Here is an 89,375-nt window from a genome sequence, read left to right on the forward strand (position 1 = left end):
CTTTGATGCTAAAATCAGAAGAAACTCTACAGACTTAGAAGATGTTTTCTTGGCGCACATTGGCGGAGCTGACACTTTTGCAAGAGCATTATTGACTGCAGATAAAATCATTACTTCTTCTCCTTACGAGAAATTAAGAAAAGAAAGATATAGCTCATTCGATTCTGGAAAAGGTAAAGATTTTGCCGATGGAAAATTAAACTTGAAAGATCTTTATACTATCGCACACGAAAATGGAGAATTAAATCTTCAAAGCGGCAAACAAGAATTGTTTGAAAATATCATCAATCAATATATTTAATAAAACTAAAACCCAACAGTTCTTCTAGGCCTGTTGGGTTTCTGCAAAATATTTAGTGAGGCAAATCTAGAAAAAGTTTAAAAACTGTTTTCTGATATTCTTTTAGATAAAATTCTAAAAATGTGTATGAAGATTATGGCTTTTTTTTCTTGAGATTTGAAAAAATAGATTTAAGGTTTAGTTGCTATTTTTTGAAAATCGAAACGAATAAAAGGTCAGTTTGATAAAATAATAATGAGTATTTTTTATTGAGGGTTTTTTGAAGAGTAAAATCAATCGAAATGCACATTTTTAACTCACTAGAACTTTACTTAAGCAAAGAAATAATTTCGACGAAGGAGAAATCTCCGTTAACTGATATCGGATTGAAACAGTTTGTTGAAGATGCTAAAAAAAAGAATCTCTAGACTAAAATAAACCACACAATTTGCAGGCTCTTTTCGTTCAGAAAAGAGCTTTTTTTTACTGAATATTCACGTAAAAAACTTTAATATTCTATGTAGTTACATTTTCCATTAGCATTTTCAAAAACGCGACAACCGCTTTTTTCTCATACACTTCTTTCAAAGAAATAAGCATTGCTGTTCGTGTCATATTTTTACCGCTTATCGGAATCGCATGTAAATCTTCCTCATTTTCAATGGTAGTTTTGGTTAAAATCGTATGCCATTTTCCCGTTTTAATCAATTCAAGTAGAGTCGGAATATCGTTTATTTCAATGGTAACATTTGGGTGTAAATTACTTTTTTCAAAAGCTTTATTGATAAATTGCGTCGTACTAAAACCACTCGACGGAAGTGCAAGTGGCAACGAACTTACCTCATCTAAAGAAATGCTTTTTTTGTTGGTCAACGGCGTTTCAGATGCCGTAACCAAAGCCATTGGGGAAGTAAATAATTCGAGATATTTAAAGTGCGCTTCTGAAGCAATTTCTTCAAAAGTCAGAATAACATCGAGTTGAAAATGATTTAGTTTTTGAATGAGTTCCTGCGAGGTTCCAAACACAATTTCGAATTGAATTTTAGGGTATTGAGAACTAAACAAAATCAATGCTTTTGTGACCACATGACGTAAGGCATACGTTACGCCAATTGCCACTTTTCCAGTTTCCAGATTATTCAAATCTTTTAATAATTCCAATCCGTCAGAAGCTTTGTTGATAGATTGTTGCGCATAAACGGCAAACAAATCTCCAGCTTCAGTAAGCGTAATTCTTTTTCCAATTCGGTTAAAAAGCGGAACTTGAAGTTCATCTTCCAGCTGTTTAATTTGCTGCGATAATGTACTTTGACTGATGTAAAGCGCCGAAGCAGCTTCGGTAAAATTCAGTAATTCTTTTGCTTTTAGAAAATATTTTAGCTGACGAAGTTCCATTTCTAAATCGGTTTTATCGATTGATTTTATCGAAAAATAAGGTTTTACAAATATAGAAATTCTTTAGAACTTTGTCGTGTTGCAAAATTAAAGCAAAACAAAATGGAAATTATAGCTTTACAAGAAGGAAATTATGTTGCCAATTCTCAAAAAGAATTTCAGCTTTTAACAGCTGAATCAACGACTCCAGGTTTAAAAATGGCAATCCAGCCCTTTGTTGTTATCACCAACAATGACGTTATTTTATTAGACTTCGGTTTAGGATTTGTCAATAATGGCGTTCCGTTTATTTATGAAATTTTAAGAAAGAACAATATTGAACCTCAGCAGATAACAAAAGTTTTGGTTTCACATTTGCATAAAGATCATATTGAAGGAATTGGTTATTTTGAAAACGGAGATCTGGTTCAAAATTTTCCAAACGCGACAATTTATATTCAAGAAAGAGAAATTGATTTTGCTCTAGAACAAATCAATAATCCATCTTATGTATTTGAAATATTAAATGAGCTGAAAAAACTTCCTAATGTAGAATTGCTGAATTCTGATAGTGGAAATATAACCGATGAAATTTTCTATGAAGTTTCGGCTGGGCATACCCAATTTCATCAAGTTTTTTGGATTAAAGCCGATGATGAAATTGTTTTTTATGGAGCCGACGATTTGCCGCAAAAAATATATTGGTCCATGCACGTTGCCTACAAAACTGATTTTGACGGAAAACGCGCTATGCAATCTCGTAAAAAATGGGAACAGCAGGCAAAAGATGAAAATTGGAAAGTGCTTTTTTATCACGATATGAAAACGCCTGTTGTAGCGTTTTTTGAAGAAGAAATGAAATACGTATCATAAATAAAAGATTTGCAATCAATTTCAACTTTAAAACAATAAAAAGAAAATTCAGATTAAATTATTTAGTCTGAATTTTTTTTTAGCAGAAAACAGAAGAAATAAAACACTTTTTATCTTTTCTTCCAAAGAAGAACGCAGGATAGAAAATGCTTTTGTAATCTGAGCTTCAACGGTTTTTATTGAAACGTCAAGATGTTCTGCAATTTCGATATTGGTTAAACCTTCTTTTTTACTTAAAATAAAAACCTCTTTACATTTTGGAGGAAGGTTCTGAATTTCTTTATTTACAGCATTCAAAACTCTTTTAAAATCTTCAGAATCTTCTTCCTGAACAATTCCGTTTAAGGCATCATAATAGGACTTTTCTAAAGAAAACAAAGACTGGTTTTTTCGATATAAATCGATAAACTCATTATAAGTCAATTTATAAAGAAAACTTTTTAGAGAATGATCTGCTTTTAATCTTGTGCGTTGTTCCCACACTTTTATAAAAACGTTCTGCACAATATCTTCGGCGCTGTAAACATTTTTTACCAAGCTGTTGGCATACACACAAAGTTTATGATGATAGGTGTCGATAAGATACGTGTAAGCGCTTTCATCTCCATTTCTGAGAGATTCAATTAGAATGGTATTATCGCTGTAATCATCAATCTTCATAAAAACAAATATATAAATTAATAGTTTTTTTGGGTAAAAAGTGAACTGAAATTGCTCAAATCGACTTCTTTTTTTCTTTTCTATTCGAAATTTATTACAAATAAAAAAGGAATAAAATGCAAATATAAATCTTTTGTTTTATAATTTCTACCAAATTAGTCGAGTTTTATTGAAAGAAAAGACTTGTGAAAAATAAAAAATTCAGCAAAATGAAAAAAACTTTATCAAATTGTTAGGGTTTTGTTTTTTGGCTTCGTAATAATATTAAAAACGACTAAAATGACAGCAAAAAAGTCAGAGAGACTAATTGTTAAATTTATCACAAATCAGGCTTCTCAAGAAGAGATTGAGCAGCTTACGGAGTGGTTAAAAGAAGAAGAGAATCAAATTGCATTTAAGGATTTTGTAAAAACCAATTATGCAATTGATACTGCTTTGAACACTTTTGATTCTACTGAGGTTAGAAAAAAACTTTCGGAGCGAATCAAGAACGAAAATAATGTTTTTTATAAACGTAGATTTTCATCGTATTACAAATATGCTGCGATTTTGATTGTGGCTTTGGGAGGTTTTTATTTCTATAAAAATTCAAACAATTCTCATTCAAAATCAAATATTATTATTCCGAGAGAAGATGAAATTGTATTGCAGCTCGGAAACGAATCGCAGAATCTTAATGCAAACGATGCCAGAAACATAACCGATAAATACGGAAATGTAATTGGAAGACAGGAAAAAGGCAAATTGGTTTATACAAAAGCGTATTCTGATGGCGCGCTGGTTTACAATACCATCAGGATTCCGTACGGAAAAAAGTTTGAAGTACAATTGTCTGACGGAACGCTTGTGCATTTAAATGCAGGAACCTCATTGAGATATCCTGTGCAGTTTGGTAAAAATCAGAATCGTCAAGTGTACCTTTTAGGAGAAGCTTTTTTTGAAGTAGAGAAAGACAAAGCACATCCATTTAATGTGAATACACAGAATATGAATGTTGAAGTTTTGGGAACAAAATTCAACGTAGACACGTATAGCGAAAATGTAAGTACCGATGTTGTTTTGGTTGAAGGAAAAGTTTCGCTTTATAAAGATCAGAAAACAAAAGAAGATCAGGTGTATTTGAAACCGGGAGACAAAGGTTCGAATCTAAAAGGGCAATCAAAAATTGCCATAGAACAAGTTAATACAGAATATTATACGGCTTGGGTAAAAGGAAGTCTGGTTTTTAAAAATGCTTCTTTTGATGATATTATCAAAAAACTGGAACGCCAATACAACGTAACGTTTATTAACAGAAATAAAACTCTCGGAAAAGAAATTTTTAACGCCCGTTTTGACAATGAACCAATCGAAGTTGTTCTAAAATATTTCAGCGACAGCTATAAGATTGATTATGATATTGACCGAGACAGGATTACTATAAAATAAATTATCAATTAACAATTCATAATTAACAATTAAAAAAAAGCCTATGTAACAAAAATCCAAAATGAAAAGGATCGTTATAAAAAAACCGGAAAATGCGCCAACATTTTCCGGTAGAGTATATGCGGTCAGTTAATTAACCAACCAACATTAAAAAAACATTTTAAAAGTATGAAAAAACTCTTGAACAGAATCAGGTTTGATAAGCCTTTTTTGAAATTTGATTTGAAAATGAAATTGACCACATTATTTCTGCTGACTGCCTTAACAGTAATGCACGCCGGAACCACTTATTCTCAAAAAAACAAGATTTCTTTTAATGCCAGCAATATGACTGTTGCCAAAGTGATTGAAAGGCTTGAATATACTACAGATTACAGATTTGTTTACAATGTAAGATCTGTAGATTTAAACAGAGTAATCGACGTAAATGCATACGAAACTTCAATCGAAGTTATTTTAAACAAAATTTTTAATAATTCTAGTACCGATTTTAAAGTATCAGGAAACCATATTATTCTGACGCCGAAAAAAATAGCTGCCGAAAAATCGACTGAAACAAAAAAGGGAGTGGCTGATTTTATCGTAAAAGGTAGGGTTACAGATGAAAAAGGAATGCCATTAGTTGGTGCAGCAGTTGCGGATAATGGCTCTGGAAGAGGTGTAAATACCGATTTTAATGGAGAATATCAGATTATTGCGGTAAGCGGCGAAACGACTCTGGCTTATTCTTATTTAGGATATGTAAGACAGGAAATAAAAGTTGAAGGAAGAAGTGTTATCAATGTTGTTTTAAAAGAAGATGTACAGCAATTAGAAGGTTTGGTTTTAACAACTGGGTATCAGAATATTTCGGCTGAAAAAATAACAGGTTCTTTCTCCAATCTGAAAGCAAAAGAGTTTCAGGAACAGCGTTTGAGCAGTATGGATAAAATTTTGGAAGGACGTATTGTTGGATATCAGGATGGTAAAATTCGTGGTACTACAACTATGAGAGGTGTAGTTTATCCTCTATACGTTATTGATGGATTTCCTGTAGAAAGTACAAAACTGACGCCTTATGCGACTATAGAAGAAAATGTACCGAATCTGAATTTAGAAGATATTGAAACAATTACAGTTTTAAAAGATGCAGCGGCGGCTTCTATTTATGGTTCTCGTGCAGCAAATGGAGTTGTAGTTATTACAACCAAAAAAGCAAAAGCTGGAAAAACAAATATTTCTTTTTCAAGCAATTTAACCGTTACGCCTTATAGAAATTATACTGGAAACCTAACGGATTCAGCTGATATTATTGGTTTAGAAAAAGGTTGGGCGGCAGGAAACCCAAATTTACAAGGTGCAAATGCTGGAACTTATGCGCAATCATTATTGAATAATGCTGCATTTACAAGTTTAGGAATGAATACTTTATTGAATGGTTATGCAGGCAAAATTTCTATGGCAGAAATGAATAATCGATTGAACACACTTGGCGCACAAGGATATAAGTATTATGATGATATTGCAAAATATGCTAAACGCGATCAGTATTTTATGCAGCACAATCTTAGTTTAGGTAAAGCTACAGAAAACAATACTTTTAATGCATCGATCACTTACAAAGACAATCAGTTAGAAGATATGTACTCTGAGAATCAGTCTGTGGGAATTAATTTGAAGAATTCTACTCAAATTAATAACTGGCTGTCACTAGATTTAGGAACTTATTTAAACTACGGAACTGGCGATACACAAAGTTATTTTGCATCAGCTCCCGGATTTAAATTTCAGCCGTACAATCAATTGGTAAATAACGACGGAACTAATTTTGTTTCGACTGCTGCATCTCGCTACAATAATTTTACGCTTCAGTCTATGCAGAATTACGGTTTGTACAATATGGACATTACGCCAATGGATGAATTTGGAAGAAACCTTATTGAAAACAAAAATTTCCTAAACAGAACTTACGCAAAGTTTAATGTGAAATTCAGCAAAGCCTTTACATACAATGCGATGTTCCAATACGAATATGGTTCAGATCGTGCAGAACAGCTTTTTGGCAAAGATTCTTATTACACAAGAAAGAGAGTAAACGAATTGGTTACTATTGTAAACAATAAAGCGGTTTACAATCTTCCTTATGGCGATATTATAAAAGAAACCAATCAGTTTACAAACGCTTACAATTTCCGTCAGCAGTTGAATTTCAATCAGACGTTTAATGAAAAACATGATTTTTCTGCCATTGCCGGTATGGAAATTCGTCATACAAAATTAGAATTTAGCAATAATACACGTTACGGTTATGATGCTCAAACTTTAGGTTTTGCTCCAATAAATCAGGCAGATTTACTTAAAGTATACGGAGGAGTTTTTGGAGGCTACATGATTCAAGACGATTTTTCATTAGAAAAAGAAATGCTAAACCGTTTTGTATCTCTCTACTCAACAGGGGGATATACGTATGATGGAAGATATACTGTTTCTGGAAGTATACGTATGGACCGTTCTAATCTTTGGGGAACAGACAGTAAATATCAAAATAAACCAACTTGGTCTGCTGGAGCAGGGTGGAATATTGATAAAGAATCTTTCTTTAAAGTTTCATGGGTAGACGCGCTTAAAGTACGTGCTTCTTATGGTATTTTAGGAAATATTGCCAAAGATACAGCTCCTTATTTAACAGCTTATTACAATTCAAATTCGAATGTTGGAGGAACTCAGGGAACCGTAAGATCAAGACCAAATCCAGAATTATCTTGGGAAAAAACAACGACGACCAACATTGGTTTGGATTTTTCATTATTCAAAAGCAGACTAAGCGGAAGCTTTGACTTTTATAACAAAAAAGGAGAAGATTTATTAGCAAGCAGCCAAGGAATTCCAACAGAAGGATGGGGCTATTCTACTTATACCATCAACAATGGAGGAATGACAAATAAAGGAATCGAGGTAACTTTGAGAGGAACAATCATAAAAACACCTTCATTCTCATGGGATGCTGCTATTTTGTATGCTAATAATAAAAATAAAGTAGATTTTATAAATGTAAAAGCACCAGTTTATTATTTACAGTTAGATCAACCACAATTTTTTCCGAGAGTTGGGACAAATTTTAACTCTATTTATGGTTACCAATGGGCAGGACTGAACAACGCAGGATTGCCACAGGTTTATGATGCAAACGGAACAGCAGTAAAATACAATCCGGGGCAACTTGATGCTATTAAAGATTATGGTTCAACAGTACCAACTCACAGCGGATCATTCCATACTTCAGCTAATTACAAAAATTTCTCGCTCTCAGCACTTTTCATTTACGAGTTAGGACATAAAATTAGAAATAGCTACTTGCCAATGCTAAGCAATAATTATAATAGCGCAATGGGTGGTTATGTAACAGATATTACGGTAGTAAATAATCATATTAGAGATCGTTGGCAGCAGCCAGGAGACGAAGCTTTTACAAATGTTCCGAGAGTAGTTTATGAATATGAATCCGATTTTAGTTCAGATTCACGTACTATTTATTCATACGCAGACATTAACATTTTAGACGCTTCAAATATTAGATTGAGCAACGTTTCATTGGCTTATCAAATGCCAAAAGAATTGATGAAGAGGGTAAAATTAGATGGAGTTCGTTTTAATCTAAATGCCGAAAATGTATTTACTGCAGCAAAAAGCAGAGATGCCAAATTCCTATTGAATGGTTTCCAATCTCCGAGTTTTGTTTTTGGTGTAAATGTTAACTTTTAATTTTTAAAGACTAGACGATGAAAAATATATATAAAAAGGCAGTGTGCCTATTGGCTTTAGGATTGACTTTGGCATCTTGCGAAAATTATCTAGACGATATTCCTAAAGGATCAAAATCACCAACTACATTAGCCGATTTTGAAGCTTTTTTAAGAGATGAATACACCAACCAGAGAGTAGACGTTTTGTCAGCTTTGCATGTATTAAACGATCAGTTTGTAAACGCTGCAACTTTATCAAGCAATAGATTGTATAATGCAAACTATATGTGGGACGAAAGTGCAAACCGTATCGAATTGAAACCATCAGATGAAGGAACTTACTATGGAGGTTATCAAGGAATTTCAACTTTTAATTTAATAATCGAAAATGCTTTAACAACGACAAAAGCAACCGAACAGGAGCAAAGAGTTGTTTGGGCTCAAGCAAAATTATTGCGTGCCATGAATTATTTTAATCTGGTAAATTTTTACGCAGATACGTATGTGGCCTCAACAGCATCTACAAAATTATCAGTTCCGTTAATTACGAGTGCTAATATTAATGCGCCTAGCAAACAGGTAACTATTCAGGAATTATATGATTTTATTTTAAATGATATAAAAGATGCGCTGCCTTATCTGCCAAAAGTTTCTCAGACAGCGCTGCATCCAAATTTAGGCGCTGGTTATGCTTTTAATGCAAGAGTAAATCTGCAGATGAATAATTATGCAGAAGCTTTAAAAAATGCCGATTTAGCATTAGCAGAAAACAATAAACTATACGACTGGATTGGATATTACAATGCTAATAAAGCGGTGATCGATGTTCCGAATTCGTATACTACAACTCCGTCTCCAATGGGATTCAATTATGTCGAAAATTATACGTTTCGTCACGGAAGCTCTTCAAATTTAGGAGCAGAATTTGACATTCCGGTAGAACGTGCACAGCGTTTTGAAACGGGTGATGCAAGATTTATTTCTCGATGGAAAATTAGAACAGTAGGTGCTGAGACTTCATACAGAAGAACTTTGACTGGAGCTTTCAATTTTGGTGGAATCACAACCGTAGAGGTTTATTTAATTAAAGCAGAATGTCTGGCTCGCGATAATAAAATTAGTGAAGCGTTAGGAGTTTTAAATACGGTTCGTAAAACACGTATTCTTCCAGCTTCTTATCAAGACATTTCAACTGCTGATAAAACAACAGCTTTGAATGCCATTTATAGAACAAAAAACAATGAACTGATTATGACACTTATTCCATATGCAGATGCACGCCGTTTAAATGCAGAAGGAATTTACAAAGTTAGTTTCACAAAAGTAGTTGGAGGTAAAACATACACGCTTTCTTCTGATTCTCATTTATGGACATCTCCGTTCCCGCAAGGAGCAATAAATAATCCAGGAAACGGAACAATAACACAAAACGTAGCTAAATAATAACTGTAAAGCTTCCTAATTAGGAACTCCGAAAAGGAAGCTTTTCTTAAAATATCAATCAAAAATGAATACAATTAAATATAAAATATTAGGACTGTGCATTTGCTTGTTTATGATTTCAAACAGCGGTCAGGCACAAAAGAAAAAAGCAGTAACTCCTGCAGCAACTTCATATTCTATTGATGGAACTATTGTAGGTCTTGAAGACGGAACAGCTGTAAAATTAATACCAGGAGCAACACATACTTCTGAACTCCCAGTTGCTGAAACAGCATTAAAAGACGGGAAATTTACTTTCACAGGAAAATTAAATGAGCCTCGTTTTTTCTATGTTGTCTTTGGTAAAAACAAGGGAAATATTTCTGTAATGGTTGAAAATTCAAAAATAAAGATTACTGCTATTGGAAGCGTTTCAACCGATGAAGGTCAATTTATTAAATTTAAAGATGTAGCAATTACGGGTTCGAAATCGCATGATTATTATGCAAAAGAAATTGCTTATAAAGATCAGCTTGATAAAGATTACAAAGCGTATCACACAAAAGAATCCGACGAATTGAGCAAATTAATCGGTGCGGCAAGACGTGATAAAAATACAAAAGCAGTAGACTCACTTCAGAATCTTCCAGTTTGGAAAAAATTTGAAGCAGATGAAAAAGCATTTTTTACAAATGTCGAAAAAACAACATTAGCTCTTATTGCAAAACATAAAGCAACTTGGTGGGGCCCATTCTTTATGATGACCAATTTTAGCTATTTCACAGCAGAGCAAAAACCTTTGTACGATCAGTTTTCTGATGTGGCAAAGAAAAGTTATTACGGGCAAATTTTAGATAAAGATTTGAATCCTAAATCTTTAATTGGAACAAGTATAGCAAATTTCAGTTTAAAAGATAAAGACGGAAAAGCATATAGTGCAAAAGATATTGTAGCAGGAAAAAAATATATTTTGGTAGATTTTTGGGCATCTTGGTGCGGTCCATGCCGAAAAGAAATTCCGAACTTAAAAACGGCTTATGCTGAATATGCCCCAAAAGGATTTGAAATTTTAAGCGTGTCGATTGATAAGGACGAAAAAGCTTGGCAGAAAGCGCTTGGACAAGAAAACATGCAATGGCACAATCTTCTGGACGATGATAAAGTGAGTAAATCATTTAACGTAAAAGCAATTCCGGCAACTTATTTAGTCGATAGTAAAGGTGTAATTATCGGCGACAATTTAAGAGGTGCAGAATTGGAAGCGAAATTAAAAGAGCTTTTAAAATCTTAAATTAAATCACAGTTTTCAGTCTCAGTTTTCAGTCTCAGTGAAAACTGTCGACTGAGACTGCGACTGAAAACAAAAAAATAACAAACAAAAAAATATAACATGAAAAGTACAATCTTAAAATCAGGTTTGTTGGCAATGGCATTGTTGGCCGTGCTGAATTCTTGTTCTAAAAAAGAAGAAGGATTTACAATCAATGGCACGATCGCTGGACTGGATAAAGGAATGGTTTATCTTGAAAATACAGATGAAAAAGGAAATAAAAAAATCGCAGATTCAGCGCAAATACAAAAAGACGGAACTTTTACTCTTGCAGGAAAAGTTTCAGAACCGTTATTGCATACCATTAAATTAAAAGGAGAAGAATACGGAGCTTATTTTCTTTTATCTAATGAAGAAATAAAAGTGGAAGCTAAAAAAGATTCTATTTTTAAAGCTAAAGTTACGGGAGCGACTCAAAATGATATTTATAAATCATTTTATGATAATGAGTTCAAAAAAATACAAAACATTGCAGGTCCAATTTACAAATTATCCGATTCGCTGACACAAGGAGGAAAAGTAAAATTAACTCCAGAACAGCAAACGGCAATGGATAAAAAATGGAAAGATCTTCAATCTTTTGCCGATGATTTAACTGATAAATTTATCAGAAAAAATAAAGATAAAATTGCTGGTGCTTTGGTTATTAATGATCGAATTGTTTCGTACGGAACTCCAGAACAGGTAAAAATGTATTACGGAGTTTTAACTCCAGAAATACAGAAATCAATTTATGGAAAACAACTGAAACAGGCGATTGATCTTAACGATAAAACTGCTGTGGGTGTTACTGCACCAGAGTTTTCTCAGACAGATGTAAGCGGAAAAGTAGTTAAACTTTCAGACTACAAAGGCAAATATGTTTTGGTTGATTTTTGGGCTTCTTGGTGCGGTCCTTGCCGAAAAGAAAATCCAAATGTAGTTTTAGCCTACAAAACGTATCATGAAAAAGGATTTGATGTTTTGGGAGTTTCTTTAGATGATAAAAAGAAACTTTGGGAAAAAGCAATCGAAAAAGACGGTTTAACTTGGACACATGTTTCAGATTTAAAAGGTTGGCAGAATGAAGCGGCTGTTTTATACGGTGTAAAAATGGTTCCGACTAACTACTTAATTGGACCTGATGGAAAAATCGTGGCTAAGAACCTTAGAGAAGCTGAACTTCAATCTAAATTGAAGGAAATTTTTAGTAAATCATAAAGTTAGTTTTCAGTTGCAGTTTACAGTCTCAGTCTCAGTGAAAACTGTAAACTGCGGCTGAAAACTGAAAACTAAAATAATATCAACAAAAAAATGAAAAAATACATCTTACTGGGCTATTGCTCACTAGCTTTCTGTACCCTAATTTCAGCGCAGAACAAATCAGTTAACTTCAAGAAAATAAAAGAATTAGGCGGAATTGAAGAATATTTATACCAGCCAAACGGAATGAATGTTTTGCTTTTGCAAGACAATGCTTCGCCAGTTGCAACGGTTCAGATTGTATACCGTGTTGGATCTAAACATGAAGTTTTAGGAAACACTGGATCAACGCATCTTTTAGAACATTTAATGTTTAAAGGAACTCCAACTTTCAATAAGAAAAATGGAAATACGATTACAGATGTTTTACAAAATACAGGAGCACAATTGAATGCTACAACTTGGTACGATCGTACGAATTATTTTGAAACATTGCCAAGTGATAAAATTGAATTGGCAATTCAAATTGAAGCTGACAGAATGCGTAATTCTTTATTATTAAAAGAAGATAAAGAAGCAGAAATGACGGTGGTTCGTAACGAATTTGAACGTGGAGAAAACAATCCGAATAGTTTACTGGATAAAGAGATTTGGGCTTCGGCATATATTGCACATCCATACCATCATTCTACAATTGGTTGGAAATCGGATATTGAAAATGCGCCAATTGAAGTTTTACGTAATTTCTACAATACTTATTATTGGCCAGATAATGCAACTTTAACCATTATTGGAGATTTCAAAAAAGAAAATGTTTTTGAATTGATCGAAAAGTATTTCGGTAAAATTACAAAAGCTCCAAATGCAATGCCTCAGCCTTATACACAAGAACCTCAGCAATATGGCGCGCGTAAAATTACGGTAAAAAAACCTGGTGAATTAGGCGTAGTCAGTAAAGCGTATAAAATTCCGGGAGCTTTGCATGAAGACCTTCCGGCATTGAATATTTTGGCTCAGATTATTGGTGTTGGGCCATCAGCAATTTTAAACAAAACTTTTGTAGATACTCGATTAGGAATTTACTCGTACGCTGAAGCTACAAATTTTAAAGAAGTCGGACTTTTTACAATTACCGTTGGTTTTCCTACAACTTCAAAACACGAAGATATCGATGCTAAAATCAGCGAGGTTGTGGCTAAAATTCAAAAAGAAGGCGTTACTCAGGATGAGGTAAATCGTGTTGTAGCAAAAGTAAGTGCGCAGACTATTTTAGCTCGTGATGGTTCTGGAGTAATTGCATCGGCATTAAACGAAGCGATTGCATCTGGTGATTGGACAGATTATATTACGGGAGTTGACAGATTGAAAAAAGTAACTCCAGCAGATATTTTGCGTGTGGCTCAAAAATATTTGGTTGAAGACCAAAGCACAACAGGATATTTTATTCCGAAACAAGCTGGTGCACAAAATCAGGATATGGCAAAAGCTAATAATTTTATGCCTGAGAAAGGTCCGTTTTATTACAGACATTCAGACGAAGGACATATTCATGAAGAGTCTTCATCTGCTCCAGCTTTAGTAAAAAGTACAGCAGAAGAATTAATTTCTGAATCAAATTTAATCGAAAAATCGGCTTCAGCTTTTAAAAGAGAAAAAGTATCTGGAATTGATGTGGTTTCAGTAAAAACTTCGGCAAAAGATTTTGTAACGGTCGCAGCAAGCATTTCGTTAGGAAATTATGCCAGTGAAACTAAAAATGATATCATTCCTGCATTAACGGCTTCAATGTTATCAAAAGGAACTACGCTAAATGACAAATTTAAATTTTCAGAAAAACTGCAAAAACTAGGAGTTTCATTAAACGTAAATGCTTCGACTTTCAAAATCAATATCGGATTTAAATGTTTGAAAAAAGACTTAGATCAGGTAATTGCTTTATTGGCTGAAGAACTGAGAAATCCGTTGTTTGATACTAAAGAATTTGAGAATCTTAAACAGCAGTTTATTGGAAATACACAACAGGATTTGAATGATCCAGGAGAAAGAGGAAGCATTGCTTTATCTCAGGCGATTTATCCAAAGGGGAATCCTAATTACAGTTTAAGTGTTGAAGATAATATTGCAAATATTAAAAACGCAACTTTGGATGAGGTTAAAGCTTTCCACAAAAAATATTTCGGAACAGCTTCAATGAGACTTGTAATTGTGGGAGATACTGATGGCGCAAACTTAAATGTATCATTACAAAAATCATTCAAAAACTGGAATGGGGGCATTGCAGAAAAATTAAAATTTGAAGAAGCTACAAAAGCAGCATCAAAAACAGAAGTGGTAACCATTCCAGAAAAACCAAGTGCAGAATTATTCATCGGACAGTTTACAGGTTTAAAAAGAGCCGACGCCGATTATATTCCGTTTTTTATTGGAAATTACACTTTAGGAGCAGGTTTTGCTGGACGATTAATGCAGACTGTTCGTGATAATGATGGTTTAACATACAACATTTCTTCTGGTTTAGGCGGAAACATCGAAACTGGAGGCTACTGGTTTGTCAACGCTTCTTTCAACCCGAATTTATTTCAAAAAGGACTTGACGCGACAATGGTTCAGGTGGATAAATGGGTGAAAAATGGAATCACAGCCGAAGAATTAGCAAACAAGAAAACCAACTTAATCGGAAGTTTTAAAGTAGGAATGTCAACTACAAACGGAATGGCGAGAACGATTTTAAGTTTTATTGAAAGAGGTTTAGAGCCAAACTATATCGACCAGTATCCAAAAGATATCGAAAAAGCAACTTTACAGCAGGTAAACGATGCGATTAAGAAATACATTCAATTGGATAAAATGATTATCGTCAAATCGGGTTCTCTAGCTAAAGATGGGAATCCGTTGAAGTAGTTTTTAGTGGTCAGTGGTCAGTTTTTAGTGGTCAGTCTCAGCTAGGAAAATCAACTTTGTCAAAGTTTTAAACTTTGACAAAGTTTCAGACTGCGACTGACCACTAAAAACTGACCACTGACCACTAAAAACTAATACCAACAATTTTTAATAGTCGTCTTTCATTATTTTTTCATTTTAGAATCTGAATTAGTAAGCCATTTTCTGTGAAAGACAAAAAGAGCTGTTTTGCCGACAGCTCTTTTTTTAAACATCAAACCAAAAAACAATGAAAAAAATCATAATAATAGTACTGCTGCTTTTTTCTGCAAGTATGTTTGCCCAAATGTATAATCCGGTAAAATGGTCAACATCGGTAGAGAAAGTATCAGATAAAGAATATATTTTAAAAGCTCAAGCTAAAATACAATCCGGTTGGCATTTGTACGGACAATATATTGAAGAAGGTGGGCCTTCGAGAACAGCTTTTACTTTCAAAAATCCGAATAAAAATTTCGAATTAATCGGAAAAACAACCGAAGAAAAAGGGCATGAAGTAGTTGATAAAATATTTGATATGAAGATTAAATATTTTGAAGATAAAGCGCTTTTCACGCAAAAAATAAAATTTACTTCAGATAACATTTCAAATATTGAAGGCGAAGTCGAATTTATGGTTTGCGATGATAGCAATTGTTTACCGCCAACTTCGGAAGAATTAGCATTTAAAATTCCGACTGAAAAGAAACTAGCTGCTACAGAAGAAACAACAATCGTAAAAGAAGATTCTACTACAGCTAAAACAGAAGAAAAAGCAGTTGTTCAGACAGAAGAAAAAGCAATAAAACCAGTTGTTTCTTCACCAAAAAAAGCAGAATCTAGAGGATTGCTGACGATTTTTATTTTAGCTTTTTTATCAGGATTTGCAGCTTTGTTGACGCCTTGCGTTTTTCCAATGATTCCGATGACGGTAAGTTATTTTACCAAACAAAGTAAAACCAAAGCAGCAGGAATTAGAAACGCGATGATTTATGGTTTTTCGATCGTAATTATTTATGTTTTACTAGGTTCGATTGTAACGGCAATTTTTGGTGCAGATTCTTTAAATGCGCTTTCAACCAACGTTTGGTTCAATCTGATTTTTTTTATTTTATTGGTTGTTTTTGCCTGTTCGTTTTTGGGAGCTTTCGAAATTATGCTTCCAAATGCATTAGCTAATAAAGTAGATTCGCAGGCAGATAAAGGAGGATTAATTGGGATTTTCTTTATGGCTTTGGCTTTAGCGATTGTATCATTTTCGTGTACAGGACCAATAGTAGGAACTTTATTGGTTGAAGCCGCTTCAAAAGGCGGAATCGCACCAATTGTTGGAATGTTAGGTTTCTCTATTGCAATCGCATTGCCATTTTCGTTATTTGCAGCTTTCCCTGGCTGGCTGAATGCTTTGCCAAAATCGGGCGGATGGCTGAATACGGTAAAAGTCGTTTTAGGATTTCTGGAACTGGCTTTGGCCTTTAAATTTTTATCGAATGCTGATTTAGTTCTCCAATTGCATTGGTTGGAAAGAGAAGTTTTTTTAGCGATTTGGATTGCGGTTTTCGGAATGTTGGCTTTTTATTTATTTGGAAAAATTACACTTCCGCACGATTCGCCGCTAAACCATATTTCTGTCGGAAGATTGGGTTTTGGATTGATCATTTTGAGTTTTACGATTTATCTGATTCCTGGACTTTGGGGAGCACCTCTTAAACTAATAAGCGGATTCCCACCTCCAATGCAATATAGCGAATCTCCAAACGGATTGGGAGTTTCAAGCAATTCCGAGTTAAAAATAACAGGTTCACTGCCAGAAGGAGCAGAGCATGGGCCACAAAATATTATTACGTTTCATGATTACGACAAAGGAATGGAATATGCTAAAAAAGTTGGAAAACCAGTTTTATTAGACTTTACAGGATATGCCTGTGTAAACTGCCGAAAAATGGAAGAATTGGTCTGGTCAGATCCAAAAGTTTTGGGAGTTTTAAATAATGATGTTGTTCTGATTTCGCTGTATGTTGATGATAAAAAAGAGCTTCCTGAAAGCGAACAATATGTTTCTGAAACAACAGGAAAAAAGATTAAAACAATCGGCAACAAATGGAGCGATTTACAGATTAAAACCTACAAAGCAAATGCACAGCCATTTTATGTAATTGTGGATCATAATAGCGCAAACTTGACAGTGCCATCTGCATATAATCCGAATATTGAGGAGTATTATGGTTGGCTCCAGAGCGGAATTAAAAGTTTTAAGAAATAATTTTTTTTTAAATGAAATTTATAAAACCTCCAAAAGCAAGTTCATTTTGGAGGTTTTATTTTTCTGCATGAAATTTAGGGTCAATTGTGATTAGAAGTTTCTTAAAAAGCATTATTAAGCGATTTCTGATTGATTTAAGAATCAATGTCATGGCATCAAAATTTTCAACTTCTTTTTTGGTCTTTATGGCAATGATATTGCTAATTATTGAAATTCCGTCACTAACTATCAATAAATCCATCACAACAGTAACAAACCAATTAAAGTTATAATTAAGTCCTTTGCTCATAAGTGCCAAAGCAGTTGGGATTAATAAAACAGCTAATTTAGATACAAATCCAACAGCTAATTTTTTAAAAGTAAAATGATTATTTAAGACAATGGTTTTAGTGACGCCTAAAAAAGTATCCATTATCATTAAATAGAATAAAACTTTGACAATTCCTGTATCCATTTCTAGGTAAATAAAGATTATATACAGTAGTAGTTTTAGTTGGTCTGTATATTCTGAAATTTTTTGCATGAGTATTTTGTTTTTAGAAACTTATTTGGGGTTTAGATAGGAGATCTTTTTGGGGTAAAAACCCCAAAAAGGTCATTGTTAATTGGATATCTTATAGTAAGTTAGTTTTTATTCGTATAGTATTACTTTCGCCTGATATATTTCCTGCAGCATCTTGTGATCTTACGCTAAAATTATAAGATGAACTTCTGGATAGCCCATTAACAGTAAAGAATGGTACGTTATTTATTGTTGCAAATAAATCATTGTCTTTATAAATCAAATAATTAGTAATACCTGCATTAGTGTATGTGGGGATCCATGACAAATCGACAAATGTGGCACCTATTTTTTGGGCTATTAAATTTGGAGGTGTTGTCAATGCGGTCGTAGTAAGGGAACGTCCTGTATATTCTATGAAGTGGACAACTTTGTATGGGTTCATTATAGAAAAAGGTAATCCTTCTCCAGTCGACCCAGAAACTTCAGAAGTGCTATCCCCATAAGGATATTTATCAGCTTTAGTTTGGTATCCTCTGCCCTCAATAGCTTTATCATAAGTATGCGTATGCGGTGGAATTTCACTAATCTCAAGTTTTTTAGTTTTACTACCACCATAATTCTGTAAAGAGTTAAATGAAGAGTCATTTGTATCTAAACCGACAGGCATTCTTCCTCTTAAAGGAACATATTCTTCCCAGCCTTCAGGAAATGGCGCTGGTTTTCCCCAAATGGCTATCATTCCGGCAGGGACTGATGTAGCTAGTCTTTTTTCTAGAGTTTCAATACGGTCAGTTAAGGATGAAAGTAGAGTACTATTTTTAACCACTTGGTTTTGATTGTTTACTGCTAATAAATAATCATTTGAAGTCGCAGCATTTAAAGTGTTTAAATATAAATGATGAGTTCCAAGATTCAGATCTCCCTTCATAGCTTTTGAACCATCTAAAGGGAGATAGGATTCAAGATCATTTTTAATTGTATTAATTCTGGTATCTATTGTAGGTAAAGTCGTTTCAATAGTTTTAACTCTATTATCTATTACTGGAATAGTAGCTTCAATAGTTTTAATTCTGCCATCTATTCCTGCAATTATTTCTTCAATTGCCTGAATACTTTTTACAGTTTTAAAAGTACCTAAATCATGATAGTTTACAGTTTCTGTATCATTTACTATTGGAGTTCCTTTGGTGCTTACATATTCTGCTTGATAATCTGTATAAGCTTTTTGGGAGGTTCCGTCACCATAAATTAGATTTGTGGTTGTTCTGGTTGTTTTTAAATAATTTGTTATGCCACTAGTAATGGGGAAAGTAATAGGGTATAAGATTCCCTCTCCATCTTGATGAATAACAGCCCAACCTTGTTTGCCATTTTGAGCATGGGCTATAAGATAATTTGTTTCTGGTAAAATACTTAAATGACTTTTTATAGCTTCATACAATTCAGATCTGTATGCTGTTTGAAGTCTTTCTAAAGTTTCCTGCTCAAGAGGAAAACCTCCAGGATGACTAAAATTTACTTGTTTCATTTTTTATTATTTATAAGATGTAGATGTATTGTTTTTATTTTTCGAGTTGTTTTTTTACAGAATAACAATAACTTTCATAACTTTTTCCAGCTAGTTTATAGAAGTTAAGAAGATTGTGATATTCTGAAGAAACAATGTTGATTGCTTCTGTTTGGGATGTAAGAGAATCTGATTTTGTTTCGGCAGTTATGGTTCCATTTGCGACTAAAGCTGCTGGTATAAAAACTCTGAAATTAGCATAAGAAATTTTGGTGTAATCTTCCCGATGCGCTAAATAAATAGGTTTGTGGTCTTTGTTATTATACTCGTTATTTCTAAAAATTTCAAGCAATGGGATTCTTATATCTCTAGCTTTCTTTCCATCTGGTAAAATTTTATCTGGATTATAATACTCTTTATGGAGGTACAGATATTGCAAGGAAGGTCTGATAGATTCATCTATATAAATTAATCCTTCTTGTCGTTTTTCTTCGATGCTGAAATTTGGATTGTAATTTTTTGCGATATTAAAAGTTTCATTCAGTACTTTTTCCAAATAAATAACTTGTCCAGTATGCTGCATTTTATAAAGAATATCTTCATATAAGGAATGAAGCGGAGTAAGCAAAACATCAAGCCAATTAACATGTATTTTTTTTCTGAGAATAGGAGGGATCAGCCACAAAAGAAGTTTTTCCCACTTTAAAACGGTGTATTTGTTCATTGTAAAAGTATTAGACTATTGTTTATCTCGGTAAAACGTATAAGGAATGTAGTTCACTTGAACTTGAAGGGCATCCAAATCAAAATATCCAGCTTTTGGGATGAAATATTCGATTGGAGTAACATCAGCTAAATCTGGATTTTCAATGTCATTAGGATTTTTTGCAATCGAAGTCTCAACCTTACTCAAGATCGGGATTTTAATACCTTCAGCTTTTTGGATAGAATCAATTAAGTACGTTTTGACAAATGCACCGTTGAATTCGATATTTTTAAGATGTTCTTTTATAGAATCAATGACAGGAAATATGCCTCTGTCTAAAATTAAAGAACCGTTAGCAGAATCTAATGGACTGCTTTCTAAAATCAATTCATATTCTGCCAATTTAGCAAGTTCTTCTTTAGTTGGTTTTTGTAAACTTTTTAGTTTGTAATATTCTACATCTTTTGGATTAATATAGATACTCAAAGGATCTACATAAACATTTAGATTTAGTTTTAAGATGTCACCATCGTCTGAAGTAATATAGACCTGATTTCCTGCATCCTTAATTTTTGCAATATATTCCTTGAAAGCAAAAAGTTCATTAGGAACATCAATTCTAGAAATAGCATCTCCTTTTTGAGTGGCTACTTTGATAAAGACTACGCCAACTTTATTATGAAAATAGTCGGAAAAGATTTCTTCTACATTATCTTTTTTAGGATTTAGGATTGTCTCAAGATCAACTTCGCTTACAGCACAGTATTTTATAATTTTAGCTTCTTCAATTTTAGCTTCAGAAAGACCTGTAGTATCAAATTGATACGAGCCATCTTTCCAAATCAAAGACATTTCAGTGGAGTTTGGGTCTAATGGAGAACCGTAATGAAAATTTAATGCCTGTTCTCGATACCAATTTAAAGTATGAGGTCTTGATATTAAGGCATTTTTTTCTACTATTTTTTCATGTACCCAAATAGCCGTCGCTACGATATTTGTCCAAAGTCTCCAGATACTTGTTTTTGAGTCGCTATTTAAGCCGTTGAGGGAACTTTGCTTCTTTTTTTCAATCAGAATTTCGTTCTGAATTTCAGCAATTGTACGTGCCATATTTTGTTTTTTAGATATAGTTTAGCCTGTAAGACATGTAAATATGCTTATGGATAATTGTTTGTAATTTTTTGGTTTTCAACTACAGGGTTGTAGTTTTCGTTTTAGAGATTCCTAAAAGAGAGGATTTGAAACAATGTAATTCTAAGAATTAAAGTTTATAGATTTTAGTAAATGATAAAATCATCTTCAATAATCATGTAATCAATTCCTGAGAAGTTATCCAGTAAATATTGTTCTTCGTCTGTAATAGCAGTTGCAGGATTTAGATTTCTTGAATTATAATATTCAACAATGTCTTTTTTAAAAGCATCTCTTCCTGTTTTTAAATCTTTATAAACAGAAAGATCTTCTGTAAGATCAAATTGGTCATTGTCTTCTAAAATGTCAAATACTTTCTCTATGCTTCCATATTCTTGTAGAGAAATGTCAAAAATGTTTTGATTTTCTTGTGGTTTAATAGTTTCCATCGATTCTAATGTTTTGTAAATCGTTGACATCTAATGTTTTTACATGAAATTTGTCATACGATAATTGTTTGTCTATTTCGTTTTCTAGTCGAAGCCTTGAAGTTGCATCAGGGCTGTTGATGTATTTTTTAATTCCTACACCAAGAATTGGAAATTCTTTGTAACTTCCTTTTTGGCTTAGCAGTAAATGTTCTATGTTTTGCTGATCTGAATCTTTAATAGCGAAGTCTCCGCCTTGAATTAGTAGATCTTCATCTATGATAAAATCTTTCATATTTTGTTACTGTTTAAGGGATTGTTTGTTAAAAATGTGTGTGGATTTTCCTTTGAATTTGCGCGCCATCTTCATCGGATTTGATACTGTAAAAATACATCATGCCTCTGTCTTAATCAAGATTTTTGAGCTTCAGATTCTGTAGTTTTAGTAAGATGTTTTTGCTGTATTTCAGTGGTTTAAGAGCGTTTTACAACTAAGCTGATAATAATTTCAAAAATCAATTTTAGAATATTGTTTTTAAAAGCATTTAATTTAATTTTTGATATTCCGGCAGTTTGTAATGCTTGAAGTGAAATTAAATCTACCTGACTTTTTAAGAGCCATTCTAGTTCTTCTTCATTAATTCCTTCATTGGCATAAAGAATAGTCCAGCGTTCGAGTTTTTCGGCAGATGTTTCTAAAAAAGTTTTCAAATCCTTTTCCAGTCCAGGTTTAAAATCTTTATAACTTTCAGCTATAAGAAGCCTTATTTTTTCTTTTATTTCTTGTATTAAATTATTGTTGTTCATTTTCTAAGAATTAAGATTGATTAGTTCTAAAAGCTGTTCTTTTGATTCTTTGTCTTTGTTGATTTCGTACTGAATAAGCAGATCGATAGCACTTAAAATTTGTTTTTTAGATTCATCAATAAAGAGAGGAGATAAAACTTCTTTACTTTCCCAACGTTTAAAGAATCCTGCTAATAGATTTTTTTCCTTATTACTAAGAACTTGCCACATCGCAAAAGTAATTTCGTTATTCGGTTTGTTTTTTTCGTATTCTTGCAGCTTTTCAATTTCTAGAAAAAGGGCTTCAATTTCTTGTTTGTGATTTTGATAAGGTGTAATAGCTTTATCCATAATTTTAATGGCTTCCACTTTAATTTCTGTTGTTTTTTGATACGAATAAGGATCGAATAAAGCAGTTCTGGTTGAATCACAAGAAGTTGTAATAAAAGAGAGAGCAATTAAAAAAGCAAGTTGTTTAAAATGTTTCATATGATTATTTGTATAGAATTACATAATTTTTTCTGTCACGTTTCAGTCTGCTGAGCAATTTCCAATCGTCATATCCTTTTTTGTCAAAGTGCGGAAGATCTTTAAAAGTTTTCCAATCTCCGCCCCAGTTCCATCCATGTTTTTTGAAGATATCAACGCATTCCTGCCAGTCTGAAACTTGGTCATCATCCCAATCTTTTGCTGTGTCCCAAGAAGCAGTTTTGCCATCTATGATTAAACAGATATCTACTGCAAATCCGTAATTGTGAATCGATTGTCCGCCTTTTGCATTGGTTACTTTTTTTCCTGGTTTGGTTCTGCCAAAAGCATAGAGATCTTCCTGTTCCTGAAAAGTTCTAAGTCCTTGAGTAATGCGTACTTTAGCTCTTCCAGTAAGTGCCAAATCACATTCTTCGATAATTTTGGTAACCTCTTCTCTTACTGAAGGATGAAGCAAATCAATGTGTTTTTTTGTTGTTTGATCCATGTTTATGTTTGTTAATGATTTAAGAATAAAAGCCTTTCCCAATTGTCTGAAAAACAATCACGGTATTAAATTGGCGGTAAGATTTTTTGTGTTTTTGAGTTTTTTAGAATTGAAAAAATTCTTTTTATAACCTCATTTTGAGATTAAAATGCGGTTTTGTTTAGACTGTAAAAATACGCCTAAATAAAGCGTTTTGAAAATATTATAGCTCTGTAAAACTGTAGTTTCAGTAGATGAAAGAATGTTTTTTGGAAGGTGTTTTATGGAGTGAAATTATAAAAAAATAACCCGTATTTCTAAAACTGAAAAACGGGTTTATGATTTATGATTAAGAGGTGCGATAATGTTTGGTTAATAAGAACCATCAACTTCAATATAACCAGCTTTTTTATGTATGTAAAGTAATTCTAATGTTTCTGCATCGAAATAAGCAAAACAATACATTCCTTCAAATAAGGAAATAATCTCATCGTTTTTATTCCGTTCGATTTTGTCTTCTGTTTTGAATGAGATAACGTACACTTCTTTTTTTATTTCTCCTCTTAATTCTCTCAGTTCTTTATCCCAAAATTGCAAGCCAATATCCTTGTCATAAGATATAATGTTTGTTTTTTTGATCCAGATTTTTAAATTTTCAATTACTAGCTCTTTTGGATTCATAATAAAAACTATATCAGTCAATACTCAAATACATTGGTTTGTTCTCATCTAGGCATTCTTTAGCTATCAAATAAATATCATTAAAAGCCGTCAAGCGACCATCGGTCACAGCTTGGTTCTTTGTGTCAACTTTGATTTCTTTATCAAAGACAATTATAGTATAACCGTCTTTAGCAGGTTTTCTAATAAATAGAATGTGATTTATTTCACGTTCAAAAATGTTTTTTAATTAAAGTTTCTTCAGTTGATAATTCAATATCTATTATGTTATTTTTATTTGCTTTTTCTGGAATAATTTCTTTTAATAAATCTAAAATAAAAGGATATTTTAAATCTAGATTTTTATTACTTCCCCAGAATTTATCTATAAGATCGACAGAATGTAACTCTTGGAATGATTTGTCTTTAGTAGTTATACTACTTAAAAAAATCCATTCTCCATTTCTATATATATGATTTCCCATTTCTTTTCTTTTAAAAATTTAATAAGAACCATCAACTTCTATATAACCTGCTTTTTTATGTATGTAAAGTAATTCTAATGTTTCTGCATCGAAATAAGCAAAACAGAGCATTCCATCAACAAAAAAATTTATTTCTCCGTTTTCATCATATCCTATTTTGCTCCTTGTACTAAAAGATACGACATAAATTTGCTTTTTCGTTCCATCTCGTAATTCTTTCAATTCTTTGTCCCAACAATCTAAGCCAATACGCTCATCGTAGGAAATTATATTTGTTTGTGTAATCCATTTTTTCAATGTTTCGATTATTTGTTCTTTTGGATTCATATAATAATGTTTTTTTTTAATTTAATATGAACCATCAACTTCTATATAACCAGCTTTTTTGTGTATGTAAAGTAATTCTAATGTTTCTGCATCGAAATAGGCAAAACAGTACATTCCTTCAAAAAAAGAAACTACTTCTCCTTTTTCATTATATTCTATATTAGTACTTTTTGTTTTAAAAGATACCACATAAACTTCCTTTGTTGTCCTATCTCTCAATTCTGTTAATTCCTTGTCTCCACAATCCAAGCCAATACGATCATCATAAGAAATTATATTTGTTTGTGTAATCCATTTTTTCAATGTTTCAATTATTTGTTCTTTCGGATTCATATTTTTTTATTTAATATCATTAATGTCAATATTTAACCTTTCACATTTTATTATTACTCTCTTCATATAATCTTGAGCATCTTTTATTTGTTCATCGTTAAATTTACTTTTGTGTTTCATAATTTCATTAAATACATATTTTTCTCTTTTATAAGTTCGAATAGCATCCAATACATCATTTTGAGTAATATCACTAGCACCTTTAAGATACTCATCTTTCCCAATTTTTCTAAATTCTTCAAAATGCTTAAACTCGTGAAACACTTCATATTCTGTTGCTCCTTTTTCAACATATAATGTACCAGAAAACGGATGAAAGCCTGCTTTATTGCCTTGTAAAATTTCATGTCCTTTTGGAACTACTACTAATTTTGATTTTCCATTTGACATTTCATTTATTTTTCTAATATAGGTATTTAATTCTTTTTTTGATAATTTTTTAGCACCTAAATAGCCTACTCGACTTACTGTTTTATTTTCCCATTTTGATAAATAATCTAAAAAGTCATCAAATTCTTGTTTAGTCATTTTAGAAACATCTTTCCCTGTTTCTGCTTTTACAAGTTTATTGGCTTCATCAGCAACTCTTTTTATTTGTTTTGCGTCTTCTGCAGTTTCTGCAAGTTCGGCGGCAATTTTTCCTTCTTTAGCGATTTTAGATAAGTTGGGCAGTCCAAAAGAAGCGAGGTCTGTAGTTACGCTAAAGGCAATCCAAAGATTGGCCAGCCAGCCATATCCGTTTTCATGCCATTTTTCTAAAGTTTCGTTACTCAGCATTGCATAATGAGCTGTATCTTTTGCTAATACAAGACCAGCGATTGCTCTTGCGGCAAGGGGCGCTCCTTTTGCTAACACAACACGTAGGGCACCATAAGCAGATAGTAAGCTCAATAAATCTGTTGCGATATTAAACAAATCCCAGTTGGATTGTTTGGTTGACATATCGTGTATTTTAAGAGCAATAACAAAGGTGTTGTCATCGCCTATTTGCTCACCTAATTCACCTAATTTGGTTCCGAAGTTTAACTTTTCTAAAGGATTAAATCGTTTATTTTTAATGTAATATTCGATATTAGGAACTTTTTGGCTTGGTGTAGAATAAACACTGCTATCAATTCCCATTGGAACATACACATGATTTGATTCTGTAGTTACATTTGTTTCTTTTTTATAATTATTTAATAAAAGTGTAGATCCAGACCATTCTGTTTTTATATGAGTATCTCTAAACAAATAATAGCTATTGTCAAAATAGACCGTTTCTGTTGGTTTTGTGTTGTCAAACTCAGAGACTAATCGAGTTAAAAAACGAAGTAAATCCTGAATTTCTTCACCATGAAGTTTAGAATAGATTGTATACAATAAATCAGTGTCTCGAAGATTTACATATAATTGTTGTCTGTCTTTTATTGCATACAGAATTTGTAAAATAGCTTTGTCTTCATTTGTGTCAAGGTTTGTTGGAGCTATAATCCCTTCAAATAGAGAATTGTCTTTTAAAATAAGATTAAGATGCGCATATAGTTCATCATCATCCATTTTGCCAAATAGAGTTTTTGGCAACGATTCGTAAATTACATCTAATTTATTTGGGTTGCCATTGGCTTCTTTTATCTTTTTATGATATAAATCAATAATTATTTGTTCGTCACTAGTAATTACAACTCCTAATGAGTCGAGTAATGCAAGAAAGTGATCAAAATCGTAAACGATAAATTTGAACGCAATTTTTTCTAGATTATGATCAAAAATAGCTAAAGTAAATTCAGTATGATATTTGCCAATTTTTATATTAAGTTTAAAAGTTTTTGGAATTAAATTTAGCCCTAAAAAATAGTTCCATTCTAAATGTATGGCTCCTGTTTTTTGGGTTCCTTGACTATCGTTGTAAAACATAATTCCAGTTTTTTCTGGCGTACTGTTTGGAAGTCCTATAAAATCACTAAAAAGCATTTTTGGATATAATTGTCCAATATTTCTTTTAATACAATCTATAACTTCTACGATAGAAATAAAATAAGCAGTATTACTGATTTGTGAATTTTTAAAAGAATCAACCATTATTTTTGCATTCTTATCATCCTCAATCTGCTGTCGCCAAATGTTGAGCATAATTTGTCTAAACCTAGCCATTTCTGAAGCGCTGGTGTCATTTAGTTCTATGTTATGGGTTTTAATCATGATTTTGGTTTTTACAGAAGAGGGAAATAATGATGCTTTTTTAAAGGATTTCTATTTTTACAGGTTTTGGTTGGATATGATCTGAAAATGCTGTGGTGATATTAAGACGCAAATCATCTTCTTGTTCGATTTTACCGTCTCCGCCTAGATAGCAATTTTTGAATAAGACTTCAAGGGCTTTAAATTCATCCATTTTAGAAGCTTGTAATACAGCCGAACGAATACTGATATCTGGTTTTTTGAAGTAAGCAAAAAGGGTAGTGTCGTCATCATCTTTAATAGTGAGTTTGACTACTTTATTATGTTTGAATTTCCATTGGTTTAATTGTGCTTGAGTAATATTTCCGTCAAGAACTTCGGTTTTTTCTGGAGCTGTTTTTTTCATGCTGAAATGTTTTTTTATTAAAAAAAGAGACTGCCTGAGCTGTATTTCAGGACGAAATGCTCAAGGCAGTCTTCTGAAGTAATTAGACTGTTTAAAACGGACTGCTAAAAGAGCTGATAAAATAATTTGCTACAAAAATCATGTTGCTTAGAACTTCTTTTTTGCGTAACGCAATGAGTTTGGTTTTCTCTTTTGAGTCGGTTTTTAAACAGCTTTATGGTTTAGAAAAGTATTTCTAACAGATTAATTCCACTCAATATGAGAACAGATCAAATCGAAAGAAACGGCAATTTTAGTATCTCCTTGGCTAATTCCTCTGCTGTTTGAGTTGAATTCGCAGTTTCTTACAGTATGTGTGATAACTTCGTTACTATCGTCTAAGTAACTTACAATGATGCTGAATGGGTTAATGTCCTGTAATCTTTGTCCTTTTGGCAAAGCTGCTAAAATGGCTTCTACTTCGTAATTGTATAAAGTGATAGAAGCTTTTGCTTCGTATTTTCCTCTTCCTCTGTGTACAGGCATATCACCAGCTCCGTAATGATTTTCTTTAGAAACCGAATCGCTGTAATTTACTGCTGTAATTCCAGTAACAATGTTACCTGCAATGCTTACTTCAATTGATGACCAGCTGTGTTGTTGTCCGTTAATTAATGGCAATTTATTCATAGTGTAGCTTTTGTTTGTTTTTGATATTTTAGACAACGTTTAGTGACTATCACATTTAGCTGTCTTTATTGTTTTAATTTTTAGGAATTGTATTTTGTAAAAATTATGCCTTATCGATTCCGAAAGGATTTTTGAATCCTAAATCGACCATAATTTTGCGGGCAGTTCCAATTGGAGTGATTTCAGCTTTTACTTTTAATTCAGAAGTTGCTAAAATGTTTTGTTTTGGATCTACATAAACATCAAAAGCAGATACTTCCTGATTAGCCACCATTCCTTCTAAAGCATTTCTGCATAAATCTTCGAAACTTTTAGAAACAGATTGAGGCAATTTGCCATCAATATCAACTAAAACTGGAGAAGCCAATTTTGGCAATAAAGCAGTACGCAATAAACGAGTTGCTTTGTTTACAGTACGGTTGTTTTCGATATAAGCAAAATCTGAAGTTCCAGTTGTACAAGTGTGGCTGTCGTTAAAGTATACTCCGGCTAAACCTGTGTGAGTCTGCGTAAAAATGTATCTTTTTTCGTTTAGAGTTCTCAAATCTCCAAGTGATTTGATTTCTTTTCCGCCCACAAAACCTGGTTTTGCGAATCCGTTGCCCGTTAGATTGAATTTTTCGATCCAAGCGATGTTTTCAGATACTTTTGCTTTAGATAAAGCTCCTAAAGCTAATCCTACAGCAGCAGTATTTTTGTATGACTCTTGGAATGCAAATTCAAGAACAACAGAACCATCTTTCTTCAAGCCATCAGCATCTCTTACGTTGTAAATGTCTGAAGAGCTTTGAGAAGGAACTAATTCTTCACCTGATTTCAAAATGTAAGCTTTGTTGGTGTCTTGTTGAATTAATTTTTGTTCAAAAGCTTTTTCAACATCCATTGCAATCACGACAGAAACATTTTCTGAGTTTAGTAAAGCTAAAGAAGGTGAATCTGTTTCTACAGCAGCATTAAAACCTTTTCCTTCTAAAATGATTTCAAATGGCATATAATCGGTATAAGCAAGATCTGCTTGTTCTTGTGCAATCGCTAATGCAGCTTTTGTTTGAGCAAATGTGGTATCGCCAGAAAAGATAATTGCCATTTGACGAATGTTTCCATTTGCTTTTTCTTGCATGCTCATTGCTTTTTTGACAGTATCGCCATACACTTCTGTGCCTACAAGCATAACATATAAATCGCCAGAAGGATTCATTCTGAAAAACTGTTGAATTTGATAATAAGCAGATTGTCCGTTGATGTCGTAGCTTTCATCGATACCTAGAGCTTCTGCATCTTCTAGGGAAGCAATGCGTTTGATTGTATCAAATTTTAAACTAGAAGTTTCTAGACCGCTAAAAAGCAATCCTGAAACCATATCCTGCTCAGGATTTCTTCTTCCTAATCCGCCTGATAATTTGGTAATTACTACATCGTTTAATGTACTCATAATATAAATTGTTTTAAATGTTTAAAAATGTGTCTTTGGGTTTTGCTCAGAAAATGCAAAAGAAGGGCTGTAACAAATAGTTAAATTTGTTAATATGAATGTTATGATTTGAAAATGTGATTGTATTTTCTAATCCAAAATTTCTGGATTCTAAATTTGAACCTTCTTAATATTTTGGTTCTTTAGGTTCAATTTTACCTTAGGCCTAGTGGTAAAATTATCTTTTGTTTGTGAGAACAAATTTAAGGCTCAATGTTTGGTTTTCCAATTTTTTGAAGTGCCAATGCCAGTAGTTTCAGTGCTTTATGCTTTTGCTTCTGTAGCAAGACCTTCGTTTATAATCGTATAAATAGTGCGTTCTGTAAGGAACAAAGTGTCTGAAAGTTCTGCAACTACAACTTTCATTTGTTTGGCTTGATTAGAGTTAATATAGTTCATAACATAATCTCTCCTTTTGTCTAATAATGTTCTGCTTCTTTTCATGATTTTTCGGTTTAGAATATATGTTTATTTTTTTGTTTCAAATGGCTTTGTATAGTTGTGCTGCAGTTCTTTCAGACTAAATATTGGTGCTTAAATCGACATTTCCTTCAACTTGATTTGGATTTATTTCGATTATATCTGAAGTTATATTGTATCCTAGTTCTTCCAATTCTTCATTACTCAATCCGTTATTGAAAAGGATGTATTTCTTTTTTAAAGTGTTTTCGATTAAAGTCGTTTTATAAGCAATCTCCCAAATGAAATAATCATTTTTATTCCAATAGTCATACTCATTGGTGCATTGTTTCTCTTTTACTTTAAAAGTCGAATTAGTATCAATAAGTGAATTATTGTTATTTACTGATAATATAGATTTATCAATGCGTTGCGCAATTTCAAAAACGGCTTCATAATTTGGAGAAAGAGCACTTCCGATTGGCATTACAACATAAAGGCAAAAAGAAACATCGGCTTTATAGTTTTTTTCAGAAGATGTTTCCCAAGATATATTGTCATACTTAAACATTACTATAGGTTTTTCTATAGATGTTTTAAAAACAGTATCACTATATAAGTGAACTGTTAACGCATCAGAATTAAATTCTGTCTCAATGGCGTTTTTCTTTTCGTTATAAAATTCTTTTAAAATCATATGTTGGATTATTTTTAAGCAAATATAAAACATATGTTTTATTTTTACAAACATATTACACATAAATATGCAGTAATTTCAGTAATATGATTTAACTGTTTGACTATGAATATGTATGATAGTTCCTATTTTTGTTAAAATTTACGTACTGATAATCAGTATTTTATAAAATTTTTATTTAAAATTATGATTATTAGCCATATATTGTGTAGTTTTGCAACATATACTTGAAGTTTTGCTTTAAGTAAAACATATTACATAATATAATAAACGAGTTGCAACATGGAAATACATGATAAAATAAAACGTATTATAGACGAAATGAAGTTGAATAACAACTCATTTGCAAAGTTAATTGGAGTTACAAGCACAACTATAGACAGTATCACAATTGGAAGATTACAAGCCGATGGAGAAAGAAAAAGAACAAAACCAGGTTTTGATCTTCTCCAAAGTATTATTACACATTGTCATGTAAACCCGGATTATTTTTTTGGAGACAGTGAAGATATTTTTGCGAACAAATCTAGTAGTAATGCTGTTAGTTTGCATGTACCCAAAATTATAACAGTAAATGAAGAAGGCGATGAAAACATCAACTTTGTTGGAGTAAAAGCCCGAGCAGGTTATCTAGACGGATATGCCGATCCTGAATATATGGAAAGCCTTCCTTCTTTTAGTATGCCGATGCTTAAAAACGGAACGTACAGGTGTTTTGAGATTAAAGGAAATTCGATGTCAACTACAATACACGATGGTGATTACCTTTTCGGAAAATATGTAGATAATTTTGATGATATTCTTGACGGAAGAATTTATGTAATTGTCAGCAAGAATGATGGAGTAGTGGTAAAAAGGGTTTTAAACAGAATTAGAGAAAGCGGAAAATTGATCTTAAAATCTGATAACCGAGACGGAAATTATCCGATGTATTCTATTTATGCCGAAGATATTCTAGAAGTTTGGTATGCAAGTATGTATGCATCCAGACAAATGCCCGATCCAATCAATATTTATGAAAAGCTTCATGCACTCGAAAGTAAATATTTTGAATTGGAAGAAGCTTTGAAAAAGAAGTTGAATTAATAACTATCATTTCAAGAAAATTCAAAAAAACACCTCTTGCCGTTAATGACAAGAGGTGTTTTTTTATGATTGATTGTAATGAACTATGAAATATTCCCTGTTCCTGTTCCGCTTTGTGCCGACGCACTCCCAGTTGTTGTTACTGTAGTGGTTACAGTACCAGATTTTACAAATGCTTCAATAGCTTTTGCTAACGCTTCAGCTGTATCTTTTCGTGCTTTATCAGATTGGTTTGAATTGTCAGAACTACTATCGGTATCAACGCTTATTTTTGAACTTGCTTCTAATGCTTCTAATATTTTTTGTTGTAGTATAGGTGTTGCTAATGCCATTTTCTTAAGTTTTTAATAAATTTTTTAAATTGGATTTGATTGTAATTAAGTTTCCTACATTGGGACCAACTCCCTGAACAACTACAATGTTTGAAATTTCGGTTATAATATTTTCTAATTCAGTGAGAAGGTTTTTTTTTCCAGCATTAATTTTAAATTTATCATCCATTTCAAAATTTAAATCGCCTTTTTTAAAAGAAGTTTTGGTATCAGAAATAAGGGCTTCAAAACCATCTTTTATAGTTATTTTTGCTTCTTTATCTTGCAAATTAAAAATAGTAGCGCCTTCATTAATACTGATATATTGGCCATTGATGCTGAAACTGTTTTTAGAAATTTCTTTCCCATTTTCATCATAAAAAGAAGCGCTGATATGTGGATTTCTTCCGAAGAATTCTATTTGTGCAATACTTTTATAAGAAGGTTTTGCTGTTGAGGTTTTGTCGTTTTGTCCTGCTTCTTTTTCTTTAAACAGCATTTGGAATTTATCAGCATCAATATCGATTTCTAAGTACTGATTGTTATCATTTTTGAGACGGATGAAACTACGTTCGATTTCAGAAAATTGCGAAATAAATGCTCTAGTTTCAACACCATCAATAATAGAAGCCAAAACCCAGCTGTCTTTTTTAGGAATCGTAATAATTCCTTGTTCCAGATCCTGAATAGATGCTTTTAGGCGCACATTTTTAATGATGGCACCATCAGCTCGCATAATATTTACAGTATAAGCATCTTCTGGGTTATGGAGAGACTCTTCTTCCTTGTTTATTTCGATTACTTTGGCCGCAAAAGTTTCAATATTCTGATTACTGCTGGCAACATTTTTTATTAAATCTTTTATATTTCCCATTTTCAATTTTTATACAGATTCGACTCTTCTTCCTAAATAAATTTTTTGTCTATAGCCGTTTTCGCCATAACTGCGTTCTACTTTTTCAACCTGAAAGGTTCCGTTTTTCTCTTTGTCTTTTGCATTTTCAAGAATCACTTTATCAGTCGGACGCACAAATGGTTCTCCAAAAGTCAGGATGTAACCTTCAAAACCGTTTGGTTTAGACTGCATTGCTCGCAAAGCGCCGTATTGATATAATTCTGAAGCGATTTCTGTTGTTGTTTTTTCAAATAATGCTGGATCATTAGGCAGATTTTCATTATCACTATGTAAAACATGTGTTTTTAAAAGCTGACCGTTAGGATCTCCTAATTCTACATAAATCGGACTGTTTGAATTCTTAAAATATTTTTCAACTCTAGTTCGTGTATTTTTGCTTGATTCGTTGACAACAACCAATTTATCTTCGATAATATTATGACGAAATTTGAAATTTACTCTCCCAGAAAAACCACCAGAAACCGCTTGAATGGCTTTGTTTAATTGTGAAGCAAGAAGATTTAAGCCTTCATTAATCAGTTTTTTTACAAGAGCACCGGCCAATGGGCTTTTGATAAAATTACGATCAATAAAACCTGATAATTCATTGGCTGTGTGTTGCTGCGGATTATTGGTAATCGTAAGAACAGGACCAGTTATTTCGGTTTTAAAATAGGTGTAAATTCCTTTGTCTTTCAGCATTTCAAAAACCTGAGCCAAACTATGATTTCTATTAACGATAATATTCCCAATATTTTCATCTAAAGCGTTGACTTTAAAAGGCAATTTCAGTTCCTTTATCCTTTTTTCGAAAAATGTTTTAGGATTAAAACTGTCAACATTTGTGGCTGGATTTATGGCAACAAAATTAAGAGTGTCCTTTTTATCTTGAACATCATTGTCTTTTACTGCTTTTACTTTTTTAAAAGCATACATTGCATCTTCGCAAGTTATTACAGCATTAGTGTCTGATTGAACTCCTGTGATGTAACCCCTAAAAGCAGGTTTGTAATCGCCATCGTATCCTAAAAATATTTCGATATAACTTTCAAGTTTAAAAAAATCATGAATTGTTTTTTCTTCTCCGCTGGCATTTGTAAACAGACTTTGATCAAATCCTTTTGTGTCTGTATATACTTTCTGAGGCATTACAATAGTTGCCGTATCGGTAAGTGATTTGTACGAACTGTTTATGTTTACGTTTTTGACATAATTGAATTCATAAAATTTAGTCGTGGGAATAAGGCGTACAGTTTCGTAAACTTTAATTTTGGCATTGAGTTTAAGCATTGTCTCTGATTATTAGTTCGACAGTTTCATCTGATGTGGCGCTGGCCGTAAATTTTTGGATATTTTTTGTTCCCGAAATAGAAGGAATCGAATAAGAATCTATAACTAATTCATAGATTCCAAATCGGTTTAAAATGGCGTGCGTTACTCTTAACGAATATGGAGCATTAAGAAATTGTTTCAATAAGAACAGTTTTTCTTTCGGATATTCGTCTCCAGTTTCATTAGCAATTAAACCTTCAATAGAAATACTAAAATCGCCATTTGTAATATGTTCCTTAATGGTTGAATCTCTTCCTTCAACGCCTTCTTTTTTAATAATTTTAGAACGACTTAGATTTACAGTAACAGCATCGACTCTTAAACTTGGCAGGTTGAGGTCGTTTTTTACTAGAGGTTCAAAAACCAAAGGAGCGAAAACACGAAGATTAAATTCACCGCCAGTTTTGTCAATAATAAAATCCTTAGATTCAGATTCGTTGTAATTAATACCGCTGTATTCGATGTCTTTGGTTTCTAAAATTTCGTTTACATTAAAATTGAATTTCATAATGATTTTGTTTTTTATTTTTAGTTTGAAAATGTTTTGGCAAAAGCTGCCATCATAGTGTTTTCCATTCTGTTGTCAATGTGTTTTTGCAGCCAGAGTGCTTCCTCAAGAAGTTTATAAAACTCATCCATAGGAAATTTGTATGGATCGACCTGAAAAGCATATCGAATAAGCGCCGCAGATTTTTTAAATTCATCTTTTTGTGGAGTCGCATTAATTGTAAACTCGCTATCTTTTTTGATCATTTCGATGATTGAGTTTCCTGAAGCAAGCATGAACTCGTCATTATAATTTTCTTTCTCAAGTAGGCATTCTTTAAATAAAAATAGAATCGCTTCATGTGGATTATCTTTGTATAAGTTTTGATATTTCAGATAGATTTCGAAAGTTGGTTTTTTGCAATAAGCTGTAATTGATTGATCATCAGAAGTAAGTTTTAATATCTGACCGTGTTTTTCTTTAAGGTTTTGAATAAATATTTCGTCTGTCATTATTTTGTTTTTTAATAGATTAAATACAGCTGTCTTTGCTTTCTTTTTTTATGATTTCAGCTAAACTTTCACTTTTTTCAGTTGAAACTGAAGGAGTAATATTGAAGTTTTCAATAAAAATGCTTCCTGAAGATTGTGACTCCAAAGGATTTTTAAAGTTGCTCATGTCGGGTATTTTAGGCATTTCTCCTAAATCTTTTGGTACGTAATCCATGATTGATAAATATTTAAAAGTTGATATAATTATTTGAATGATTAATGCAATTGAAGTGCTGACTTTTAGGAAAATATCTTAAAAGTAAATCGTGTAATCGTGTGTGTTTTGGGAATTCTAATAGATGAATTAGAGTATGTAAAAGTAGGATATATGAAGCCGAAAAAAGAAAAATTAGTGCTTGGTTTTCAGTAGTTTCAGTAGAAAATAAAGTGCTGCATTTTTATAAAAAAAACACCCAGAATCAATAGGGAATTTATATTCTTCTAATGATCCTGGGATATTTTTATTGGAGTAGAATAATTCTATGGTTCTACAATCTTTTTTACATTTCTTCTTTAGAAAACAATGGAATAATACTAGATAATGTAGCCGATAAAAATAAACCTACCAATTTAATTCTATTGATTGTGATCAATGATAATCCTGCATCTTGCAAAAGATCGAATTTGGTGTCAATTAATCCTGTCAAAACAATTAAAAGACTAATAGCTACTGTAATTTTTGCTTTGTTCATATAAGTTAATTTGAGATTAATATTGCTAATAGATCTACTGTAAAAGATTGAGAGTTTTGAAAGTTTTTTATTGTTTAATTTGTCAGTTCATTATTTTTCAATCCATGCAGACCAAGCTCCTGCGGTTAATGTTCTTATAAAAAAGCGACCAGCTGAAGCTGTAGATGTAAATGTAATTCTCTGCATTCCGTAATCGGAAGCATTATATCTGAATGTTTCTAAAAAATAGTCCCCCGTGGCTCCTGCTATTTGAATGCTATTTCCAGTTATTGTTTTTTGAGAACCAACAGGGGTATTGGCAAATATTGTATCTGAGGATTCGGTATTTGCAATTCCAATTTTGATTCCATTGCTAGAAATAGTTCCGTTAACTTCTAGTTTGTTTTCATTGCTAACTGAATCCCCAATTTTCACATTGCTGTAAAACTCTCCTGAATAAGAAACTATTGATCTGCCTATAAAGTTTTTAGCTGTAAGATCTCCGTTTTTATCAAGAATAATATTGGTTTCTGGTGGGCGAGGAAATGTATCTAGATCAGTTATTTCAATGCTTCCAGTTATGCCAAGATATTCTGACACGGTAAGATTTCCTATTATATTAAGATCACCCTCTTTAGATTCATTTCCAGTTTTGTGCAATGCGTTATTGTCGTTAGTAGAAATATCCCCTTCACCAATAATTGATTTTCCATTGATGGTTTTAAAGTCGGATGTGGTTGCTAATGTTCCTGTTTTGTCAGGAAATTGAAAAGTTCTTACAGCTGTTAAATTATTTGTTCTTAGACAAGCTGAAAATCCTGTAGATATATGAACCCCTAATCGATTGAGAATTAAAGCTGCTCGTGTTTCTCCTGAATCAGACCCCTCTGTTGATATAAATTTAATTCCTTGTCCGTCACGTTGATCCAAATTTAAGGTATGATATGCTGGATTGGCTTCAGAAACACTTCTGCTCATAAAGCTATACATGTCCCAGAGCTTTTCGAATTTACTAACTAATGTCCCATCACTATTATTTAGTGAGTGTTTGAAACAATTGTCTGATATTTGGACTTCGCACATATGACCACTCATGGTGTAAGGGTTAGTATATGTATTTCCGGATTTTAATACTTCTTGTAATGTAGGAATGGCTGGAGTTGATAAATTATCTATTAAACTTTTTAAAGTTTTGCCCATTTCTGCACTTAACGCTTTAGTTGCGCCTCCTGTGGTTAAATCATTTACTAAAATAGTGTTTAAAGAAGCCTGAATGGTTTCTATTGCATCAACAATTTCTTGAACACTATCAAGATTAATATTATCTGAAGATAAAACAGCATTGATGCCGTCAATTTTTTCTTTTAAAATTTTTCCTTGTTCGGCAGTTAATAATGAATCTGTTCCACCAGTAATGAGGTCATTTACAATATTGAGATAAGTATTTGAAATTTTAGTAAAGCTATCCAAAGGAGCATAACCATTTGCAACACCTCGTTGTGATTTATTTTCTTTGTTTTCATTTAAAATTTTCCCCATTTCAGCTGTCAACGCCTTCATAGTTCCGCCTGTAGTAAGATCGTTTACTAGAAAAGTACTCAAAGAAGTTTGAATTGATTCGATCGCATCAACAACTTCCTGAAAAGTACTTAGATTAAGATTGTCTGAAGCCAAAATGGCATTTATGTTGTTAATTTGATTTTGTAAAAGTACTCCTTGCTCAGCGCTTAAAAGCGAAGATGAACCTCCAGAAACCAAATCATTTACAATGTCTAAATATTGACTTGCTAATTTTGTAAAATTGTTTAAAGGTGCATACCCGTGAGCTATACCTTTTTGTGATTTGTCTTCCTTTGGTTCAAACAAAGAAGCGTGTGCATTTATATCGGCAATATGATCATTTAAAGCAATTTTGTCTGCTTTTGTATTCAACAATTCATCGATTCCTTCAATTTCTTCTACAGGAACTTTATCAAATTTATGTCTAAACGAATCCCAAGTATCCCAGAATTGTTGTTGAGAAGGTTTTAAGGTGGTTTTAAACCAGCTTTTTATGGTATTTAATGTTTGTATAGCCATGATAATAATGTCTAATTAAGTTGTTGTTTTTGGATTTTTTAGGGGGATGATTTCAGATTTAGATAGGTTTTTAAATAAATTTTGTCTGGAATTTTAGGTATTTTTCTAATACCTTTTGATAATACATAACTCATAGTGGTATTTGTTATAATTGAATTAATAATATGTTCTTTTGGAAAATGCTTTGGAAATAACAGGAGTAGATTTCTTTATGTAAAAGCAATGCTGTTATTTAATTTTGAGGGTGTAAAAGTAGGTGAGAAGAACACTAAAAAACGAAAAAAAAGACCTCTGTATTCTGTAGTTTCAGTAGAATAGAAAACCGTTAACAATTAAGGGATTTTGTCTCTCATTGTTAACGGTTTTTATTTAAAGAAAAAATATAAGGGTTCTTAAATAATTGAATTGATGCAATGTCCGCCTTTTTTCCAATACTGATAATCTACAGCCCAAAGAAAATAGACAAGGATCCAGCCTGCACTGGATAATGTTTTATCTTTCTGATTTTTGCCAAGTGCGCTTGAAATTGTTTCACCTTTCATACCAAATTGATAACCAGTTTTCTTTCGCAGAAATGTATTCCAGAGAGTCCGAAATTCATAATTTGCGAAAATATCCAAACCAATGGCGCCAGTAAAAAAGTATCGATTTAAGGTTCTAAAAAAACCTTTGGTTCTTGCGTTCTTCAAAATGACAACAATTATATTAATAATCGTTAATGGTAAAAAAAGTAATACAGCTATGAGATATAAAATAATCCCCATAAACTAAAAATTAAAACGACCATCATTGTCTTGTTCAATAATGTAATTTCTAAGAATATCGCTTAATTTGGCGGGAGTATTTAACATGATATTAGAAACATAGTCGAAAGCTGGTTCGGTCAAAAACTTTTCAGTATCATTTAAAATATTTCCTTCCTGATCTTTTTGTTCCTTATATTCCGGATTCGGAATTGGATTAAAGTTTTCATCTCGAACCAAAATTCTCTGATTATTATCAATATGCCATTCTGGGACTTGTTGAGAAAACATTTGACTTAAATCTGTACTATTTTTGAAATAGTTAATTCGATAATATATGTCAAGGAGTTGAGCGTCAAAGTTTAATGCAATTCCTGCAATTTGGATTGTTCTTTCTACTTCTTTAAATTGAGTGTTGTTTGAAATTTTTTGTTGTAACATGATTTATTTTTTATCTGATTGTTTCTAAATAAAGAGCATAATTATTTACTCTTATTGTTCTTTCCGTATTCAATTTTTCTTCATTTGTAGCATCTGCAAAAACTACTGTATTTACAAAAACAAAACTAAAAGAAGCTTCATTTGCTCCAAAAGTTCGGGTATTGTCTGCATCACGTAAATAGTATGTGGCATCAGCATTGGTTGTAGTGCCATTATTTATTGTTTGAACAACTAGTTGAATAGTTGACCATTGAGCAATTAGTGGATCCTGGTTTTGGATGTTGGTCACTATCGGATTTTGATAGTTTTTAAATCCATTATTATTTAATCCCGAAAACTCCATGATTTTTACTTGATTAACAGGATCGCTTCCTTTATAATATGAAGCAAATAATCCATTATTTATTTTTAAGAAAACTTCGGTTTTGGCTATCATTGGAGGGACTGTTCCTTTATTTTCAGATGGGTAATAAATTTCATTTAAAGCATTTAATCTTAAAAATGAATTATTTCCAATTTTTCCTATAATTGTAGAGCTAGATGTGTTAGTTGCGATTGCAGAAACAGCTCCAGCAATATTTGTTTGAATAGTGTTTGGAGATTTGTAAGCCAGTAAAATAAGGTCGTCTGAAGCTGTTATTAATCTTGACCTCACTCCGTTGTGAGTTTCCCAAAGTTGCCCATTCTCATCACGCTCAATTGCTCCGTTAACAGGAGTGGTTACTAATGTTTTGCTTGGAATTACTAAATATGGAAGAGTTAATATACCGTTTTGATCAAATTTTGAAGTCGTGATACTATTTTTTCTAAAAACTAATAAATCTCCAGTAGCATATGAGCCAGTACTATTTAAAACTTGAGCAATACCAGAATTTACAGAGTCTACAACTATTCCATCAGATACAGTGCTTGTTAATACATAAATGCCTTTACTGCCTAATGCGCCATCAGCTGTAACGTTAATTCCCTTGTCAATTTCATTTGATCCAATTCTAATTAATAGCCTTCCATTTTGATCAAACCGTGTTTTTATTACATTATTTTTTAGTAACTGCAAAAGATCACCTGTTGATTCTGTTAGACTATTTAAAACTTGCAAAACTCCTTCTCCATGATTTGAGCCGAAAGACCCAACTCCATTTTTATAATTATAATGTCTTTGTCCTATACCATTTTGAATGTTTATAAGCTCAAAAACCTTACTTCCTGGACCAGCTTCGTTAGATAAACTTAAACCAGCCACGTCTGTTGTTCCTGAATTAGTAGCGGTTTTAACTCCAGTAAAAGTTTCATTTCCTGTTTTATGTAGAACTGTGTTCTCAACCCACTTCCACCAATTAAATAATTTTGAACGACTAACAACTTTGTTATCTTCTGCAACTGCCGATGAAATTTGAGTTTCGACATCTGTAGCAATTGTTGCGGTTAACTTAATTTGATTAAGTTTTTTACCCATTTCGGCTGTTAATGCTTTTGCAGTTCCACCTGTCGTAAGGTCATTTATCAAAATGTTGCTTAATGAAAGCTGGATTTCCTCAATATAATTTACAATTTTCTGAACAGTATTTAAATTAGCATTATCAGACGCAAGTAAATTTTTAATCTCGTCGATTTGTTTTTTTAAAACCACTCCCTGTTGAGCACTTAATAAAGAGGTTTTGCTATCTGTAACTAGGTCATTTACTATAGCAAGATATTGAGCTGTAATTTTAGAAAATTCATCTAATGGCGCATATCCGTTTGCAATTCCCTTACTGGTTTTATCTTCTTTAGTCGCAAATAATTCATTATGAGCATTTGCATTGGTTGTATGATTGTCTAATTCCGATTTTTCAGCTTTTGCATCAAGTACTGTTTCAAGGTTTTCAATATCTTGAATAGGCACATTTTCATTTTTATGTCTAAAGGAATCCCAAGTATCCCAAAATTGTTCCTGAGTAGGCTTTAGACCGGTTTTAAACCATTTTTTTATCGTGTTTAATGTTTGAATTGGCATGTTGTTTTGTTTTTAATGAAATTTTTAAAGAAACAGTTTTCATCTAAAGCACAATTAAATGAAGGTATAGGACAAGAATAATCTTTGTCGGGAATTTTAGGCATTTTCCGTATGCCTATTGAAAATAAAAAATCCATAACGGCTATTTTAAGTTGATTAATAATAAAAGGCGAGTGGTATTTTTTATAAAATCAAAGGAAGACACAATTGCAATGAGGTAAAAAAATGCATTGTTGGTATTTGTTTTTTCGGAAGAGACAAAAGTAGGAAAAGGAATATGTTTTTAGTTAAAAAAAGCTAAGCGTTTTCAGTAGTTTCAGTAAAAAGAAAACCTGCTGAAACTACTGAATTCAAAGGTGTTGTAATTTTTAAAACATAAATGATGAGCGTACTTTTGTCTCCAGAAAAAACGTTTCATTATGAATAAAAATACAGTTCACAATTTCAATATTTTAATAAAAAATAGTACTCCTTTAGAAAGCTCCGAAGGGTTAACGAAAAATTTTATAAACGAATTTGCTGCCGTTTCAAAAGAAATAAACGAGCAAAAAGATATTGTACAAGTTTGGCAGGAGCAAAATGCTTCAAATAATGTCATGAGCAATACTTTAGACTCGGCTGGAGAAGGCGTTTTCGATAATAACGCTGCAATTAAAACAGCTCCATCGTTTAACAATACTTCTTCAGCTTCGGAGTCAAATTTGTTTACTGCATCAACAATTAATGCTTCAATCGGAGGAGGCGCTTTTGATAGTACTGAAAGTACAAGTATGAGTTCTTTTGGATCAACTGGCAATACTCTTCCGGTTTCAGAAGCAGAAAATACAGTTTTAAGCAATGCATTCAGTCAGATTTACGAAAGTATAGATTCAAAACAAATGCTGATAGTACCACAAATGTTTCAATCAAATAGCAATGAGCCGTCGGTAGAACTTATCAAAGCCGAAATCAAAAAGAAATTAGATCAGGCAATTAAAGAAAATAATCCTGAAACTATTCAATATTGGGCACGTATTAACAAAGCTTTTGATGATGAGAAGACGACAGTAGCAGATTTCGTAAATAAACCAAACGAAATGCTGTTTACTGAAATGTATAATGCTTTGAAACAATTGACGGCGACATCTGCTGAAGTTCAGAACTTTAATTGGAATGTGGTACGCGAAAAGATGATTAAGGCAATAGATGCCAACATTCTCAAAGGGTCTATTTCTAAAACCGCTAAAAATCGTTGGGAAGCAATCAAAAAACTATTGGGCGATGATAAAACGAACGTTGCAAATCTTTTTGAGCGATACGATGAATTATTTTTATTATTGAAAGAAGTTGAAGGACTTGAAGCTTTGCCAAATAGCATTACTATAACTACTAAAACTAAAATATATCCTAATCTAAGTGCCGACAGACTATATGCTTCTATTGGCAAAGAAGATGTTTATGTATTCCTTAAGCAAGTCAGCGAAACTGATTTTGACGGAAGTGGCGTAAATAAAGGAGCGGTTAAAATTAAGAATACTAACACCGCCTCGTTTATTGTTGGAGAAAGTCTGGAATTTTTTGTTGATGAAGCTTTTATAAATGAAAAAGTGAATCCAAAGGAAAATATTAATTGGATAGTTTATAAAGATAAAAATACCGAGAGTATCTTTAAAAATGAAGGAACTTCTTTTAGTTACAATTTTGACACACCTGGAACATATAGAATCGATGCATACGGAAAAAATCATACTGTAAAACAGAGCAAAAAATCAAGCTCAGCTACTTTCATAGAATTAAAAGTAGTAGCGCAAGATATTGTAATTACGCCTCCTATAAATGCAAAAACTGAATTTATAAGGTCTTTTGCTGAAGAAAAAACATTTAAGGTTTCGCTAAAAAATAGTTCAGTAAAAACATTAAATCCGATAAAATTATATTATCAGATTGAAACGCCACTAAATGGTAAAACAAGTAAAATTTTAGAAGAGCAAGAATTAGACTCAACTGGTATTATTAAACTTGCGATGCCAGATTTGGGAACATATAAAATTAAAGCATTTAGTAAAGATCAATACGGATTATTTAAAGAATTTAAAACCTCGGTAATTAAAAATGAAGTTAGCAGTATTGGTCTAGTTGAAAAAAGCTCTGGAAGTAATGTATTCTTGTTAGGAATTGTAAACAGGAAGTTGACCTTAGAAGCCAAAACTTTCAAAATAAATCCTCCTACAGACGATGAGAAAGAAGATGTGCGATGGATGATTTATGATTCTAGTGGTAAACCTTATTTAACTTCAGGTACTGATCTATTTATAAATAAAAAAGACTCTCAAAGAAATTATATTCATAAATGGAAAGAATTTACGATGACACTTCCGCAGAAGGCAGGTCATTATACAGTAGAGGCTTTTAGTGATCGTCAAAAAGGGGATAAATCAGGGGCTATTTTCAACTTGGAAATGAAACAGCCTGAAATAACCGAAGCATATTGGTCATGGAGCGGAGGAAGTAAAAAAACAATTTCGGGTCTTTTAGAAAGCAATTGGATAAACGCCAACATTCCACATTATAATAATCAAACAGTCAGAATCTATTTTTATTTGGGCAGTGCTAAAACAAACCATTATATTGACGTAAAAACAAACAGTAAAGGTGAAATTTTTGAAGAGGTAAAATTTGACGCCACTTTTCAAAAAGCAATTGGATTGGGAAGAAAGAAAAATGCCAAAATTGGTTTTAAACTCTTAGGAATCCAGAATAGTAAACCATATCCATTTAAGTCGCCAGCGAATTATGATGCTAATACAACTTTGTCTCTTACAGCAGATAAAAAAGTGCTCGATGTTTACTTTACTTACGATGGCAACAGAGTAACACCAGAAGATGAGGTTCCATTTGGTAAAAAAGGTGCAATTGTGACAATAGTTGCCAAAACCCAAAATATGGTTGGAGAAGAAGTTACATTGACTGCTCATAAAGTAAGCGAAAAACCATCTTTTGCAGGTAAAGCAACAGTAAACTCAGAAGGGGTTGCCACAATCAGTTTCCTTTTAAAGAATCTTGATAAAAAACTCAAGCTAGGATCAAAAATAAATTATTATGCAGGTGTTGACGGGTATTCTACAAAGCATTTGGTTAATAAGGTGTTGGTTATGATTGTGGGGGAAGGGAAGAAGAGTAAAAAGAAACCGGAAATTATTTTTCCATTATTAGAAAAACCAACAAATGATACTAATTTGCAATGGGGGAAAAATTACAATTGGCAGGATGATGATGGACATAATCAAGCAACTTTTGATTCTTTTAGAGATCATGGCAGAAGGAAGCATGCGGCTAGAGATTTGTATACAGAACCTAAAGCTTTAGTCATTGCTATTGCTAATGGAGAGGTATTAGAAACGAGATATTTCTATGCAGGGACACACCAAGTAACAGTTTTACATAAATTGAAAGATGGAAGAAAATTTATTGCTAGATATGGAGAGTTAGATCCTAATAGTATTGAAGTAAAGAAAGGGGATCAAGTTAAACAAGGGAAAGTACTTGGAAAGACTGGAAAGTTACTAGGGAAAAGTGTTATAAGTGGATATGACATATATATGCTGCATTTTGAAATTTTTTCAGCCGAAAAAGAAGAAAATATTAATAATCCTTTGACAAATAAGGTTAATGGCTCACCTTTTCAACGCAGAAAAGATTTATTAGATTCAATTGACATATTACTGGAAGGGTATAAAAACACATTTGAAGCTGACAAAGGAGATCGAAAGGATATAAAGTTGCTAAATATAAGCGATAAAGGTAAAGATTTTATAAAGAATTGGGAATCGTACAAAAGAAAAATGTATGATAATGATGGAGATTTAAATAGTGATGGAAACTGCACGATAGGTTATGGACATTTAATACATCTGGGTAAATGTGATGGTAGTTCTTCAGAAGAAGAATTTAAAGAAGGAATTTCGGAAAATGAGGCTAGTAAGTTATTTGATAAAGATGTTTTAAGATTTGAAAAAGTAATAAAAAATAAAATAAAAGTTCCTCTTTATCAAAATGAATATGATGCGTTGGTTAGTTATGTTTACAATATTGGCCCAGCTTTCAAAGCTCCCAATTTAATAAAATATCTGAATTCTAAAAATTACGCATTAGCTGTTAATGAAATTGAAACTGGTGCTCAAAACGTCAAAAGGAGAAAACAAGAAAGAGCAATGTTCTCAGAAGGAGTTTACAACTCATCTCATTAAATATGTAGAAAAAAGTGTATTTTCGTTAAAAAATATTTTCTAGAAAAATGATTAAATCAATTAAGATTATAGTAATTATTGCTTTGATGTTTGCGTCCTGTAAACCTCAAAATGATGAGAAACAGAATAAAAAAACAAATGATAATGATAGCATTAATTCAAATTATTCATTGACGAATAAAACGTTTAATTTAATAGATTTTAAAGGAACATGGAAGCTTAAAAACTCGTCAAATTCTAATACTTCTAAAATTATCAATTTTGATTTGTTAGATAGCGAGTTTGTTTTAGGAAATGATGAGTGTAATGCATATTTTGAGATTGACACAATACATAGTTTGGAGTACCACATAGAAGGGCATTTTTATAATCATTCTTTAAAGGATGAAATGAAGATTTTGGATAAGAAATTCAAAAGTCTATTTGATATAAGTATAAATTCCTATAAAGGAGTATTAATTACAAAATGTTCTCCTCCATTTCATAAATTATATTTGTTTGGTAATGATGTTGTTGTTTGGTATTCAGGAAATTATATGCGCTTTGTTAAAAAGAGTGAGAAGGATTTAAAATCTCTTTATGCATGTAAGGAAAATGATAATGGTAAATCTCGATATGATGATCCTTTAAGCAAAACTTGCGAATGTAACGAAAGTACTTTTGAGAGAGCATATGCAATATTTTACAATGAATCTCCAGATTATTTAAAAAAAGATTTGTTGGAAAAGCTGCCCCAAAAAGATTTTTTATGGAAATCAGAAGACGCAGATGTTACTTATAAATGGATTTTGAGGGATACTTTAAAAATAGAAATGAGTTATGATGGTGGAGAAAATAATTATATCTTTTATAAAAATAGTAACAACAAAATGGAATATAAAGAATATCTGTCTTTGCCTTAGTTTTTTGATAAGTGATAAAACTCTCAAAAAGATTAGGTAAATCTCCCACAATTAGGTAACGAAGTAAATAAAATTACCACTAGGGAGATAAAAAGCGCAAAAGTCGTTTGGACTTTTGCGCTTTTTCTTTTATATAAAACTCTATCATCCAATAAGTCTCAAATCATAACGCTCCTCATAAAACGTTTTCCCCCATTCCTCAACTTCTTCCGATTTCGTAAGTTCAAATCCCATCATTTTATACATTTGGAGTGCTTTATCCTGCATACTTGTGGTAAGCAGAAACACATTTTTAAATTCTTTCTCTTTACAGAAATCTATGGCATCAGTCAATAACCTTTTGCCAATTCCGAGACCTCTAAAAGCGGGATCGAGAAGAAACCATCTCAATTGCGCTTCTTCATTAGGTTGATGGACAATAGCAACACATCCCACAATTTTATTATTGTATTCCGCCATCCAGATTCGGTCGTTTTCTGGAGAATATTTTTCTAAGAAATCGTAAAAAGTCTTGATTACATATTTCTCAAAATCAGTCGAAAAATTGTATTCTTTTCCGTAGATAGCGCCATGTAGATGAATAATATAACCAATATCTCCAGGCGTTATTTCGTGGCGATACGTAATGTCTTCTCGAGCTATTTTATTTTCTGTCAGCAGGTTTCTTACGGTATTCATTGAATCAACTAAAATCTCTTTTTCTGAAGGATTTAGTTTTTCGATTTTACCTTCAATCTTGTTTTCAGATTTAGTGTTTAAAATGCTTAATAATTCATTTCCAGAATTTGTCAGTTTAATATTGAAGGCGCGTTTATCTTCAGAAGAGGTAACTTTTTCAATTAAATTTTCTTTTAAAAAACGCTTTAAAATTCGGCTTAAATATCCTTTATCGAGATTTAAAATTTCAGTGATTTTTTGGGCAGTTATCGTTTTGCTTTCGCTCATTTCATAGAGAATTCGTATCTCGGTTAAAGAATATTCACTATCCAAATAATGCTGACTTAAAATGTCTAAATGCGCTGTATAGAATCGGTTAAAACTTCTAATTTTTGAAGTTGTAGTAGTCATGATTGAATTATTGTATTGTTGAAGTACAAATATATAAAATTAGTTGCTTTTGTCAACTAGTTATATTTTTTTATTTTTTTGAGAGAGGAATTTTGAAAAGAATAAACTCATTTTAATACATTCCCATTAATTATTTGTTAAGCACTTTTTCTGCTTTTTATAAGAGAAAGATTGTTATACCAAACAAAGTTTTTCATTTTTTACGCCAAATACTACAAACTCTTATTTTTCAGTTGGCCTTTGACTTCAAATGTTAATAATATGTTTCGCTTTAGAGTGGTTTTATTAATGTAAACGTAACCTAATCGACCTACCCTCAGCTTTAATTTTGGAGACATATAAGAAGAAACCAATACTTTGTATATGCCATTTTTTAAACAGCACGATCATTATCAAGACAAAATCAGAAAAAGTGTTTTGGCTCACACTTTTAATTTGATTAATCATAAAATAATGAATCATGTATAAGAAGTTTACAGACGAAGAACTTGTCGAATTATTAAAATCGGGCAAGGATAAAGCTTTTGATGAACTTTATTTTAGATATCGAGATCTGTTAGTTCGATTCGTCTATCTCCGAATGAAATCGATCGCCATTTCAGAAGAAATTGTGCAGGAAGTTTTTACCTCTATTTGGGAAAGACGAAAAACAATTGTGATCCAGAAAAGTTTTGCGGCGTACATCTACACTTCGGTTCGCTATATGACTTTAGACTATATTAAATCGCACGAAGTTACCGATCGATACATTCAAGAAGTTTTAGAAAAAAATACCGTTTCGCAAACAAGCTACAACGCGATCGAGGATTCTATTTATTATGATGAATTGCAAAAAGCAGTTGACGAGGCAGCATCATTACTTCCTAAAAAATCAAAAGAGGTTTTTATACTTAGCCGCATAAAACATTACACCAATAAAGAAATCGCCGAAGAATTGAATGTTTCAATCGAAACCGTAAAATACCATATTACGTATGCGCTAAAATTCATGCGTACTTATTTGGGCGAATTCAATTAAAAGTAAACTTCAGATTAAGAATCCAGCTTTTTTCTTAACAGAAGCGTAACCTTTTGCGCCTACCTAAAATTACAATTCCCAAGACATACTATTAAAGACATAAAGAAATTATAATGCCTGAAAATTCAAATAACGAAATCAAAAAATTTTTAGAAGGAAAGTATTCCCCAAAAGGACAAGAAATGTGGAATAAATGGTACGATCGTACAGATGATTTTTTTGATAATATGGAAGTGGTTCGATCTGACCGTTCAAAACTGAAAAAAGAATTGAGACAAATAAAGAATACCAACAAAGTTATTTCGATTCAATACAAAAACTGGGCTATCGCAGCTTCATTGGTTTTCTTAATCGGATTATCGGTGTTTTTTTATCAAACATCAAATGCAGTTGAGAGCAAGCAATTTGCTGTAAAACTAGGAGAACATGCTCAGATAAAATTAAGTGACGGAACAAAAATCTGGCTAAATGCAGGAAGTGTTCTTAAATATCCTACAGCATTTAAAGGAGATACGAGAGAAGTATATTTAAGCGGAGAAGCTTTTTTTGACGTAGCCAAAGACAAAAAACATCCTTTTATTATTCATACCAATAAAATGGATACCAAAGTTCTCGGAACGAGTTTTAATGTTCAAGCTTATCCAGACCAGACGACACAAGAAGTTTCGGTTGCGACAGGAAGAGTAAACGTGAAATCTACTGTTACAGAAGAGAATGTGTATGTAACTCCGGGCCAGAAAGTGGTTTTTAAATCTCAAGACAACAAACTTCAAGCTTTCAAGGATATTCCACTGAACACCATTTCGCTATGGCGAAAAAACATTATGGTTTTTGAAGAAACGCCTTTGCCAGAAGTTGTGGCGACAATTAATCGCAATTACAATGTTTCAATTGAAGTCAAAAACAAGAATTTAAACGATTTAAAGATTAGCGCCTATTTTAAAGAACTCCCTGCCGATCAGGTAATTGGATTGGTGTGCAACATCATCAATGCCCAATACAAAATGGATTCTGGGATTTACAAAATCGAATAATTCTTTAAACCATAAAAATAAAACTACGTAGCAAACTAATAAACAAAACAATTACACTAAATCTAAAAACTATGAATGAAAAACAAATGCGGTATGCCAGCATAAGGACAATAGGAACAAAATTATTCCTATTTATGACTTTGTTTTTTGCCGCACTAACAGTAAAAGCTGAGAATGTTGACATTAACAAAAGAGTCACTTTAAAAGTTGATAATGAGAGTATAAAAAATATATTTCAAAGAATTGAAAATCAGGTTGATGTGCATTTTATGTACGAAAGTAGCCAAGTAAATGCCAATCAGAAATTAAGTTTAAAACTGAATAATGTAACGCTTGAACAGGCGTTGGATAAAATTTGCGGAAATGTGCTTCGATATGAGATTGTGAGTAACAATATCGTAATCAAGAAAAATCAGAAAGTTGCTTCTGCCGATCAGAATAAAATTATTGTTTCGGGAACTGTTTTCGGAGGAGACGATAATATGCCGTTGCCAGGAGTTGGAATTAAAGATAAAGGTTCAGACGCAGCAACAGCAACAGATTTTGACGGAACATTTAAATTGGAAGTAAATGCTTCAGAAGCGACACTTGTTTTTTCTTACGTGGGTTATATAACGCAAGAAGTAAAAGTTACGAGTTCGCAAAACATCACGGTAAAACTAGCAGCCGATGTAAAACAGCTTCAAGAAGTTGTAGTTATGGGTTACGGTAGTGTAAAAAAGAATGAAGTTTTAGGAGCAGTTGGTTCTGTTTCTATGAAAGAAACTTCAAGCAGAACATACAACAACGCAGCCGAATTATTGCAAGGAACGGTTGCCGGAGTTACAGTAATTAACGATGGTGGTGACCCAACTGCATCGCCAACAATCAACATTCGTGGTATTGGATCTTTGAATGCCGAAACGCCTTTAATCGTTTTGGACGGAATCATTTACAGTGGTTCTTTAAATACGATAAATCCAAATGATATTGCATCGATAAACGTTTTAAAAGATGCTGCTTCTGCGGCAATTTATGGTGCAAGAGCTTCTGGCGGGGTAATTTTAATTACTTCTAAAAAAGGAGTTTCAGATAAAATTAATGTGAATGTTAACTACCAAGGAGGTTTTCAGAATGTAGCGAAAAAATTAGAGGTTTTAAACGCTGCAGAATATGCTGATGCGATGAATTTGGCGAGAGATAATGCAGGTTTGCCGAGAATTCCTGCTTTTGATCCTGCATTTGAACCAACAGCAAGAACAACAAAAACCAACTGGATGGATGAAATTTTCCGTACAGGAGAAATTCAAGATTTGTCGCTTTCGGTAAACGGAAAAACAGAAAAATCTAATTTCTTTCTTTCTGGAAGTTATAGAAAAAACGAAGGTATTTTGCTAAATACGTATGGAGAGCGTTATACAGTACGAGCAAATTCTTCTTTTAAATTGGCAGATAATTTTACAATTGGAGAAAATATTTCGTACTCGTTGACTAATGGACAGACAGCCAATACTTCAAGTTCGTACACAGGAGCAATTCAAGCAGCGATTTTGTATCCGCCAAACGCAACAATTTATAGAGAAGATGGTTCAGGTCAATTTGGTGGTGTTCCAGAAAAATATATTGGTTCTTATGGAGACGTTATCAATCCGGTGGCGTATTTAAAAAGATTAGACAATAAAAATCCTATTTCTACCATTTTGATCAATCCGTATGCAGAATGGGAAATTGTTCCAGGATTAAAAGTAAAATCGAACTGGGGTTATACTAGAATTCAGGACAACGCAACAGATTTTACAGTAAAAGTTACTGAGCCAGGAAAAATATTCGATTTCAACAGGTTGACGTTGAAAAATTTAACAGTTACCGATTTGTTAAGCGAGCAGACTATTTCTTATGAGAAATCATTCGGGAAACATAATTTGAAAGCTTTAGCTGGATATACGTATCAAGAGACAAAAAGAGATTTCTACACAGTTGAAGGAACAGGTTTTGATAACGAAGATCCATCACAGCGTTATTTATTAAATGCAAAATTGATTCAGCAGACCGCAGCTGGAAGATCAGATGAAATTATTTCTTCTTATGTGGGAAGAATCAATTACGATTTCAATCAGAAATATTTAATCTCGGGAATTGTTCGTCGTGACGGAACTTCAAAATTATTAGAAAATAACCGTTGGAAAGTGTATCCTTCAGTTTCTGCAGGTTGGTTAATTTCTGAAGAAAATTTCATGAAAGGCATCGAGCCAATCATCAGCAATTTAAAACTTCGTGCAAGCTGGGGACAAATTGGAAACTTAGGAAATCTAGGGCCATATCAGTTTAGTGTGCCTTTAGTGCAAACTCAAGCTTTAATTGGAGCAGTGCCATCAATTAATTATGGTTATGCTGAAAGCGAATTATCAAATCCGAATTTAAAATGGGAAAGTTCTGAGCAGACCAATATTGGTTTAGACTTTACGATGCTAAATAATAGTTTAGTAGGATCTGTTGATGCTTATGTAAAGAAAAACAAAGACATGTTGGTTCGTGACCAATTGCCAGGAGTTTCTGGAACTCCGCAAGGAAGAATTGTAAACTCAGGAGATGTTGAAAACAAAGGAATCGAGGTGAGTTTAACGTACCAAAAAACTCGTGGAGAATTTAAATTTGATGTTACGGCAAATGCTGGATTCTTAAGCAATAGAATTGTTTCTATTAAAGACGATTTGAATTCATTGGAGCCTTTGGGCTTAAGCCGAGTTCGTAGTTTGCCATTGGCAAATATTTACCAAGTTGGAAGTCCGGTTGGAGCTTTCTACGGATACCAGACAGACGGATTGTTTCAAAGCAATGATGAGGTGAAAGCGTATGTAAATAAAAACGGTGTAATGTACCAGCCAAATGCGGTTGCGGGAGATATTAAATTTAAAGATGAAAATGGAGACGGCGTAATCAACAACAGCGATAGAGTAGTGTTAGGAAGTCCTTTCCCGAAGACAACGTATAGTTTGAATGCCAATTTCAGATACAAAGGATTTGATATGAATATTTTCTTCACAGGTGCTGCAGGAAATAGCGTTTTCAATGCTGTAAAACATACAGGCTTAAATGCTTCTTTCCCAGGTTACAACTTATTGGCAGATTCAAAAGATGCTTGGTCGCCAACGAATACCAATACCAATGTTCCAGTTCTTTCGTCTACAGATAACAATAACAACTTCGGACGTATTTCTGATTTGTTTATCGAAGATGCTTCTTTCTTAAGATTGAAAAACGTTTCGATTGGTTATACCATTAAAGAAAGCTGGTTGAACGGAAAAGCAAAATTGAGATTCTTTATTTCTGGACAAAACTTATTTACGATTACTAATTATTCTGGAATGGATCCTGAAGTTGGTCTTAAAAACTTCGGATTAGATTTAGGACGTTATCCGCTTTCTCGTATTTACATGACTGGTGTTAACGCAACTTTTTAAAAAATAAAAAACAATTAAAATGAAAAAAATAAGTCTTTTATTATTGAGTTTTGTGCTTTTGGTAAGCACTTCGGCTTGTGAAAGCGAACTTGATGTTGTGCCGCAAGGAGCGCCTTCGAGCGGGAATTTCTGGAAAACACCAGCAGATGCAAAAGCAGGAGTAAATGCAATTTATGCTTTGTATTCTGATGATAATATGTACGGTCGTGGTTTCTTTTGGCTGAATAATGCCAGCGATGATATTGGAACAAAACCAAGACAAAATGCAGAAAGAATCAAAAATTTTATTGTAGACGGATCAGAATCGGATACTAAAGATATTTGGAGAATTCACTACGAAATTATGAAGCGTTGTAATGACGTGATTCGTAATATTCCAAACATTTCTTTGGATGAAAAAACAAGAAACGGAATGTTAGGAGAAGCTTATTTTAATCATGCCGTAATGCATTTAGAATTGGCTTATCATTATGGAGACGATCGTGCAGGAATTCCGATTCAGGACAGAGAAAATCCAACAAATGTTTATGTGCCTCGTGCAAAGAATGTTGCGGAAAACTATGCTTACATTGCAGCAGATTTAATCAAAGCAGCCGATTTATTGCCCTATTTTGATCAGCTTACGCCAGACAATCGCGGACGCGCTCACAAAACTGCAGCTTGGGCTTATTTAGTGCGCACGTATTTGTATGCAAAAGATTGGGACAATGCCATCAAATATGCGAATATGATTGTGGCTAGCGGAAAACACAAGTTATTAGACAACTTTGAAGATGTGTTTAAAATCAGTAACAACTGGTCTTCAGAATATATTTGGTCGGTAACTTCAAGCGCAGAAAACACTTCTTTAGGCTCTATTTTTCCTGGAGTTTGTTTAGAAGATAAAGGTTGGGGAGTTTACAACGGTTGGGGAAATTTCTATCCAACAAAAGAATTATTTGATACTTATGCTCCAAACGATAAAAGACGTGGTGCTACAATTCTACAAAAAGGAGACAAATTTGTTTACTTCGGAGAGACAGTAACCTTCAATGAAGGAAATCACGTAGTAAGTTCAAGTAACAGAACAGGTTATCAGTTTAAAAAATACATGGAGCCGTTCAGTTATCCAAAAACGACTTCAGGCGGAGTAGACATTCGTTATGTAAATGCAAATGGAGACAAACCTTCAACAGCTTTAAATGTTCCTCTTTTACGTTATGCAGATGTGATTTTGATGTTAGCGGAAGCGAAATTAATGAAAGGCCAAAACGCAGACACAGAAATCAATATGATTCGTCACCGTGCAGGTCTTGCAGATATTTCTGGTGCTACAATGGTCGATTTAAAAAGAGAAAGAAGATGCGAACTGGCAGGAGAGTGGACAGATCGCCATTTTGATTTAGTGCGTTGGGGAGATGCAAAAGAAACTTATGCAAAACCATTACACCATTATAACGGAAGCGTTATTTATCCTGCTCGTAATTTCAATCCTGCAATTCATCATGTGTGGCCAATTCCGCCAGATGAAATCGCAGTAAGCAAAGGAGCTTTGACTCAAAACCAAGGCTGGTAATAAAAAAATTCGTTGTGTTTTTTTAGTTTTTTACGCTGCAGTCTTGGTCAGGAGACTGCAGTTGTAAAAAAACAGAGTAAAGTTTGTCATTTCGAGGAATGGCAAGTCGTACGCATTCACACAATCTTGTCATTTCGACAAAGGAGAAATCCTCACAAGAAGCTCCGCAATCTAAAACCCCAATCTTTGCAGAGTTACTTACGAAGATTTGCTGCGCCTGTTCGCTATCGCTCGAGTCTCCTTCGTCGAAATGACAAGATTACTTTTTACTATGTGCATTTAAACAAGTGAAACGCCTATACACATAAAGAAAAGCTATGTTTCTATGTGTTAAAAAATAAATAGCATAAACCAAATTCTAATAAAGTGACCTACAGCTTTAAAAGAATATAAATCATTTTCGATGAAAAAAATAATCACCCTTTTTTGCCTTCAATTTTGCCTCTTTGCGCAAGCGCAAGAATACAGTTCTTCTAATATTCATTCGCATAACGATTACGAAAGCAAATTGCCATTTTATGGAGCCTATTCTAACGAAACAGGAGTTATAGAAGCCGATGTTTTTTTAGTAAATAATGAGCTGTTTGTGGCTCACACTTCTAAAGAAATTGCTCCTCACAATACACTTAAAAGCATGTATTTGGAACCGCTTTCTGCTAAATTAAAAACGTTGGAAGGAAAAGTGTATCCTAGCAATAAATCATTGATTTTAATGATTGATATTAAGTCTGATGCCGATTCGACTTTGAAAGCAATTACACAACAATTGAAAACTTTTCCTGATATCATTTCTAATAAAAATATAAAAGTGGTTATTTCTGGAAACAGACCTTTGCCGTCACTATGGAAGGAATATCCAGATTTTATTTATTTTGACGGAAGGCTGAATGAAAACTACACTTCAGATCAATTGGCGAGAGTTGAAATGATTAGCGAAGACTTGCATGAAATCACAGTTTGGAACGGAAAAGGTGTTTTGACGCAGCCAGATTCTGAAAAAATTCAGGCAATTATCAAAAAAGTCCACGATCAAAATAAAAAGATAAGATTCTGGGCTACGCAAGACAACGTGAATACGTATATGACTTTGATGAATTTAAAAGTTGATTTTATAGGAACAGATAAAGTAGCTGAGCTAACTCAATTTATAAATAATATTAAAACGACATTTTATCAAAATACAGAATTTCACCAAGAGTATGTTCCTAAAAATGTTTTCAAGAATAAACGCCCAAAAAATGTTATTCTTTTAATTGGGGACGGAATGGGATTAGCACAAATTTATTCTGGTTACACGGCAAACAAAGGGCAATTGAGTTTATTTAATATTCCAACACAAGGATTCTCGATCACAAAAGCTTCAGATAGTTATATTACAGATTCGGCAGCAGGTGCAACGGCAATGGCTACAGGACATAAAACCAATAATCGTTTTATAAGTGTTGATGAACAAGGAAAACCGCTTCAGACCATTGCAGAACAATTGGCAAAGAAAAACTATAAAACGGCCATTATTTCTGCTGGAAATATTACAGATGCAACTCCAGCGGCATTTTATGCGCATCGGCCAGAAAGAAGTTTAAGCGAACCAATTGCAAATGATTTTCTTTCGAATCCGTCGGATATTTTAATTGGAGGAGGACAGAAAGAATTTATTTCTAGAAAAGATGGTAAAGATTTGTCTAAAACTTTAATCGAAAAAGGATATACTTTTTCAGATAAATTCTCGAGTTTAGATACCATTAAGAACAGCAAATTTGTAGTTTTAGAAGATGCAGCGGTAGTTTCTATGAAAAACGGAAGGGGAGATTTTCTAACTAAATCTTTAGCGAAAGCGACCAACACTTTTTCAAAAACAAAGAATCCGTTTTTTATTATGGCCGAAGGCGCTCAAATTGATTACGGCGGACACCAGAATAATGTGGAATATGTTGTGAGAGAAATGCTGGATTTTGACAAACTGGTTGGTCAGGCAATGGAATTTGTAGATAAAAATCCAGAAACTTTGTTAATCGTAACCGCAGATCACGAAACTGGCGGATTATCATTAATTGACGGAAGTATTGAAAAAGGCTACGTTCACGGAAGTTTCAGCACAAACGATCATACCGCAATTCCAGTTCCTGTTTTTGCCTACGGTCCAGGTTCTGAGAAATTCATGGGAGTTTACCAGAATACAGCAATTTATTATAAGATTATGGAGTTGATTGGAGGGAAATGATTTGTTTTCAATTGATATAAAATTCAAAAAGGAGCGTCTGAAAAGACAGCTCCTTTTTGAATTCAGAAATATATCGCTCCGCTGGAGCTTTTTAATCGTTGTCTTTGAATTTTTTTTCTATAAATATTTCGCTCTTCCAGAGCTTGAGAACTTTTTTCAAATCCCAGTGAAACAATATATTAGCTTTAGATTGTGTCTTAGAAAAGTCCCAGAGGGACGAAATATTTATAGAAATAGAATTGCGGTTTAAGAAAGAGCCCCAGCGGGATGAAATATATTATTTCGGCTAATTTTAAACGTTACATTTTATTTATTTTCCTTTCAATAAATTAATGCTCACCGTTGCGGTATCAGCATCTGGAAATCGTTTAAAAATTGATTTATCTGGAAATAATCCTGCTTCAGCTGCAATTGCATTAAAAACGTCAATTTCAACAATATACTGATCTGAAAAACCGTGAGTAGCATCATATGCTGTTGCAGGAGTTTTGCCTAAATTATGAGCTGTAAGTTTCGGATTTATAGTATGAAGTTCAATTAGAAGCAAACCAAATTTATGTACATACGGTGACCACTTTTGTAAATGTTCTAAAAGGTTGTCTTCAACCAGATTGTTACTGATTCTTTTTCCTCTGTAAGCAAATGCACCTGTTGAGGTACTGACTCTGTTTGGGTTAATATGTTTTGGATCTTGCCAAATTCGATTATGATCTAAAAATGTTCTCACATTGAGCAGATCTTTGAGATCAATATTATAATTTTCTTTCAAATCATTGGCTAGTAAATCAGGACGGCCTATATCGCCCCAAATTACTTTTGCCCAAATATCTGCGTTTATCAGATTGGCTCGGGTTACTTTCAAAGCGGTTTGGTTATAATCGACTCCAACTATAAACAGCGGATATTCGTCGAGCATTTTTCCTCTTAAAGTTTGTCTGTCGATTACTTCAAAAATATGTTGTAGAAAAGCGCCATTTCCGCAACCCATATCGAGAATTCCTTTTGGCTGTTCTTCAATAGGAAGATTAAAAAGCTTGATAAGAATTTCGTCAACCACTTTAAAATAAGTATCATGAGCGCCACCGCTTCCCCAAACATTCATTTCACGATCCACATGAAGTTCGTTTTCACCTTCAGTTGTTCGTAGAATATCTGGATTACCAAAAATCAATTCTTCGATTTTAGCAAAAGTAGGCAGATAAGAAACTGTAACACCATATGCGCTAGCTCTTTTAGCAAAAAATAAACCAGCTTCAGTAAATTGATAATTGCCACTTTTTTCCAGAAACCAACCAAGATGAACAAAAAAGTCTAATATTTTTTTAAAGTTTTCTGGCGATTTATGAAACTCTTCGGGTCTAAAAGAAGTTTCCATAAAATACTTATGAAACATTCCGTTCATTGCCAACCGCACAATTGTTGGGCCTATAAGGTAGCCTTCAATATGTTTTAAAATTTGTTCTTGAATACTGTTTTTCAACAGATCATCTGAAGGTTCGATGTTGTATCTTTTTTTATATTTTTCAAAAATTGTATTGAGCTTTTCAAAAGGAACATCTTCAAATAAACGCGAATGAAATTGAATTGATAACTGTAGCAAACTCACCACATCTTCATAAAGATAAAATAATGAAAAAGCTGTTTCTGTTTTTTCGTTGACTGAAATTGTGATTTCCTGCTTTTTATTATCAACGTCATAATCTAGAAATCCCTGAGAAGCCAGAACTCTCAAACCCACATTCAGATAACCTTCGTTGGCTTTAAAAGCAGTAGTAAGCTCAGATAATGTGAGCTTTTCTTTGCTTAATATAAATTCTAAAACCGATTTGTTTTTGAATGCTATCGCTACAGGAGCAGTAACTAATCCGTCAAGATGTCTGAAAATTGAACCTAAAAGCTGTGATTTATCGTTCATAATACAAAGAGTGAAGGTTTAGTTTAAAAATAGTGATTTTTTTCTTATTTGCTGCATGTTGTTTCTCGTTGCGTTGAGTTTTGTTTTTGATTTTTCTAAAAAAGCTGATTTGAAATAATCATCAATTTTAAGCTTCTTTTCAAAAAACAAACAATAAAAATTACTAAAAATTCTATAAAAAATCAGCTAAAAAGGCGCTAAAACCGCAAAATTCACATTAAAAGTCAAAATGACAATAACTTAGTAAAATCTAGTATTTGCTGAATTTTTCATTTTATTTTCCGTGTAAAAAAGAGATTTGTTGAAAAAAAATTTTACTAAAACGTTTTTGTAAGCTTCACTTGCATATATTTGCGATGTACTAAGTATTCAAAAAAATAATTTGTAGCCAGATGAAAAAGATTACGATTAGAGATATTGCTAAACAGGCAGAAGTTTCTATTTCTACCGTGTCTTTTGTGATCAACGGAAAAGGCGAAAAAATGGCTATTAGCCCCACTGTAATCAAAAAAGTTCAGGATGTAGCACAAAAACTGCAATACAAGCCCAATATGATTGCTAGCAGCCTGCGAACAGGAAAAACAAGATCAATCGGACTTATTGTAGAAGATATTTCCAATCAGTTTTTTGCAGATTTGGCCAGAGTTATAGAAGACGAAGCAAAAAACATAAATTATAGAGTTTTTTATTGCAGTACAGGAGATGATAATGAGCGCTCCGAAGAATTGGTGCAAAGTCTTTTACAAGCAAATGTTGAAGGGTTTATTATTACACCGACTCGAAATTTGGAGAAAACAATTGGCCAGCTTTTAAAACTTCAAAAGCCAGTGGTTTTAATTGACCGATATTTTGCCAATCAAAAAGTAAGTCACGTTCTAATGGATAATTATGAAGGATCTTACTCAGCTACTAAATTTTTAATCGGCAAAGGAAAAAAGAATATTGCCGTTGTGAATAATGAATCTGGAATGATTCAGATGAAATTAAGAGAGAAAGGATATGTAGATGCGTTAAAAGAAGAAGGAATTTATAACGAAAATTACACGCTTCATCTAGATTATCATATAAGTGAACAAAGCAGAATTGATGCGATAGTAAATTTCTTCAAGAAAAATAAAGAGATAGATGCGGTTCTTTTTTCGGCCAACTATCTCGGGCTTGCAGGACTTCAGGCTTTTAGGGCTTTGAAATATAAAATCCCCGAAGACGTTTCTGTTATAAGCTTTGATGATCATGATAGCTTCAAATTGCATACACCTACAATTTCGGTCATTGCGCAGCCCATTGAAGAAATTGCTGTCAAATCGATACAGCTGTTAATGAGTCAGATGACAAACTTTGAAGATTTCAAAATTGAAAAGGTTCTCAAGAGAGGAACTTTGATTGTCAGGGAATCAGTTTAAAAATTGAATTTAAAAAAGTTGAGGCTTTTTTTTAATCATTTCACTAAAACGATTTAGTACAAATAAAAAAAACAGTAGCAGATCAAAACTGCTTGCTGTGATATTGCAAACAGAGTACAATTTTTTATTAATTATTTAAAAACAAACAACAAATCAAATCAACAAAACAAAATCAAAACCAATAACCAAAAAAACGCTTATGAGACGAATATTAGCAGTGTTAGGAGTGATATTGCTTAGCAGTTTGAGTGCTGCCGCGCAAAATCGATTAATAACCGGTATAGTTACAGATGCAGAGAACAAGGGAATTGTCGGTGCATCGATCGAAGTTCAAGGAAAACCATTTAGTGCTATTTCGGATGCCGAAGGCCGATTTAGAATGAATGTTCCCGAAGGAAAAGTTATCCTTAATGTATCTTCTATGGGGTTTCAGTCACAATCAGTGGCAGTGCAAGAAAAAGATACAAGAGTCGCAGTTACGTTAGTTGAGACTACGCAGGAATTAAAAGATGTTGTTGTAACTTCATTTGGAGTTAAAAAACAAAAGAAAAGTTTAGGTTACGCAGTTGGAGAACTAAAAGGCGAGGATCTGACAAAAAATAAAGAAATTAACTTAGGAAACGCGCTTCAAGGTAAAATTGCCGGAGTAAACGTTTCGGCGCCAGTTACTGGGCCTTCAGGTTCTAGCCGTGTGGTAATTCGTGGAGCAACTTCTGCATCTGGTCTTAATCAGCCGTTGTATGTTGTTGACGGAATTCCGATTGACAATACACAGCAAGGAAATGCCGGAATGTGGGGTGGTGCCGATAAAGGAGATGGTATGTCATCTTTTAATCCAGACGATATCGCTTCTATGTCGGTTCTTAAAGGTAGTGCCGCTTCTGCTCTTTATGGGTACAGAGGATCTAATGGTGTTATCTTAATTACAACTAAAAAAGGTAAAAACGGAACAGGAATTGGAGTAGATTTCAGTACAAATTCTGCTTTCAATACACCTGCAAGCCTTTTAAAATGGCAAGATCAATATGGTGCTGGGGCTCCAAATGCAAACGGTGTGCCAACCAGATTTAACAACTTACAGGAACTTAGAGATTCATATTATTTTTCATGGGGAGATAAATACGATGGAACACCATCTTTGTCTCTTGATGGTAAAACAAGACCTTATCAGCCTTACGGAAAAGATAATGTGGAGAATTTCTACAGAACTGGATATTCTTTCAGTAATACTTTAGCAATTTCTGGAGGAAATGAGTCAACAAATTTCAGATTGTCTTTTGGAAATACTAAAGACGAATCGATCATGCCAGGAACTACTTTTGGAAGAAACAACGTAGCTTTAAGTTTAAATTCGGCTCCAAATAAAAGAATCAGTATTGAAAGTAATGCTCAGTACATTTCTGAAAAAAGCCACAACCGACCATATTTGAATGACTCGCCAAGAAACCCGTCTTTCCCGACTACTTTCATGACTACAAGTTCAGATATCAGATGGTTAAGCAATCCTTATGATGCTAACGGAGGAGAAGAGGACTTTTTAGGTGCAAACGTATATCATACCAATCCTTATTTTGCAACGAAATCTCCTTTAAACGACGATCTTAGAAAACGTTTTATCGGTTCGGCAAAAGTAAACTATAACATTACAGACAAAATTTATGCTAAAGCTGTTATTGGTATTGATGATGTTAATTATGAGTATACTGAGATTGAGCCTACTGGAATAAATTATAATCCAGGTGGATCTATTGAAAACAGAATTGAAACGCGTTCTGAAGTAAACGCTTCTGGTTTCGTGGGCTACAAAGGAGATATTGCTAAAGATATTTCATTAGATGCTTTTATCGGAGCAAACCGTCAGCATAACAGATACAGTGGTATAAAAATGAAAGGAAATAATTTTATTGTTCCATTCGAATATTTTTACGGAAATACACAGCCAGATAAAACAGAAAAATTATTTTCAGAAAGTGAAGTAAACTCTCTTTTCTATTCTGCAGATATTGGATATAAAGATTTCTTATTCTTGAGTTTAACAGGCCGTGAAGACTGGTTTTCAACATTAGATCCTGCAAACAACAGTACTTTTTATCCTTCTGTAAGTTCAAGTTTTATTTATTCTGAAGTTTTAGGTCTTCCTGAGTGGATGTCATATGGTAAGGTTAGAGTAGGTTGGGGTAACGTTGGAGGTGCATTGCCAGAAGCTTATGCTTTAGCATTGACTTACACTACGCCAGACGGACAAACAGATTCATTAGGACAGCCAATTTTGGGTGTAAATGGAGAAACAATTCCAAACAGAACTTTAAAACCTTACAACGTAAGCACAATTGAGTTTGGTTTCGAAAATACCTTCTTCAATAACAGAGTGAGTACAGATTTGACTTTCTACAGCAAAAAAACAACAAATGATATTACAGATGCTGACGTTTCTCAGGCTTCTGGTTACAGAACAACAAAAATCAACGTTGGAGAAATTTTAAACAAAGGGGTGGAGTTTGCTGTTAATGTAAAAGCTATTAAGACGCCAAGTTTTTCTTGGAACGTAGGTTATAATTTTGCTTACAACGATAGTGAAGTTTTGAATCTTTCTGATAAAATTACAACGAAAACATTGGAAGGAAACAGAGACGGAAGAGCTAATGTAGTTTTAGAAAAAGGACAGCCTTTTGGAGTGATTAAAGCATACGATTATTTAAGAGATGCTAATGGAAATATAGTGCTTGGCACGGACGGAAAATTCTTAAGAGGAAATTTAATTATTGCAGGACAAGGTGTTGCACCAATGTCTATGGGACTTTCAAATGATTTCTCTTATAAAAATTTCACACTTTCAGTTTTTGTTGATGCTAAATTCGGAGGAGAAATCTACTCGGCTACAAACCAGTTAGGAACACGTTACGGATTATCTGAAATTACACTTCCAGGTCGTGAAAATGGCGTTCAGGTAAGCGGAACAGATGTGAACGGAAATCCAGTTAATAAAACCGTTTCGGCATACGATTACTGGAGAAGCTACAGTGATGTAACATCAAACTTTGTTTACGATGCTGATTTTGTTAAGCTTAGAGCAATTTCATTTGCTTACAACTTCCCAAAAGCATACTTGCAAAAAACACCATTCCAGTCTGTTAGTTTAGCATTTTCTGCTCATAATTTATGGACTATTTATGACAAAGTTCCAAACATCGATCCTGAGTCAAATTACTCAAACAGTAATGCTCAAGGTATGGAGAGAGCTTCTATGCCATTGACAAGAAACTATGGTTTTTCGCTTAATGTCAAATTCTAATTCTTAAAAAAGATGAAAAATAGATATATCAAAATATTTTGTGTCGCAATTGTTGGTGCTTTGACATTGGCTTCATGCGATAAAGGATTCGAAGAAATGAATAAGAATCCAAATGCTTTAACAGATCCAGCTGTAAAATCAATGTTTACGCTTGCTGAGATTTATGTAGACGGACAAGATTTTTCTAACACAAGAGGAAACAATTTATACGCAGCACAAATTGTACAGCAGTTTTCTTCACTTGGAGGGCCAGGTTCAAAATATACGTATTCTTCTGAGTATTCTGCCGCGCTTTTTGGAGAAACTTATGGAAAAGGATTAAACCAGATTTTCCAATTATTATCTGTAGTAGAGAATACGCCAGAGAACTCAAATATGATTCAAGCATGTAGAATCATGAAAGTTTTCTTGTTCCAAAAATTGACAGATACTTATGGTGAAGTTCCTTACTTTGAAGCAGGAAAGGGATACAACGGAAACGTATTTTCTCCAAAATATGATACGCAGGAAGCCATTTACAATGATCTTTTAAAAGAATTGGACGAGGCTGGAACTGCACTTGATCCAAGCAAACCATTTGTTGGAAACGCCGATTTGTATTACCAAAGCGATGTTGTAAGATGGAAAAAACTGGCAAACTCTTTAATGTTAAGAGTAGCAATGCGTCTGTCTAAAGTAAATCCTGCAAAAGCAAAAGAATTTGTAGAAAAAGCCTATGCAAAAGGAGTTTTTACGACAAATGACGACAGTTTGGTTTTAAAACACGATGCAGGTCCTGCAGGAGTAAAAACCAATCCAATTACATCTTCATGGGTTAGAAACGATTTGAACGGAGGAGAATCTAACATTAAATTCAGTAAAACGTTTATCGATATGTTGAAAAACACAAATGATCCTCGTTTAAGAATTTATGCAAAATTGGAAGCAACTGGAGACAATAACCCAGCAAGTCAGCAAGGTTTGGCAAATGATGCAAAAGAATTTCCAGGAGGAGACAAAAAATTGTTCTCAGATCCAAATACTTCTACAGTATTACGTTTAGATGCTCCAACATTAATTATGTCTTATGCTGAGGTTCAGTTTTTATTGGCTGAAGCTGCGGTAAAAGGATGGAATGTTGGCGGATCGGCTCAGACTTATTATGAAAATGGAGTAAGAGCAGCGATGAATATTTTGATCATTTTTGGAGATAAAGTGTCTCCAGTTTCACCAGCAGAATACAACACTTACATTACAACATATCCATTTAAATCTACAGGAACAGAAGCGCAGAAAATTGAACAAATTATCACGCAAAAATGGATTGTATTGTTATTCAATGGTTTTGAAGCATTCTCAGAATACAGAAGAACGGGCTATCCAGTTTTAGTTCCTGTTAATGATCCAACTGGAGAAACTCAAGGAACAATTCCGAGAAGATTAATTTATGATCAGTCAGAACTTATTACAAATGAGGCTAATTATAAAGCAGCAATTCAACGTCAAGGTTTAGATTTAATGACCACAAGAATCTGGTGGGATAAATAATTTTTAAATTGGTTGGTTAGTTTAAATAAGTCGGGTAATGAGCATACCCGGCTTATTTTTAAAATCATACAATTGATTGATCTGAGAAGCAAATATTTGAAAAGTTATTTTACAGATTCAAATACCCTTTTTTTCGCATAAAACAAATTTGGTTCTGCTGAAAAAGATGGATTTTATTTTCTGTATTGTAAAAATTTCAAAATACTATACTTAAAGTTTATTTCAATTATTTGAGTTTAAAAACAATCCACATCAAAATCAAAATAAAGCATAAGGCAGTGGTAAAGAAGATATTTCTAGTTGTATTTTAGAGTTACTAACAAAGAATAAATTCTCAAGAGAAGGAATAGGTGCGGTCAGTTCTTTCCTTCTCTAAAACTGCCAAATTACTTACCTTTTTTAGTAATTTTAGAAGGTATTAATATAGTACTCCGTAAAATGAATTATCAAAAAAAACTTCATTGGCTAATATGTCTGTTCGTAACAACTTTTACATCAATTGCTTTTGCACAAAGTGTTGATTTAAAAGACAATTGGACCTATCGTGAAGAAAAAACACAGAAATGGTATTCGGCTAATGTTCCGGGAGAAATTCATACCGATTTGCTCAACAGCAAATTAATACCAGATCCATTTTACAGAGATAATGAAAAAAAACTGCAATGGATTGAACGCAAAAACTGGGAATACAAAACTGCTTTTCAGGTTACAGCAAATATGCTGAAAAAGAAAAACACAGAATTAGTTTTTGACGGATTAGATACTTATGCATCCGTTTACGTAAATAATCAGCTAGTTTTAAAAGCCGATAATATGTTCCGTCAATGGCGTGTTGACGTTAAAAAAGTCTTGAAGTCAGGAAATAATGATTTGAGAATTGTATTTCAATCAGCACAAAATGTAGTCGATTCGCTGGCTAAAAAAGATTATCCATTCGTAATTCCAGACAATCCGCGCGCCTATGTTCGCAAAGCGCAATACCATTTTGGCTGGGATTGGGGACCAAAATTCACCACTTGCGGAATATGGAAAACGCCAAGATTTGAAGCTTACGACGAAAAAGAACCTGAGAAACCGTATGTTTTAAATAGAAAAATTGAATTGATACAAGATAAGGACAGTCTTGGTCGTGCTTTCTATTTTAAAATTGATGGAAGACCAGTCTACATGAAAGGAGCCAATTATATTCCGTCAGACGCTTTTCTTTCGAAAGTGACCAAAAAAGAATATGAAAAAATAGTTTTATCTGCCAAAGAAGCCAATATGAACATGCTTCGCGTTTGGGGCGGAGGTATTTATGAAGATGATTATTTCTACGATTTATGCGATAAATACGGCATAAATGTCTGGCAGGATTTTATGTTCGCGGGTACAATGGTTCCTGGAGACGATGCTTTTTTTGAAAATGTAAAAAAAGAAGTCCAATATCAGGTAAAGAGATTGCGCCATCATCCAAGCATTGTTTTATGGTGCGGAAACAATGAATCTGATGAAGCCTTTAAAAATTGGGGCTGGATGAAAAGTTTCAAAATTTCAAAACAAGATTCAATCCGTTTGTGGAAAGACTATACACGTTTATTTCATGACAGTATTCCAAAATGGGTAAAAGAAGTCGATGGGAAACGTCCGTATTTAAGCTCTTCGCCATTATACCATTGGTCTAAAGCAAAAAGCGTAACCGAAGGAGATAGCCATTATTGGGGAATTTGGTGGGGATTGGAAGATATTGAAGCCGTTCAGAAAAAAACAGGAAGATTTGTGAGCGAATACGGAATGCTGTCTTTACCAAATTATAATTCAATTGAAGAATTTACTTCACCAGAAGATCGAAATTTATATTCAGATATACTAAAAGTACATTTAAAAGCAGGCAAAGGTTTTGAAAAATTAGATTCCTATCTCGCTAAATATTTTATCGATGCTTCTAAAATAAAAAAGATGAATCTGGAAGATTATGCGTACTTGAGCCAATGCATGCATTATTATTCCATCAAAAATATTGTCGGTACGCATCGTGCTAAAGCGCCTTACAATATGGGGACTTTAGTTTGGCAATTAAATGATTGTTGGCCAGTAGCAAGCTGGAGTATTACCGATTACAACAACCGACAGCCAAAAGCGGCTTGGTATGCCATAAAAGAAGCCTATAGAGATGACATAAAACCAGAAACGGATTTTACGCACCCAAAAGATTTGGCATTAGAAGATCCAAAAATCAGTTGGCAAATAAAAGGAAATAACGTAACGATAAAAGCTCAGAAAATGGCAAAATATGTTTGCGTTTCAATGAAAGGCTATAACGGAAAATGGAGCGATAATTATTTTGATCTAAAAGCAGGAGAGGAAAAGACAATTTCGTTTGAAGGAAAAATAACGAAGCCAGAGATTAAGATTTATTCTTTGTTTGAGGTTCTTAAAAGGTACTAAGATGCTAAGGTTCTAAGGAACAAAGGTTTTTTGTAGAGACGCACCGCAGTGCGTCTCCTTATGAAAATTACGGTTCATTCTTTATTATAATGTTTTATAAATTGACCGTAGAGACGCGCTGTAGTGCGTCTAACATACAGAAATTAAAAAATATTTGCGTTAATTATTTTAAACCATACACAATCAAAAATAAAAATATATGAGAATAGCATTTAGCGGTTTTTTGGCTTTGAGTTTACTTTTTGCCAATCCGATAATTTCACAGCAAAAAAAGGCAAAACAAGCAGAAGTAAATTATACGCAATATGTAGATCCACTTATTGGTTCAGCAGGTCATGGTCACGTATTTGTGGGTGCAAATGTTCCTTTTGGAGCGGTGCAGCTTGGTCCGGTAAATATTTTTGAAGGCTGGGACTGGTGTAGCGGTTACAATTACGCCAGCAATACCATTTTAGGTTTTACGCATACACATTTGAGCGGAACTGGAATTGGAGATTTAAATGATATTCTTGTTTTGCCTGTTAGCGGAAAAGTCGGTTTGACCAAAGGAACAAAAGAAGATATGGTAAACGGTTATGGTTCGTATTTCTCTCATAAAAACGAAGTCGTAAAACCAGGATATTATAGTGTTTTATTGGATAAATATAAAATCAAAGCCGAATTAACGGCAAGCGAAAGAGTCGGTTTTCATAAATATACTTTTGAAAATGCTAATGATTCACACATTTTAATTGATCTAGCAGACGGAATTGGCTGGGACAGACCAGTAAAAACTTTCATTAAAAAAGTTAGCGAAACCAAAATTGAAGGCTACCGCTATTCGGCAGGATGGGCGGCAGATCAACGCGTTTATTTTGCAATGGAATTCTCTGAGCCAATTACAAATATGATGGTTTATGACAGTACAGCTGTCGTTAAAGGAACAGAAGGAGAAGGCTTAAAAATAAAAGCGGTTTTAGATTTCAAAACCTTAAAAAATAAACAGATTCTGGTAAAAGTCGGAATTTCTCCAGTAAGCACAGAAAATGCATCAGCCAATATAAAAGCAGAAATTCCGAATTGGGATTTTGAAGCTGTCGTAAAATTGGCAGATTCGAAATGGAACAAGGAGTTAAATAAAGTTCAGATAAAAGCAGACGATAAAACAATGAAAGTTTTCTATACTTCATTGTATCATACTATGTTTGCGCCTTCCATTTTTAATGATGCGAACGGAGATTATTTAGGAACTGATAAAAAGGTTTATGAAAAAGCCAATTTTACCAATTACACTACTTTTTCGCTATGGGATACTTACCGCGGACTGCATCCATTATACACTATTACACAGCCTGAAAAAATCAATGATATTGTAAAATCATTTTTAGCGATTTATCAGCAACAAGGAAGATTACCGGTTTGGCATTTGATGGGGAACGAAACCAATACGATGAACGGAAATCATTCTATAGCCGTTATTGTCGATGCGTATTTAAAAGGATACCGTGATTATGACACCAATTTAGCGTACGAGGCCATCAAAAAAACGGCCATGCAAACCCGCGACGGAATGGATTATGTTCAGAAATTAGAATATATTCCTGCTGATAAACTTTTAGAATCTGTTGGAAATGCTTTAGAATATGCCATAGATGATTACTGCATCGCCTTAATGGCAAAAGCTTTAAATAAAACGGACGATTATAATTATTTTACCAAAAGAGCCAATTTGTACAAACAGTATTTTGATAAAGAAACCACTTTTATGCGTGGTAAATTGACAAACGGAAATTGGAGAACACCATTTAATCCGCTTTCTTCAGCGCATCGCAAAGACGATTATGTGGAGGGAAATGCGTGGCAATATACTTGGCTGGTTCCACAAGATCCGTACGGTTTAATTGATTTATTTGGAAGCGAAGATAAATTTATTGCAAAATTGGATTCTTTGTTTTTAATAACTGATAAAGTAGAAGGAGAAGATGTTTCGCCAGACATCAGCGGTTTAATTGGTCAGTATGCTCACGGAAACGAGCCTAATCATCATATTCCGTATTTATATGCTTACGTAGGACAGCCTTGGAAAACAGCAAAATTAATTCGAGAAATCGACGAGAAATTCTACTCAACAAAACCAGACGGATTGTGCGGTAATGAAGATTTAGGACAAATGTCGGCTTGGTACGTTTTATCTTCTATGGGATTCTATTCGGTTAATCCTGCAAACGGAATTTATGTTTTAGGAAGTCCATTAGTAAATTCAGCGGTTATCAATCATAAAAAAGGAATTTCGTTTACTGTAAATGCCATTAATAATAGCGTTTCAAACATTTATATCCAAAAAGCAGAATATAACGGAAAACCCTATACAAAATCATACATCACACAAGAAATGATCGTAAAAGGGGGAGAGTTGAAACTATATATGGGAAATAAACCATCAGCTACATTTGGAGTTAAGAAAGAAGATAGGCCACTTTAGAACTGTGGATTTCCTGCAAGGTTTTTAAAACCTTGTAGGTATAGCTAAAGATTTTATTTTACGATAAATTATAGATTCAGATTTCACAAAAATAAATACCTACAAGGTTTTAAAAACCTTGCAAGACAACAATACATGATATGAAAATAAAGAGTTTAATTTTTTTAGGAATAGTGCAGTCCTGCTTTTTTCTAAATGCGCAGAATTTAGATCCTGTAGAATATGTAAACCCGTTAATGGGAACGCAGTCTTTGCATAATCTTTCAAACGGAAATACGTATCCTGCAATTTGCAGACCGTGGGGAATGAATTTCTGGACGCCACAAACAGGAAAAATGGGCGACGGATGGGCATATACTTATACCGCAGAAAAAATTAGAGGATTTAAGCAGACACATCAGCCTTCGCCTTGGATGAACGATTACGGTCAGTTTTCGATTATGCCAGTTACGGGTAAATTGGTTTTCGCCGAAGACGAACGTGCGAGCTGGTTCAGCCATAAAGCTGAGATTTCAAAACCGTATTATTACAACGTTTATCTTGCCGATCATGATGTTACTACCGAAATTACAACAACAGAAAGAGCAGCGCATTTTCAGATTACATTTCCTGAAAATGAAAAATCGTCTATTGTAATCGATGCTTTTGATAAAGGTTCGTATATCAAAATAATTCCTTCAGAAAATAAAATAATAGGTTATACAGCACGCAACAGTGGCGGAGTTCCTGAAAATTTCAAGAACTATTTTGTGCTGATTTTTGATAAAAAGTTTTTAACCAATTCAACTTGGATTGATAAAGTTCTAACTGCTGATAAATTAGAAGCAAATGGAAATCATGTAGGGGCTGTTATTGGATTTAAAACCCAAAAAGGAGAAAAAGTAAATGTTCGAGTAGCATCTTCTTTTATAAGTCAGGAGCAAGCTGAACTGAATCTGAAAAACGAATTAGGCACATCAACTTTTGAAGAAACAGTTTCGCAGTCTAAAGCCGAATGGAATAAAGTTCTAGGAAAAATTGCCGTTGAAGACACTAATGCAGATCAGCTAAAGACTTTTTATTCTTGTTTATACCGAACAGTTTGTTTTCCTCAAAAGCAATATGAAATTGATAAAGACGGAAAAATTGTGCACTACAGTCCGTACAACGGAAAAGTTCTCTCAGGATATATCTACGCAGGAACAGGATTTTGGGATACTTTCCGCGCCTTATATCCTCTGTTAAATTTGGTTTATCCTTCAATAAATAAAGAAATGCAGGAAGGATTAATCAACGATTACAAAGAAGGCGGATTTCTGCCAGAATGGTCAAGCCCAGGTTTTAGAAATGTCATGGTAGGAAATAATTCAGCTTCTGTAGTTTCAGATGCTTATATGAAAGGATTACGCGGTTATGATATTAATACTTTGTACGAAGCTTTACTACATGGCGCTAATAATGAAGGGCCAATGGACGCCGTTGGTAGAAAAGGAGTTCAATATTATAACACTTTGGGATATATTCCTTATAACGTAAAAATAAATGAAAACGCGGCAAGAACATTAGAATATGCTTATGATGATTTTGCAATCTGGAAATTAGCCAAGGCCTTAGATCGTCCTAAAAAAGAAATTAATCTGTTTGAAAAGCGAATGATGAATTATAAAAATCTATACAATTCTTCTATCGGATTAATGAGCGGACGAAATAAAGACGGCAGTTTTCCAGCCAATTTTAATCCGTTTAAATGGGGAGATGCTTTTACCGAAGGAAACAGCTGGCATTACAGCTGGAGTGTTTTTCACGACATTCAAGGTTTGATTGATTTGATGGGAGGAGAGAAAAATTTCACGGCAAAATTAGACGCTGTATTTACCATGCCACCAGTTTTTGATGATAGTTATTATGGAGCCGTTATTCACGAAATCCGCGAAATGCAGATTATGAATATGGGGCAATATGCTCACGGAAACCAGCCAATTCAGCACATGATTTATTTATACAATTATGCTGGCGAACCTTGGAAAACACAATATTGGTCAAGAGAAGTCATGAATCGTTTGTACAAACCAACTCCAGACGGTTATTGCGGAGATGAAGACAACGGACAGACTTCTGCATGGTATATTTTCTCAGCCATGGGATTCTATCCAGTTTGCCCAGGAACAGAAGAATATGTTTTGGGAGCGCCTTTGTTTAAGAAGACAACTTTACAGCTAGAAAACGGAAAACAGCTTATTATCAATGCATCAAATAATTCAGAAACAAATAAGTATGTCAACGAATTAAAATGGGATAATGCTGTTCATACAAAAAATTACATTAATCATTTTGATGTATTGAAAGGAGGAGAATTAAATTTTGACATGACAAGTTCTCCAAATCTTAAAAGAGGCACAACAAATGAAGCATACCCATATTCTTATTCAACTTCAAAATAAAAAGATATGCAGTCACGTAGAAAATTTATAAAAAACGCAGGCATTTTTTCGGCAGGATTATTGGCACTTCAAACAGAAGCTTTCGGATTTAATTCAAATACTTTTCCCTTTCCGCTAAAAGATTTTGTTTCTAAAAGACCTCCTGTTGCCGAAAGAAAATTTACGAGTAAGGCAATTGAAGCCGCTATTGTACGTGTTAAAAAACAAATTGCAAATCCAGAATTGGCATGGATATTCGAAAACTGTTTTCCAAATACATTAGATACCACAGTCGATTTTGAAATTATTGACGGAAAACCAGATACGTATGTAATTACGGGAGATATTGACGCCATGTGGCTTAGAGATAGTACAGCGCAGATTTGGCCATATATTCCTTTTGTGAAAGAAGATCCGAAATTGGCAGAACTGGTAAAAGGTGTTATTAATCGTCAAGCGAAATGTATTCTGTTGGATCCGTATGCTAATGCTTTTTATAAAGATTTTACAAAGGAAAGCGAGTGGAAAAATGACCTTACCAAAATGCAACCCGGAATTCATGAAAGAAAGTGGGAAATTGACAGTTTGTGTTATCCTGTTCGATTAGCACATGGATATTGGAAAGAAACGGGAGATATCAGTTTATTTGATGCCAAATGGAAAGAAGCCATGCTTTTAATCCTACAGACTTTTAAAGAGCAGCAGCGAATGGATGGAAAAGGCGGGCCTTATAGTTTTCAGCGTCAAACAGCTTGGGCGACAGATGGAGTTCCGTTGGGCGGTTACGGCTATCCAGTAAAACCTTGCGGATTAATCGTTTCAACTTTCCGACCAAGCGATGATTCTACTTTATTCGGTTATCTGATTCCGAGCAATATGTTTGCTATTGAAATATTAGGATATTTAATCGAGATTTTCTCTCTTCCAGCTTTAAAAGACAATGATTTAGTTGCGAAAGCCACAAAATTAAGAGATGAGGTTCAAAATGGTCTTAACGAACACGGAATTATAAATCATCCGAAATTTGGAAAAATTATTGCTTTTGAAGTAAACGGATACGGCAGTTTCCACATGATGGACGATGCCAATGTTCCTTCGTTATTATCGTTACCATATTTAGGTGCCATTGCTCCAAATGATCCTTTATACCTTAACACTAGAAAAGTAGTGCTGTCAGAAAATAATCCGTTTTTCTATAAAGGTAAAGCAGGAGAAGGTATTGGCGGTCCACATACAGGAGTTGATACTATCTGGCCTATGAGTATTGTTTTGAGAGCCATTACGAGTGTAGACGAAAAAGAAATAAAAGCCTGCATAAGCAATTTAATTAAAACCAATGCCGATACAGGATTTATGCACGAATCGTTCCATAAAGACGACGTGAATAAATTTACCCGCAAATGGTTTGCTTGGGCGAATACATTATTTGGCGAAATGATTGTACACACCAGTATGCATTACCCTCAAATTTTAAAAGACAAAAATATCTAGTACTAAAAAGCTAAATAAACAAAAATGAATACATCACATGCCATTGGGCTAGATATAGGAGGAACGCATATTACTGCTGCGGTTATTAATAAAACAGAAATGAAAGTTCTTGATTTTTCGCTTTGTAAAGAATCTTTTGATTCGAATATGCCAGCAGATCAGGTCATGAATATCTGGAAAAAAGTAATCAGCACCTCAATTGAAAATTCTAAAATTAAAGATATTACGGGGATAGCGATTTGTATGCCTGGACCATTTGATTATAAAACGGGTATTTGTTGGATTAAAGACCAGTCTAAATACGAACATTTTTACGGGTTAAACATTCGAGAATTGCTTTTGGAGACTCTTGGTTTTCCTTCAGATTTTCCAGTTCTTTTTGAAAATGATGCTGTTTGTTTTGGAAAAGGAGAAGTTTTTAAACAGCAGGAAAACCTTTCTAAAAAAGTAATGGCCGTAACATTGGGAACAGGGCTAGGGGCTTGTTTTATTGATAAAGGAACGTCAATGGATTCAGGAAATTCTGTTCCTGCTGATGGAGAAATTTACAATCTGCCTTATAAAGGTGGAATAGCCGAAGATTATGTATCTGCTAGAGGTCTTTTATCACATTACAAATCTTTAAATGGTAGAGATCTTAATAATGGCTTAGAACTTTATAGTTTAGCAAAAAACGGAGATCAGCAGGCGATTCAGGTATTTGAAAGAATGGGAGAGGATTTGGCCACAGTCGTTATTCCATGCATTAAAAACTTTGCAGCAGATCATATCATTATTGGCGGAAAAATTGCCAATGCAAGCGATTTGTTTTTATCTTCATTTAATAAAATAATTCAGAAATCTGACTTAAAAGTTGAGGTTTCCATTTCAAATGATAGTGAAATTGCCGCTTTGTTAGGGGCGGTCAGTTTTCTTTGTGATTAAAACAAAAACGGATGAGTTAATATTCATCCGTTTTTGTTTCATTTCTATACTAAATAACATTTCCAGCTTTTAACTGTATTCGTGTAATTTTAAGCAAGGCAAAAGCTGAAATTACTTTGATGTAAAAAAAAAGCTTTTAAAGGCTTTTTACTTTTTAAGTTTCATTAGAAACTTCATCTGATGGAGAAAGAGGAATTCGAATTTTAAATTTGAAATTCACTTATTCCCTATATTTATTCTTTGTTAAAACTCCGATTGCCGTGATTTTGTCATGAAATTCAAAAATGTCACTTTTTTAGAATAAGTGATACTCTTTTTAATATATATATCAAGCATTTTCCTTTATAAATCGAAAAAATACTTATTTCTATCTCAAAATAAATAGTTTAAGAGTTTTGTTTTTAATAATCTTATGGAACAAGGAAGGTGGACATCTTAGATTTATCATGTCCCCTTTTTTAAAGTATTAATAATAAGTAAGTTTAAGTTTTTCATTATTGATATATATAATAAAATTGTTTTTTTAATTTATAATGAAACGCCATATTAAGACTATACTCAAAATTCAGTGTTACGATCTTTTGCAATAATTAATTATCAATTAGTTAAAAAGCTTTGAGATTGAATCTTTACACATCAGAAAAAGCACCTTCGAAAACGTTATATTCGTTTCAATAGAGCTAAAACTCGTATGTTTTAAGTTCTTATTTGTGAAATATATAAAAAAAACTTTTTTTATAAAACCTTTTAAATTAATAGATTATAGTGTTTTTATACACTATCATAATACGATTTTTACATTTTATAAGAAAAAACACTCCTGAATGTGGAAAACCGTAAATATCTAATTGTTAATACTTTTATATTAGCAAAATCAATTATGAATATTAATGTTGTATTAGTAGTGATTTGTGTAAAATATTAACATAATGAGTATTAAAGTATAAAGTATTAATATGTATTATAAAGTTAAACAAAAGATAAGATTGTGACTCAAAAATTGGGAATATGTAAATATATGAGTGAAAATACGATACTAGATTTATTTAATGAACATGTTGTAAAAAGACCGAATGATGTAGCTTTAGTTTTTGAAGGCGAGTTTTATTCATATAAAATTTTAGATGATAAATCTAATCAATTAGCTAATTACCTTTTAAAAAATTGTGAAATTCAATTGGAGGATTTAGTTGGAATAAAATTAAATCGGGACGAGTGGATGATAATTTCATTGTTAGGTATCCTAAAATCTGGGGCTGCTTATGTTCCTATAGATCCTCATTACCCCAAACAGCGTCAAGATTTTATTGAAAATGATACAAAATGTAAGACAATTATAAACGAAGAATTTTTAGAGAAGTTTCATTTAGTGTCTTCTACTTACTCTAAAAATCAGCCAGACAACGTAGTTGTTTCGTCGCGAAATCTTGCATACGTAATTTATACATCTGGATCTACGGGAAAACCTAAGGGAGTAATGATAGAACATAGGAGCGTTGTCTCCTTTTTAACCCGTATTGATGTCCAATTAGGGTTTGAAGATTTGAATATTGTCGCGGCTACAACAAATGTGACTTTTGATATCTCAGTACTTGAGATATTTGGAACATTATGTTTAGGAAAAAAAATGATTTTGATATCAGAAGATAAATTATCTGATCCTGAAATGTTTGTTCAAGAAATAAAAAATAACAAAGTTGAAGTATTGCAACTAACGCCTTCTAGATTGCACCAGTTAACAAATATATTGTTTAAATCACCTCTTTTGCATCTCCAGAAATTATTGGTAGGTGGGGAAGCATTTCCCAAAGAAATGTATAATTTTTTAAAGGAGCATACAAATTTAGAGACTGTTAATGTATATGGACCTACAGAAACTACAATTTGGAGCACCTTTCTTAACATTAAGTCAACTAATAAGCTTTCTATAGGAAAGCCCTTTGAGGATGAATTTATTTTTATTTTAAATGAGAGAGAAATACCACAACCAATTGGTGTAGTTGGAGAGCTATACATAGGAGGAGCTGGTCTTGCTCGTGGCTATTTAAATCTTCCGGAGTTAACAATGGAGAAATTCATAAAGAATCCATTTATAGAAGGGGATCATTTATATAAAACAGGGGATTTAGGGAGATGGCTTCCTGATGGTCGTATTGAGTACATGGGAAGGAAAGATGATCAGTTGAAAGTTAGAGGCTATCGCATTGAGGTTGGGGAGATCGAAAATGTATTACTTCGTATTCCGGAGATTACTGATGCTGTAGTTTTACCCTATATAAAAGACGATTTAGTAACAGAAATTATTGCATATTTCGTATCAAATAAAGAGTACGACATCAAGACCTTGCGGACATATTTAGGTCAGGATCTTCCAGATTACATGATTCCAGGACATTATGTTCGATTGGAATGCATTCCTTTAACAAACAGTGGAAAAGTTGACAAACGCATGTTGCCGTCTCTGGGAGGTTTAAGCCTTGAAATCGGAGTAGAATATGTTGCTCCAAAGAGTGAAACCGAAAAACGATTAGTAGCAATCTGGCAAGATGTTTTAGTAGGTGACCGTATTGGTGTGCATGATGATTTTTTTGATCTCGGAGGGAATAGTTTAAGGATGACGAGAATTTTATTTAAAATAAATAATGAATTTGAAATAAACGTTTCATTAAAAATACTATATCGATTTATAACAGTATATGAATTGGCCGAATTTATTGAAACAATGTATGAAAATGAAGAAATTGTATCGGATCAATTTGACAGCTTAAAATTGTAATAATAGAATTAAAATCACACCACATTTACATGATAGATAGTACAGAAGTTAAAGCTTTTAATTTAATAAAAGAACTAAATAAAGAAGGAGGAAAAATTTATTATGAAAATAAAGAGATTTATATCAAATATCCTAAAGGTGTTGAAATAAGTCCCGGTTTAATCAGTAAGATAAAATTACATAAGCTGGATTTAATCTCCTATTTTGAAGGTTTTTCTAAAAAAGAAAATATACAGTCGCCGGATCAAAATAAAATTGAAGCAACAAAAATAATTCATGAGGGAGAAGAATATTATTTTATAACTCCTACAGAGAAATACTGGGTTGATGATAATGCAGACCGGGAATATAAGGAAAAGAATAAAGATCACGGTACGATTAAATTTAGCTATGAAATTTTGGGTGAATTTGATAAGGATGTCTTTAATAAATCTATTTTGTTTCTAATTAATCGTAATGAAAGCTTGCGAACTACATTTCATAAGATCAATGAGAAGTTTTGCATGAAAGTATCTAATCAGAGTGTTTTAGAGTGTACTGAATATATCGATCTAAGAGGTCACGAAATCAGTGAATCTGAATTAAAAGATATTAGACGATTTAACGAACACAAATTTGATTTGAGTACTGGGCCTCTAATTTTGGCTCGTTTGATTCAAATCGAAGATAAAAAATTTGTTATTTCATTCAATATACATCATGTTATTTCGGATATATATTCAAAACAAATTCTTTTAAGGGATTTTATGGTAACGTATAATTCGTTTTTACAAAACAGAGAGCCAGAGTTGCCTACAGTGAAATATCATTTAAAAGAAAACCTTTATTTAATCAATAAATTTATTGAAACTAACGCTGATTCAAATCGCAATTATTGGAATGATTTATATCCTAATTTACCCGATGAATTAATTATTCCATGTACTACTAAAGTTGCAAATAAAGATGCAGAGAGAATAAAAGAGTCCAAAATATTTGATTATCCGGAAGATCTTTTTAAAAACATGAAATTGATAGCAAAAAAAGAGTCTACCAGTTTATTTGTCGTTTTGCAAACTTCCTTTAAAGCGTATTTTAATCATAAAACAAATCAAACCGATATGTTATTTGGAACATATTCATTTGGAAGAAATTTTGAGATTTCTGAAAATCAAATTGGATGTTATGCAAAAACAGTTTTGATAAGAACAATTTTTGATAAAAAAGATGACTTCATCAGTATGGTTAAGAAGGTTAAACAATCCAATAATGACATGAATGATTATCATGCATTTTCTTTAATGGACTCAATTGAAAAAAAATTACTTCCTAACCAATCTCTTACTGGAGGATTCTGGAAGATTAATATGCAATATGATGATGCTCAAGGAAATTATTTGAATAAATCAGATTACCAGGATGTAGTACAGAGACCCAATGTCGAGTACAGAGAAATTGTAGATGATAAAGATCCTATTATGGCAATTGACATGGAATTATGGTTTGTTAATTCAGGTGATAATCTACAGCTAAATGTAGTTTATGATAGTAGTCGATATGACTCTTTAGGGATTGAAAATTTCATACGCGATTATATTGATTTTAGTTCTAAAAAAATAATTGACATCGATGCTAACCAAATATAATATTGGAGCCGGAATAAGTTTACAGATACAAGTAATTAAAGATTAATACAAAGTTCTTTTGAAAAATAAAATAGTAAAACCTGAATTTATTGGGGATTTTCCTGATACCCAAAATAGAATTGCTTTATTAGTACCTCAATTTAACGAAGATTCCAATTGTAATCTTGAGAATCGTTTAAAATATTTTATGAATATAGCGGAAACATATAAGGATTATATGGACGTTGTAATTATTGACGATGGCTCAACTGATGATAGTCTGGAAAAAATCAAATTATTCTTAGACCAAAATCCAAAATCTTTTTTTGCTGCGTCAGTAAATCCAAATGGTCAGAAAGTTGGAGCATTATTTTCAGTGAGTAAAGTAATTTCTCATGATTTCGTGATCTTAACAGACTTTGATACTGATATAGTGGGATTTCATGAGGCATTTAAAGTTATTAACGAGATGGAATCCAATGTAATGGGATGCTATTTTAAAATGATTCCATTTGAAGGTTCCGGATTTGTGTTTAACTGGCAAAAACTGGAATATTCTTTAGCAAGAAGTCTATATTTTTTTCATAGAAAAGACCTTAGTGTCCCAGTCATGCCAGGTGCAGGATCGTGTTTTAGACGAGACATATTAAATACTATTTATAGTAATCATAGTGGTCTAAGAAACGGTGAAGACAGAGAAGCTACAGTAATTGGACTAAAATTAGGATACAAAGTTATATATGTTGATTCTGTACTAACTCTAACAAGGCCTCCTTTGACACTTAGAAAATTAATTAAACAACGCGTTAGATGGAATCTGGGTTACATTGAAACTCTGGCTAAAGAAAGTGGATACTATAACTCGCAAATGTTAAAATTAAATATATTAGGAGTAAGAGTGATATTAGATTTTATTACTGTGTTATTTATAATTTTTTTACCTCTTACATTACTTATTATTGCTACGATAAATATAAATTATTTTTTATCAATGACCTTGATAATATACTTGTTCGGATTTTTTTCATGTGCAAGCTTTGTTCTTTTTTCATCAAACGAATTATCAGAACATAAAAAGAAACTCACCACAATTTTAAGTTTTCCAATTGTCAAAATATTAGTTGATTGTATTGCCTGGACTAGGGCGATTTTATCCTTTCTAAAAAATAATAGAATGGCTAAAGCTTTAAATGAAAGTGTTCTATAGTTTTTTGAATTTTTATTGATGATGTAATTTTAAGATACAGAATTACAACATTTATTTATTTACCTATTAATCATGCATAATTTTTAACAAATGGATTACTCGGATTTAAAATCAACAAGTTTATATACTAATTATTGAAAAAAAAAGATATTAAATAGAGATAAAAGTTTAATGTTGGGGTATGAAAGAAAATGCCTTTCTTCTATTTCTATCAAAGCTAATGAGCTGCATTATTTTAATAAGCTCACTAATAAAAATCAAATTGCACAATATAATGTGGTTACAGCTATTTATACCTTTCTACTAAATAAATTAATTCTCGATTTTGATGGTTATATAGTTACAGGTTCTAATGATAAAAATATACCCTTGTTGTTATCATGTCAATCTGATTTAAAATTATCATTCAAAGAATACCTGCAAAAAGTAAAAGTAGAAATTTTAGAAACTTTAAAATATTCGGATTCCAATAATGAGACAGTAGTTGAAAAGCTTGGTATAGAAGATTTAAGACTTTTATCTAATTATTCTATTAATATAAATTCTAGTAACGATATTAATTGTAATGGAATATTGGTTGATTTGAAAATAAATGAAGATCAGGATTTCAAGATTCAAGTATATTATTTAGAGGGATTTGTAGATAAAATAATATTAGAATTATTAATCAAGAACTTTAATCGTTTTATAGTCGATTTAGAAGATAATATTGAAGTTTGTTTATCAGAATATGCAATAGTATCCGAAAAAGAAAGATTACAATTATTATTACAGTTCAATAATACAGAAGTAAATTAACCGAGAGACAAGACAATCGTAGATTTATTTGAAGAGCAGGGGTATTTTGCAACAATTCATACCAAATAGTTAATGCTTGTTTTTGAATTTGATGTTAATAATGAATCTTTTATTACGAAAACGTTGTAATCGGTCAAGTAAGGTTGGTGTTTTTATATTTTTCAATGTTTTTTTTTTTGAAATATGTAAAAAAAATATTTTTTTTCTTTTTCTCTAAAAGCTTTTAAATTAATCTATTGCATACTGTGATAAATTGGTATTATGAGATTTTTACATTTTATAAGAAAAAAATACTTCTGAATGTGGAAAACCGTAAAGATTTACTTAATAATCGTTTTACATTAGCAAAATTAATTATGAATATTTAAATTATTTTAATAATAATTTAGGTAAAATTCTGGTATAATGAGGGCGAAAGTAAGGAATACTGTGCTATTGTAAAATTAAGCGAAAAGACAGGATCGTGCCTTAAAAAGTAAGAATATAAAATTTATGGATGAGAATACGATAATAGACTTATTTAACGAACAAGTTGTAAAAACGCCAAATAAAATAGCTTTAGTTGTTGAAGGTAAGTGTTTGACATATAAATTTTTAGATGATAATTCTAATCAATTAGCTAATTACCTTTTAGAAAATTGTGAAATTCAACTGGAAGATTTAGTTGGAATAAAATTAAATCGGGACGAATGGATGATAATTTCATTGTTAGGAATATTAAAATCAGGTGCAGCTTATGTACCAATTGACCTTCATTACCCAAAGCAACGTCAGGATTTTATTGAAAAAGATACTAAATGTAAGATAATTATAAATCAGGAATTCTTAGAGAAATTCAATTTAGTATCTTCTTCTTATTCTGATCATAAGCCAGCCAATGTACTTGTTTCATCTCGAAATCTTGCATACGTAATCTATACTTCAGGATCAACAGGAAAGCCTAAAGGAGTTATGATTGAACACAGAAGCGTTGTTTCTTTTTTAAGTCGCATTGATGTTCAATTAGGGTTTAAAGATTTAGACATCGTTGCAGCCACAACAAACGTGACTTTTGATATCTCAGTACTTGAGATATTTGGAACATTATGTTTAGGAAAGAAAATGATTTTGATATCAGAAGACAAATTATTTGATTCTGATTTATTTGTTGAAGAAATAATAAAAAACAAGGTAGAAGTATTGCAGCTTACGCCTTCGAGACTACAACAGATATCCAATACATTGTTTAAATCACCTCTTCTGCATCTTCAGAAATTATTGGTAGGAGGAGAAGCATTTCCAAAAGAAATGTATAATCTCTTGAGCAGAAATATAAATTTAGAGACTATAAATGTTTATGGTCCTACAGAAACTACCATTTGGAGTAGCTTTCTTGATATTAAATCAACGAAAAGGCTTTCTATAGGAAAGCCTTTTGAGAATGAATACATCTATATATTAAACGATAAATTGTTGCCTCAACCCATAGGTGTAGCTGGAGAATTGCATATAGGAGGCGCAGGCCTTGCTCGTGGTTACTTAAATCTTCCGGAATTGACCATGGATAAATTCATAAAGAATCCATTTATAAAAGGAGATCGTTTATACAAAACAGGGGACTTGGGTAGATGGCTCACTGATGGTCGTATTGAGTATATGGGTAGGAAAGACCATCAGTTGAAAGTTCGGGGCTATCGCATTGAGGTTGGGGAGATTGAAAGTGTATTACTTCGCGTTCCAGAGATCACCGATGCAGTAGTTTTACCCTACATAAAAGACGGTTTAGTAACAGAACTTATTGCATATTTCGTATCAAATAAAGAGTACGACATCAAGACCTTAAGAACACATTTAGGTCAAGATCTTCCGGATTACATGATCCCGGGACACTATGTCCGAATGGACATTATGCCATTAATGATAAATGGCAAAATTGATAAGAGATCTCTTCCTGATCCGACAGATCTTGGAGTGAATAGTGGAGTAGAGTATGAAGCTCCACGCAATGATATAGAGGAACGACTTGTGAAAATTTGGCAAGAAACGTTAGGAAGAGATAGAATAGGGGTAAATTATGACTTTTTTGAAATTGGCGGCCATAGCCTAAATGCTACCAGCATGTTGAATAAAATCCGTAAGGAGTTTGACGTAGAAATTTCCTTTAGCCAATTTTTCGCGAACAGTAAAATTTCTCTAATATCAGAGTACATAAATAAAAAGAGCAATGAAAAGATTAGAGAGGTTCCATTGTTTCAAAAACCCACTGTTACAGAGTATGAAAATTTTTCTGACCAGGAATATTTTGATGTTTTCCATCAGCAGGAAAAAGAATATATGAGGAGAAGAATCCTGGATGTAAACAATTCATATAATATGTCCTTTTATGTTCTGTTTGAGAAATTAGACACTTATATTCTGGAAAAAGTAATCCAAACTATTTTTGAAAGACATGAAAGTTTAAGGACTTCATTTAAAATGAAAGAAAACATATTGAAACAACATATAACGAAAAACTTTTCCAAAATACCAATAGAATATATCGATGTCGCAGGTGAGAAAAATAAGGATGAGTTGATTATGGCCATTCGTCAAAATGCAAGCAACACAGAATTTGATTTAGAGAAAGCACCTTTGGCTTATTTGCAGGTTGTGAAATATTCTGAAGAACTGTCAGGACTACTTTTTACTTTAAATCATACAATTTCTGACGATGTTTCCATGAGAAATCTAAAAAATGAAATTCAAACGCTTTATGATGCCTATTTAAAAGGAAAGGATTCCCCGCTGGCACCTATTAAATTTCAATATAAAGATTATGCCATGTGGGTAAATACGTTTTTGAAAAGTGAAAAGTGGTCAGCATCAAAGAAAAACTATTTATCTAAAATTTTACAAAGTATTGAGCGTACAAAAAAGGAGAATGCCCAAGGTAAATGCATATCCTCCAGAATACAGACAAAAGAAGTATGTTCCTATAGAAAAAATTTGACAGATGAATTATTACAAAATCTTTCGGACGGAAAAAGTATAAAACAGTTTGAAGATGCGTATGGTACCATTGTTAATCTGGTTGCAGATAAAGGAGCAGTATACAAGATGATTATTAAAGAACCGCTATTCAGTAAACTTAAGGATATGGCCTCTTTAAATGGATCCAGTTTATTTGTAAATATTATTGCAATGTTATCACTTGCCTTTTATAAATCAAAAGATGTTAAGGATAGCAGGATATATATTCCATTTTCCACGAGAGTATTTGAAGAGTTTGAACCCATCGTCGGATGGCTTACTTCTGAAATAATTTTACCTATATCGGTAAATGAATCCTTGCTTTTCAGAAATTTTGCTGAACAGGTGGCTAAGGAAGTATTTGAAAATTCAGATTATAGATTCTACTCTTATGAAAAAATTCTTAACGACACAGATGCCCCTTTACATCTTTTAGCACCGGTTTCCTTCAATTTCGTTGTACATAATGAAACTGATCTCACAAATTTTGATGAAGGGCACCGTCAAAACGGATCTGGACATTTTGATTTTAAGTTAGAAGCCACACAGTATAAAAATGCTTTAAATTTTAATGTTGAATATAATTTGAAAGCGTATCAAGCCAGTGATATAGAAAATATAATGAATATTTATGTTGGCATCATAGAAATTTTGACAGAAAATTCAAATCTATTTGTATCAGAAATTATGGGGGATAAATCTATTTCTTTAGATGTTTTAGCTAACTAGAATTTTGAAAATTACTTGGGATAACTTCTAGTCTGTGACTTAATTTGTTTATGGCGATATGAATTAATACAGAGATTTGTAAGTATTGAGATCTTTTTTTGTTACGAATAATACTTTCTATAATTGTGTTAGAACTAACTAAAACAGAAAGTTAATTTGTTTAAATTTTACTGTGTGAACTTCAAAACTTTTGAAAACGACCCAAATAATATGTAATGTTTCATAATTTACTTTTCGAGTAGTTGAAAAAAAATTATTAGTATTAATTAATCTTAATAAAAATGCGCTTAATTATTGTTTCCAATAGATTACCTATAACTATCGATAGGTCAAATAAAAGTGGATTTAAAAGAAGTATTGGAGGTTTAGTGACCGGTATTCTATCTTATATCAATAAAATAAAGTCTGGGGTTTCAGAATTTGAGGACTATTTATGGATTGGGTGGGCAGGAAAATCTATAATTGAAAGTGAGCAGGAAGCTATAAAAAGAGAATACAAAGAGAATTACAAATATGTTCCTATATTTCTAGACGAGAAAGTTCAGAAGGGATTTTATGAAGAGTATTGTAATAAAGTTATTTGGCCTTTGTTTCATTATTTTCAAGACTTTGCAGATTATAAAAAATCCTCATGGGATTGCTATAAACAGGCAAATGTAATTTTCTATAACACTATTAAGGAGCAAATAAAGAAAGATGATTTCATTTGGATTCATGATTATCATTTGATGTTACTACCACAAATGATTCGGAATGATTTTCCAAATGTTAAAATTTCTTTTTTTTTACATATTCCTTTTCCCAGTTATGATATTTTCAGGTTATTACCTTTGGAAAATCAGCAAGCCATCCTTAATGGATTGCTAGGGGCAGATGTTATTGGTGTGCATACAATAGACTATGCTCAAGAATTTCAGAAAACTATTTCAAAGGTTCTGAATTTTAAAGCTGTACAAAATATAATTAATCTAGGTGATCGATTTTCAAAGATTGATATTTTTCCTATGGGAATAGATTATAAAGCAATAAAAGAAATTTCTATCAGCGAAGCGTGCAGTCAAAAAAAGAAAATCACAAAAGAAAGATTAAAAAATTATAAAATAATTTTATCAGTAGATAGACTTGATTATACAAAAGGTATAATTAATCGTTTAGAAGCTTACTATAATTTATTATTGGAATACCCAGAATGGATTGAAAAAGTAATATTAAAGCTTGTTATTGCTCCATCTAGAAGAGAAATTGATTCTTATAAAAAAGTTAAGAGGGCAATAGACGAATGTGTGGGTAAAATTAACGGGAGATTTAGTTCAGATAATTGGATCCCTGTAGAATATCAATATTCCCAATTAAACCTTGTTGAGCTATGTGCTTTATATGGAATTAGTGATGTTGGATTAGTTACTCCGTTGCGTGATGGCATGAATTTAATGGCAAAAGAATTTATAGCGGCCAATAGCCCTGATCAAGGGGTCTTAATTTTAAGTGAAACAGCTGGAGCAGTAAATGAGTTATTTGATGCAATCTCAATTAATCCATTTTCTGTAGACGAAATTACTTCAGCTATACATAAGGCATTAACGATGTCTAAAAAGGAAATACAACTGAGAAACGAGAGAATGCATTTGAGACTAAGTTCTTATGATGTAAGTTCATGGGCAAATGAAATTATACAAACTACTCAGGAAGTAAATAGCTCAAAGGTATCATTATTGAAAATTGGAATTAAAGATGATAAAAAAAAGAATATGCTCCAGCATTATAAGGAGGCAAAATCATCCGTATTTTTTCTAGATTATGATGGGACACTTTCACCCATAGATCGTAATCGAATTGAAGCAGAGCCAACACAAGCAATTTTAGATACAATTGAAATGTTTTCCAGTAGAGAGGATACGGATGTTGTTATCATAAGTGGACGAGACAAACTAACACTATGGAAATGGTTTGCACACCTTAATGTCGATTTTGGAGCTGATCTTGGAGCTTGGATTTCAGAAAAGTCCGATTGGAAGTTATTAGGCGATTTTAATACAGATTGGAAAAAACAAGTTGCACAAACAGTATCTCGATATGTAGATAAACTACCAAATTCCTTGATTGAAATAAAAACATTTTCAATAGTCTGGGATTATAGAATGGCTTGTTCTGAGCTTAGGGAACTACGAATTACTGAACTTATTACTGAACTAAAAAACAATGATAAGATAACGGATAAAGTTGATTTTATTACTGGAGAAAATACGTTTACAGTTCAAAGTAAGGGGACTGGTAAAGGGAATGCAGCTACCTACTGGCTGTCCAAAAAGAAATATGATTTTATTCTTGCAGCTGGGGATGATGATTCTGATGAAGAATTATTTGAATCAATTCCCAAATATGGGTATTCTATTAAAGTTGGGAAGGGAAAGACAGTTGCTAATCATAGATTAAAGGATCATGATGCAATAATAAAATTATTAGATGCACTCGGTCATTGTAAGAGTCAGAGCAAATTAGTTTAATTAATTCAAAATATTTTCATGAAAATTATTCAAAGTCTGTGGACTAAGCCAATGCTAAATGAAGATAATAAAACTGATAATGGGAGATTTTCAGGTGGTTGGCTGGAAAGCAAGTATCATTTAATGAGTTGGGCTTTCAGTTGTTTGCAACTCAAAAAATTTTATAAAGAGGTTGAACTCTACACTGATTTAAAAGGAAAGGAATTACTGATTGATATCTTAGGTTTACCTTATACAAAAGTTCATTTAGTACTGAACAGTATAGATCATTATCATCCAGATTTATGGGCATTGGGAAAAATTAAAGCGTATAGTTTGCAACAAGAGCCATTCCTTCATATAGATAGTGATATATACATAGGGGAAAGGTTTTCGGATAGTATTGAAAATGCAAATTTAATTGTTCAAAATTCAGAAATGGGTTATTCATTCTATAAACCACTGTATGAGGATTTAATAAGAAATAATTTTTTTTTCCCAGAATCATTAATTGAAAATAAAAAAAATGAAACTGAAGTAAATGCATATAATGCTGGGATAATTGGAGGGAATAATATCTCTTTTTTTGAGCGTTTTACTTCTGAAGCTTTCAATTTTGTAAATAGAAACCTAGACAAGTTAGATAGAATAAATATAGGAAGATTTAATACAATCTATGAACAACATTTATTTTATTGTATGTCGCAGTCCGAAAATATTTCTGTAGAATGTTTTATGTCAGTGAAAGATAAGTATAAATTAAACCACGAATTAAAAGGTTTTGAATATTTCAAGAATGCCCCAAATGAGAGGAAATATATCCACCTTTTTGGTGAAGATTGTAAAAAGAGTATAATATACTGTGAGGAACTTTCAAAAAAAATGCATTCTATGTATCCTGATTATTTTGAAAAAATTAATGAGATAATGTTGTCGAAAATCTGATAACATATTTACCTCGATTACAAGAAAAGAGAAATACTGTCGCAATTATAAAATTAATATTCGCATTAATAATGCATAATTTTTAACAAATGGATAACTCGGATTTAAAATCAACAAGTTTATATACTAACTACTGGAAGAAAAAGATAGTAAATAGAGGTAGGGCTTTAGTGTTGGATAAGGAACAAAAATGTCTTGCTTCCTTTTCTATCAAAGCCAATGAACTACATTATTTTAATAAACTTACTAATAAAAATAAAATAGCGCAACATACTGTTGTAACGGCAATTTATACCTTTCTACTAAATAAATTAATTCTCGATTTTGATGGTTATCTTATAGCTGGTTCTAATGATAAAAATATACCCTTGTTATTATCATGTCAATTTGATTTAAAATTATCATTCAAAGAGTACCTGCAAAAAATAAAAGTTGAAATTTTAGAAACTATAAAATATTCAGATTCTAATAATGAGGTAGTAGGTAAAAAAATTGGTATAGAAGATTTAAGACTTTTATCTAATTATTCTATTAATATAAATTCTAGTAGCGATATTAATTGTAATGGAATATTGGTTGATTTGAAAATAAATGAAGATCAGGATCTTAAAATTCAAGTATATTATTTAGAGGGATTTGTAGATGAAATAATATTAGAATTACTAATCAGGAATTTTAATCGTTTTATAGTCGATTTAGAAAATAATATTGAAGTTTGTTTGTCAGAATATGCTTTAGTATCTGAAAAAGAAAGATTACAATTATTAGTAGAATTCAATGATACCAAGGTAGATTATCCTGAAGATAAGACCATCATAGATTTATTTGAAGAACAGGTTAGAAAGACACCAAATAATGTAGCTGTTATTTTT

66 protein-coding genes and 2 pseudogenes are annotated in these 89,375 nt (G+C 32.7%); 34 read left to right on the top strand and 34 right to left on the bottom strand.

Going from position 1 to position 89,375, the window contains the following annotated elements; translation table 11 throughout:
• A pseudogene (locus DM397_RS03245) lies at nt 1-301 on the top strand (xylose isomerase); the annotation flags it as partial.
• A 495-nt stretch (nt 302-796) separates the two neighbouring features.
• Here the strand turns inward: DM397_RS03245 and DM397_RS03250 are convergent.
• Nucleotides 797-1,675 carry a LysR substrate-binding domain-containing protein gene (locus DM397_RS03250; RefSeq protein WP_111376166.1) on the bottom strand — a complete coding sequence of 293 codons (879 nt, stop codon included), beginning with the start codon at nt 1,673-1,675 and terminating at the stop codon, nt 797-799.
• A 102-nt stretch (nt 1,676-1,777) separates the two neighbouring features.
• On the opposite strand from DM397_RS03250, the gene DM397_RS03255 reads away from it, so the two are divergent.
• The gene (locus DM397_RS03255; protein WP_111376167.1) at nt 1,778-2,527 is read left to right on the top strand and encodes an MBL fold metallo-hydrolase; all 750 of its coding nucleotides are present in this window, start codon (nt 1,778-1,780) and stop codon (nt 2,525-2,527) included.
• A 48-nt stretch (nt 2,528-2,575) separates the two neighbouring features.
• Here DM397_RS03255 and DM397_RS03260 read toward each other — a convergent pair whose 3' ends face one another.
• Complete coding sequence (locus tag DM397_RS03260) at nt 2,576-3,187, bottom strand: RNA polymerase sigma factor (RefSeq protein ID WP_111376168.1); 612 nt, start codon at nt 3,185-3,187, stop codon at nt 2,576-2,578.
• Between the two features lie 279 nt (nt 3,188-3,466).
• On the opposite strand from DM397_RS03260, the gene DM397_RS03265 reads away from it, so the two are divergent.
• The 7 genes from DM397_RS03265 (at nt 3,467) to DM397_RS03295 (ending at nt 17,453) form a co-directional block, all read left to right on the top strand.
• Nucleotides 3,467-4,615 (top strand): FecR family protein, encoded by a 1,149-nt coding sequence (locus DM397_RS03265; RefSeq protein ID WP_111376169.1) that lies wholly within the window; start codon nt 3,467-3,469, stop codon nt 4,613-4,615.
• 168 nt (nt 4,616-4,783) lie between these two features.
• Nucleotides 4,784-8,356, top strand: coding sequence for a SusC/RagA family TonB-linked outer membrane protein (locus tag DM397_RS03270; protein ID WP_111376170.1), 3,573 nt, complete (start codon nt 4,784-4,786; stop codon nt 8,354-8,356).
• Between the two features lie 17 nt (nt 8,357-8,373).
• The gene (locus DM397_RS03275) at nt 8,374-9,780 is read left to right on the top strand and encodes a RagB/SusD family nutrient uptake outer membrane protein (RefSeq protein ID WP_111376171.1); all 1,407 of its coding nucleotides are present in this window, start codon (nt 8,374-8,376) and stop codon (nt 9,778-9,780) included.
• Nucleotides 9,781-9,844: 64 nt separating this feature from the next.
• On the top strand, nt 9,845-11,050 hold the full coding sequence (locus DM397_RS03280; protein WP_111376172.1) for a TlpA disulfide reductase family protein: 1,206 nt from the start codon (nt 9,845-9,847) through the stop codon (nt 11,048-11,050).
• A 99-nt stretch (nt 11,051-11,149) separates the two neighbouring features.
• Nucleotides 11,150-12,289 (top strand): TlpA disulfide reductase family protein, encoded by a 1,140-nt coding sequence (locus tag DM397_RS03285; RefSeq protein WP_111376173.1) that lies wholly within the window; start codon nt 11,150-11,152, stop codon nt 12,287-12,289.
• A gap of 93 nt (nt 12,290-12,382) precedes the next feature.
• Entirely contained in the window at nt 12,383-15,172 is a 2,790-nt protein-coding gene (locus DM397_RS03290; RefSeq protein ID WP_111376174.1) for a M16 family metallopeptidase, read from the top strand.
• Between the two features lie 268 nt (nt 15,173-15,440).
• Nucleotides 15,441-17,453, top strand: a complete 2,013-nt coding sequence (locus DM397_RS03295) for a protein-disulfide reductase DsbD family protein (protein WP_111376175.1) — start codon at nt 15,441-15,443, stop codon at nt 17,451-17,453.
• Nucleotides 17,454-17,508: 55 nt separating this feature from the next.
• Here the strand turns inward: DM397_RS03295 and DM397_RS03300 are convergent, their stop codons facing one another.
• The 19 genes from DM397_RS03300 to DM397_RS03390 all read right to left on the bottom strand — a co-directional run bounded on the left by DM397_RS03300 (nt 17,509) and on the right by DM397_RS03390 (nt 31,078).
• Nucleotides 17,509-17,976, bottom strand: coding sequence for a phage holin family protein (locus DM397_RS03300; RefSeq protein ID WP_111376176.1), 468 nt, complete (start codon nt 17,974-17,976; stop codon nt 17,509-17,511).
• A gap of 91 nt (nt 17,977-18,067) precedes the next feature.
• Complete coding sequence (locus tag DM397_RS03305; protein WP_111376177.1) at nt 18,068-19,486, bottom strand: fibronectin type III domain-containing protein; 1,419 nt, start codon at nt 19,484-19,486, stop codon at nt 18,068-18,070.
• Nucleotides 19,487-19,520: 34 nt separating this feature from the next.
• Nucleotides 19,521-20,189 (bottom strand): hypothetical protein, encoded by a 669-nt coding sequence (locus DM397_RS03310; protein WP_111376178.1) that lies wholly within the window; start codon nt 20,187-20,189, stop codon nt 19,521-19,523.
• Between the two features lie 15 nt (nt 20,190-20,204).
• On the bottom strand, nt 20,205-21,281 hold the full coding sequence (locus DM397_RS03315; RefSeq protein WP_111376179.1) for a hypothetical protein: 1,077 nt from the start codon (nt 21,279-21,281) through the stop codon (nt 20,205-20,207).
• A 167-nt stretch (nt 21,282-21,448) separates the two neighbouring features.
• A complete protein-coding gene (locus tag DM397_RS03320; RefSeq protein WP_111376180.1) occupies nt 21,449-21,751 on the bottom strand; it encodes a hypothetical protein in 303 nt (100 codons plus the stop codon).
• On the bottom strand, nt 21,738-22,025 hold the full coding sequence (locus DM397_RS03325; RefSeq protein WP_111376181.1) for a hypothetical protein: 288 nt from the start codon (nt 22,023-22,025) through the stop codon (nt 21,738-21,740). The genes DM397_RS03320 and DM397_RS03325 overlap by 14 nt, the downstream gene beginning before the upstream one ends.
• A gap of 179 nt (nt 22,026-22,204) precedes the next feature.
• Nucleotides 22,205-22,537: a hypothetical protein gene (locus tag DM397_RS03330; protein ID WP_111376182.1), complete on the bottom strand. Its 333-nt coding sequence runs from the start codon at nt 22,535-22,537 to the stop codon at nt 22,205-22,207.
• A gap of 3 nt (nt 22,538-22,540) precedes the next feature.
• Nucleotides 22,541-23,005, bottom strand: coding sequence for a hypothetical protein (locus DM397_RS03335; RefSeq protein ID WP_111376183.1), 465 nt, complete (start codon nt 23,003-23,005; stop codon nt 22,541-22,543).
• A gap of 4 nt (nt 23,006-23,009) precedes the next feature.
• Nucleotides 23,010-23,492, bottom strand: a complete 483-nt coding sequence (locus tag DM397_RS03340) for a M15 family metallopeptidase (protein WP_008461932.1) — start codon at nt 23,490-23,492, stop codon at nt 23,010-23,012.
• 351 nt (nt 23,493-23,843) lie between these two features.
• Nucleotides 23,844-24,152, bottom strand: a complete 309-nt coding sequence (locus tag DM397_RS03345) for a hypothetical protein (protein WP_111376184.1) — start codon at nt 24,150-24,152, stop codon at nt 23,844-23,846.
• 212 nt (nt 24,153-24,364) lie between these two features.
• Nucleotides 24,365-24,616, bottom strand: coding sequence for a hypothetical protein (locus tag DM397_RS03350; protein ID WP_111376185.1), 252 nt, complete (start codon nt 24,614-24,616; stop codon nt 24,365-24,367).
• Nucleotides 24,617-24,634: 18 nt separating this feature from the next.
• Nucleotides 24,635-24,943: a hypothetical protein gene (locus tag DM397_RS03355; protein WP_111376186.1), complete on the bottom strand. Its 309-nt coding sequence runs from the start codon at nt 24,941-24,943 to the stop codon at nt 24,635-24,637.
• 21 nt (nt 24,944-24,964) lie between these two features.
• Nucleotides 24,965-25,276: a hypothetical protein gene (locus DM397_RS03360; RefSeq protein WP_111376187.1), complete on the bottom strand. Its 312-nt coding sequence runs from the start codon at nt 25,274-25,276 to the stop codon at nt 24,965-24,967.
• Between the two features lie 6 nt (nt 25,277-25,282).
• Nucleotides 25,283-27,457, bottom strand: a complete 2,175-nt coding sequence (locus DM397_RS03365; protein ID WP_111376188.1) for a zincin-like metallopeptidase toxin domain-containing protein — start codon at nt 27,455-27,457, stop codon at nt 25,283-25,285.
• 40 nt (nt 27,458-27,497) lie between these two features.
• Complete coding sequence (locus tag DM397_RS03370) at nt 27,498-27,842, bottom strand: hypothetical protein (protein ID WP_111376189.1); 345 nt, start codon at nt 27,840-27,842, stop codon at nt 27,498-27,500.
• Nucleotides 27,843-28,085: 243 nt separating this feature from the next.
• Nucleotides 28,086-28,511, bottom strand: coding sequence for a hypothetical protein (locus DM397_RS03375; protein WP_008461938.1), 426 nt, complete (start codon nt 28,509-28,511; stop codon nt 28,086-28,088).
• A 103-nt stretch (nt 28,512-28,614) separates the two neighbouring features.
• Nucleotides 28,615-29,943 carry a DUF2586 domain-containing protein gene (locus tag DM397_RS03380; RefSeq protein ID WP_111376190.1) on the bottom strand — a complete coding sequence of 443 codons (1,329 nt, stop codon included), beginning with the start codon at nt 29,941-29,943 and terminating at the stop codon, nt 28,615-28,617.
• Between the two features lie 303 nt (nt 29,944-30,246).
• Complete coding sequence (locus DM397_RS03385; RefSeq protein WP_111376191.1) at nt 30,247-30,426, bottom strand: hypothetical protein; 180 nt, start codon at nt 30,424-30,426, stop codon at nt 30,247-30,249.
• Between the two features lie 76 nt (nt 30,427-30,502).
• A complete protein-coding gene (locus tag DM397_RS03390; protein WP_111376192.1) occupies nt 30,503-31,078 on the bottom strand; it encodes a hypothetical protein in 576 nt (191 codons plus the stop codon).
• 282 nt (nt 31,079-31,360) lie between these two features.
• Here DM397_RS03390 and DM397_RS03395 point away from each other — a divergent pair, with 282 nt between their 5' ends.
• Nucleotides 31,361-32,164, top strand: coding sequence for an XRE family transcriptional regulator (locus tag DM397_RS03395; RefSeq protein WP_111376193.1), 804 nt, complete (start codon nt 31,361-31,363; stop codon nt 32,162-32,164).
• A gap of 83 nt (nt 32,165-32,247) precedes the next feature.
• Here DM397_RS03395 and DM397_RS03400 read toward each other — a convergent pair whose 3' ends face one another.
• From DM397_RS03400 to DM397_RS03450, 11 genes are all read right to left on the bottom strand, one after another.
• The gene (locus tag DM397_RS03400) at nt 32,248-32,496 is read right to left on the bottom strand and encodes a hypothetical protein (RefSeq protein WP_111376194.1); all 249 of its coding nucleotides are present in this window, start codon (nt 32,494-32,496) and stop codon (nt 32,248-32,250) included.
• Between the two features lie 4 nt (nt 32,497-32,500).
• Nucleotides 32,501-33,349 (bottom strand): hypothetical protein, encoded by an 849-nt coding sequence (locus tag DM397_RS03405; protein WP_111376195.1) that lies wholly within the window; start codon nt 33,347-33,349, stop codon nt 32,501-32,503.
• A gap of 9 nt (nt 33,350-33,358) precedes the next feature.
• On the bottom strand, nt 33,359-34,660 hold the full coding sequence (locus DM397_RS03410) for a hypothetical protein (protein WP_111376196.1): 1,302 nt from the start codon (nt 34,658-34,660) through the stop codon (nt 33,359-33,361).
• On the bottom strand, nt 34,653-35,210 hold the full coding sequence (locus tag DM397_RS03415; protein WP_111376197.1) for a DUF6046 domain-containing protein: 558 nt from the start codon (nt 35,208-35,210) through the stop codon (nt 34,653-34,655). The genes DM397_RS03410 and DM397_RS03415 overlap by 8 nt, the downstream gene beginning before the upstream one ends.
• Nucleotides 35,211-35,230: 20 nt before the next feature.
• Nucleotides 35,231-35,701: a hypothetical protein gene (locus tag DM397_RS03420; RefSeq protein WP_111376198.1), complete on the bottom strand. Its 471-nt coding sequence runs from the start codon at nt 35,699-35,701 to the stop codon at nt 35,231-35,233.
• A gap of 19 nt (nt 35,702-35,720) precedes the next feature.
• Nucleotides 35,721-35,915, bottom strand: coding sequence for a hypothetical protein (locus DM397_RS03425; RefSeq protein WP_111376199.1), 195 nt, complete (start codon nt 35,913-35,915; stop codon nt 35,721-35,723).
• A gap of 325 nt (nt 35,916-36,240) precedes the next feature.
• The gene (locus DM397_RS03430; protein WP_111376200.1) at nt 36,241-36,432 is read right to left on the bottom strand and encodes a hypothetical protein; all 192 of its coding nucleotides are present in this window, start codon (nt 36,430-36,432) and stop codon (nt 36,241-36,243) included.
• Nucleotides 36,433-36,522: 90 nt separating this feature from the next.
• Nucleotides 36,523-38,490: a pyocin knob domain-containing protein gene (locus DM397_RS03435; RefSeq protein WP_111376201.1), complete on the bottom strand. Its 1,968-nt coding sequence runs from the start codon at nt 38,488-38,490 to the stop codon at nt 36,523-36,525.
• 392 nt (nt 38,491-38,882) lie between these two features.
• Nucleotides 38,883-39,254, bottom strand: a complete 372-nt coding sequence (locus DM397_RS03440; protein WP_111376202.1) for a hypothetical protein — start codon at nt 39,252-39,254, stop codon at nt 38,883-38,885.
• A 3-nt stretch (nt 39,255-39,257) separates the two neighbouring features.
• Nucleotides 39,258-39,674, bottom strand: coding sequence for a hypothetical protein (locus tag DM397_RS03445; protein WP_111376203.1), 417 nt, complete (start codon nt 39,672-39,674; stop codon nt 39,258-39,260).
• Nucleotides 39,675-39,684: 10 nt separating this feature from the next.
• Nucleotides 39,685-41,670, bottom strand: a complete 1,986-nt coding sequence (locus tag DM397_RS03450; RefSeq protein WP_111376204.1) for a hypothetical protein — start codon at nt 41,668-41,670, stop codon at nt 39,685-39,687.
• Nucleotides 41,671-42,089: 419 nt separating this feature from the next.
• Between DM397_RS03450 and DM397_RS03455 the strand changes: the two genes are divergently transcribed.
• Nucleotides 42,090-45,896, top strand: coding sequence for a glycoside hydrolase family protein (locus DM397_RS03455; RefSeq protein ID WP_111376205.1), 3,807 nt, complete (start codon nt 42,090-42,092; stop codon nt 45,894-45,896).
• A 47-nt stretch (nt 45,897-45,943) separates the two neighbouring features.
• Entirely contained in the window at nt 45,944-46,798 is an 855-nt protein-coding gene (locus DM397_RS03460) for a hypothetical protein (RefSeq protein ID WP_111376206.1), read from the top strand.
• Nucleotides 46,799-46,942: 144 nt separating this feature from the next.
• Here DM397_RS03460 and DM397_RS03465 read toward each other — a convergent pair whose 3' ends face one another.
• Entirely contained in the window at nt 46,943-47,866 is a 924-nt protein-coding gene (locus DM397_RS03465) for a bifunctional helix-turn-helix transcriptional regulator/GNAT family N-acetyltransferase (RefSeq protein ID WP_111376207.1), read from the bottom strand.
• A 460-nt stretch (nt 47,867-48,326) separates the two neighbouring features.
• Here DM397_RS03465 and DM397_RS03470 point away from each other — a divergent pair, with 460 nt between their 5' ends.
• The 5 genes from DM397_RS03470 to DM397_RS03490 all read left to right on the top strand — a co-directional run bounded on the left by DM397_RS03470 (nt 48,327) and on the right by DM397_RS03490 (nt 57,134).
• Nucleotides 48,327-48,884, top strand: coding sequence for an RNA polymerase sigma-70 factor (locus DM397_RS03470; RefSeq protein ID WP_111376208.1), 558 nt, complete (start codon nt 48,327-48,329; stop codon nt 48,882-48,884).
• Between the two features lie 113 nt (nt 48,885-48,997).
• Nucleotides 48,998-49,918, top strand: a complete 921-nt coding sequence (locus tag DM397_RS03475; RefSeq protein WP_111376209.1) for a FecR family protein — start codon at nt 48,998-49,000, stop codon at nt 49,916-49,918.
• A 71-nt stretch (nt 49,919-49,989) separates the two neighbouring features.
• On the top strand, nt 49,990-53,358 hold the full coding sequence (locus DM397_RS03480; RefSeq protein ID WP_111376210.1) for a TonB-dependent receptor: 3,369 nt from the start codon (nt 49,990-49,992) through the stop codon (nt 53,356-53,358).
• Nucleotides 53,359-53,377: 19 nt separating this feature from the next.
• Complete coding sequence (locus tag DM397_RS03485) at nt 53,378-54,913, top strand: RagB/SusD family nutrient uptake outer membrane protein (RefSeq protein ID WP_111376211.1); 1,536 nt, start codon at nt 53,378-53,380, stop codon at nt 54,911-54,913.
• A 403-nt stretch (nt 54,914-55,316) separates the two neighbouring features.
• On the top strand, nt 55,317-57,134 hold the full coding sequence (locus DM397_RS03490; protein WP_111376212.1) for an alkaline phosphatase: 1,818 nt from the start codon (nt 55,317-55,319) through the stop codon (nt 57,132-57,134).
• 310 nt (nt 57,135-57,444) lie between these two features.
• Here DM397_RS03490 and DM397_RS03495 read toward each other — a convergent pair whose 3' ends face one another.
• Nucleotides 57,445-59,049, bottom strand: coding sequence for a class I SAM-dependent methyltransferase (locus DM397_RS03495; protein ID WP_111376213.1), 1,605 nt, complete (start codon nt 59,047-59,049; stop codon nt 57,445-57,447).
• Nucleotides 59,050-59,441: 392 nt separating this feature from the next.
• Between DM397_RS03495 and DM397_RS03500 the strand changes: the two genes are divergently transcribed.
• From DM397_RS03500 to DM397_RS03575, 17 genes and pseudogenes are all read left to right on the top strand, one after another.
• On the top strand, nt 59,442-60,452 hold the full coding sequence (locus DM397_RS03500; protein WP_111376214.1) for a LacI family DNA-binding transcriptional regulator: 1,011 nt from the start codon (nt 59,442-59,444) through the stop codon (nt 60,450-60,452).
• Between the two features lie 199 nt (nt 60,453-60,651).
• The gene (locus DM397_RS03505; protein WP_111376215.1) at nt 60,652-63,744 is read left to right on the top strand and encodes a SusC/RagA family TonB-linked outer membrane protein; all 3,093 of its coding nucleotides are present in this window, start codon (nt 60,652-60,654) and stop codon (nt 63,742-63,744) included.
• 12 nt (nt 63,745-63,756) lie between these two features.
• On the top strand, nt 63,757-65,271 hold the full coding sequence (locus DM397_RS03510; RefSeq protein WP_111376216.1) for a SusD/RagB family nutrient-binding outer membrane lipoprotein: 1,515 nt from the start codon (nt 63,757-63,759) through the stop codon (nt 65,269-65,271).
• 438 nt (nt 65,272-65,709) lie between these two features.
• Nucleotides 65,710-67,698: a beta-mannosidase gene (locus DM397_RS03515; RefSeq protein WP_111376217.1), complete on the top strand. Its 1,989-nt coding sequence runs from the start codon at nt 65,710-65,712 to the stop codon at nt 67,696-67,698.
• A 199-nt stretch (nt 67,699-67,897) separates the two neighbouring features.
• Complete coding sequence (locus DM397_RS03520) at nt 67,898-70,159, top strand: GH92 family glycosyl hydrolase (protein WP_111376218.1); 2,262 nt, start codon at nt 67,898-67,900, stop codon at nt 70,157-70,159.
• A gap of 140 nt (nt 70,160-70,299) precedes the next feature.
• Nucleotides 70,300-72,579: a GH92 family glycosyl hydrolase gene (locus tag DM397_RS03525; RefSeq protein ID WP_111376219.1), complete on the top strand. Its 2,280-nt coding sequence runs from the start codon at nt 70,300-70,302 to the stop codon at nt 72,577-72,579.
• A 6-nt stretch (nt 72,580-72,585) separates the two neighbouring features.
• Nucleotides 72,586-74,049 (top strand): glycoside hydrolase family 125 protein, encoded by a 1,464-nt coding sequence (locus DM397_RS03530; protein ID WP_111376220.1) that lies wholly within the window; start codon nt 72,586-72,588, stop codon nt 74,047-74,049.
• 24 nt (nt 74,050-74,073) lie between these two features.
• Nucleotides 74,074-74,973, top strand: coding sequence for an ROK family protein (locus DM397_RS03535; RefSeq protein ID WP_111376221.1), 900 nt, complete (start codon nt 74,074-74,076; stop codon nt 74,971-74,973).
• 1,018 nt (nt 74,974-75,991) lie between these two features.
• Nucleotides 75,992-77,749: a non-ribosomal peptide synthetase gene (locus DM397_RS03540; protein ID WP_111376222.1), complete on the top strand. Its 1,758-nt coding sequence runs from the start codon at nt 75,992-75,994 to the stop codon at nt 77,747-77,749.
• A 29-nt stretch (nt 77,750-77,778) separates the two neighbouring features.
• On the top strand, nt 77,779-79,374 hold the full coding sequence (locus tag DM397_RS03545; RefSeq protein ID WP_111376223.1) for a condensation domain-containing protein: 1,596 nt from the start codon (nt 77,779-77,781) through the stop codon (nt 79,372-79,374).
• Nucleotides 79,375-79,432: 58 nt separating this feature from the next.
• Nucleotides 79,433-80,560: a glycosyltransferase gene (locus DM397_RS03550; protein ID WP_111376224.1), complete on the top strand. Its 1,128-nt coding sequence runs from the start codon at nt 79,433-79,435 to the stop codon at nt 80,558-80,560.
• Between the two features lie 171 nt (nt 80,561-80,731).
• The gene (locus tag DM397_RS03555; RefSeq protein ID WP_111376225.1) at nt 80,732-81,358 is read left to right on the top strand and encodes a hypothetical protein; all 627 of its coding nucleotides are present in this window, start codon (nt 80,732-80,734) and stop codon (nt 81,356-81,358) included.
• Between the two features lie 492 nt (nt 81,359-81,850).
• Nucleotides 81,851-83,038, top strand: a pseudogene (locus DM397_RS24250) (amino acid adenylation domain-containing protein); the annotation flags it as partial.
• Entirely contained in the window at nt 83,015-85,075 is a 2,061-nt protein-coding gene (locus DM397_RS24255; protein WP_455550115.1) for a condensation domain-containing protein, read from the top strand. The pseudogene DM397_RS24250 and the gene DM397_RS24255, both read left to right, overlap by 24 nt.
• A 281-nt stretch (nt 85,076-85,356) precedes the next feature.
• Nucleotides 85,357-87,579, top strand: coding sequence for a bifunctional alpha,alpha-trehalose-phosphate synthase (UDP-forming)/trehalose-phosphatase (locus DM397_RS03565; RefSeq protein WP_111376227.1), 2,223 nt, complete (start codon nt 85,357-85,359; stop codon nt 87,577-87,579).
• 18 nt (nt 87,580-87,597) lie between these two features.
• A complete protein-coding gene (locus tag DM397_RS03570) occupies nt 87,598-88,503 on the top strand; it encodes a DUF6734 family protein (protein ID WP_111376228.1) in 906 nt (301 codons plus the stop codon).
• An 89-nt stretch (nt 88,504-88,592) separates the two neighbouring features.
• The coding region (locus tag DM397_RS03575) for a hypothetical protein (RefSeq protein ID WP_162615455.1) at nt 88,593-89,375 on the top strand (783 nt) is incomplete at its 3' end.

The sequence above is a fragment of the Flavobacterium nitrogenifigens genome (assembly GCF_003254565.1).
Classification (GTDB): Bacteria; Bacteroidota; Bacteroidia; order Flavobacteriales; family Flavobacteriaceae; genus Flavobacterium; species Flavobacterium nitrogenifigens.

What these genes read in the sequence shown, in the direction of transcription:
- DM397_RS03250 (WP_111376166.1), bottom strand. Translation starts at nt 1,675, where the DNA reads ATGGAACTTCGTCAGCTAAAATATTTTCTAAAAGCAAAAGAATTACTG.
- DM397_RS03255 (WP_111376167.1), top strand. Translation starts at nt 1,778, where the DNA reads ATGGAAATTATAGCTTTACAAGAAGGAAATTATGTTGCCAATTCTCAA.
- DM397_RS03260 (WP_111376168.1), bottom strand. Translation starts at nt 3,187, where the DNA reads ATGAAGATTGATGATTACAGCGATAATACCATTCTAATTGAATCTCTC.
- DM397_RS03265 (WP_111376169.1), top strand. Translation starts at nt 3,467, where the DNA reads ATGACAGCAAAAAAGTCAGAGAGACTAATTGTTAAATTTATCACAAAT.
- DM397_RS03270 (WP_111376170.1), top strand. Translation starts at nt 4,784, where the DNA reads ATGAAAAAACTCTTGAACAGAATCAGGTTTGATAAGCCTTTTTTGAAA.
- DM397_RS03275 (WP_111376171.1), top strand. Translation starts at nt 8,374, where the DNA reads ATGAAAAATATATATAAAAAGGCAGTGTGCCTATTGGCTTTAGGATTG.
- DM397_RS03280 (WP_111376172.1), top strand. Translation starts at nt 9,845, where the DNA reads ATGAATACAATTAAATATAAAATATTAGGACTGTGCATTTGCTTGTTT.
- DM397_RS03285 (WP_111376173.1), top strand. Translation starts at nt 11,150, where the DNA reads ATGAAAAGTACAATCTTAAAATCAGGTTTGTTGGCAATGGCATTGTTG.
- DM397_RS03290 (WP_111376174.1), top strand. Translation starts at nt 12,383, where the DNA reads ATGAAAAAATACATCTTACTGGGCTATTGCTCACTAGCTTTCTGTACC.
- DM397_RS03295 (WP_111376175.1), top strand. Translation starts at nt 15,441, where the DNA reads ATGAAAAAAATCATAATAATAGTACTGCTGCTTTTTTCTGCAAGTATG.
- DM397_RS03300 (WP_111376176.1), bottom strand. Translation starts at nt 17,976, where the DNA reads ATGCAAAAAATTTCAGAATATACAGACCAACTAAAACTACTACTGTAT.
- DM397_RS03305 (WP_111376177.1), bottom strand. Translation starts at nt 19,486, where the DNA reads ATGAAACAAGTAAATTTTAGTCATCCTGGAGGTTTTCCTCTTGAGCAG.
- DM397_RS03310 (WP_111376178.1), bottom strand. Translation starts at nt 20,189, where the DNA reads ATGAACAAATACACCGTTTTAAAGTGGGAAAAACTTCTTTTGTGGCTG.
- DM397_RS03315 (WP_111376179.1), bottom strand. Translation starts at nt 21,281, where the DNA reads ATGGCACGTACAATTGCTGAAATTCAGAACGAAATTCTGATTGAAAAA.
- DM397_RS03320 (WP_111376180.1), bottom strand. Translation starts at nt 21,751, where the DNA reads ATGGAAACTATTAAACCACAAGAAAATCAAAACATTTTTGACATTTCT.
- DM397_RS03325 (WP_111376181.1), bottom strand. Translation starts at nt 22,025, where the DNA reads ATGAAAGATTTTATCATAGATGAAGATCTACTAATTCAAGGCGGAGAC.
- DM397_RS03330 (WP_111376182.1), bottom strand. Translation starts at nt 22,537, where the DNA reads ATGAACAACAATAATTTAATACAAGAAATAAAAGAAAAAATAAGGCTT.
- DM397_RS03335 (WP_111376183.1), bottom strand. Translation starts at nt 23,005, where the DNA reads ATGAAACATTTTAAACAACTTGCTTTTTTAATTGCTCTCTCTTTTATT.
- DM397_RS03340 (WP_008461932.1), bottom strand. Translation starts at nt 23,492, where the DNA reads ATGGATCAAACAACAAAAAAACACATTGATTTGCTTCATCCTTCAGTA.
- DM397_RS03345 (WP_111376184.1), bottom strand. Translation starts at nt 24,152, where the DNA reads ATGAATCCAAAAGAGCTAGTAATTGAAAATTTAAAAATCTGGATCAAA.
- DM397_RS03350 (WP_111376185.1), bottom strand. Translation starts at nt 24,616, where the DNA reads ATGGGAAATCATATATATAGAAATGGAGAATGGATTTTTTTAAGTAGT.
- DM397_RS03355 (WP_111376186.1), bottom strand. Translation starts at nt 24,943, where the DNA reads ATGAATCCAAAAGAACAAATAATCGAAACATTGAAAAAATGGATTACA.
- DM397_RS03360 (WP_111376187.1), bottom strand. Translation starts at nt 25,276, where the DNA reads ATGAATCCGAAAGAACAAATAATTGAAACATTGAAAAAATGGATTACA.
- DM397_RS03365 (WP_111376188.1), bottom strand. Translation starts at nt 27,457, where the DNA reads ATGATTAAAACCCATAACATAGAACTAAATGACACCAGCGCTTCAGAA.
- DM397_RS03370 (WP_111376189.1), bottom strand. Translation starts at nt 27,842, where the DNA reads ATGAAAAAAACAGCTCCAGAAAAAACCGAAGTTCTTGACGGAAATATT.
- DM397_RS03375 (WP_008461938.1), bottom strand. Translation starts at nt 28,511, where the DNA reads ATGAATAAATTGCCATTAATTAACGGACAACAACACAGCTGGTCATCA.
- DM397_RS03380 (WP_111376190.1), bottom strand. Translation starts at nt 29,943, where the DNA reads ATGAGTACATTAAACGATGTAGTAATTACCAAATTATCAGGCGGATTA.
- DM397_RS03385 (WP_111376191.1), bottom strand. Translation starts at nt 30,426, where the DNA reads ATGAAAAGAAGCAGAACATTATTAGACAAAAGGAGAGATTATGTTATG.
- DM397_RS03390 (WP_111376192.1), bottom strand. Translation starts at nt 31,078, where the DNA reads ATGATTTTAAAAGAATTTTATAACGAAAAGAAAAACGCCATTGAGACA.
- DM397_RS03395 (WP_111376193.1), top strand. Translation starts at nt 31,361, where the DNA reads ATGGAAATACATGATAAAATAAAACGTATTATAGACGAAATGAAGTTG.
- DM397_RS03400 (WP_111376194.1), bottom strand. Translation starts at nt 32,496, where the DNA reads ATGGCATTAGCAACACCTATACTACAACAAAAAATATTAGAAGCATTA.
- DM397_RS03405 (WP_111376195.1), bottom strand. Translation starts at nt 33,349, where the DNA reads ATGGGAAATATAAAAGATTTAATAAAAAATGTTGCCAGCAGTAATCAG.
- DM397_RS03410 (WP_111376196.1), bottom strand. Translation starts at nt 34,660, where the DNA reads ATGCTTAAACTCAATGCCAAAATTAAAGTTTACGAAACTGTACGCCTT.
- DM397_RS03415 (WP_111376197.1), bottom strand. Translation starts at nt 35,210, where the DNA reads ATGAAATTCAATTTTAATGTAAACGAAATTTTAGAAACCAAAGACATC.
- DM397_RS03420 (WP_111376198.1), bottom strand. Translation starts at nt 35,701, where the DNA reads ATGACAGACGAAATATTTATTCAAAACCTTAAAGAAAAACACGGTCAG.
- DM397_RS03425 (WP_111376199.1), bottom strand. Translation starts at nt 35,915, where the DNA reads ATGGATTACGTACCAAAAGATTTAGGAGAAATGCCTAAAATACCCGAC.
- DM397_RS03430 (WP_111376200.1), bottom strand. Translation starts at nt 36,432, where the DNA reads ATGAACAAAGCAAAAATTACAGTAGCTATTAGTCTTTTAATTGTTTTG.
- DM397_RS03435 (WP_111376201.1), bottom strand. Translation starts at nt 38,490, where the DNA reads ATGGCTATACAAACATTAAATACCATAAAAAGCTGGTTTAAAACCACC.
- DM397_RS03440 (WP_111376202.1), bottom strand. Translation starts at nt 39,254, where the DNA reads ATGGGGATTATTTTATATCTCATAGCTGTATTACTTTTTTTACCATTA.
- DM397_RS03445 (WP_111376203.1), bottom strand. Translation starts at nt 39,674, where the DNA reads ATGTTACAACAAAAAATTTCAAACAACACTCAATTTAAAGAAGTAGAA.
- DM397_RS03450 (WP_111376204.1), bottom strand. Translation starts at nt 41,670, where the DNA reads ATGCCAATTCAAACATTAAACACGATAAAAAAATGGTTTAAAACCGGT.
- DM397_RS03455 (WP_111376205.1), top strand. Translation starts at nt 42,090, where the DNA reads ATGAATAAAAATACAGTTCACAATTTCAATATTTTAATAAAAAATAGT.
- DM397_RS03460 (WP_111376206.1), top strand. Translation starts at nt 45,944, where the DNA reads ATGATTAAATCAATTAAGATTATAGTAATTATTGCTTTGATGTTTGCG.
- DM397_RS03465 (WP_111376207.1), bottom strand. Translation starts at nt 47,866, where the DNA reads ATGACTACTACAACTTCAAAAATTAGAAGTTTTAACCGATTCTATACA.
- DM397_RS03470 (WP_111376208.1), top strand. Translation starts at nt 48,327, where the DNA reads ATGTATAAGAAGTTTACAGACGAAGAACTTGTCGAATTATTAAAATCG.
- DM397_RS03475 (WP_111376209.1), top strand. Translation starts at nt 48,998, where the DNA reads ATGCCTGAAAATTCAAATAACGAAATCAAAAAATTTTTAGAAGGAAAG.
- DM397_RS03480 (WP_111376210.1), top strand. Translation starts at nt 49,990, where the DNA reads ATGAATGAAAAACAAATGCGGTATGCCAGCATAAGGACAATAGGAACA.
- DM397_RS03485 (WP_111376211.1), top strand. Translation starts at nt 53,378, where the DNA reads ATGAAAAAAATAAGTCTTTTATTATTGAGTTTTGTGCTTTTGGTAAGC.
- DM397_RS03490 (WP_111376212.1), top strand. Translation starts at nt 55,317, where the DNA reads ATGAAAAAAATAATCACCCTTTTTTGCCTTCAATTTTGCCTCTTTGCG.
- DM397_RS03495 (WP_111376213.1), bottom strand. Translation starts at nt 59,049, where the DNA reads ATGAACGATAAATCACAGCTTTTAGGTTCAATTTTCAGACATCTTGAC.
- DM397_RS03500 (WP_111376214.1), top strand. Translation starts at nt 59,442, where the DNA reads ATGAAAAAGATTACGATTAGAGATATTGCTAAACAGGCAGAAGTTTCT.
- DM397_RS03505 (WP_111376215.1), top strand. Translation starts at nt 60,652, where the DNA reads ATGAGACGAATATTAGCAGTGTTAGGAGTGATATTGCTTAGCAGTTTG.
- DM397_RS03510 (WP_111376216.1), top strand. Translation starts at nt 63,757, where the DNA reads ATGAAAAATAGATATATCAAAATATTTTGTGTCGCAATTGTTGGTGCT.
- DM397_RS03515 (WP_111376217.1), top strand. Translation starts at nt 65,710, where the DNA reads ATGAATTATCAAAAAAAACTTCATTGGCTAATATGTCTGTTCGTAACA.
- DM397_RS03520 (WP_111376218.1), top strand. Translation starts at nt 67,898, where the DNA reads ATGAGAATAGCATTTAGCGGTTTTTTGGCTTTGAGTTTACTTTTTGCC.
- DM397_RS03525 (WP_111376219.1), top strand. Translation starts at nt 70,300, where the DNA reads ATGAAAATAAAGAGTTTAATTTTTTTAGGAATAGTGCAGTCCTGCTTT.
- DM397_RS03530 (WP_111376220.1), top strand. Translation starts at nt 72,586, where the DNA reads ATGCAGTCACGTAGAAAATTTATAAAAAACGCAGGCATTTTTTCGGCA.
- DM397_RS03535 (WP_111376221.1), top strand. Translation starts at nt 74,074, where the DNA reads ATGAATACATCACATGCCATTGGGCTAGATATAGGAGGAACGCATATT.
- DM397_RS03540 (WP_111376222.1), top strand. Translation starts at nt 75,992, where the DNA reads ATGAGTGAAAATACGATACTAGATTTATTTAATGAACATGTTGTAAAA.
- DM397_RS03545 (WP_111376223.1), top strand. Translation starts at nt 77,779, where the DNA reads ATGATAGATAGTACAGAAGTTAAAGCTTTTAATTTAATAAAAGAACTA.
- DM397_RS03555 (WP_111376225.1), top strand. Translation starts at nt 80,732, where the DNA reads ATGTTGGGGTATGAAAGAAAATGCCTTTCTTCTATTTCTATCAAAGCT.
- DM397_RS03565 (WP_111376227.1), top strand. Translation starts at nt 85,357, where the DNA reads ATGCGCTTAATTATTGTTTCCAATAGATTACCTATAACTATCGATAGG.
- DM397_RS03570 (WP_111376228.1), top strand. Translation starts at nt 87,598, where the DNA reads ATGAAAATTATTCAAAGTCTGTGGACTAAGCCAATGCTAAATGAAGAT.